Source organism: Burkholderia sp. AU30280 (genome assembly GCF_020420125.1).
Lineage (GTDB): Bacteria > Pseudomonadota > Gammaproteobacteria > Burkholderiales > Burkholderiaceae > Burkholderia.
This window is the reverse complement of the sequence record NZ_JAIZRY010000018.1, coordinates 1-110,392: the sequence shown is the minus strand read 5'-3', so window position 1 is coordinate 110,392 and position 110,392 is coordinate 1. Positions and strand designations below refer to the sequence as shown.

The window sequence follows — 110,392 nt, the reverse complement described above, 5'->3', positions numbered from 1 at the left end:
CGCTACCGCAACACGCCGCCGCAGTGGACCAACTTCGTGTGGCCGAACCCGCAGGGCTCGCCGGGCGCGACGCTGTCCGCGACGACCTTCGACGGCCGCACGGTGCAGCTCGTCAACGAGCCGGGCCGCTACGGTCTCGAGAAGCTGATCAACTCGGCGCAGCGCAAGCGCCGTCCGGACGGCACCTTCGACCTGACGTGGGCGCAGGGCAGCGTGAACGTGTCGGTGACGATGCGCATCATCAGCACGTCGCAGCCGACCAGCGGCGGCGGTGACCAGCCGCAGCAGCAGAGCCTGCGCGGCCTGCAGCTGCCGTCGTCGGTCGCCGACGCGAGCGCGGGCGCCGCGCTGAACGCGACCCAGTCCGCCGGCACGGGCACGCCGGCCGCAGCGCCGGCCGTCGCGGCCGCCAACGCAACGAATGCACAGGGGGCGCAATGACGCAAACCGTACAGGCGCAGATCGCCTACTTCGGCAAGATTCCGTCGCGCGGCGACTTCGTGAAGAGCCCGCACAACCCGCAGTTGCTGCAGACGCTCGACCGCTGGATCGCGCAGGCGCTCGAACTGCTCGCGGAAGATCCGCGCTGGAAGCTCGTCTACGAGGATGCGAAGCCGATGCATTTCGCATTCCTCGGCTCGCGCAGCAAGCTCGCGATCGCGGGCCACATGGTCGCGAGCCACGACGTATCGATGCGCCGCTTCCCGTTCCTTGGCGCAACCGCGCTCGAGGTCGACCGGCCGCTCGCGTTCCTCGCGCGCAGCCCGCTCGCGTTCGCGCGGCTGTGGTCGCGCGTCGCGACGCAGATCCCGCCGCTGCTCGGCAAGGAAGAGCCGCCCGGCGCGCTGCAGGCGCTCGGCGACACGCAGGTGCCGATCGACGTCGGCGGCCCCGGCACGTCGCATGACGGCACCTTCAACGATTTCGTCGAACACCAGTCGCTGCACGGCCTCCAGGAAATGCTGCTCGAAAGCGGTCACCCCGTGCGGCTGCGCGGCGCGATGCTCGCGCTCGGCTCGCTGCTGCGGCCCGTGATGCAGAGCGGCTCGTCGCACATCGAGCGCGGCCTCACGCTGCCGCTGCCGGTCGATCCGTTCTACCGCAGCCTCGTCGCCGCGTTCTGGCTCGAACTGATCGCGCCGTTCGTCGCGCAGGCCGACTTCGAGCTCGCGATCTTCATCGGCACGATCGCCGAGCGCGAACGGCTCATCATCGGCTTCAACGGCGCGTCGGCAAAAACCTTGCTGAGCGTCGTCGACCCGCAGACCTACGCCGCCCACAACATCGACATCGACGATCCCGAGTGGATCGACGCCCATGCGCAAAACGATCACCAGATCAGCAAGCTCGTCAGCTACCTCGACCAACCGCAACTCTCGCTGCGCGTCGCCATCGACGCGTTCCGCGAAGCGTTCATCGGAGGCTGACGGGATGCATCGCACGATTCACGTCCGGCGCGCGCGCCTTTCGGCCGCCTTCTCACCCGCCGTCGCCACCCTCCTCGCCGCCGGGCTGTTCGCCAGCGGCGCGGCCTTCGCGCAGAACACGGGCGCGACCGTCACGCCGGTCGGCAACGGCACGGTCACGACGACCGCGCTGCCCGCGAACATCGGCGTCGCGCCGGGGACCGCCTCCGGCGCCGTCGTGCACGGCACGGCCGGCACCACGAGCACCGTCACACCACCGCCTGCGAATGCGACGCCGGGCCAGGTGGTCGTCGGCGGCAAGGTGCCCGACGAGGCGACCAAGGCCGCCGTGCTGCAGAAGCTGCGCGATACCTACGGCGCGACGAACGTCGTCGACCAGATCGAGGTGGGTGACGTGGCAACGCCGCCGAACTGGAGTGCGAACGTGCAGAAACTGCTCGGCGCGCAGCTCAAGCAGATCAGCAAGGGGCAGCTGAAGATCAACGGCACGCAGATCGAGATGAAGGGCGAGGTGCACAACGAGGCGCAACGCCAGCAGCTCGCGAGCGACATGGCGAACACGCTGAACCCGACGTACACGATCAGGAACGGGCTGCGCGTGTCGGCGTCCGAACAGGGCGTGCTCGACCAGACGCTCGCGAACCGCACGATCGAGTTCGAGACCGGCAGCGCGACGCTCACGCCGCAGGGCAAGCTGATTCTCGACCAGATGGCGGCCGCGCTCGCGAAGATGCAGAACCGCACCGTCGACATCATCGGCCACACCGACAACTCGGGGAACCGCACGTCGAACATCGCGCTGAGCCAGGCGCGCGCGGATGCGGTGAAGGGCTACCTGATCACGAAGAACATTCCGCCGCAGCAGATGACGACGACGGGTGTCGGGCCGGATCAGCCGATCGCGCCGAACGATACGGCGGACGGGCGGGCGCGGAATCGGCGAATCGAGTTCCGGGTGGGGCAGTAACGGGGAATCGACCGGCCGCTTCCATGCGAAGCGGCACGGCACACGACGGGCGGCCGCAGCGATGCGCCGCCCGTGTTGCGTTTACGACTGCTCGTCCGGCCTCACACCCAGCAGCTCGCGAATATGCGACAGCGAGCCGTCGTCCTTCACGACGCTCTCGAGCCACTTGTGCAGCGGCATGTCGGCCCATTCGGCGGCCTTGTCGGCAAGATACGCGACCGGGCTGTGCGGCTCGGTCTGGCGGAAATAGCGGGCGACCGCGCGCAACTGGTCGACGGCCTGCGCACGGTTCTGGATGCCGGCGATCATCTGCGGCACCGGGGCGCGCGGAACGGGCTGCGGCTGCACATGAGTCTCCTCGGTCTGAATCGGATTGCCGAACACCGGCTCGATGCGTTCGGGCTGCGCCTGCGGCGCCGACTGCGTATGCGGCGCGCTGCCCGTATAGCCCTGCTCGCGCGCAAAGCGCTCGGCGAGCCGGTACACGGTCTCGAACGCGTCGCGCGCCTGCCGGAAGCTCGGCGCGGAATCGCCGGCGCGTTCGACGAGCCGATCCTCGAACGCATCGAGCGCGAATTCGAACGCCTTCAGGTTTGCGAGCAACGCCGTGTAGAACGCGATCGACGTCACGCGCCGCGACGAATCGATCTGCTCGATCGACGGCTTGCCGCGTGCGATCTCGTCCGCGTGTTCGGGGTCGCGCTTGATGGCCTGTGCGACGTGCTGCGCCACTTCCCAGTCGAGCGTGCTGAACGCGTTCGACGCGCCGTCCGTCATCGGCACCGCGCGCAGCAGCTCGGCCGTGCGGCCGGACAGCCATGCGACGTTGCCGAGCCGGTGCTCGGTGTCGTCGTCCTCGGGCAGCGGGTGCACGGTGTCCCAGAAGTCGCGGCACAGGCCCTCGAGCAGCGCATAGCCTTCGGTGAGGCCGGTGATGCCGTCCTCGAGCGCGAGCGCCTCGGTCAGCCACACGGCGAGCCGCAGGTCCTTCGTGCGCGTGCGCAGCAGTTCGCCCGCATGGTCGACCACGAAGCCCCAGTCGGCCTCCTTGATCTCGGTCACCCATTCGCCCTGGTCGAGCGTCGGATCGTCGTAGCGCCGCGCATCCTGGATCGCGTCGAATTCGTTCGAAAACAGCAGGTCGTCGCCGCTGGGCGACGCATCGCTGATCGGCGTCAGCAGCTCGGGGAGATTGATCGGCATGGTTCGGTCAGTTCATCAAATGCTTGCGTTGCACGGCCGCGCTCATTCGACGGTGTACGTGAATTCGCCGGCCTCGTCCGCGCGCACCGCGATGCGCGCGATGGCCTCGCCGTCGGCGATCCGGCCAAGCACGTGGCCCGCGATCTCCGGCAGCAGCGTACCGTTGAGAATGTGGTCGACGTTGCGGGCGCCCGAGTCGACCTCGGTGCAGCGCGCGAGCACCGCATCGACGAGCGATTCGTCCCATTCGAACGCCGCCTTGTGGTTCGCCTCGATCCGGCGGCGGATCCGCTCGAGCTTCAGCTCGATGATCTCGGCCAGCACGTCGTCGGAAATCGGGTAGTACGGCACGACCTTCATCCGCCCGAGGAACGCGGGCTTGAAGGTCTTGTACAGCTGCGGGCGCAGCGTCTCGGCGAGCGCGTCCGGATCCGGCAGCTCCTCGGCCGGCTTGTTCAGGCACGCCTGCATCACCGCGGCGGAGCCGACGTTCGACGTCAGGATGATCAGCGTGTTGCGGAAGTCGATCTCGCGCCCTTCCGCGTCGTCCATCGCGCCCTTGTCGAACACCTGGAAGAACATCTCGAGCACGTCGGGGTGCGCCTTCTCGACCTCGTCGAGCAGCACGACGGAATACGGGTTGCGGCGCACGGCCTCGGTCAGCACGCCGCCTTCGCCGTAGCCGACGTAGCCCGGCGGCGAGCCCTTCAGGCCCGACACGCTGTGCGCCTCCTGGTACTCGCTCATGTTGATCGTGACCATCTTGCGCTCGCCGCCGTACAGGATGTCGGCCAGCGCGAGCGCCGTCTCGGTCTTGCCGACGCCCGACGGCCCGACGAACATGAACACGCCGCGCGGCTTGTTCGGATCCTCGAGGTTCGCGGTCGCGGTGCGCACGCGCTGCGCGATCGCGTCGAGCGCATGGTCCTGGCCGATCACGCGCGCGGCAAGCAGCGGCTGCAGGTTCAGCACCGTGTCGATCTCGTCCTTCACCATCCGGCCGAGCGGAATACCCGTCCACGCAGCGACGATCTCGGCCACCACGTGGCCGTCGACCTGCAGCGGCACCATCGGCTCGCCGCCCTGCAGCGCATGCAGCGCGGCGACGCGCTCGGCGAGCTTGTCGCGGGTCGCCTGCACGTCGACCGGCTGGCCGTCTTCCGACGGGCCGCGTGCCTTGTCGAGCGCTTCGCGCAACGCGGTGATCTCGGCGACGATCGCGCGCTCGGCTTCATAGCGCGCTTCGTCCTTCGCGAGCTGTTCGAGCGCGGTGTCGCGCGTGCCGCGCAGCTCGCCGAGCCGCTCGTCGTGCGACGCGCCGCCGGCCGCCTCGCGCTCCAGCGACGCGATTTCCGCGTCGATCCGCTCGATGCGCTTCTTCGTGTCGTCGATCGCCGCCGGCGTCGCGCTGTGCGCCAGCGCAACCTTCGCGCACGCGGTGTCGAGCACGCTGATCGCCTTGTCCGGCAGCTGGCGGCCGCTGATGTAGCGGTGCGACAGGCGCACGGCCTCGGTGATCGCGTCGTCGAGGATCCGCACGTTGAAGTGCTTCTCCATCAGGGCGGACATCCCGCGCAGCATCGCGGCCGCGAGCGGTTCGCTCGGCTCCTCGACCTTCACGACCTGGAAGCGGCGTGCGAGCGCCGCATCCTTCTCGAAATACTTCTTGTATTCGCTCCACGTCGTCGCGGCAATCGTGCGCAGCTCGCCGCGCGCGAGCGCCGGCTTCAGCAGGTTCGCCGCGTCGTTCTGGCCGGCCTGGCCGCCCGCGCCGATGATCGTGTGCGCCTCGTCGATGAACAGGATGATCGGGTGCGCGCTCTTCTTCACCTCGTCGATCACGCTCTTCAGGCGGTTCTCGAACTCGCCCTTCACGCTCGCGCCGGCCTGCAGCAGCCCCATGTCGAGCACGTGCAGCGCGACGCCGCGCAGCGGCGGCGGCACGTCTTCGGCCGCGATGCGCAGCGCGAGGCCCTCGACGACCGCCGTTTTGCCGACGCCGGCCTCGCCGGTCATGATCGGGTTGTTCTGGCGGCGGCGCATCAGGATGTCGATCGCCTGGCGGATCTCGGCTTCGCGGCCGATCACCGGGTCGATCTTGCCGTCGCGTGCGCGCTGCGTGAGGTTGGTCGTGTACGTGTCGAGCGCGGGCGTCTTCGACGGGCCGGCCGCGGGTGCCGCGCCGTCAGCCGCCGGCGTCATGCCGTTGTCGTCCGCCTCGCCCTGGCGCGGCTCGGCCTCGCTCGACCCGGCCACGATCTCGTCGAACTTGTGCTTCAGGTCCGTCACGTTCACTTCCGCGAACTGCGACGACATCCGCTGCGCGAACTGCGCGAGATCCGGCGCGGTCAGCAGTGCGAGCAGCAGGTGGCCGGAGCGAATGCGGCCGAGTTGCGAATCGAGCGACGCGATCAGCCACGCCTGCTCGAACAGCGCGATCAGGTGCACGGAAAACACCGGCGTGCGCGTGTTGCCCGTCTTCAGGCGCGTCAGCTCGCGCTCCAGGTCGGCACGCAGCGCATGCGGATCGACGCGGCTTGCGCGCAGCGCGAGCGGCAGGTCGCCCGCCGGCTCCTCGAGCAACGCGAGGAACAGGTGCTCCAGATCGACCTCGTAATGGCCGCGCGCCAGGCACGCGCTTGCCGCACGCTCGGCCGCGTGACGGCACAGCGGGTTCAGTTTCGTGATCAGGGTCTTCAGAGGCGTGCTCATGGCGTCGATCTCAGGTTCGTTGCGTGTTTGTTGTCGTTCGGTATCAGTGAATCACGTGCAGTTCGTAGCGGGCGTCGGTGCGATCCTCATGCGCTTCGCGCGTGCACAGGAACGCGTCCCAGCCGAGCCGCGAGCCCGCGCCGAGCACGCTCGCGCCGACCTCGGTGCGCTTGAGCACGAGCTTCACCTCGTATTCGAGGGTGACGCCGGCGAGCAGCGTCAGCATCCGCTCCAGCGCGATGGCGTGCGCGCCGCCGGGCAGGAACGCCTCGTAGTCGCGCTTCGACAGCGGGCCGACGACGATCCGCGCGCGCATGTCGCGCTGCCAGACGCGTTCGCCGACGAGCGCCGTCGCGCCGAGCACCGCGTTGACTTCGCCGAGCACGCTCAGTTGGTCGGGCGGCACGTCGTACCACTTGCCGACGAACTGGTCGATCTTCACCGGCACGCGGAAATAGTCGGACAGCGTGCGCTGCAGGTACGCGGCCGACATCGGCCGGTGGCGCGCGGCCAGCGCATAGCCGGCAACGGCCTCGTCGAGCACGCCGCCCACGCCGGCCGCAAGGCTGTCGCGCACCTCGTCGCTTGGCACGCCCGCGATCGCGAGCAGCAGCGGCAGATAGCGCTCGTCGCGGTCGAGCTCGTAATGGAACGGCAGCCGGTATTTCTTCCACGCCGCATAGAACAGCGCGGTCGCGCGGTTCGAGAACACGTCGAAGAATGCGCGCGCCGCATGGTCGCGCTTCAGGTGCTCGCGCGCAATGATCTGCTCGGTGTAATGCAGCGGCAGCGCGCCCTGCCCGCCGAGCAGCCCGAAGAACGCGGGCGTCAGCTCGACGTGGCCGAGCTCGCCGGCCGCGAGCGCCGCGCCGCGTGCCTCGCCCGTCTTGAGCTGCGTGCCGTCGTCGTCGAACGAGCGCGCGCCTTCGATCTCGCTCGGCGGAAAGCCGAGCGACAGCGTGTTGCGGAATTCGATGCGCTGCGCGACGACGTCGCCCTGCCGCCACGCGCCGGGCGCATCCGACGCCTGCCGCGCGAACAACCCTTCGAGCACGCGCACTGCCTGGAAGAACTCGAAGCGGTGCGGCTCGTCGAGCAGCGCGTCGACTACGCCAGGATCGATTCGCCGGTTCGGGGCTTGCATCGGATGATCTCCTCGCCGGTGCGCTTCGACACCACGACTAATTGAACGAAACTGTTGAGGTGCACGTACAGGCCGAAGAAGCTGTCGAGCACGCGCACGAACGAGGCCAGGCTCGCGCCGACGAAGTGCTCCTCGTCGATCGTCAGGCGGATCTCGATGCCGCGCACGAAGGTGGCGAACGGCTTGCCGGGCAGCCACTGCACGGCGCCGCGCTGCTCGACGCCGACGAGGCCGTCGATCTGGCGCATCGACACGGCGGTGCGCCGCAGGTCGTACAGCGTCAGCATTTCCTTCAGCGGCGCGAGCCCGTGCGCGACCAGCGACACGTGATTGAGCGCGAGGTGCGACACGAGCCGCCAGTGCGCGGCGCGGCCGCGCTCGAAGCGCACGCTCTGCGTCGGGCGGCGCAACAGCGAAATGCCGCTCGTCTGCGCGCCGCCTTCCTGGAACAGGTCGCCGCCCTCGAGCCCGAACGCGAGCATCGACGGCAGGTCGCGGTTCGTGCAGGTGAGGTCGAGGCTCAGCGTGTCGGTCTGCGGGGACGTTGGCTCGAAATCGATGTCGACGATCGAGATCTCGGTTTCGTAGCCGGGGCTCTTCTGCGCGACCCAGTCGTTGCGGCGCGCGAACCAGTAATGGCCGATCCGCGCCGATTCGCCGTGATGCAGCGAATAGAACGGCCGGAACTCGATCACCGATTCCTCGTGCGCCTGCTGCCTGACGAGCTTCACCGAATCGATCGAATACACCTCGTACGCGAACGCGCGCCGCGCCTCGGCGATCACCGGGTAGGACACCGCGCGGTGCGTGATGCGGATCGGCTCGCCGTGCTGGCGGAACAGGTTGACGATCGGCGTGCAGAACAGCCGGAAGTGGCTCGCCGACAGCAGTTCGAGCAGCCGCGCGACGTGCGAATCGCTGCGCACGTCCTGCAGCACGAGATGCAGCGTCGCGCGCTGGCAGCGGCCGCTCGCGCGCGCGATCGCCGCGATGTCGAAGTCGACGAAATCGAACTTGTCGGGGAACGCGAAGTATTCGGTGAGCAGGCGATACGCGGGATGCGATTTCGCCGGGTAGTCGATCAGCGCGTCGTCCTCGTCGAAGCCGGCGTGCGCGATCGGCAGCTTGCGCAGCGCCGTCCAGCGGCCGTTGCGCTCGGGCTCGACATACGCGCCGAGCACGTTGACGAACAGGCAGTCGGTCAGCGCGGCGACGAACGACTGCTCGCCGTGCAGGTGCGCGCGCAGCGTCGGCAGCTTCAGCGCACCGAGATCGAGCTGCGCGGCGAGCGATTCGAACGTGATCGAGATCACGCCGGTCGCATTGGACGGCAGCACGGTCGCGCTCGGCGCGAGCGCAACCGGCGTGTAGCGCGCTTCCGAGATGCGGATCGGCGCGAGCGTCACGTCATAGGCGGTGCGGAACCGGCACTGCACGCCGCGGATCGGGCGGCTCTTCAGCTCGGTGCCGCGATCGATCACGACCGGTTCGGTCTGCTGGCCGGGCGACGCCGGCGTGAACTGCGCGATCGAGCACGACGGAAACGGCCGCAGGTAGTGCGGATACAGCACTTCCAGCAGCGCTTCGGTGAATTCGGGGTAATCGTCGTCGAGCTTCTTGTTGATGCGTGCGCCAAGCAGCGCGAACGACTCGATCATCCGCTCGACGTGCGGATCCTCGCAATGCTCGCCGGACAGCGCGAGCCGCGCCGCGATCTTCGGATAGCGTTCGGCGAAATCTCGCGAATAGCGCCGCAAAAACGATAATTCGCGCTCGTAATACGGCAGCAATTCTTCCATCGACGACCCCGAACCTCAATATTTCCTGCCGGACCTGGTCCACCACCGGGCGGTCCGGCCCGCTCGGCGGCTTGATTTACTGCATTCTGGCCGCGCGTGCGCGCGTGACCGAATACTGGAGCGTCGACGGCTGCAGCATCGCGTCGAAACTCACCGGCTCTTCGGCCGGGTGCACGACGAGCAGCGCCTGGATCGCGAAATAGAGCGCGTTGGTTGCCTGCTCGTTCAGCTCGAACGTCACCTGAACCTGCTGCAGGCGCGGCTCATGACGCGCGATCGCCTGCTGGATCGACTTGCAGATGAACGCGCGGTCGTAATGACTCGCGAGGCTCAGCCCCGCGAAATCGTTCAGCCCGTAGGTCAGCACCGATTTCTGGCATTCCGGCAGCGCGGCCAGCTCGTTCTCGGTGTGCGCGATACGGGTGTTGAGGATCGCCTCGACGTCGCGGGCGACCGTGTTCTTGAGCTCGTCCAGCGACAATTGCCGCATCGCTGCCGAGGCCGGCAGGTGCGGTTCGTCGTCGAACAGCTTGTCGAGAAAACTGGGTTCGAATCGTTTCATCGGCCGGCGTAAACTGCGAAAACGGCAACGGGACGCCGTGCGCCCCGTTGCCGCAACCGACCTTAGACCGCGTAGGTCTTGTCGTTCTTCGTCAGACTCCAGGCGCCTTGCGTGTTGCCGCCCTGGTTGCCGCCGATCTTCTGCTGGGTTTGCTTCCACTGCACAGCTGCGTACTTCAGCGAGAACGTCTCGAGCGGCAGACCTTCTTCGCGAACGCTCGGGGCGATGCTCGAGATGATCACGTACTTGAGCTTGACTTCCAGATACTGCACGCGCTTGCCTTCACCGTCAGCGCGCGAGAAATGAACCGTCACCTCGTCGAACGTGGTACCGCCCGAAGCGTGTTGGTACAGCAGCGGGCTCGACGAATCGATTTCCTTCGTGAAAATCATGTCGCCGTGCTCGCAACGCGTCATCGTGTGACCGCCAGCGGTCGATGCGGTTGCCGAACGCGGCTGAACGATCGAGTGATCCCACGATTTCAGTTCGATCCAGCCCTGGTGGTCCTTGTCCGCGGATTCGCCCTTCACCGCGGGACTACCAAACTGCAAGTGCATATGTAACATGGCCCTTCGACTCCCCAAAGAGGTGGTTTTAACGTCCTACCCAGGCGGCCCGCCCGGGCGATTTACTCGCTTATGAATTTGCCGGTTTGGGCAGATCAGCGACAAGTCGCAGAGAAATCGAGAGTTCGTCGAGCTGAAAGTGCGGGCGCAGGAACGCGACCGAACGATACGAGCCCGGCTTGCCCGGAATCTCCGACACTTGTATGGATGCCTCGCGCAGCGGAAATTGCGCTTTCTGTTCCTGCGAGGCGTTGTCGTCGAGCAGGACGTACTGCGAAATCCACCGGTTGAGGAAAGTCTCCACGTTCTGCGCCGATGCGAAGCTGCCGATCTTGTCCCGCATCATCGCCTTCAGGTAGTGCGCAACGCGCGATACCGAGAAGATGTACTGAAGCTGGGCGGACAGGACGGCGTTCGCATTCGCGCTGTCGGTGCTGTATTTCTTGGGTTTCTGCACCGACTGCGCAGCAAAGAACGCGGCGTAATCTGAATTCTTGCAATGGACGAGCGGGATGAAGCCGAGGTCGCTCAGCTCCTTCTCGCGGCGATCGGTGATCGCGATTTCGGTCGGGCACTTCAGCGCGACTTCACCGTCGTCGGTCTTGAACGTGTGGGTCGGCAGATCCTCGACGAGGCCGCCGCCTTCGACGCCGCGGATCGCCGCGCACCAGCCGAAGTCGTCGAATGCGGCCGTCAGGCGCGCGGCGAACGCCCACGCGGCGTTGCACCACAGGTACTTGTCGTGGTCGGTGCCGTCGACGTCCTCGACGAAGTTGAAGTTCTCCGCGGTCTGGCCGTCCTTCGGATTGAACGGCAGGCGGCCGAGGAAGCGCGGCAGCGTCAGGCCGACGTAGCGCGAATCTTCGGCGTCGCGGAACGACTTCCACTTCGCATATTCGACCGTATCGAACACCTTGCCGAGGTCGCGCGGCTTGCCGAGGTCGGAGAACGACTCGAGGCCGAGCAGCTCGGGCGACGCCGACGCGATGAACGGCGCATGCGCGGCCGCCGCGACGTGCGACATCTGCTCGATGAAGTACATGTCTTCCGGCTGGCGCGAGATCTCGTAATCGCCGATCAGCGCACCGAACGGCGAGCCGCCGAACGTGCCGAACTCTTCTTCGTAGACCTTCTTGAACAGCGCGCTCTGGTCGAACTCGCTCGCGCCCTTGAAGTCGCGCACGAGGTCGCGCTTCGGTGCGTGCAGCGCCTTGATCTTGATCGTCTGGCCGGTGTTGCTTTCCTTGACCAGGTAATCCATCCCGCGCCACGTGCTTTCGAGGCGCTGGAATTCCGGCGCGTGCATCACCGCGGAAAGCTGCGTGGAAATCAGGCGGTCGAGTTCCGCGACGCGCGCGTCGATCGTGGCCGACAGGTTGTCCGACACGATCACCGTGCCGTCGAGCACCTGGTGCACGAGTTCGCCGATCAGGTCCTTCGCACGCGCGTGCTCGGAATCGGATTTCGCGACCTTGCTCTTCTCGACGATGTCGTCGAGCAGCGAAGTCCCGGCGGCGTAATCCGCGCCGCTCGCTTGGGCCGCAGCCGTTTGCTGGTTCATCTCAACACTCCGTCGTCATTCGCCGTCTTTGTCGCCGCCCGTGCCCTTCGCGAGCTCCTGCAGCTGCTGCGTGTTCTTCAACACCTCGGACAGCAGATCCTCGAGCTTGTCGTTGCCGGCGAGCTTGTTGCGCAGGTCGGCAAGCTTCGAGCGCGCCTCGAGCAGGCGGCGCAGCGGCTCGACCTGTTCGACGACTTCGTCCGGGCTGAAATCCGACAGCGAACGGAACTTCAGGTCGACCGCGAACTTGCCGCCTTCCGGGCTCAGGCGGTTTTCCACCTGAAACGCGGCACGCGGCTCGATCGCCTTCATCACGTCGTCGAAATTGTCGCGATCGATGTTGACGAATTTACGGTCGCGCAGCTTCGGCTGCTCGATTTCGGACTGGCCCGCCAGATCGCCGACGACCCCGACGACGAACGGCAGTTCCTTCACCTCGATCGCATCGCCCTTCTCGACCTCGTAGGTCAGTTGGACGCGCGGCGGCCGTATTTTCTGCAAGCTTTTCTGAATGCTTTCTTTCTTGGCCATCTCGACGGCTCCCAGGTTAGTTGTGGTTATCGCGTCAGTTTGCGGTCAGTTGCGCAGTGCGCCGAACGGATCCGCGCTGCCCTTCTGCGGCGTGGTGGGCGGCGTCGGCGTAGTGGCGGCCGCCTCGGCCGTCGGTGCGGCCGCGACCTTCGGACGATGAACCGGACGGCGGCCGGAATACTTCTTCGGTTGCGTCTTCTGCTCCGGCGGGAACAGCGCCGATTCGCCCAGCGTATCGCGCAGCTGCTTCGCGAGCGCCTGTGCGTCGGACTTCGCGTCACCCGCGAGCGAGGAATCCTGACGCAGCTCGCCGAGCGACTGCGTTGCGATCCGCAGGCCGGCCACGGCCAGCACGCTCTTCGCCTGACGGTCGGTCGCGTCGCGCTGCAGGGCTTCCTGCGCGGCAACGATTGCCTGACCGTAGTGGTTCTGCGCGAACTGGATTTGCGCGATGCGCGACCACGGCTCCTCGCGCGTCGGATCCGACTTCGCGAGCTGCTGATACAGGCCGAGGGCCTTGTCCTGGTCCCCCGCCTTCGCAACTGCGTCCGCGTCCGCCAGCGACTTGTTGAACACCTCGGCAGTCGGCGGTGCGGGAGGCTGGCTCGCACAGCCGGCGATCACGCCGCAAGCCACTACTACCCCAGACAGTTTTGCGAAGAGACGGTCTTTCATCGTTATATCCACCGGCGCGTGAGTTTTAAATCGTTGAGAATCTGGTTCTTTTGCTTTGCAAGAAGCGCGCGGGTATAGTACCGATCAATTTTTCATAATTCAATCGTCGTGTGAAGAGTAATTCCTTTTAAAACCGGGCGCTACCCCCTCCAATGGCCTATCGCGGCGGGCTCGCAGCGATTTTTCCTTCGGCCGGAAATGGGCAAGTTTTACTGGTTCCGCGACGCGCCGCCGGGGTGGCGGCAAAATTTTCCGGGCGCCTGCCACGATGCGGGCGTGCTTAATAATTGAACAGTGCAATGCCGGGGATACGCAGCGAACGCGGAAATACCCGGCAGATTTGACAGGGATAAAGGCGGCACGCCGGATATACGATGAGATCGTTGATGATTCGCTACGCGCTGCCGCTGGTTGCCTGCGCGCTCCTGGCCGGATGCGCGGCCGCCCCGCTGCTCGGCTCGGCCGCGAGCGCCGTGATGTCCGCGGCCGGTATCGGCAAGCCCGAGGTGCCCGACGCGCAGAAGCCGCCGCGCAACCTCGGCATCACGCTCGCCGCCGCGCCGAACCTGAACGCCGCGACCGACAACAAACCGCTCGCGCTCGTCGTGCGGCTCTACACGCTGAAAGACCCGACGTCGTTCCAGCAGGCGCCGTTCGACGCATTTACGGATCCGACCAAGGAAAAGGCCGCGCTGGGCGCGGATTTGCTGAACGTGCGCGAAATCACGCTGATTCCGGGCCAGCGCTATACGGCGACCGAGAAGGTTTCGCGCGAAGCGCAGGCATTCGGCATCGTCGCGCTGTTCCGCGATCCCGCACTGCAACGATGGAAACTGACGTTCGACCCGGTGAAGTCGGAGAAATCCGGCATAATCATCGGCCTGCATAATTGCGCGATGACGGTCACCGACGGCACTGTCATCGCACCGCAACAGGGTGCGCCTTCGCAACCGCTGAATTTGCTTTCTTCGGTCTCTTGCGGTTAAACAATGACGCACGAATGTCAATTAACAAGAGTTAACAATTGGCGATTTAATTCGGGCACGAACAAATCGATTACATCGCAACGCGACATTAACCGGATTTGACATGAGTTATTCGGCCAAGGTGCTGTGGGGGGAAGGGCTGTTCCTCCGGCCTCAACACTTTCAGCAACAGGACGCGTACCACGAAGCGCGCCTGTTCGAATCGATCCAGGCGATCCAGCCGTACAACTGGGGCGTGCGCTCGGTGCGCATCGACCGGGATGCGCTCGGCAGCAACGTGCTGCGGGTGGCCGAGCTCGCGCTCGTGTTCCCGGACGGCGCGCTGTATGCCGCGCCGCAGGCCGACGACCTGCCGCCGCCGATCGCGCTGGACACGCTGCCTGACGGCATCAACGAATTCGTGTTCTATCTCGCGCTGCACCCGCTGCGCGAGAACGGCACCAACTACAGCGACGATCCGTCCGCCGGCTTCATGACGCGTTTCGTCAGCGAGCAGACGAGCGTCGGCGACAACTTCACCGACGCGGCCGAAGCCGACATCACGTTCCTGAAGACGCAGGTCAAGCTGATCGCGCACAGCGAGCCGCGCGACCAGCTGCTGTCGGTGCCGCTCGTGCGCGTGCGCCGCACCGCGACGTCCGGTTTCGAGCTCGACGACAGCTTCGTGCCGCCGTGCCTCGCGATCGACGCATCGCCGATCCTGCACCAGCGGCTGCGCCAACTCGTCGACGCGCTGCAGGCGAAGGTGAACGCGCTGTACGGCTTCCACCGCGAGCCGTCGAAGAACATCATCGAGTTCCGCTCGGGCGACATCGCGTCGTTCTGGCTGCTGCACACCGCGAACGCCGCGTTCGCGACGCTCGCGCACCTGCACCAGCACTCGGCGCTGCATCCGGAGCGGCTGTTCCAGGAACTGCTGCGCCTCGCGGGCCAGCTGATGACGTTCTCGAAGGGCTACACGCTCGCCGACCTGCCGGTGTACCGCCACGACGATCCGGGCCCGAGCTTTGCGCGTCTCGACCTGATGCTGCGCGAGCTGCTCGACACCGTGATCTCCACGCGCTACTTCGCGATCACGCTGGACGAGGTGCGCCCGTCGTTCCACCTCGGCCGCCTCGATTCCGGCAAGATCGACGACAAGACCGAGTTCTACCTGGCGGTGTCCGCGGACATGCCGAGCGTCGAGCTCGTCGACGCGGTGCCGGCCCGCTTCAAGGTCGGCGCGCCCGACGACGTCGACAAGCTCGTGCTGTCGGCGATGCCCGGCGTGCGGCTCTCGTACACGCCGCAGGTGCCGCCCGCGATTCCGGTCCGCCCCGGCGCGTGCTACTTCGCGCTCGATTCGCGTAGCCCGCTGTACGAGCGCATGCTGCAGGCCCAGTCCGCGATGATCTATGCGCCGACTGGCATCAATGACCTGAAATTCGAACTGATCGCGGTCACATCATGAGCTACGCGCCTTCCCTGTTCGGCGACAACGCGCCGGCCCCCCTGCATACCCCGGCGTCGACGGACGCCTCGTTCCAGGCCCGTTCGCTGCTCGACCTGCTGTACGACGGGTTCTTCATGCTGTTCCTGCTCAAGAACGGGCGGGAGCCGGAGAGCGCGGGCGAATTCAGCACGCGGATCCAGGAGTTCCTGTCGGATTTCGAGCGCGGCGCGAAGAAGCTGAATATCGCGGCTGAAGACGTGTACGGCGCGAAGTTCGCGTTCTGCGCGGCGATCGACGAGACGGTGCTGTCGTCGCAGTTCAAGATCCGCACGGACTGGGAACGCCGGCCGCTGCAGCTCGTGCTGTTCGGCGAGCAACTCGCGGGCGAGAAGTTCTTCCAGTATCTCGAGGACTGCCGCGCGCAGGGCGCGGCGCGGCTGCAGTCGCTCGAGGTGTTTCACATGTGCCTGCTGCTCGGATTCCAGGGCAAGTATCTGCTCGAAGGGCCGGAGAAGCTGGCTTACCTTACCGCGCGGCTTGGGGACGAGATCGCGCATATGAAGGGCAAGCGGGCGCCGTTCGCGCCGCATTGGCCGTTGCCGGATCAGATCGCGCACCGACTCAAGCGCGAAGTGCCGGTTTGGGCGATCGGGGCCGTGTTCGCGCTGGTCGCGCTGCTCGGGTATCTCGGGCTCAACACGTATCTGAAGGACAAGACGCTGCAGGCGCTGGCGCCTTATTCGCAGGTGATCAAGGTCGGGCCGGAGTCGGCTAATTTGACGATTTCGTTGCCTTGAGGGGTGTTGGTTGTTTGGGCAACGCTCGATGAGAGAAGGACCGCTTGGCGGTCCTTTTTTGTTTGTGGCGTGCTCGCTGCGTGACGTCAGAACAGGATGAACGCATCGTTTTCGACGTAGAACACGAACGCGTCGAACAACTGCGCCACGCTCGGTTCATCGACCTGGTCGTGCGCGTTGATCACGATGTCCTCGATCGTCGCGCTGTCCAGCGTCACTTGCCAGCCGGGCTGCCGGGCAATGGCGGGCACGGCTTCATCTTCAGCGTCTTTGGTGTCTTCGGAGAATGCACCCTCCGTGTCGAGCGTCCATGGCATCGCAGGTAGGTAGAGCCAACCGGAGAAATCGCCCGGGCGTTCAAGAATGTGTTTCAGCGACACGGCGGTCGCGAGGGTGGTCGACATGGGTATTGCGGTTGTATCGAAGTGAATGCAGCACGACTGCCGCAAGATCGCGGCGGCCGCGCGTGATTATGCCAATTCCACGGCAGCGCGATTGGACAGTTGCCGTCGCAGGTCAATCTGCAGGTTACCGGATGGCGGGTCGTGGTCTGCGAGGGCGACGATATGCGCGCCGTCTTCGAGCGTCCGAGTCACGACCTTCGCAACGAATCCGGCATCCATTTTTTCGGTGCCTGACCGACGTTGCGCGCACTCCATGCAACAGGCCGAATTCCGGCGCATTCAACCTGCTAAGTCGGTTTCCCGAAATACACGATATCGAATGCTTCGATCCAGCCCGAGCATTCATCGGGCAGCGCGTCACGCCACATTCGGTTCGTGTCGATGCGACTGTCGGACGCGAACAGCACAACGTCTCGCATCGATGCAATGTCGATGGTCAATACGATCAGATTGCCAGCCCGCCCGGTAAATGCAGCGCGCCGGCAGAATCCGGGATCCTCGACATCATCGAAGAACACCACGCCGGACGCAGCGAGGTCAGCCTCTCGGCAATGCATGTATCCCCACGGGTGCGCCTAAAACGCAGCGGCAAGTGAATGGTAGTGAACCGTCGTCATGATCGGGATTGCCTCGATCCGCTCATGTCGAATCCCTGACCAGATCGAGGAAACCTCGCGACGCGTACCGCCAGGGCCGAGCCGGTCACGCGGTCCTGTTCATATATTCGTCGAAGCACTTTTCGCAAACAGGGACAAGGCCGCCAAAGACAGAAGCATGCGCTTCTTCGAAATAAGCAACGACGGGCAACAGCATCGTGTGAGCCCCGTGGGATCGGCCCACTGAACGGGATTGGGCGCGTATTGATAGACGTTATGCGCTACCTAAATAGCCGTAGGCAATTCCCTCCATGCGAACCCAATCGCACTTAAATGCAATCGACGCGCCCTCCTTGCAATTGATCGTTACCGAAGCAATATCGTCGGCGACATTCGGTATAAACGTCGCAACTATGTTGTCATGCCCCCACCCACTGATCGAGAGGTCGCAAACACCGATAAACGACAAATTCAGATAGACAACGTCATAGTCTTTCGGCCATCGGTTCGGATGAGACAGTGGCTTCTGAGTGGTCGTGAATTTCAATGACAGCCGAGGTTCGTCCCGCTTGAGTTGAATTTCGACGATTTCGGCACCATCGAGCGGTGCGTTGCTCCCGTAAAATGCGGTGAGCGCTTGTGGATTCATGATCCGCTGTATCAGACTCATTTCTTGTTCCGGCAGTCGAAGTAAGAGCGATCGTCCATTCCCTGAATTTTTCCTGTTCGGGTGTTTTCTTCAGGACGCACGTTGTGATGTGACGGTTGATCGCCGACTCCCCCTTCTCCAGATACGTGGTCGGCAGAATGGTCTTGGATAACCACATTTTTACCACCAATCTGGTAAGTCAATTCCAGTGTCATGATGGGCTTGTTGTTATCGCCAAGAAACCAATCTCCACTGGAATTCGTCAACGGAACCATTTTCTGGCTAATCGGCTGCTGCGACAACGGGATGTCGAGCTGCCGACGAATATCTCTTAGGCTTGACCGGCGAGACTTTTTTGAGCCCGCCGTCGGCGCCGAGCCGGCGCGCTGTATGCACGTACCCGTTGATCGGCCGGTAACGGAGATCGCCCTGCTGGATCCACAACGTGACGGGCTGTGCGATCAGCTTTTTAAGTTCCACATCACTGTCGGTCGACAGCATGTCCAGCGTGAACTCGTACGCGCGCCCGATACGTGAGCGACCGACTGCCCGCTGAACGGTCAGGACGTTGGCCCCCAATGGCGTATCGAGCTTCAGCAACCGATCCTGCTGAAGCAACCCGCCGCGCAATGCGGCGATTGTGTTCTGCATGTTCATGGCTACGGCCTTTTCTTCTTTTAACGCGCCCTCGGATGGCGCAGTGTTCGATTTTTCACGCGCGATTTTACAGAGAAATTACGGCGCGATTTTGAAAAATGACCTGATTTAAAAGAACATTTTCTCGACAATCGAAACCAGTCCGCGCGGGCTGGGCAGGCCGGTTGCGCGCCACCAACCGGCACATGGCGATCCCATCTGCGGTTTGTCGTCTCCAGCGCCTCCCATGAAATCGCTTTCAATCAGGGCCAATTCGACTTCCGGTGCGTCCCGGTTGCGAGTAGTGTCTACCTGCCCGTATTGCGGCCCGCCGCGCCCGACCGGCGCCCGGCGCTCACCACACCACGCTGACCACTGGAGATCTGCAATGAAACGTTCGAAGTTCCTGCTGTCGGGCCTGCTGCTCGCGTCGGCCCTCGGCTTCACGGCCGTCGCCGCGCACGCGGACGACCTGCTCGAATCGGTCAAGAAAGCCGGCGTGCTGCGCGTCGGCCTCGAAGGCACGTATCCGCCGTTCAACTCGCGCGGCACGTCGGGCCAGCTCGAGGGTTTCGACGTCGATGTCGCGAACGCCGTTGCCGGCAAGCTCGGCGTGAAGACGCAGTTCATCCCGACCGAATGGAGCGGCATCATCGCGGGCCTGCAGGCCGGCAAGTTCGACGTGATCGTCAACCAGGTCACGATCACGCCGCAGCGCAAGGAAGTGCTCGACTTCAGCGAGCCGTACACGTACTCGGCCGCGCAGCTGATCCAGCGCAAGGACGACACGCGCAACTTCAAGTCGCTCGACGACTTCAAGGGCAAGAAGCTCGGCGTGACGCTCGGCACCAACTACGACCAGATGGCGCGCACCGTGCCGGGCATCGAGGTGCAGACGTATCCGGGCGCGCCGGAGAAACTGCGGGACCTCGCCGCCGGCCGGATCGAGGCGACGCTCGACGACCGCCTGATGCTGCCGTACATGATCAAGACGTCGAACCTGCCGCTGCGCGCGGGCGCGGTGCTGAACGGCGGCAAGCAGGAAATGGCGATCCCGTTCCGCAAGGGCAACCCGAAGTTCGAGAAGGCGATCAACGACGCGCTCGATTCGCTGCGCAAGGACGGCACGCTGAAGAAGATTTCGATGCACTGGTTCGGCAGCGACGTGACCGTGCCGGTTGCGCAGTAAGCGGCTCGGCGCTTCAACGCGTCACGCTCTTCGTCTCGACGAAGGCGTGACGCGCTCCTTCAGGCCGCTTGATCGAAGCGCGCCAGCAGCATCCGGCCGATCGGTGTCAGCGCCGGGCGCGCGGCCACGGCGTTCAGGCGCACCTGCGTATCGTCCACCAGCCGCTTCTCGACCAGCACGGCGAACGCGGGATTCGACGGATCGACGCTGTCCGGCGCACGCGCGATGCGCAACAGCATCGAGAATTCATGCGGACTCAGCATGGTCTCTGTCTCCTGATCGTCCGCGATCCGGTTCGAACCGTCGTCGATCGTATTTTCGAATGAAATGGCGCGATGCGTGACCGCCGCGCCGCCGGGAGCGAGATCCCGGTCGGCCCGCCTGCGACGCGGGCACATCGTCGCGAGCGGGTTGCGCACGTTCCCGGTCCGGCGGTGCCGCCGCGACGGGAACGTGCAACGTTATGAGCGCACCGTGACGTGACCGTGACAGGAAAACGGGGTGCGGAAGAGCGCTCGTTACACATGGTTTCGGTTCAATACCCTTGCGATCGACGAAGACGGACCGCATCGCATGCCTGGCCGTCAGTTGCCCCATTGGCCGGCTGTTGCGCCCCCTTCATCGCGGATCGACCGAATACGGGAAGCCCCCGCGCCCCGATCCGCTCGCATGGCGCATGCAGCGCACGACCACGTTCACCGCGCGCCCGAGTGTCATCCCGACGAGCACGCCCCATACCGCGAACGACAGCATCACGAAGCCGTTCGCCGCCGCCCACGGCGCGTGCACGGCGACCGCGTAATGGATGCCGGTTTCGGCGACGAACGTCAGCATCAACGTGACGAGCAGGCTCGCGTCGCCGGGCAGGCGCACACGCAGGCCCGACGAGGCCGGACGGTATTCGAGCCGCCACCGGCCCGCGTGCAGCCAGCCCAGCGCCGCGCCGCCCAGGACGGCCGCCAGCGCGATCGCATTCGCGTCGACACCCGCATGCGGAAAGAGTCCGTTCAGGCTGGCGATGCCGAGCATCCCGAACGCGACCGGCGAGATCAGCGGTCGTGCCGCCGGCACCTCGCGCGGAAAACAGCGCTTGATGCCGATATAGAGCAGCACGCAGAACATGACGTAGACGTAAGGCTTCAGGTGAAGGATCGCGGACATGGTCGGGCTCGCCTGATCGGAGTGGGCACGGCAACACCTTACTGCTGGGTCCCGGCAGGCGGCGCGACTTGCGACGGGACGCCGAAATTCGCGGATGAGTTGCGCGTCGAGGCGACGATCGCTCGGCGGGTCGGGAAGACCGATGCCCCCAGAAATCCGGCCGCAGGCGACTGCCGAACCGAAAGAGCCGCCTTCACCCGGCCGCTCGGCGCGTCGTGCTCGACGCGCAACCTGCAACGCCCCGTGTCCATCCGCGGCCCCTTCCACTACACTCGTGACGGAAACCGGCCAACCGTCGGCAACCGAAGCGCTTCGTCGAAGCCGCGCGCGGTTCGTCGCAACGCGCACGCAGCCGTCCCGACCGGCAGTAAGGTCAGGCCATCGGTGCATCGCGCGCCCATACCCTCACCCGACACCATGCGAGCCACGTCCGACCCTTCGCCGATTCCGCCGCCATCCGCCGGCACCTCGCCGCGGCTGTTGCGCGATCCGGCCGCACTGCTTGCGTTCGCGTGCTTCAACTCGGTCGTCGGCCTGGGTTTCTGGGCGCTCCATTTCCAGGAACCGCTGCTGTCCTACCTCGTCGTCTCCAACGCGATCGGTTTCTGCGCGCTGCTGTTCAGCTATGCCGCCGACCGGCTGTTGCCGCGCAAGCCGGGGCTCGTGCTGAAAGCCATCGTGATCACACCGGCCAGCGTGCTCATCGGCTTCGAGATCTCGGCGACGATCGTCGGCGGAAACGTGCCGCACGTGTTCGGGCGCGCCCGCATCGGCACGTGGGATAACTACGGGCCGTCGTTTCTCATCTCGGCGATCCTGTTCGTGTGCGTGTCGCTGTTTCTGCAGTCCATGCGCATGCGTGCGACGCTCGAGACCGAGCGCCGCGAAGCCGCCGAAGCGCGCCAGGCCGAGACGGCCGCCCGCCTGGCGCTGCTGCAGGCGCAGATCGAGCCGCACTTCCTGTTCAATACGCTCGCGAACGTGCAGAGCCTGATCGAGCGCGATCCGGCTCGCGCGTCGACGATGCTCGACAGCCTGAACCGTTACCTGCGTGCGAGCCTGCGACGCACGCGCGATGCGACGTCGACGCTCGGCGAAGAACTCGAGCTCGTCGACGCGCTGCTGAAGATCGCGTCGATCCGGCTCGGCGAGCGGCTTTCGTATGCGATCGACGTGCCGACGGATCTGCACGCGCTGCCGTTCTCGCCGCTGCTGCTGCAACCGCTCGTCGAGAATGCGCTGCTGCACGGCATCGAGCCGTCGATCGACGGCGGTGTGGTCGTGATTCGCGGCAGGATGCGGGGCGACAGCCTCGAACTGAACGTGATCGATACGGGCGTCGGCCTCGGCAAAGGCGACACGCGCCTGCATGGCGGCGTCGGGCTCGCCAACGTCGCCGCGCGCATCCGGACGCTGCATGGCGAGCGCGGCCGCGTCTGCGTCGAAACGAATGCCTCCGCCGCGCATGGCGTCACCGCTACCCTGCTGATTCCGATCGACTGACATGCCGACTGCTCTCATTGCCGACGATGAACCGAACCTGTCCGCGTCGCTCGCGCAGCGGCTGGGCCAGCTTTGGCCCGAACTGGAGATCGTCGCGATGCCACGCAACGGCGTCGAAACGCTGGCCGTGCTGAACGCGTCGCCGCGCCCGGACATCGCGTTCCTCGACATCCGGATGCCCGGCATCGACGGGTTGAAGCTCGCTGCGCTGGTGCCCGACGTGCATGTCGTGTTCGTCACGGCCTACGACGAATATGCGGTCGACGCGTTCGATCGGGCCGCGGTCGACTACCTGCTGAAGCCGGTAACGGACGAGCGCCTGCTGCGCTGTATCGCGAAGCTGCAGCGCGGCGGGCCGGCGCCCGCGCAAGCCGATGCGCTCGCGCAGGCGGTGCAAGCGAGAGAGGCGGCACCGATCCGCTGGCTGACGGTTGGCGTGAAAGATGCGACGCGGCTCGTGTCGGTCGACGACGTGCTGTATTTCCAGGCGTCGGAGAAGTACACGGAAATCGTCACGGCCGGTGAACGACTCGTGATTCGCACGCCGCTGAAAGAGCTGATGCAGCGGCTCGATCCGGAGCGGTTCGCGCAGGTGCATCGCGGCGTGATCGTTGCGTACGCAGCGATCGATCGCGTCGAGCGCGATCTGCTGGGAAGGTTGCGGATTCGCGTGCGCGGGCAGCGGGAGACGCTGCCGGTGAGTCGGGCGTATGCGGGGTTGTTCAGGCAGATGTGATGGTGTTTGCCGCCATGCCGCTTACCCGACAGATGCGGCACGGCACGATTCCGTGCGGCGGCGCGCAGTTCAATTGCAGGCGTCGAGTCCGAGCACGCCCGTTCGCAGCATCACACGTCCCTTGTCCTTGATGAACGACAGACTGTATGCCCGGATTCGTTGCCCGGAGACGCACTCGGTACGACTCAGATCGATCGAATAATTGAACTCGGAAACACACTGCCCGACAGGGAGCGTCGGAGACGTACGCACCGCATCCGGACTGCGATCATGCCCGGGATAGTAGAGGTATGCCGAGTCGTGCGCGGTCTTGAACGATCCGAACACGTCCGGATGCTGGGCGAGGAACGCGGCGACGGCACGCGCCCGCGCGGGACCGCTCGCTGTCGTTGCAAGCGACTGCGACAGCTCAGTGATATTGGTACCCAGCGAGAACTTCGGCGAGGCGTAGGCCGCGAAACCGTCCGGCGATGGAAATGTCGCCCAGAAGTCGCGGTCCATCTGTCTGACCTCGGCTGGCGTCAGGCAGTCATGTGCGAGCGGCCGGGAAAATGCGGCGGCACTGCCGCCGGCCAGCACCGAAATTAGGACGGCGACGCACCACGTCTTAACGATCTGCATTTTTCTTTTTCTGGGCAAAGGTAATGTGAAACGCGTTGTTGAGGTCTTTCGGCGTGCTCTTTTCGGGCTCGATGCCCTTGGCCAGGGGGTCCTGTGCAAAGTGCGCGCTGGTCGGCGTGGGAAGCAAGTATGTTAGACAGCGGTTATGAGCGACGCTCGTACCTGAAGGGAAATCGCAGACGGCCAGGGCTTGAGCGTTGCCGCTATGGAAATTTGTCGGCCGTATTAACCGCCATCGAGGCGGGGGACAGTATGTCGCGACAGGGCCAAACGGCCGTTCACTCGAACGGTAACTCGACCGCAGAAACGACAAAGGGCCGGGAGGAAAACCTCCCGGCCCTTCGTTCAATATGGTGCCGGCTGCAGGACTCGAACCCGCCACCTGATGATTACAAATCAACTGCTCTACCAGATGAGCTAAGCCGGCGTAGCGCGAGATTCTACCTCATTTCACGATCTTGAGGCGAGGTCTGCTGCCACCTTTTGAACCGTCGCCATCGCCGTCGGTTTTCGGCGGTTCGTCGGCGCCTTCGGAAGGCTCCTCGTTCGCACCGCTGTCGGCCACTGGCGTCAACGCAGCAGGCGACTCGTCGCGCTGCGCCTCATCCGTCTGCGCCGCATCTTCGTCGAACGCGCCCGAATCCGCGCCTTCACCCGCGACCGCATCGACCTGGAACGCCATGCCCTGCCCGTTCTCGCGCGCATAGATCGCGAGCACGTTGGCAACCGGAATCTCGATCTTGTGCGCTTTCCCGGAGAACCGGGCCGTGAACTCGATCCACTCGTTGCCCATCTGCAACTGGCTCGTCGCCTCGAAGCTGATGTTGAGCACGATCTCGCCGTCACGCACGAACTGACGCGGCACGCGCGTCGAGTTGTCGACCCTCACCGCGATATGCGGCGTGTAACCGTTATCGGTGCACCACTCGTACAACGCGCGCAGCAGATAAGGCTTCGTTGAAATCTCTTGCATCACAATCCTCGAACCCGGAGCGGGGGCGCGGCACGCCGCGCCGCCCTCTCCGTCATGCACTCATTGCACCATCAACGACGCATGACCTTTTCGGACGGCGTCAGTGCTTCGATGTAGGCCGGACGGCTGAAGATCCGCTCGGCGTACTTCATCAGCGGCGCGGCGTTCTTCGACAGCTCGATGCCGTAGTGATCCAGACGCCACAGCAGCGGCGCGATCGCGACGTCGAGCATCGAGAATTCCTCGCCGAGCATGTACTTGTTCTTCACGAAGATCGGCGCGAGCTGCGTCAGGCGATCGCGGATCGCGAGGCGTGCCTTCTCGTGGTTCTTCTCCGCTGCCTTGCCCTTCTCGTTCTCGAGCGTGCTGACGTGGACGAACAGTTCCTTCTCGAAGTTGAGCAGGAACAGGCGTGCACGTGCGCGCTGCACGGGGTCGGCCGGCATCAGTTGCGGATGCGGGAAGCGCTCGTCGATGTACTCGTTGATGATGTTCGATTCGTACAGGATCAGGTCGCGCTCGACCAGGATCGGCACCTGACCGTACGGGTTCATCACCGAAATGTCTTCCGGCTTGTTGAACAGGTCGACGTCACGGATTTCGAAGTCCATGCCCTTCTCGAACAGCACCAGCCGGCAACGCTGGGAGAACGGGCAAGTTGTGCCGGAATACAGAACCATCATGTTTGCGTTTCCTCAAAAAAGCCGAGGGCCGGCACGCGGCGAACTCCTTCCGGGGTTCCACCTTGCGCCGGCCCCACGCCGGTCAGGCGTGATTACTTGATATCTTTCCAGTACGCGGCATTGAGCCGCCAGGCCAGGAAAGTCAGGACACCGAGAAAGATCAGCACCCATACGCCGAGGCGTTTGCGAGTCTGCTGAGCCGGCTCGGACATCCAGGTCATGTACGCCACCAGGTCGGCAACCGCAGCATCATAATCCACCGCGGACAATGTCCCCGGCGTGACCTGCTGGAAGCCGACGAGCGTATGGACCTTCTCGCCCGTCTCCTCGTCCGTCTTGTCTTCGAATTTGGCGGTGCGCTGCCCCTGCAGCTGCCACAGTACATGGGGCATGCCGACGTTCTCGAACACCGCGTTGTTCCATCCGGTCGGCCGCGTATCGTCGCGGTAGAAGCTCCGCAAATACGTGTACAGCCAGTCTCGGCCGCGTGCACGCTCCTCGACCGACAGGTCGGGCGGCGAGGTGCCGAGCCAGTTCTTCGCGTCTTCGGGCCGCATCGCGACGGACATCGTGTTGCCGACCTTGTCGGTCGTGAACAGGAGATTCTTTTCGATCTCCTTCTGGGATATGCCCAGATCCGTCAGGCGGTTGTAGCGCATCAGGTTCGCGCTGTGGCAGTTCAGGCAATAGTTTACAAACAATTGCGCGCCGTGCTGAAGCGAAACGAGATTTTCCGTGTTATCGGGCGCCCGGTCGAGCGGAAAATTACCTTCCGCCCGAACCGCCGGCGCCGCCAGCAGCGCACACGCGGTCGCCCCGATCAGCGCGAGTGTCGAAAGCAGTTTCTTCATGTCGTTCTCTCCTCGCTCGCGTTAATGGGGCTTGAAGCGCACCCGCTCCGGCGGCTGCTTGAACGTGCCAAGCGGCGTCCAGACGGGCATGCCGAGGAAGAACGCGAAGTAGATCAGCGCGCAGGCCTGCGCGATCAGTGTCGAGGCCGGGGAGGGTGGCCGTGTGCCGAGGAACCCGAGGGTCAGGAACGCCACGACGAAGATCCCGAGGAACACCTTGTGGAACAACGGCCGGTAGCGGATCGACTTCACCGGGCTGCGGTCGAGCCACGGCAGGAAGAACAGCGTGATCACCGCCGACCCCATCACGACGACGCCCCAGAACTTCGACTCCGTCAGGTACATGAACACGACGATCGCCGCGGCCAGCACCGGCAGGCCTGCTTTCCACTTGCCGCGCGCGCGGATCAGCGCGAGCACGCCGAGCAGCGCGATCACGATCATCAGCACGATCTTGAACGGATCGGTGGTCGCACGCAGCATCGCGTAGAACGCGGTGAAGTACCAGACCGGCGCGATCTCGGGCGGCGTCTGCAGCGGGTTCGCCGGCACGAAGTTGTTCGCCTCGAGGAAGTAGCCGCCCATCTCCGGCGAGAAGAACACGATCAGCGCGAACACCATCAGGAAGCCGCACACGCCGAGGAAATCGTGCACCGAGTAGTACGGGTGGAACGGAATGCCGTCGAGCGGAATGCCGTTCTCGTCCTTCTTCGCCTTGATCTCGATGCCGTCCGGGTTGTTCGAGCCCACTTCGTGCAGCGCGACGAGGTGCGCGATCACGAGGCCGACCAGCACGAGCGGAATCGCGATCACGTGGAACGCGAAGAAGCGGTTCAGCGTGACGTCCGACACGACGTAGTCGCCGCGAATCCACAGCGACAGGTCGGGGCCGACGAACGGGATTGCCGAGAACAGGTTCACGATCACCTGCGCGCCCCAGAACGACATCTGGCCCCACGGCAGCAGGTAGCCGAAGAACGCCTCGGCCATCAGGCACAGGAAGATCGCGCAGCCGAAGATCCACACGAGTTCGCGCGGCTTTCGGTACGAGCCGTAGAGCAGCCCGCGGAACATGTGCAGGTAGACGACCACGAAGAACATCGACGCGCCCGTGGAGTGCATGTAGCGGATCAGCCAGCCCCACGGCACCTCGCGCATGATGTACTCGACCGACGCGAACGCGAGCGTCGAGTCGGGCTTGTAGTTCATCGTCAGGAAGATGCCCGTGACGATCTGGTTGACGAGCACCAGCAGCGCGAGGGAGCCGAAGAAGTACCAGAAGTTGAAGTTCTTCGGCGCGTAGTACTCGGAAACGTGCTTCTTCCAGGTGGACGTGAGCGGGAAGCGCTGATCGATCCAGCCGGTGAGACCTGTCGTGGAGACATCCTTGTTGTCGGCCATCACGCTTCTCCTTTCTCGTCCTTGCCGATCACGAGGGTCGTTGCCGACGTGAACATGTAGGGCGGGATGTCGAGATTCTGAGGCGCCGGCTTGTTCTTGAACACACGGCCGGCGAGGTCGTAGGTCGAACCATGGCACGGGCACAGGAAACCGCCCGGCCAGTCGTCCGGCAGGTTCGGCTGCGGACCCGGCGTGAAGCGTTGGCTTGGCGTGCAGCCGAGGTGCGTACACACGGCCATCACGACGAGAATGTTCTTGCGATCGGCTCGCGACCGATATTCGTTCGCGCAATACGCGGGCAACGGCATCGTGTAGGGCTTTTCGGTGGTCGGATCGGCCACTTCCTTGTCGGCCTTGACCACGTCGGCGAGCATCGCGTCGGTGCGGTTCAGGATCCACACCGGCTTGCCGCGCCACGGCACGGTCACCATTTCCCCAGGCTTCAGCCCGCTGATGTCGACTTCGACCGGTGCTCCGGCCGCTTTCGCTTTCGCGGACGGCGCAAGCGACGCCGCGAAAGGTATGACGGTGGCTACGCCTCCCACGCCACCTGCTACGGATGTCGCAATCAGCCAGGTACGGCGGCCGCTGTCGACGCGTTTCTCTTCCTTGTCTCGCATCACACGCCCCACTTCTGAGTTGGATTTTCCGTCACGACTTTCCATTCCGCCGCTAGTTTGCTCGAATGGAGTCGTCATTTACAAGGCCCGGAGATGAAAATCCCTTCGAAGTGCTTGATAGTTAAGGGTTTTCCCCCACTATCGGAGCGATTAAATCATTTCACTTTTAAGCATTCGCTACATTGTGAAATTTCGATGCGCTGCCGCAAATCCGGCATTCAGACAGGATTATGGATATCGATAAAAAGGTGTTCGATATCGAATTCTTCGGACAAGTGGGCGCCAAGTGCCTGGATTCCATAGCGCTCGGTTGCATGGTGCCCTGCCGCAACGAACGCGACGCCGCTCTCGGCGGCCGTGTGCGTCACGTATTCGGACACCTCTCCGGTCAGGAACACGTCCGCCCCGGCCTCGATCGCCGCATCGAAATAGCTCTGCGCGGCGCCGGTGCACCACGCGATGCGGCGCAGCTGCATGTCCGGATCGCCGAGCACGAGCGGCGTGCGGCCGAGCGTGCGCTCGACCTTCGCAACGAAGTGCTCGAGCGTGACGGGCATCGGCAGCGTCGCCATCCAGCCGAGGTCGCCTTCGCCGAAACGCTGCTCGCCGATCAGGCCGAGCCGCTCGCCGAGCTGCGCGTTGTTGCCGAATTCGGGATGTGCGTCGAGCGGCAGGTGGAACGCGAACAGGTTCAGGTCGTTCGCGAGCAGCAGCTTCAGGCGCTGGTACTTGCGGCCCGTGATCTGCGGCGCCTCGTTGCGCCAGAAATAGCCGTGATGGACGAGCACGGCATCGGCCCCCCATTCGAGCGCAGCTTCGAGGAACGCGACCGACGCCGTTACGCCGGTGGCGATCTTCTCGATCTTGCGACGCCCCTCGACCTGGAGGCCATTCGGGCAATAGTCCTTGAAGCGCGCGGTTTCAAGGGTATTGTTCAAGTACAATTCAAGTTCGATCCGATCCATATAAACCTCTAATCCATTCAGATGCTTAGACGCTTCTGGCTGTTCTTCGCGCAGGCGGTTACCGTGCTGCTCGCGCTGATGTTCATCGTCGTGACGCTCAAGCCGCAATGGCTGCAACGGCAAGGACAGCTCGGCAAGCAGCTCGCCACGCCGATCGTTGCGCTGCGGGAAGTCGCGCCGGGCATCGGCGGCGCGCCGGCGACCACGTCGTACGCCGAAGCCGCGCAGAAGGCGATGCCGGCCGTCGTCAACGTCTTCTCCAGCAAGGACGGCACGCTGCCCCCCGACCCACGCGCGAAAGATCCGCTGTTCCGCTACTTCTTCGGCGACCGCAACGCCCGCAAGCAGCAGGACGAACCGGCCGCCAACCTTGGCTCGGGCGTTATCGTGAGCCCTGAAGGTTACATTCTAACGAACCAGCACGTCGTGGACGGCGCCGACCAGATCGAAGTCGCGCTCGCCGACGGCCGCACGGCCACCGCGAAGGTGATCGGCAGCGATCCCGAAACCGATCTCGCCGTGCTGAAGATCAACATGACGAACCTGCCGACGATTACGCTCGGCCGCTCCGACCAATCGCGGGTCGGCGACGTCGTGCTCGCGATCGGCAACCCGTTCGGCGTCGGCCAGACGGTCACGATGGGGATCATCAGCGCGCTGGGCCGCAACCACCTCGGCATCAACACGTTCGAGAACTTCATCCAGACCGACGCGCCGATCAACCCCGGCAACTCGGGCGGCGCGCTGGTCGACGTCAACGGCAACCTGCTCGGCATCAACACGGCGATCTACTCGCGTTCGGGCGGCTCGCTCGGCATCGGCTTCGCGATCCCCGTGTCGACCGCGCGCACGGTGCTGGAAAGCATCATCACGACGGGCTCGGTCACGCGCGGCTGGATCGGCGTCGAGCCGCAGGACGTCACGCCGGAGATCGCCGAATCGTTCGGGCTCTCGCAGAAATCGGGGGCAATCGTCGCCGGCGTGCTGCAGGGCGGCCCGGCGGACAAGGCCGGCATCAAGCCGGGCGACATCCTGGTCTCGGTCAACGGCGACGAGATCACCGACACCACGAAGCTGCTGAACACCGTCGCGCAGATCAAGCCGGGCACACCGACCAAGGTGCACGTCGTGCGCAAGGGCAAGGAGTTCGACGTGAACGTCGTGATCGGCAAGCGGCCGCCGCCGCCGAAGCAGACGCTCGACGAGCAGGACAGCGATACCGAATGACGTCAGGCGAGCGGCGCACAGCCGCCATGCCGGACACCGTCGGAAATGAAAAAGGGCAGCCGGCTGGCTGCCCTTTTGCTTTGTATCGAAAGACCCTCGTTGCCGGGAAGATGGCCTCGCCATCCGCTTTCCGACCGATTACGCCACCGCTCAGGTCCGGCCGGAAGCCCGACCGCTCACCGCCCGGCGCACTGCGCCCTCAACTGGCGGCTTCGCCGTTCTCCGCTTCGCCTTCCTCGGCCGGCTTCTTCGGCACGAAGAACCGCGCAGCCAGCAGCCCGATCTCGAACAGCACGACCAGCGGCAATGCGAGCATCAGTTGCGAGAACACGTCCGGCGGCGTGACGACCGCTGCGACGACAAACGCGCCGACGATCACGTACGGCCGCATCTCCTTCAGCTTCTTCAGCGACAACACGCCCATCCGGACGAGCAGCACGACGACGATCGGCACTTCGAACGTGACCCCGAACGCGATGAACATCCCGAGCACAAAGCTCAGGTAATTATCGATGTCGGTTGTCATTTCCGCCCCGAGCGGCGCGTTGTAGTGCGCCATCACGCGGAAGATCGTCGGGAACACGAGGAAATACGCGAACGCCATCCCGCACAGGAACAGCACGTAGCTGCTGCCGACGAGCGGCGCGACGAGCTTCTTCTCGTGCTGGTACAGCCCCGGCGCGACGAACGCCCAGATCTGGTACAGCACGATCGGCAGCGCGATCACGAGCGCGACGAGCATCGTGACCTTCATCGGCACGAAGAACGAGCCGGTGACGTCGGTGACGATCATCTTGCCGTCCTTCGGCAGGTTCTGCATCAGCGGCCGCGCGAGCAGCCGGAAGATGTCGGGCGCCCAGTAGACGAGCCCGAGGAACACGACGATCACGGCCGCCCCCGCGCGAATGATGCGATCGCGAAGCTCGACGAGATGGGAAATGAAGGTTTCTTCCGGGGCGTCGCCCGGGTTCTGCTGGGGGTCGCTCACACCGGCCCTCGGTAGGATTGACGAGCGAGCATGCGCTCGGCTCAGAAGAAGCGCGTCGGCCGGCGCAGGCTGGCCGGCTGGTGGCGCGCGACACGCGCGGCGCCCGACTGCACGTGCGTACGGCGGGTGGTCGCGCGCTTGTACCAGACAGGCGCAGCCGCCTGCTTGACGCGCCAGTTGCGGCGCTTCGGCGCGAGCGCGGCCGTACTGCCGCGCCACGACGGCGCGCCGGGCGTGTCGGAACCGTACGAACCGGCGCCGCCCGCCGTTTCGTCAAGACCGCCGACCGCGGAATGCCACGTGTCGTTCAGTTCCTTCTCGTGCTCACGCAGGTTGTCGTGAATCGTCGTCTCGACATTGCGCGCGGCCGCCTCGAAATCGGTCTTCATCGTCCGCAGCGCGTCGAGTTCGATTTCGCGCGAGACCTCGGCCTTCACGTCGTTGATGTACCGCTGCGCACGGCCGAACAGCGCGCCTGCCGTGCGCGCAACGCGCGGCAAGCGCTCGGGGCCGAGCACCACGAGCGCGACGACGCCGATCAGCGCCATCTTCGAAAGACCGAGATCCAGCATCGCGAATGCCTGTCAGCGTGCCGGCGTTACGCCTTGTTCGAGTCGGAACGCGTCGTTTCCTTCGCGTTGACGTCGACCGAGCCCGAGCGCGGCAGTTGCTGCGCGTCCGCCGGTGCTTCGCCTTCCTTCATGCCGTCCTTGAAACCCTTCACGGCGCTGCCGAGATCGTTGCCGATGTTGCGCAGCTTCTTCGTACCGAAAACCAGCGCGACGATCAGCAGCACGATCAGCCAGTGCCAAATGCTCAATCCACCCATGATGAAACCTCTCCTCAACCACGCCGCTACGCGGCGCAAATCGCCGGCAACGCGCCGGCTTCGACTATCGATGCGGGGAAACGCCCCGCGCCGTCAACCCATCCGCTGCCAGGGGCGCGGGCCGGCCAGGATATGTGCGTGCAGGTGGTAGACCTCCTGCCCGCCGCCCGGGCCCGTGTTGATCACCGTACGGAAACCGGTTTCGCCCCCCGTATACGCGACGCCGAGCTGGTTGGCGAGACGCGAGACGAGCAGCATCAGCCGGCCGAGCATCGGTGCATCGGCGTCGCTCGCCGCCGACAGCGTCGGCAGATGCTGGCGCGGAATCACGAGCACGTGCGTCTCGGCCGCCGGGCGGATGTCGCGGAACGCGACGAATTCGTCGTCCTCGTGCACCTTCGTGCTCGGGATCTCGCCTGCCGCGATCTTGCAGAACAGGCAATTCGGATCGTGACTCATGTTGCTCCTGCACACGCCCGCCCGCGGCCGGTCAGAACCAGGCCTGCGGATCAAGCGGCTTGTTGTCGTTCAGGTACAGCCAACCCTTGATGATACGGTACAGCGTCCAGATCCATGTGACAAACATCACTGCGAATCCGATCACCACGAACATCAGCGCGAACCCGATCACGTACGCGATCAGCGCGCGCCAGAACGTGCGGATCTGCCACTCAAAGTGGGCCGCATACGGCGTGCCGGCCACATCGTCGCGCTTCACGTAGTTGATGATGATCGCGATGATGCCCGTGACGCCGCCCGTGAGCCAATGAAACGCATAGAGGCCGTAGAGCACGTGAGTCAGCGTGCGCAGCCCGTTCAGGCGCTCGGCGTCCGCGGCCCCCGGCACCGACGGCGGCGGAAACTGGCTTGGCGTATCGGTCATGATGCTACCCCCGTTAGATGACAATTCTTACAGCTTACCGCACTGTGGCCATCCCGCGACAAGGGTCTGTCACCCGCCGTTTTCCTCGCGCTCGCGACGCTTGCGCAGAGCCTTCTCTTCGATGCCCGACAGCCCTTCGCGGCGCTCGAGCTCGGCGATCACGTCGGCCGGGCTCAAGTCGAAATGCGACAGCATCACGAGGCAGTGGAACCACAGATCGGCCACCTCGCCGACGAGCGCGGTCGGCGCGCCGCCCTGGCGCACGTCCTTCGCGGCCAGCACGACTTCCGTCGCCTCTTCGCCGATCTTCTTCAGCACCGCGTCGTCGCCCTTGTGGAACAGGCGCGATACGTACGATTGATCGGGATCGCCGCCCTTGCGGCTGTCGATCACGGCCGCGAGGCGCAGCAGCGTGTCTTCGGTCGATTGCGTCATTTGTAGATGTGTTCGGGATCTTTCAGCACCGGTTCGACCGTGACCCAGTCGCCGCTCTCCACGGTGCCTTCGAATTTCTGGAAGAAGCATGAATGCCGGCCGGTGTGGCACGCGATGCCCGACACCTGCTCGACCTTCAGCAGCACGACGTCCTCGTCGCAGTCGAGCCGCACCTCGTGCACGTGCTGCACGTGGCCCGACTCCTCGCCCTTGAACCACAGGCGCTTGCGCGAGCGCGAATAGTAGACCGCGCGCTGCGTCTCGATCGTCTTCGCCAGCGCCTCGCGGTTCATCCACGCGAACATCAGCACGTCGTTCGTCGACGCTTCCTGCGCGATCACCGGCACGAGGCCGTTGTCGTCCCAGCGGACCTTGTCGAGCCACGCGGGCAATGCATTCTTTTCCGTATTCATCACAGCCTCACCGGGATGCCCTGGTCGGCCATGAAGCACTTCGCCTCGCCAACCGTGTGCTCGCCGTAGTGGAAGATACTCGCGGCCAGCACCGCATCGGCGCGGCCGTCCTTGATGCCGTCGGCCAGGTGCTGCAGCGAGCCGACACCGCCCGATGCGATCACCGGCACCGGCACCGCGTCCGACACGCCGCGCGTCAGCGCGAGGTCGAAGCCCGACTTGGTGCCGTCGCGGTCCATGCTCGTGAGCAGGATCTCGCCCGCGCCGAGCTCGGCCATCTTGCGCGCCCATTCGATCGCGTCGAGGCCCGTGTTCTTGCGGCCGCCGTGCGTGAAGACTTCCCAGCGCGGCGTCTCGCCGTCGGCCGACACGCGCTTCGCGTCGATCGCGACGACGATGCACTGCGAGCCGTACTTGTCGGCCGCGTCGCGCACGAGCTGCGGGTTCGCGACCGCCGACGAATTCATGCTGACCTTGTCCGCGCCCGCGTTCAGCAGGCGCCGCACGTCCTCGACGGCGCGCACGCCGCCGCCGACGGTCAGCGGAATGAAGACCTGCGACGCGACGGCTTCGATGATCGGCAGGATCAGGTCGCGCTGGTCGGACGTCGCGGTGATGTCGAGGAACGTCAGTTCGTCGGCGCCCTGGTCGTCGTAACGGCGGGCGATCTCGACGGGGTCGCCCGCGTCGCGCAGCTCGACGAAATTGACGCCCTTGACGACACGCCCGGCGGTCACGTCCAGGCAGGGGATGATGCGTTTAGCTAGAGCCATGATGTTGCGCCAAATGCCGCGCTGGGACGGCCGGTTGCGGAAACCTCGCGCGAGGCTTCCGGTCGGGGCCGCCCGCAGGCAGCCCCGGCGAACGGGACAACCGCGCTTACGCGTTGTCGAGTTCGCCGTTCAGTTCGTCCGCGAGTTTTTGCGCGGCCGCGAAATCGAGATCGCCGGAATAGATCGCACGGCCGCAGATCACGCCCTCGACGCCGTGCTCTTCCACTTCGCACAGATTCTCGATGTCCGTGAGGTTCGACAGGCCGCCGCTCGCGATCACCGGGATCCCGACCGCCTGCGCGAGCTTCACGGTCGCCTCGATGTTGATGCCCTGCAGCATCCCGTCGCGGCCGATGTCCGTGTAGACGATCGACTCGACGCCGTAGTCCTCGAACTTGCGCGCGAGATCGATCACTTCGTGGCCGGTCAGCTTGCTCCAGCCGTCGGTCGCGACCTTGCCGTCCTTCGCGTCCAGCCCGACGATGATGTTGCCGGCGAACGCGGTGCACGCGTCCTGCAGAAAGCCCGGGTTCTTCACGGCCGCCGTGCCGATGATCACGTAGGACAGGCCCGCGTCGAGATACTTCTCGATCGTCTCGAGGCTGCGGATGCCGCCGCCGAGCTGTACGGGGATTTCATCGCCGACTTCGTCGAGGATCGCTTCGATCGCCTCGAGATTCTTCGGCTTGCCGGCGAACGCGCCGTTCAGGTCGACCAGATGGAGCCGCCGGGCGCCGAGATCGACCCACTTGCGAGCCATCGCCGCGGGGTCCTCGGAGAAAATCGTGGCCTGGTCCATGTCGCCCTGTTTGAGGCGCACACACTGACCGTCTTTGAGATCGATGGCCGGAATCAGCAACATAGCAATCGGGTATCGTCGTGGAAGAAGAAAAGAATCCGGCGCGTACCGGCCAACCCGGTACCGCGCCGTCTCGCTAGTTTAGTACAACTCTTTCGGCGCCTAGGCGCGCCAGCCGCGCAAGACGGGCCTCTCCGGCCCGCCGACTGTGGCACGCACGCGACGTTCACGGCTTCCAGTGTACGAAGTTGCGATACAGACGCAACCCGACCTCCGCGCTTTTCTCGGGGTGGAACTGGGTCGCGAAGAGGTTGTCCCGCGCGACCGCGGACGTAAACGGCGCACCGTAGGCCGTTTCGCCAACCGTATGCGCCGGGTTGTCCGGCGTCACGTAATAGCTGTGAACGAAGTAGAAATACGCGTCGTCGGGCACGCCGTCCCACAGCGGGTGCGGCTGCGACTGGCGCACGCGGTTCCAGCCCATCTGCGGCACCTTGAAGCGCGAGCCGTCGTCCTGCAGGCGGCCGTCGAGCTCGAAACGCACGACCTTGCCGGGCAACAGGCCGAGGCCTTTCGTGTCGCCTTCCGCGCTCCAGTCGAACAGCATCTGCTCGCCGACGCACACGCCGAGCAGCGGCTTCGTGCGCGAGGCCTCGATCACGGCCTCCTGCAGGCCCGATTCGCCGAGGCAGCGCATGCAGTCGGGCATCGCGCCCTGGCCGGGCAGCACGACCCGGTCGGCCGCGCGGATCGCGGCCGGCGTATCGACGATCGCCACGTCGGCGGCCGGCTCGGCCTTCTTGAGCGCCTGCGCGACCGAGCGCAGGTTGCCCATCCCATAATCCACAATCGCAATCGAAGTTTTCATCTCAGTGCAGGCAGTAGCGCCCTCAGTCCATTGACGATGAATTCCACCGCCAGCGCCGACAGCATCAGACCCATCAGCCGCGTGGCGATGTTGATGCCCGTGCGGCCAATCCAGGCCGCGATCGGCTCGGCGAGCCGCATCGCGACGAAACACAGAAAAGCCAGGGCCGCGCCGATCGCGACCAGCCCGGCCCGCTCATACCAGTGATGCGAGTTCGCCGCATAGATGATCACCGTGCTGATCGAGCCGGGGCCCGTGAGCAGCGGAATCGCCAGCGGCACGACCGCGATGTTGTCCTTCAGCTCGGCCTCGTGGCGCTCCTCCGGCGTCGATCGCGTGTTGCCGATCTGCGCGTTCAGCATGTTGATCGCCATCAGCAGCATGATGATCCCGCCGCCCACTTCGAGCGACCCGACCGAAATGCCGAAGAAGCTGATGATCTGCTGCCCGAGCAGCGTCGTCACCGTGATCACGCAGAACACCGACACCGACGCGATCCGGATCGTGCGCCGCCGCTCGACATCCGTCTGCTGCGCCGTCAGGCTCAGGAAGAACGGCACGGCACCGACCGGGTTGATCAGCGCGAGCAGCGAAATGAACGATTTGAGCAGATCCATCGCAAGCCGGCGCCGCGCGCCGAAGCCGTGAGGTTGTCCTTGACGCTCCGTCCGGTCAGTTCAGGTTCAGAGACTGCCCTTTGTCGACGGGATCTGCCCCGCCGCACGCTCGTCCAGTTCCACCGCCGCGCGCAGCGCACGGCCGAAGGCCTTGAACACCGTTTCAAGCTGATGGTGCGCGTTGATCCCGCGCAGGTTGTCGATGTGCAGCGTGACGCCCGCGTGGTTCACGAAACCGCGGAAGAACTCGATCGACAGGTCGACGTCGAACGTGCCGATCCGCGCCCGCGTGAACGGCACGTGGAATTCGAGGCCCGGCCGGCCCGAGAAGTCGATCACGACGCGCGACAGCGCCTCGTCGAGCGGCACGTACGAATGGCCGTAGCGGCGGATGCCCTTGCGGTCGCCGATCGCCTTCGCGACGGCCTGCCCGAGCGTGATGCCGACATCCTCGACCGTGTGGTGGTCGTCGATATGCGTATCGCCATGCGCTTCAACCTCGAGATCGACCAGACCGTGTCGAGCGATCTGGTCGAGCATATGGTCGAGGAACGGCACGCCGGTGGCCAGCTTCTGCTGGCCCGTGCCGTCGAGATTGAGCTTCACACGGATCTGCGTTTCGCTGGTATTGCGAACGACTTCCGCCACACGCATGGCAATTCCTTGACTGAGTCGATGTAAATGGGGATTGATCGTTCGCGCTGCGGCACCCAGAGGCTCAACCGGGCAGCGCGAGTTTCAAAGCGGCCAGCAGGCGCGCGTTTTCGTCGGGAGAACCGACGGTCAGCCGCACGCATTCAGCCAGCAACGGATGCATTTTACTCACGTTTTTGATCAAAACCCGCTCGGTGAGCAGCGCGTCGAACACGGCAGCCGCGTCCGGCACGCGCACCAGCAGGAAATTTCCCGCGCTCGGGAACACCGTCGCGCCCGGCAGCGCGGCCACTTCCTGTGCGAGACGCGTGCGCTCCGCACGCAGATCGGCCGCCTGCGCGTCGAGCACGTCGAGGTGGTCGAGCAGGAAATCGGCGGTCGCCTGGGTCAGCACGTTGATGTTGTACGGCGGGCGCACCTTGTCGAATTCGGTCAGCCACGCGGGCGAACCGACCAGATAGCCGAGGCGGATGCCCGCGAGGCCGAGCTTCGATACCGTGCGCATCACGACGACATTGTCGAATTCGGCGGCGCGCGGCAGCCACGAGCGAACGGCGAACGGCTGGTACGCCTCGTCGATCACGATCAGGCTGTGCCGCGCGGCCGCGACGATCCGTTCGATGTCGGCATCGTCGTACAGCGTGCCGGTCGGATTGTTCGGGTACGCGAGATAGACGATCGCCGGACGATGCTCGGCGATCGCCGCGAGCATCGCGTCGGCGTCGAGCGTCAGGTCGGCCTTCAGCGGCACGCCGACGAATTCGAGCTGCGCGAGCTTCGCGGACAGCTCGTACATCACGAAGCCAGGCACCGGCGCGAGCACCTTTGCGCCCGGCTTCGCGCAGGCCACCGACATCATGCTGATGATTTCGTCCGAGCCGTTGCCGAGCAGCACGTCGCAGCCGGCCGGCACGCCCATCGCGTGGCGCAGCTTGTCGAGCAGCGCGGCCGGGCGCGGCGCCGGGTAGCGGTTCAGCGCGACCTGCGCGAGACGCTCGCCGAGCGCCGCGGCGAGCGGTTCGGGCAGCGGGTACGGGTTCTCCATCGCGTCGAGTTTCACGAACCCGCTCGCGTCCGGCACCGGGTAGCTCGTCATCGCGAGTACGTCGCGGCGGATGATGTCTTGTGGCGTCGTCATGGTCTCAAGCCGGCGTGCGTCGCGCCGGCGTCAATGGGTCGGCAGAGCGGCGGCTGCCGCCCTGCACAGGTGTCTCCAGCCCCGGCCTTCCGGGGCAGGCCGGGCGGCGCATCGGCGCCAGCCGCGGCCCCGCACAACGTGTGGTCAGTTCTTCATCCGGAACTCGGCGCTCTTCGCGTGCGCCTGCAGCCCTTCGCCGTACGCGAGCTCGGATGCGATCTCGCCGAGCGTCTGCGCGCCTTCCGCGCTGACCTCGATCAGGCTCGAGCGCTTGATGAAGTCGTACACGCCGAGCGGCGACGAGAAACGGGCGGTGCGCGACGTCGGCAGCACGTGGTTCGGCCCCGCGCAGTAGTCACCCAGGCTCTCGCTCGTGTAGCGGCCGAGGAAGATCGCGCCCGCATGGCGGATCTGCTGGCCCCATTGCTGCGGCTCCAGCGCGGAAATTTCCAGGTGCTCGGGCGCGATGTCGTTCGCGATCCGGCAGGCTTCGGCCATGTCGCGTACCTTGATCAGCGCGCCGCGGCCTTCGAGCGACGCGCGGATCACGTCCTGGCGCGGCATCGACGGCAGCAACTCGTCGATCGCCTTTTCGACCCGCTCGAGGAACGCACCGTCCGGGCACAGCAGGATCGATTGCGCGAGTTCGTCGTGCTCGGCCTGCGAGAACAGGTCCATCGCGACCCAGTTCGGATCGGTCGTACCGTCGCACAGCACGAGGATTTCCGACGGCCCGGCGATCATGTCGATGCCGACCGTGCCGAACACGCGGCGCTTCGCCGATGCAACGTAAGCGTTGCCGGGGCCGCAGATCTTGTCGACGGCCGGCACCGTCGCCGTGCCGTATGCGAGCGCGCCGACCGCCTGCGCACCGCCGATCGTGAACACGCGATCGACGCCGCCGAGCAGCGCCGCGGCGAGCACGAGGTCGTTCCTCACACCATCCGGCGTCGGCACGACCATCACGATCTCGCCGACGCCCGCGACGCGCGCGGGAATCGCGTTCATCAGCACCGACGACGGGTACGCGGCCTTGCCGCCCGGCACGTACAGGCCGACGCGGTCGAGCGGCGTGATCTTCTGGCCGAGCACCGTGCCATCGCTTTCCGTGTACTGCCAGCTGTGCGTGCCGCACTCGATCTTCTGCTTCTCGTGGTACGCGCGCACTCGCGCGGCAGCCGCTTCCAGCGCCGCGCGCGCCTTCGGCGCGAGGCCGTCGAGCGCCGTCTGCAGCGCGTCCTGCGGCAGCTCCAGCGCGGCGACGCTGGTCGCGTTCAGCCGGTCGAAGCGGTTCGTGTACTCGAGCACCGCGGCGTCGCCGCGCGATTTCACGTCGGCGAGGATCTGCGCGACCGATTGCTCGATCGCCGCGTCTTCGCTCGCCTCGAATGCGAGCAGCGCGCGCAGCTCGGCGCCGAAGCCTTCGCTCGTCGAATCAAGCTTGCGGATGGTGATGGACATGGGAGTTCCGTTACGGTGATGCGCTCAACCGCCATTCTGCGACGCGCGTTCGAACGCGTCGAGGATCGGCTTGAGTGCCGTGCGCTTCAATTTCAGCGCAGCCTGGTTCACGACAAGGCGCGACGAGATCGCCATGATCTCCTCGACCTCGACCAGATTGTTCGCCTTCAGCGTGCCGCCCGAGCTGACGAGGTCGACGATCGCGTCGGCCAGCCCGACCAGCGGCGCAAGTTCCATCGAGCCGTACAGCTTGATCAGGTCGACGTGCACGCCCTTCGCGGCAAAGTGTTCGCGCGCCGTTTCGACGTACTTCGTTGCGACGCGCAGCCGCGCGCCCTGGCGCACGGCGCTCGCATAGTCGAAACCGGCCGACACGGCCACCGACATCCGGCAGCGCGCAATGTTCAGATCGATCGGCTGGTACAGGCCCGAACCGCCGTGCTCGACCAGCACGTCCTTGCCGGCCACGCCGAAGTCGGCCGCGCCGTATTCCACATAGGTCGGCACGTCGCTTGCGCGCACGATGATCACGCGCAGGTCGGGGTTCGTCGTCGGCAGGATCAGCTTGCGCGACGTTTCCGGATCCTCGGTGACCTGCACGCCCGCCGCGGCCAGCAGCGGCAGGGTTTCCTCGAAAATCCGGCCCTTCGACAGGGCAAGGGTCAGCGGCGCGCTCATGTTTGGCTCCCGGAGAGGCGGCGCACGTTCGCGCCGACGGCGGTCAGTTTGGCTTCCATGCGGTCGTAGCCGCGGTCCAGATGATAGATGCGGTCGACCAGCGTTTCGCCGTCGGCACGCAGCCCGGCGATCACGAGGCTCGCCGACGCGCGCAGGTCGGTCGCCATCACGTTCGCGCCCGACAGCTTCTCGACGCCCGTCACGAGCGCGGTGTTGCCGTCGATCGTGATGTTCGCGCCGAGCCGGTTCAGCTCCTGCACGTGCATGAAACGGTTCTCGAAAATGGTTTCGACGACCTGCGCGGTGCCCGTCGCGACCGTATTGAGGGCCATGAACTGCGCCTGCATGTCGGTCGGGAACGCCGGGTATTCCGACGTGCGGATCGTCACCGCCGACGGCCGGCGGTCCATCTTCACGCGCAGCCAGCTGTCACCTTCCTCGATCGACACACCGGCTTCGCGCAGCTTGTCGATCACCGCGTCGAGGATGTGCGGGCGCACGCCCGTCAGCATCACGTCGCCGCCGGCCGCCGCGACCGCGCACAGGAACGTGCCGGCCTCGATGCGGTCGGGGATCACCGAATGACGCGCACCGTGCAGCCGCTCGACGCCCTGGATCACGAGGCGGTCGGTGCCGATGCCGTCGATTTTCGCGCCCATCGCGACCAGCAAGTGTGCGAGATCGCTCACTTCCGGCTCGCGCGCGGCGTTTTCGATCACCGTCTCGCCGTCGGCGAGCGTCGCGGCCATCAACAGGTTTTCCGTGCCCGTCACCGTGATCATGTCGGTCACGATGCGCGCGCCCTTCAGGCGCTTCGCGCGGGCTTCGATGAAGCCGTGCTCGATGCTGATCTCGGCGCCCATCGCCTGCAGGCCCTTGATGTGCTGGTCAACCGGACGCGCACCGATCGCGCAGCCGCCCGGCAGCGACACCTTCGCCTCGCCGAAACGCGCGAGCAGCGGCCCGAGCACGAGGATCGACGCGCGCATCGTCTTCACGAGCTCGTACGGCGCGACGAGGTTGTCGACGCGCGACGCGTCGAGCTGCACGCGGCAGCCGTCGGTCTCGCTCTTCACGCCCATCTGGTTCAGCACCTTCAGCGTCGTGCGCACATCCTTGAGATTCGGCACGTTGTGGAGATCGACCGGATCGCCGGTGAGCAGCCCCGCGCACAGGATCGGCAGCGCGGCATTCTTCGCGCCCGACACGACGATCTCGCCCGACAGGCGGTGGCCGCCTTCGATCACGAGCTTGTCCATCCCATGGCCATGCGATTCCCCGTTGGCGGCCGGGTGTGCCGTGGCGACGCTCTGGACGGCGTCGCGCTCGTTGACGGTGACTTGCACTCAGTGATTTCCGTTTATGCGTTCTGCCATTCGGCGGGCGTCAGCGTCTTCATGCTGAGCGCGTGAATTTCCTGCTTCATGCGATCGCCGAGCGCCGCGTAGACGAGCTGGTGCCGCTGGATCGGCCGCTTGCCTTCGAAGGCCGCCGACACGATCGTCGCGAAGAAATGCTGGCCGTCGCCTTCGACTTCCAGATGCGTGCAGGCGAGACCGCCGGCGATGTATTGCTTGACCTGTTCGGGAGTCGGCAACATGGTGTAAGGCTCCTGTCGGCGCGCGCCGCCCGGATGGCGGCCGCTGCCTGTCGATATCAATGACGCAGTTTGTAGCCGGTCGCGAGCAGCCGCATCGCGATCAGCGCGAGCAGCACGAAGAAACCGGTGACGATCGCGAGGCTCGCGAACGGGTTGATGTCGGACGCGCCGAAGAACCCGAAACGGAAGCCGTCGATCATGTAGAAAAACGGGTTGAGACGCGAGATCTCGCGCCACACGGGCGGCAGCGAGTGCGTCGAATAGAACACGCCGGACAGGAACGTCAGCGGCATGATCAGGAAGTTCTGGAACGCGGCGAGCTGGTCGAACTTCTCGGCCCAGATCCCGGCGATCAGGCCGAGCGTGCCGAGGATCGCCGAGCCGAGCAGCGCGAACGCCATGATGAACAGCGGCGCCGCGAAATGCATCGGGACAAACCAGATCGTCACGACGAACACGCCCGCACCGACCGCGAGGCCGCGCACCACGGACGCGAGCACGTACGCGCCGAACATGTCGCGGTACGACAGCGGCGGCAGCAGCACGAACACGAGGTTGCCGGTGATCTTCGACTGGATCAGCGACGACGAACTGTTCGCGAACGCGTTCTGCAGCACGCTCATCATCACGAGGCCCGGTACGAGAAAGCTCACGTACTCGACACCCGGATAGACCTCGACGCGGCCCGACAGCGCGTGGCCGAAGATCGTCAGGTACAGCAGCGCCGTCACGATGGGCGCGAGCACCGTCTGGAACGACACCTTCCAGAAGCGCAGCAATTCCTTGTAGAACAGCGTTTGAAACCCGCTCATGCCAGACCCTCGATCACCTCGGCCCCGTTCATCACCTGGACGAACACATCCTCGAGGTCGGCCTTGCGGACCTCGATCTCGTCGAACGTACAGCCCGCCGCGCGGCATTGCGCGAGGATCCGCTCGACATCGTCATAGCTCGTGAGGCGCAGCAGGTGCTCGCCCGGCGCGCGGGCGGCCGGGTCGGACTCCAGCCCGCGCAACTCGGACGGCAGGGCGCCGGCCGCGAGGCGCAGGTAGAGCTGCAGCCCGGCGAAGCGGCGCAGCAGCGCGTCGGTACGGTCGAGCGCGACCACTTCGCCGCGACGCAGCATCGCGATGCGGTCGCACAGCGACTCGGCTTCCTCGAGGTAGTGCGTGGTCAGCACGATCGTGTGGCCTTCGCGGTTCAGGCGCGAGATGAATTTCCACAGCGTCTGGCGCAATTCGACGTCGACGCCGGCGGTCGGTTCGTCGAGCACGATCACGGGCGGCCGGTGCACGAGCGCCTGCGCGACCAGCACGCGGCGCTTCATCCCGCCCGACAGCGCGCGCATGTTCGCGTCGGCTTTCTCGGTGAGGTCGAGATTGGCCATCACTTCGTCGATCCAGTCGTCGTTGCGGCGCAGCCCGAAATAACCGGACTGGATCCGCAGCGTCTCGCGGACGGTGAAGAACGGATCGAAAACGAGCTCCTGCGGTACGACGCCGAGTGCGCGGCGCGCACCGCGGAAGTCCTTGACGACGTCGTGGCCGCGCACCGAGATGCTGCCTTCGTCGGCCCGGGCCAGCCCGGCGAGGATACTGATGAGCGTGGTCTTGCCTGCGCCGTTGGGGCCGAGCAGACCGAAAAACTCGCCTTCCTCGACCGACAGGCTGACGCCCTTGAGCGCCTGAAGCGACTTGTAGCGCTTCTTGACGTGACGGATTTCTATGGCTGACATGACTGTGCGCGACGCCAGGGCCGCGACGCCTATTCTGTGCTTGCTGCGAAAGAAAATGGGGGCCGGACGCCGATTGGCTGCCCCGCAAAACGCTTGATTATAGGGCAAACCGGCTGGTGGAGCCGGTGCCGGAGGCACGCGGCCTGGAGCGTGCGCGCGCCGGGCGGCGCGGCAGGCTCCGGTCGGACAGGGTCAATGTCGCCCGGTGCCCTCGATGAGCGCGTCGACGCCGTAGGCGCGCGCGAGGCTGGCGAGCTTCGGGGGGAGATTGAGGATGTCGAGGGTCGCGCCGCGCGCTTTGGCGGCACGTTGCCATGCGAGCAGCACGGCGAGCGCGGACGAGTCGAACTGCGTCAGCGCCGCGCAATCAACGGCGGTCGCTCCCGCGCCGATGCGCGCAAGACCGTCCGCGAGCGCGGACTTCGCGCTCGCGACGGTCAGCGAGGAGCCGGCTTCGAAGCCGCTCACGACGCTTGCTTGCCGGCGGCAAGTTGCTGGTTGCGCTGCGTGAGGAACTGGATCAGGCCGTCCACGCCGCTCTGCTGGATCTTCTCGTTGAACTGCTGCTGGTACGTCTGGATCAGCCACGCGCCGAGCACGTTCAGGTCATACACCTTCCAGCCGTTCGCCGTCTTGTACAGGCGGTAATCGATCTGGACCGGCTGGCCGTTGTTCATCGCGACCGTCTTGACCACGACATCGGTATCGGCCGGATCGGCACGGAACGGCGGGTACTGGATCTGCTGGTCCGGCTTCAGCTGCGCCAGCGCACCCGAATACGTGCGGATCAGCAGCAGCTTGAACTGCTCCTGGACCTGCTGCTGCTGCTCGACCGTGGCCGTGCGCCAGTTGCGCCCCATCGCGAGCTGCGTGGTACGGCGGAAATCGGTGTACGGCAGGATGTCCTTGTTGACGATCGTAATGATGCGGTTGGTGTCGCCCTGCTTGATCGTCTGCTGCTTGACTTCGTCGAGCACCTGCTGCGTCGCCGTCTTGATCAGCGCTTGCGGGTTCGACTGGTCGACTTGCGCGTGGGCTGCGCTGCCGAACGAGAACAGCGCCGCGAAAACGGGGATCAGGAACAGTTTTTTCATCATAGTGACCTGCATGAATGAGTCGATGCGGAGGTTGGAGCAGGTAGCTTACGCGCAAGTTCGCGCACGCTACCGACTGAATCGTTTCCGGCTGTAACGAATGTAAATGCGTCAGTGCAGCCGGATGCTCGGGAAGCGGAAGCCGCCCGGCGACGGCGGCGCCACCTGCATCGCCGGCACGTTCGTTTCGCTGGCCGGGTTCGGCGATTCGGCCGTGCCCGAAGCCGGTGCGGCCACCGCCGCGCCCGATGCGCCCGCCGGCGCCGTTGCACCGCCCGCCGTACCGGCTGCCGCCGGCGCCGCGCCGTCTTCCGGCAGGTCGTACTTCGGCAGCGCGTCGTTGCCCGACGTCGCGGCCGCCTCGCCGCGGGCGTTGCTGATCAGCATCTGGCGACGCTGCAGGTACGCGTTACGCACGAACGAATACTTGTCGAGGGCCGCGGCATCCAGCACGTCGCCTGCGCCGAGCAGGTTCGAACGCGTGTTGACGAGGTTGACGCCGAACAGGCCCCAGCTCACGCCATCCGGCTTCACGTAGGTAAGCGGGTTGCCGACGTAGTCGACGCCCAGGCCGGCCGTGTCGCGCAGCGTGCTCGGGCCGAGCAGCGGCAGCACGAGATACGGGCCCGACGGCACGCCGTAGCGGCCCATCGTGATCCCGAAGTCGGCCGTGTGCTTCGGCAGCTTCGCGATCGTCGCGACGTCGAACAGGCCGCCGACGCCGAACACCGTGTTGATCACGACCCGCATGATGTCGCCGACGCCGTCCGCGATCCGCAACTGCACGATGTTGTTCGCCGCGATGTAGACGTCGCCGATGTTCGAGAAGAAATTCGTCACGCTGTCACGCACCGGCTGCGGCACCACGTACTGGTAGCCCTTCGCGACCGGCTTCAGCGCATACGTGTCGACCGTGTCGTTGAACTTGTACATCGTCCGGTTGAAGCCTTCGAGCGGATCGCCCTTGGTCGGCGTCTGCACGGTCGCGCAGCCGCTCAACGCGGCGACTGCCGCCACCGCCAGCGCGGCCTGCCTGATGCGGATCGTCTGCATGGTCATTACCCTCTTGTTTTCTCTCGTGTGGTTATTGGGCCGCCGAACCGGACACCGCGGACGCCGGCACCGCGACCGGTGCGGGCGCGGCGGGTACTGCCGATGCCCCGGCTGCCGGCTTCGCACCACCCGCATCGGCAGCCTTGCTGTACAGGAACTGGCCGATCAGGTTCTCGAGCACGATCGCCGATTGCGTCATCGTGATCGTATCGCCCGCCTTCAGCATTTCGGTGTCGCCGCCCGGATCGAGGCCGATATATTGCTCGCCGAGCAGGCCCGACGTCAGGATCTTCGCCGACGAATCCTTCGGGAACGGGTACTGGCCATCGATATCGATCGTGACAAGTGCCTGGTACGTGTTCGTGTCGAAGCCGATCGTCTTCACGCGGCCGACCACGACGCCCGCGCTCTTCACGGCCGCGCGCGGCTTCAGCCCGCCGATATTGTCGAATTTCATCTTCACCGAATAGGTCGGCTGAAACGACAGCGAGCTCATGTTGCCGACCTTCAGCGCCAGGAACAGCACCGCAAGGAAGCCCACCACCACGAACAGGCCGACCCAGAAGTCGAGAGCAGTCTTTTTCATCGTCATCCCAAAATTTGGCTTGGCTGAGGCTTAGCTGAACATCAGCGCGGTCAGCAGGAAATCGAGGCCGAGTACGGCGAGCGACGCGAACACGACCGTCTTGGTGGTCGCGCGCGACACGCCTTCGGGCGTGGGCTTCGCTTCATACCCTTGATACAGCGCAATGAAGGTCACGGCGAACCCGAACACGATGCTCTTCAGCACGCCGTTGCCGACGTCGGCCCAGACCTGCACGCCGCCCTGCATCTGCGACCAGAACGCGCCCGGATCGACGCCGATCAGCACGACGCCGACGAAGTAGCCGCCGAGCACGCCGACCGCGTTGAAGATCGCGGCGAGGAGCGGCATCGCGATGATGCCCGCCCACATGCGCGGCGCGATCACGTTCTTGATCGGGTCCACCGCCATCATCTCGAGCGCGGTGAGCTGTTCGCCGGCTTTCATCAGACCGATCTCGGCCGTGAGCGACGTGCCCGCGCGGCCCGCGAACAGCAGCGCGGTGACGACCGGCCCGAGCTCACGCACGAGCGACAGCGCGACCAGCAGGCCGAGCGCCTGCTCGGAACCGTAGCGGTTCAGCGTGTAATACCCCTGCAGGCCGAGCACGAAGCCGACGAACAGCCCCGACACGGCAATGATCACGAACGAATAGTTGCCGAGGAAGTGGATCTGCTTCGTGACCAGCCGCGGCCGGCGCAGCAGCGGGAAGAATTCCAGCACGAGGCGCACGAACAGGCGCGTGCCGTAGCCCGTGCGCTCGAGGCCGCCGATGACGTAACGTCCGATCGCGCTGATCATGCGCGCCCTCCGCCGAGCCCGAAATCCGCGGCAAGCGGCGGGCTCGTGTAATGAAATTTGAACGGGCCGTCCGGCGCGCCGTCGATGAACTGCCGCACGCTCGGATCGGTCGATGCGCGCAGCTCGTCGGGCGTACCCTGCGCAAGCACGCCGCCGTTGGCCAGGAAATACACGTAGTCGGCGATCGCGAACGATTCCGGCACGTCGTGCGTGACGAGGATCGACGTGGCGCCCAGCGCCTGGTTCAGCGTGCGGATCAGGTTCGCGGTGATGCCGAGCGAGATCGGATCGAGGCCCGCGAACGGCTCGTCGTACATGATGAGCTGCGGATCGAGCGCGATCGCGCGTGCCAGCGCGATGCGGCGCGCCATCCCGCCCGACACCTCGGACGGCATCAGGTCGCGCGCACCGCGCAGCCCGACCGCGTTGAGCTTCATCAGCACGAGGTCGCGGATCAGGTCGTCGGGCAAGTCGGTGTGCTCGCGCAGCGCGAACGCGACGTTCTCGAACACCGACATGTCGGTGAACAACGCGCCGAACTGGAACAGCATGCCCATCTTGCGGCGCAACGCGTACAGGCCGTCGCGCGATTGCGCGCCGACATCGGCGCCGTCGAACAGCACCTGGCCGCGGCGCGCGCGCACGAGGCCGCCGATCAGGCGCAGCACGGTCGTCTTGCCGCAACCCGACCCGCCCATGACCGCAACGACCTGCCCACGCCCGAAGCGCAGGTTCAGGTTGGACAGGACGAGGCGGTCGCCGTAGCCAAAGTCGACGTCGCGAAGTTCCAGCAATGTCTCGGGAGGAGTGGGGCTCACGGAGCGGACAGTCCTTTTACGCAGAACGCCGAATTATAGGGCCTGCATTGGAATGATGTCGTGACGCCGTTCCGGGCCCTGCGGTCAATGATTGTCAAATTGTCCGGGAAAACATTGCTGCAACGCAACAATGGCAGCCCGATAGTCGGCCGCGCCCGTCACCGCACTGACCACCGCGACACTGCCGACGCCGGTTGCCAGCACGGCCGGCAGCGTGTCGAGGCCCACCCCGCCGATCGCGACGAGCGGCGCCTGCGTGCCCGCGAAGCGCGCATAGCGGGTGATCCGCGCGAGGCCCTGCGGCGGCGCCGCAACAGCCTTGGTCGCGGTCGCGTACACGGGGCCGAGCGCGAGGTAGCTCGGGCGCTCGTGCAGCGCCCGCAACATTTCGTAATAACCGTGGCTCGACAGTCCGAGCCGCAGGCCCGCGCGCGCGATTGCCGCCAGATCGGCCGTTGCGAGGTCTTCCTGGCCGAGATGAACCCCGTACGCGCCTTCATCTGCCGCGATCTGCCAGTGATCGTTGATGAACACGCGTGCATCGGGATAGCGGCGCCCCGCCGCGACCGCACGCGCGATTTCCCGGCGCAACGCGTCCGGCGTCGCGCCTTTCACGCGCAACTGCACGGTCCGCACGCCGCAATCGAGCACGCGCTCGACCCATTCGGCATCCGGCACGACCGGGTAGAGGCCGAGCTGCGCGGGGCATGGCGCGAACGCGGGCTCGGGCGCGGCCGGCAGCCCGGCGACGCGCGGGAACCGTGCGGCGTCGACCGGCCACGCGTCTGCCGCGCGCGTCTCGTCGCCGTCGCGCCAGGCCAGCGCCAGCACCAGCGCGTCGACCGGCGCAAAGCCGCAATCGAGGAACGCGGCGAGCGCGGCGATCCAGTCGTCCCCGAGCGGATGCGCAGCGTCGAGCGCGTGGCGTGCACCCGCCGCGTGGAGCACCGCGCCCTGCTCGTCGAATTCGATCGCGACCGCACCCGGCGCCGCGGGCCGCGACGCAGCCGACGCGCGCGCCTGCGCGGCGCGGTCGCCAGCCGAGACGATCAGCACGTCGCCGTCGGCCGGCACATCGGGCACCGCAACGCAGAGCCGCCACGGCGCCGCACCGCCCGGCCAGTCGCCGAGCCGCGCGCGAATCCGTTCGGCCGCTTCGGCCAGTTCGTCGGCCGGCGGCCAGAACGCATCGGCGAAACGCGCGCTCATGCGCCGCCTCCGTCCTGGTGCCAGAACGGCATCCCGACGACCGGGGTGCTCGCATGCGCGGTCTCGCGCGCATCCATCGGCCCGGCGAGATACGCGGCGCGGCCGGCCTCGACGCCCTGCGCAAACGCGCGCGCCATGATCTCCGGGTGCGTGGCCTGCGATACGGCGGTGTTCAGCAACACGCCGTCGAAACCCCACTCCATCACCTGGCACGCGTGCGACGGCACGCCGAGCCCCGCGTCGACGATCAGCGGCACGTCGGGCAGCCGCTCGCGCAGCACGCGCAAGCCGTACGGGTTCACGACGCCCTTGCCCGTGCCGATCGGCGCGCCCCACGGCATCAGTGCTTCACAGCCGACATCGAGCAGGCGCCGGCCGATCACCAGATCCTCGGTGCAGTACGGCAGCACCTTGAAACCGTCCTTCACCAGTTGCGCGGCGGCCTCGATCAGCCCGACCGGATCGGGCTGCAGCGTGTAGTCGTCGCCGATCAGTTCGAGCTTGATCCAGTCGGTGCCGAAGACCTCGCGCGCCATATGAGCGGTCGTCACGGCTTCGGCGACGGTCTGGCAGCCGGCCGTGTTCGGCAGCAGCGGCACCGCGTGGCGCTTGAGCAGCTCGAAGAAGCCGGCTTCGGCCGTGCCGCCCGTCATCTGGCGGCGCAGCGCGACCGTCACCATCCCGGGGCGCGACGCGGCGATCGAATCGGACAGCGACTGCAGCGACGGGTAGCGCGACGTGCCGAGCAGCACGCGGCTTGCAAAGGTTTCGCCGTACAGCGTCAGCGCGTCGGCGGAGGTGGGGGACGTCATGTCGTTTTCCTGGAAGAGCGGGGACGAACCGGCGGCGCTCAGCCGCCCGCGACCGGGTGCACGACGTCGAGCTTGTCGCCCGCCGCGAGTGCGCGCGCCGCGTGCTGCGTGCGCGCGACGAAGTTGCCGTTCAGCGCGACCGCATACGGCGGACGCGCGCCGTACGCGGCGAGCGCGTCGGCCACCGTTGCGCCGTCGGGCAACGTCAGGTTCTGTTGGTTGATCTGGATATCCATGAGGCTTCGTCGAATTCGGTCGGCAGCGCGCGTCAGGCCGGCTGGCGCGCGTCGTTGCGATGATGAAGGAGCGTCGGCCAGCGCTCGGCGTCGCGCCACGCGGCAAACGCATCGGCATCGCCGAACGCGCCGCCGAGCGCGGCTTCGGCGACCGCAACCGCCGCGTGCGCAACTTCCGGCGCGATCATGAAGCCGTGCCGGTACAGGCCGTTGACGGCAAGCGTCGATGCGCCGTCCCAGATCACCGCCGGGCGATGATCGGGCAGCGTCGGCCGGCACTGCGCGTTGAGTTCGAGGATGCGCGCCTCGCCGAACGCCGGGTGCACGGAGAACGCCGCGCTCAGCAATTCGAGCGCGGAGCGCACGCTGACGGGCGACATGTCCTCGCCCTCCACCTCGGTCGCGCCGATCACATAGAGATCGTCCTGCTTCGGCGCGATATACAGCGGGTAGCGCGGATGCAGCAGCCGCACGGGCCGGGTAAGCCCGATGCCGGGCGCGCGCACGCGCGCGACTTCGCCGCGGATGCCGCGCAACGTCGGCAGCGCGGGTTTCGCGCCAAGCCCGCGGCAATCGATCGTGACATGCGCGGCGGGCAGGTTCGCATCGTCGATCGTGACGTGCCAGTGCAGGTCGACGCCGCGCTCGACGAGGCCCGCCGCGAGCGCGTGCAGCGCCTGGCGGTTGTCGAGCTGGCCTTCGTTCGGCAGCAGCAGGCCGCGCGCGAAGCGGCCCGCGAGCACCGGCTCGGCCGCATCGACCTGCGCGCCGGCGAGTGTCACGAAACCGTTGTCGAACAGGTCGGCAGGCGCGTTCGCGCGGAGGCGCCGCTCGAACAGCGGCGCCTCCGCGCGGTCCGCGTGATGCCAGACGACGAGCGTGCCGTGATGCTGGAAGAAGACGGGTTCGGGCAACTCGGCGAGCCACTGCGGCCAGCGCGCGAGGGAAGCTGCGCCGAGCTCGGTGATCAGCAGTTCCGCGCTCGCCGCTTCCGCGAGCGGCGCGAGCATCGCGGCCGCGACCCACGCGGCCGACTGCTCGCCGTCCGGGCCGCCGCGCTCGTAGAGCGCGACACGATGCCCGTCGCCCGCGAGCCGCCATGCGATCAGGCGGCCGACTAGGCCGCCGCCGAGCACCGCGAAATCGGGCCGGGAATCCTGGACGTTCATCGCACACGCTCCTCGCGAGCCGCGCGAGCACGCGCGACGAGCGTCGACGTGCACGCGCCGCCCCGTGCGAACGCACGCGACATCGGGCCGGAAACCATGCAAAAGACTGAAGATTGTGCGGTCATCATTCCTTCCGTAACGCGCAAGGCGCGTACCCAAAAGGACGAAACCGGCAGCAAAGGCCGGCCGGGCGGGACAAGGGCGCTGACCATGTGGGATGGCAGCCAGCGCGACCCGGCGGGATCAGAAACTTCCCTCGCCGGTATTACCCGGATCGGGTGCGAAGGGTCTTTCTCAGCCTCATCGCGCTGCCCGGAACATCTGCCGGCCACGCCACGAAGCACCCCTGTTTCGTCGTCGGCCATTAGACCATAAAAGCGGAAAGCGCCGCAAACTGTCCCCTTGCGGCAAATTCGCCGTCGTGCCGCGCCGCTCTGGCACAATGCCCGCAGGCCGGCCGCGCGAGCGGCCGGTTGCCGCGTCACCGCCGGCCTTAAGCGCCGTTTAAGACACGCGGGCGACCATCCGGACGCCCGCCGTCAGTCGGCGCCGCGTCCCGGCATGCCGTATCGCGGCGCGCGCCCGGCTTCGCCCGGCCCGCGCGCCGGCTACTCATCAGGAAGCACATGACCCAATCGATCGATCCCGTCCGCTCCGCCGCCTCCGACGCGCCGCAGGACGAGCGCCCGGTATCCGCATGGAGCCTCATCAAGCCCTACTGGGTATCGTCCGAATGGAAAATCGCGTGGGGCCTGCTGGTCGCGATCATCGCGATCAACCTCTGCGTGGTCTGGATCAACGTCCGGCTGAACAAGTGGAACGCGGAGTTCTACAACGCGCTGCAGTCGAAGGACGTCCACGACTTCCCGAACCTGCTGATGCAGTTCTCCGCGCTCGCGTTCGCCTTCATCATCCTCGCCGTGTACGGCCGCTACCTGCGGCAGATGCTCGGCTTCCGCTGGCGCCAGTGGCTCACCGACCGCTTTCTCGGCCAGTGGCTCGGCGATCGCGCGTTCTACCGGATCGAGCGTGACCGCCTCGCCGACAACCCCGACCAGCGGATTACCGACGATCTCCAGTCGTTCGCGACGACCACGCTCGCGCTGTCGCTCGACCTGCTGTCGACGGTCGTCACGCTCGTGTCGTTCATCACGATCCTGTGGTCGCTCGCCGGCGCGCTGACGATTTCGCTCGGCGCGACGCCGATCGCGATCCCCGGCTACATGGTGTGGGCGGCCGCGCTGTACGCGGTGGTCGGCTCGCTGATCATCCAGAAGGTCGGCCACCCGCTCGTGTCGATCAACTACCAGCAGCAGCGTGTCGAGGCCGACTTCCGCTTCGGGCTGATCCGCGTGCGCGAGAACGCCGAGCAGATCGCGTTCTACGACGGCGAGAAGACCGAGACCGGCAACGCGCAGACCCTCTTCATGCGCATCCGCGACAACTGGTGGCGCGTGATGAAGTACACGAAGCGGCTCACGTTCGTGCTGAGCTTCTACGGGCAGATCGCGATCATCTTCCCGCTGGTCGTCGCCGCGCCGCGCTATTTCGCGGGCGCGTTCTCGTTCGGCGTGCTGATGCAGATCTCGTCCGCGTTCGGCACCGTCAGCGATTCGTTCTCGTGGTTCATCAACAGTTACTCGACCCTCGTCGAATGGCGCGCCACCGTCAACCGTCTGCGCGAATTCAAGCGCGTGATGGGGACGTCCCACCTGAAGGAAAGCCTGTCGCCCGCGACCGAGCACGGCGGCATCAACCTGCACTATGTCGATGCGGCGAGGCTGTCGACGTCGTCGCTCAAGCTCGCGCTGCCGAACGGCGAGGCGCTCGCGAACATCGGCAGCGTCACGATCGAGCCCGGCTCGCGCTGGCTCGTGATCGGCAAGTCGGGTTCCGGCAAGAGCACGTTCATGCGCGCGCTCGCGGGCCTGTGGCCGTTCGGCGACGGCGCGATCGATGCGCCGGTCGGCGCGCGGATGATGTTCGTGCCGCAGACGAGCTACTTGCCGATCGGCACGCTGAAGGCAGCACTCACCTATCCGGCGACACCCGACGCGTTCAGCGACGAAGCCTGCCGCGACGCACTGCGCGCATGCCGCCTCGAGGATTACGTCGACCGCCTCGACGAGAACGCGCACTGGACCCGCGTGCTGTCGCCGGGCGAACAGCAGCGCCTGGCCGGCGCGCGCGTGCTGCTGCACAAGCCCGACTTCCTGTTCCTCGACGAAGCGACCAGCGCGCTCGACGCCGACAACGAAGCACGCCTGTACCACCTGTTCGCCGAACGGCTGCCGAAGGCCGCGATCGTCAGCATCGCGCACCGCGAGTCGCTGGCCGCGTTCCACGTCGGCACGATCAACGTCGAGCGCGTGAACGACAGCGACAAGGTCGCGGCGTGACCGAACGGGCCGCGCACATCGTCCGGATCACGCTGATCACCGGCGCCGGTTCGGGGATCGGCGCGGCACTCGCGCGACGGCTCGCGGCACCCGGCATCGCACTGGCGCTGCATGCGCGCGGCGCGGACGGCGCAGCGCGCGCCCGCCTCGCCGAAGTCGCGCATGCGTGCAAGGGGGCCGGCGCGGCGTGCATCACGCTCACCGGCGATCTCGGCGAGCCGGGCGTCGCCGCTTCGCTCGTCGATGCAGCCGCCACGCGCTTCGGCGGGCTCGATCAGCTCGTCGCCAACGCGGGCTTCGCCGCACGGCAATCCTTGTCCGACCTTTCCGCGGACGCGCTCGCGTCCGCCTTCGCGGCGATGCCCGGCGCGTTCTCCTCGCTCGTGGGCCGCGCGCGGCCGCTGCTCGAAGCGTCGGCCGCGCCACGGATCGTCGCGGTCAGCTCGTTCGTCGCGCACCGCTACCGCGCCGACGCACCGTTCGCGGCCACCGCCGCCGCGAAGGCCGCGCTCGAATCGCTCGTGCGCACCGCCGCCGCCGAATTCGCCGCGCGCGGCATCACCGTCAATGCTGTCGCGCCGGGCTTCACGCGCAAGGACCACGGGCCGAGCGCCGGCAATGCGGCTGCGTGGGCGCACGCCGAACAGGCGACACCCCTCGGCCGGATCGCCGAACCCGACGATGTGGCCGCACTGATCGCGTTCCTGTTGTCGGACGCCGCGCGGCAAATTACCGGTCAGGTCATTCACGTCGACGGTGGGCTGACACTCTGAAGCAAGTGCCGGCATGGCGCCCGAGCGCGATCGGCCGTCACGCCTTCCCCGAACAAGCGCCGCCCTCACCGTTCGCCGCACCGCCACGCACCTGCACTCACCTTTTTGGCACCCCGCATCCCGCCCGTAAAATAGCCGCCATACGGCAGCGCGAGACGAGACAAACGAGGGGGCGGCAAGCATGCAGGCATTCCAGTGGTTCAACGAACTGTCGACGCGCGAGCGCAGGACGCTGTACGCCGGCTTCGGCGGCTACGCGGTCGACGCGTTCGACTTCATGATCTATTCGTTCCTGATTCCGACGCTGATCGCCACCTGGGGCATGACGAAGAGCGAGGCCGGGATGATCGCGACGAGTTCGCTGATCTCGTCGGCGCTCGGCGGCTGGGTCGCCGGCATCCTTGCCGATCGCTACGGCCGCGTGCGCGTGCTGCAGTGGACGATCGCGACGTTCGCGCTGTTCACGTGCCTGTCCGGTTTCACCCACTCGTTCTGGCAACTGCTCGCGACGCGCACGCTGCAGGGCTTCGGCTTCGGCGGCGAATGGTCGGTCGTGACGATCATGATGGCCGAGACGATCCGCTCGCCAGAGCATCGCGGGAAAGCGGTCGGCACCGTGCAGAGCAGCTGGTCGTTCGGCTGGGGCGCGGCCGCGATCCTCTACTGGGCGTTCTTCGCGCTGCTGCCCGAGCAGGTCGCGTGGCGCGCGTGCTTCTGGATCGGCATCGCGCCCGCGCTGTGGATCCTGTACATCCGCCGCAACGTCAGCGATCCCGACATCTACACGGCCACTCGCCGTGCGCGCGACGAAGGCCGCGTGTCGGGCCACTTCCTCGAGATCTTCTCGCCAGCGCACCTGCGCGCGACGCTGTTCGGCAGCGCGCTGTGCACCGGGATGCTCGGCGGCTACTACGCGATCACGACGTGGCTGCCCACCTACCTGAAAACCGTCCGCCACCTGTCGGTGTTCAACACGAGCAGCTATCTCGTCGTGCTGATCGTCGGCTCGTTCGTCGGCTACGTGGTCGGCGCGATCCTGTCCGACCGGCTCGGCCGCCGCGCGTCGTTCATCCTGTTCGCGATCGGCTCGTTCTCGCTCGGCATGGCGTACACGATGCTGCCGATCACCGACACCGCGATGCTGCTGCTCGGCTTCCCGCTCGGCATCGTCGTGCAGGGGATCTTCGCGGGCATCGGCGCGTACCTGTCGGAGCTGTATCCGGGTGCGATCCGCGGTTCCGGCCAGGGCTTCTGCTACAACCTCGGGCGCGGACTCGGCTCGTTCTTCCCGATCCTCGTCGGCTCGCTGTCGCAGTCGATGTCGCTCGTGAAGGCGATCGGCCTCGTCGCGGGCGGCGGCTACCTGCTCGTGATCGTCGCCGCGCTCGTGCTCCCGGAAACGCGCGGCAGGTCGCTCGCCGACGATCCGGCCGTCGCGTCGTGAGCGCCCCCTTCGTTCCGGAAACCGCATGCACGTGATCGTTCTCGGCGCCGGCGTGATCGGCGTCACCACCGCCTGGCACCTGCGCGAAGCAGGCTGCGACGTCACCGTGATCGAGCGCGAGGACGACGTCGCCCAGGCGACGAGCCTCGGCAACGCGGGCGTGATCGCCCCCGGCTACGTGACACCCTGGGCCGCGCCCGGCATGCCCGGCAAGATCCTCAAGTACCTGTTCAAGCCCGCTTCGCCGCTGATCTTCAGGCCCACGCTCGACACCACGCAGTGGCGCTGGATCGCGCGCTGGCTGCGCGAATGCGAGTTCGAGCGGTTCCGCGTGAACAAGCGGCGGATGCAGCGCATCGCGTACTACAGCCGCGCATGCCTGCACGCGTTCCGCGACCGCCATCCGTTCGACTACGGCGCGAGCCGCGGCTACCTGCAACTGCTGCGCGGCGCATTCGACGTCGAGATGGTGCAGCCCGCGCTGAAGGTACTGCGCGACGCGGGCATCGCGTTTCGCGAGCTCGACGCGGCCGGCTGCACGGCGATCGAACCGGGCCTGCGCTGGGCGCGGCAGGCGCCCGTCGGCGGCATCTACCTGCCCGACGACGAAGCCGGCGACTGCGCACGCTTCACGCGCGAATTGCGGGCGCTGTGCGAAGCAAACGGCGTGGCGTTCAGCTTTCGCACGCAGGTGCAGGCGCTCGACGTTGAAGCCGGCCGGGTGCGCGGCGTGCGGATCGTTGGTCACGGCGACGAGGATGACGGGCCGAATCCGCGCGCATCGAACCCCGGCGGCAAGCACCGCAGCGCGCGGCTCGCCGCCGATGCGATCGTCGTCGCGCTCGGCGTCGACAGCGCCGGCCTGCTGCGGCCGCACGGCATCGATGTGCCGCTGTATCCGGTGAAGGGCTACTCGGCGACGCTCACGGTCATCGACGACGAGAAAGCACCGCGTGCCGCGCTGATGGACGAATCGCTGAAGACGGCGATCACGCGTTTCGGCCCGACGTTGCGCGTCGCGGGTACCGCGGAACTCGGCAACCGGCGCGCAGCGCTGCGACAGCAGGCGCTCGATACGCTGATGAAGGTGCTCGACGACTGGTTCCCGCACGCGGCCGATCGCACGTCGGCGCGCTTCTGGGTCGGCCGCCGGCCGATGACGCCTGACGGGCCGCCGCTGCTCGGCTCGAGCGGGATCGACGGGCTCTGGCTCAACGTCGGCCACGGCTCGACCGGCTGGGCGATGTCGATGGGATCGGGGAAGGTGGTGGCGGATCTCGTGACAGGGCGAGAACCGGAAATCGATCTGTCGGGATTGACGCTCGCGCGCTACGGATAGCAGGCTGGAGGTTGCGCGACGTCGCCGCAGCGATGCAGCGGCAGCCCGCACGCGGCATGGCAACGACGGCGGCCGGCCTTTGCCAGGCCTCCCCGGAACGGCTCAATCCGCCGCTTCGCCGCCCGCCCGCGCAATCGGCGCCGACACGATCGGCCGATGCGACACGCCTTCGTGCGACAACCGGCTTTCAAACAGCGTAAGCGCATCGAACCGCAGCGCGACCGGCCGCTTCACCGCACCGCCGTGCGCCGGCTGTCCGACCGCATCGTGCGGCAGCCGCGCGAGTGTCACGTGCGGGCGGAACGGCCGCCGGTCAGCCGGCACGCCGAGCGCGCGCAGCTTCGCCGACAGCGCGACATTCAACGCCGCACACGCGGGCTCGGCGGCCAGTTCCGCAACGATCAGCCGCGCGCGCGGCAGGCTCGGCCACCACGCGATCCGTTCGACCGGCATTAACGGCAGTGCATGCGCGGCCGCGAGCGCCGGCAGGCATGCGGCCAGCTCGTCGCAGCGCACCCGCTCGATCGCGCCAACGAACGCGAGCGTCACATGCAGTTGCGCGGGCAGCGAACGCCGCGCGCCACGTGCAACCGGCAACGCGTGCAGCGCGTCGCGCGATGCCGCATCGGGCATCAGCGCGACGAACACGCGCAGCCGGTCGCCGTTCATGACTCGCGCACCACCGCGCGAGGCACGCTCGCGGCATCGGCCGCGGCCGGACGCTGCGGCAGCGGGCCATGCTCGCCCCACACGTCGGCCGGCAGCACGTTCGCGAGTGCCGGAATCGTGTTGCGCGTGAACACCGGATCGGCAACGCCTGCCGCGCGCTGACGGCGATAGTCGCGCCATGCCGCGTGCGCGTACTTGCCCAGCGCGAGGATCGCGATCAGGTTGATGATCGCCATCAGCCCCATGCTCGTATCGGCCATCGCCCACACGAGCGGCAGTTGCCCGACGCTGCCGAACATCACCATCGCGAGCACCGCGACGCGGAACAGCGGCAGCACGCCGCGCCGCCTCGTGATGAACTCGACGTTGCCCTCCGCATACGCGTAGTTGCCGATCACCGACGAATACGCGAAGAAGAAGATCGCGAAGGCCATGTAGATGCCGCCCCAATCGCCGACGTGGCTCGCGATCGAGCGCTGGGTGAGCGCCGCGCCTTCCATGCCGGTGCCCAGTTCGTACTGGCCCGACAGCAGGATCACGAAGGCGGTGGCGCTGCAGATCACGATCGTGTCGACGAACACGCCGAGCATCTGGATCAGCCCCTGCACGACCGGATGCCGCGTGCTGGCGGTGGCCGCCGCATTCGGCGCGCTGCCCATGCCGGCCTCGTTCGAGAACAGCCCGCGCTTCACGCCCATCGCGACTGCCTGGCTGACCGCATAGCCCGTCAGGCCGCCCGCCGCCTGCTCGAGACCAAACGCGCTCTTCACGATCAGCGCGATCACGCCCGGCACCAGCGCGATATGCGTCGCGACCGCGTAGACCGCGAGCGCGAGATAGCCGATCGCCATCAGCGGCACGATCACCTGCGCAACTGCCGCGATCCGCCGAATCCCGCCGAAGATGATCGGCGCGGTCAGCAGCACGAGCCCGAGACCTACCGTCGCGCGGCTCCAGCCGAACGACGTGTCGAACGCATCGGCGATCGCGTTGGCCTGCACCGCATTGAACACGAAGCCGAACGCGAGGATCAGCGACAGCGAGAACAGCACGCCGAAGCCGCGCGAGCGCAGGCCCGTCTGGATGTAGTACGCGGGGCCGCCGCGATAGCTGCCGTCCGGATGCGACACCTTGAAGATCTGCGCGAGCGTCGCCTCGACGAACGCGGACGACATCCCGACGAGCGCCGTCATCCACATCCAGAAGATCGCGCCTGGCCCGCCGACGGTCAGCGCGACCGCGACGCCGGCGATGTTGCCGGTACCGACGCGGCTTGCGAGCCCGGTCGCGAACGCCTGGAACGACGAGATGCTGCCCGGCTCGCCCTTGCTGCCGACCAGCTTGATGCTGAGCAACAGCGCCTTCAGCTGGATCATCCGGAACCGCAGCGTGAACCACGCGCCCACGCCGAGCAGCAGCGCGATCAGCACGTAGTTCCACAGCACGCCATTGACGGCGTCGATCAGCCCTTGCACGAATGCTTCCATCCAGAGTCCTTGTAAATGGGGTCGGTCATATGAGGCAGCCGCGCGCACGCGGTCGAAGGGGCCATATGATATGACAGTTTGCAAGGATCATTACAAAACGAAAGGAAAGCAGGATCGCGGAAAATCGATATCCGATGCGATCAGGTTAGGCGACGGTTCGGGAAAATGGCGAGGGCGCTGCGGTGACAGCGAACATGCTGTCCGCATGTGAGCATTGTCGGCAATGAAAAAAACCGGGCGCCCTTTCAGACGCCCGGTTCTCATCGAAACCCGCTCGCGCTATTCAGCTCAGCGCGGCAGTTCCGAATGCCCCATCAGGTACGCATCGACCGAGCGTGCGCACTGGCGGCCTTCGCGGATCGCCCACACCACGAGCGACTGGCCGCGGCGCATGTCGCCCGCCGCGAACACCTTGTCGACCGACGTGTAGTACGAACGATCGCCTTCGGTCGCCGCACGCGCGTTGCCGCGCGCATCCTTCGCGACACCGAATGCCTCGAGCACGGGTGCGGCCGGCTGCGTGAAGCCCATCGCGAGCAGGACGAGGTCGGCCTTCATTTCGAATTCGGAGCCCGGCACTTCCTGCATCTTGCCGTCCTTCCACTCGACGCGCACCGCGATCAGCTTCTCGACCTTGCCGTTCTTGCCTTCGAGACGCTTCGTCGCGACTGCCCAGTCGCGCTCGCAACCTTCCTCGTGCGACGACGACGTGCGCAGCTTGATCGGCCAGTACGGCCACACAAGCGGCTTGTTTTCCTCTTCCGGCGGCTGCGGCAGCAGCTCGAACTGCGTGACCTGCTTCGCGCCGTGGCGGTTCGACGTGCCGACGCAGTCCGAACCCGTGTCGCCACCGCCGATCACGATCACGTGCTTGCCCTTCGCGAGCAACTGGTCGACGAGCTTGTCGCCCGCGTTCACGCGGTTCTGCTGCGGCAGGAAATCCATCGCGAAATGGACGCCCGCGAGCTCGCGGCCCGGCACCGGCAGGTCGCGCGGCGTTTCCGAACCGCCGGCGATCACGACCGCGTCGAATTCTTCCTTCAGCGTGTCCGGCGAGATGGTTTCCTTCGCAAGGCTGCCGATCGACTCGGGCAGCGGATCCTTGCCGATGAACACGCTGGTGCGGAACGTCACGCCTTCCGCTTCCATCTGGCGCATGCGGCGGTCGATCAGCCACTTCTCGAGCTTGAAGTCGGGAATGCCGTAGCGCAGCAGGCCGCCGACGCGGTCGTTCTTCTCGAACACCGTCACGTCGTGGCCCGCACGCGCGAGCTGCTGCGCGGCGGCGAGGCCCGCGGGGCCCGAGCCGACGACGGCAACCTTCTTGCCCGTCTTGTGTGCGGCCGGCTCAGGCTTCACCCAGCCTTCCGCCCAGGCCTTGTCGATGATCGCGTGCTCGATCGACTTGATGCCGACCGGGTCGTCGTTGATCCCGAGCGTGCACGCCGCTTCGCACGGCGCCGGGCAGATGCGGCCCGTGAATTCCGGGAAGTTGTTGGTCGAATGCAGGACTTCGATCGCCTGCTGCCAGTCCTGGCGGTAAACGAGATCGTTGAAGTCCGGAATGATGTTGTTGACCGGGCAGCCGTTGTTGCAGAACGGGATGCCGCAATCCATGCAGCGCGCGCCCTGGACCTTCGCGTCCGCGTCGGTCAGTGCCGCGACGAATTCCTTGTAGTGCTTCACGCGCGTGAGCGGTGCTTCGTACGCCTCGTGGCGGCGTTCGAACTCCAGAAAACCGGTTGCCTTGCCCATAAGGTGCTCTTCTGTTCGGTATGTCGAGTGGGGGAGCCGCGCGCGGCAGTCATGCGCGCGCGGCAGTCGCTATGTCGTTCGTCGCTCAGGCGGCCAGTTCTTCCTTCGCCGCCTTCTTCGCGCCGATCTCGCCGAGCGCGCGCTTGTATTCGTGCGGGAACACCTTCACGAACTGGCGGCGCGCCGCGTCCCAGTTTTCCAGCAGCGACTTCGCGCGCGGCGAACCCGTGAACTGGAAATGACGCTCGACGAGCCCCTTGAGCAGCGCTTCGTCCGTCGTGCCCGCATGCCAGAGTGCGCGGTCGACCGTGCGCTCCTGCTCGGCCTGCTGCAGCACCGGCTCGAGCGCGACCATCGACTTGTTGCACTTCGCCGCGAACGTGCCTTCCGGATCGTAGATGTACGCGAGACCGCCCGACATGCCGGCCGCGAAGTTGCGCCCGGTCTCGCCGAGCACGACGACCGTGCCGCCCGTCATGTATTCGCAGCCGTGGTCGCCCGTACCTTCGACGACCGCCGTCGCGCCCGAGTTGCGCACGCAGAAGCGCTCGCCCGCGACGCCGCGGAAGAAGGCTTCGCCTTCGATCGCGCCGTACATCACCGTGTTGCCGCAGATGATGTTTTCCTCGGACTTGCCGCGGAAGTCGTTGGTCGGTCGGATGATGATCCGGCCGCCCGACAGGCCCTTGCCGACGTAGTCGTTGCCGTCGCCGACGAGGTCGAGCGTCACGCCCTTCGCGAGGAACGCGCCGAAGCTCTGGCCGGCCGTGCCCTTCAGCTGGATGTGCACCGCGTCGTCCGCCAGGCCGTCGTGGCCATGCTTCTTCGCGATCACGCCCGACAGCATCGCGCCGACCGTCCGGTTCACGTTGCGCACCGGCTGGATGAACGACACATGTTCGCCGTTCTCGATCGCGGCCTTCGCCTTCTCGATCAGCACGTGGTCGAGCGCGCGCTCGAGGCCGTGATCCTGCACGTCGACGTGACGCGGCGCGACGTCCTCACACTCTTCCGGCTGGTAGAACACGCGCGAGAAGTCGAGGCCCTTCGCCTTCCAGTGCTCGACGCCCTTGCGCGTATCGAGCAGGTCGGCGCGGCCGATCAAGTCGTCGAACTTCGCGATGCCGAGCTGCGCCATGATCTCGCGCACTTCCTCGGCGACGAAGAAGAAGTAGTTCACGACGTGCTCGGGCTGGCCCTTGAACTTCGCACGCAGCACCGGATCCTGCGTCGCGACGCCGACCGGGCACGTGTTCAGGTGGCATTTGCGCATCATGATGCAGCCTTCGACGACGAGCGGCGCCGTCGCGAAGCCGAATTCGTCCGCGCCGAGCAGCGCGCCGATCACGACGTCGCGGCCCGTCTTCATCTGGCCGTCGGCCTGCACGCGGATGCGGCCGCGCAGGCGGTTCAGCACCAGCGTCTGCTGCGTTTCGGCAAGGCCGAGTTCCCACGGCGTGCCCGCGTGCTTGACCGACGACAGCGGCGACGCACCCGTGCCGCCGTCATGGCCGGCGATCACGACGTGATCGGCCTTCGCCTTCGCGACACCGGCCGCGACCGTGCCGACGCCCACTTCCGACACGAGCTTCACGGAGATGCTCGCGCTCGGGTTCACGTTCTTCAGGTCGTGGATCAGCTGCGCCAGATCCTCGATCGAGTAGATGTCGTGGTGCGGCGGCGGCGAGATCAGGCCGACGCCCGGCACCGAGTAACGCAGCTTGCCGATGTATTCGGACACCTTGTGACCCGGCAGCTGGCCGCCTTCACCCGGCTTCGCGCCCTGCGCCATCTTGATCTGGATCTGGTCGGCCGACGCGAGGTACTCGGCGGTGACGCCGAAGCGGCCCGATGCGACCTGCTTGATCTTCGAGCGCAGCGAATCGCCGTCCTTCAGCGCAATGTCGCTGACGATCTCGTCGCCGATCACCGACTTCAGCGTCTCGCCTGACTTGATCGGAATGCCGCGCAGTTCGTTGCGGTAGCGCTTCTCGTCCTCGCCGCCTTCGCCGGTGTTCGACTTGCCGCCGATCCGGTTCATCGCGATCGCGAGCGTTGCGTGCGCTTCGGTGCTGATCGAACCGAGCGACATCGCGCCCGTCGCGAAACGCTTGACGATGTCCTTCGCCGGCTCGACGTCGTCGATCGGGATCGCCTTGGTCGGCTCGACCTTGAACTCGAACAGGCCACGGAACGTCATGTGACGCTTGGTCTGGTCGTTGATCAGGTGCGCGTATTCCTTGTACGTCTGGTACGAATTGCTGCGCGTCGCGTGCTGCAGCTTCGCGATCGAATCCGGTGTCCACATGTGGTCTTCGCCGCGCACGCGGTACGCGTACTCGCCGCCCGCGTCGAGCATGTCGCGCAGGACCGGGCTGTCGCCGAACGCGTCGCGGTGCAGGCGGATCGCCTCTTCCGCCACTTCGAACAGGCCGATGCCGCCGACCTTCGACGCGGTGCCCTTGAAGTACTTCTCGACGAGGTCGCTCGACAGGCCGAGCGCCTCGAAGATCTGCGCGCCCGTGTACGACATGTACGTCGAGATGCCCATCTTCGACATCACCTTCTGCAGGCCCTTGCCGACCGCCTTCGTGAAGTTGTAGACGGCCTTCTCCGGCGACAGGTCGCCCGGCAGCCCTTCGGCCATCTTCGCGAGCGTTTCCATCGCGAGATACGGGTGCACGGCTTCCGCGCCGTAGCCCGCGAGCAGCGCGAAGTGGTGCGTTTCACGCGCGGAGCCCGTCTCGACGACGAGGCCCGTGCTCGTGCGCAGCCCTTGCTGGACGAGGTGCGTGTGGATCGCCGACGTGGCGAGCAGCGCCGGAATCGCGACATGCTCGGCGTCCGTCTTGCGGTCCGACACGATCAGCATGTTGTAGCCCGACTTCACCGCGTCGACGGCTTCCGCGCACAGCGACGCGAGACGCGCCTCAATACCTTCCTTGCCCCAGGCCACCGGATAACAGATGTTCAGCTCGTAGGCGCTGAACTTGCCGCCCGTGTACTGGTCGATCGCGCGGATCTTCGCGATGTCCTTGAAGTCGAGCACCGGCTGCGACACTTCGAGACGCATCGGCGGGTTGATGTTGTTCGTGTCGAGCAGGTTCGGCTTCGGGCCGATGAACGACACGAGCGACATGACCATGTTCTCGCGGATCGGGTCGATCGGCGGGTTCGTGACCTGCGCGAACAGCTGCTTGAAGTAGTGATAGAGCGTCTTGTTCTTGTTCGACATCACCGCGAGCGGCGAGTCGTTGCCCATCGAGCCGACGGCCTCTTCACCCTGCTGCGCCATCGGCGCCATCAGGAACTTCAGGTCTTCCTGCGTATAGCCGAACGCCTGCTGGCGGTCGAGCAGCGCGGCGCCCTGCGTGCGGCCGGCCGCGACGTCCTCGGCCTTCGGCTCGATCTCGTCGAGCTTGATGCGCACGGCGTCGATCCAGCTCTTGTACGGCTTCGCGTTCGCGAGGTTGTCCTTCAGTTCCTTGTCGTCGATGATGCGGCCGTGTTCCATGTCGATCAGGAACATCTTGCCCGGCTGCAGGCGCCACTTCTTGACGATCTTCGATTCGGGGATCGGCAGCGTGCCGGCTTCCGACGCCATGATGACGAGGTCGTCGTCGGTGACGATGTAGCGGGCCGGGCGCAGGCCGTTGCGGTCGAGCGTCGCGCCGATCTGGCGGCCGTCGGTGAACGCGATCGCGGCCGGACCGTCCCACGGCTCCATCATCGCGGCGTGGTATTCGTAGAACGCGCGGCGGTTCTCGTCCATCAGCGTGTGCTGTTCCCACGCTTCCGGAATCATCATCATCACCGCGTGCACGAGCGGGTAGCCGGCCATCACCAGCAGCTCGAGACAGTTGTCGAACGATGCGGTGTCCGACTGGCCCGGGTAGATCAGCGGCCACAGCTTCGGCAGATCGTCGGCGAGCACGTGCGACGCGATCGCGCCGGTACGCGCGTTCAGCCAGTTCACGTTGCCCTTCACGGTGTTGATCTCGCCGTTGTGCGCGATCATCCGGTACGGGTGAGCCAGTTCCCACGCCGGGAACGTATTGGTCGAGAAGCGCTGGTGCACGAGCGCGAGCGCCGATACGACACGCGTGTCCTGCAGGTCGCGGTAATACACGCCGACCTGGCCCGCGAGCAGCAGCCCCTTGTAGACGATCGTGCGCGCCGACATCGACGGCACGAAGTATTCCTTGCCGTGCTTGAGCTTCAGCGCCTGGATGCGGTGGCTCGCCGTCTTGCGGATCACGTACAGCTTCCGCTCGAGCGCGTCCGTCACCATGATGTCCTTGCCGCGGCCGATGAAGATCTGGCGGATCAACGGCTCGCTCGCCTTCACGGTCGGCGAAATCGGCATCGCATGGTCGACCGGCACGTCGCGCCAGCCGAGCACGACCTGGCCTTCGGCCTTCACCGTGCGCTCGAGCTCCTGCTCGCACGCGAGACGCGACGCGTTTTCCTTCGGCAGGAAGATCATGCCGACCCCATATTCGCCGGCCGGCGGCAGCATCACGCCCTGCTTCGCCATTTCCTCGCGATAGAACGCGTCCGGAATCTGGATCAGGATGCCCGCGCCGTCGCCCATCAGCGGATCGGCGCCGACCGCGCCACGGTGATCGAGGTTCTCGAGGATCTTCAGACCCTGCTGAATGATCTCGTGGCTCTTCTTGCCCTTGATGTGAGCGACGAAGCCGACGCCACAGGCGTCGTGTTCGTTTTGCGGGTCATACAGACCTTGTGCGGCGGGCACCGCGGCGAGCGGCTGCTGGTGGTCGTTCATGGGGACACCGTCGTAAAGGGGGCCTGGAGGCCGTTGAACCATTTTCTTGTTGCCGTCGATCCCGCTCCCGACGGGAGACGGCGCGGCCGACGGTGGATGGGCATGCTTCGCCCGGGCCACCGGAATTCGGAATATACGCGACGAATCAAGGGAATAGCAACAAAAACCGCTTGATCGAACCCCAATTAAATGGATGCTTCTATCTGGTGCCGTTTTATTAGGGTCGTATCGTTTTGGTGCAAAAAGAAGCGGCGCTCGCAGCGCCGCCTCCCGAGCCGTCGTTCCTGCGTTACTGCTGGATCGGCGGCGTGTTTTCTCGCACCTTTCTGGGGCGTCCGCGCGGCAGCGGCGATACGCGCCGGTTCGCGGTGCGCGCCGCCCACTCGCGGTAGTTCTCGCCGCCGAGTACCCAGCCCTTGAGCGTCGCCTGCTGCAACTGGTCGGCCTGCCGCTCGTCGAGCGGCTGCTCGCACAGCTCCTTGTACGCACGCTGGCGGTCGAACGGCGTGTTGCCGAGCGCCCAGTAGAGCGGATGGTCGGTGATCAGGCTGTCGACGGTGAGCCCGACGTGATGCCGGTAGCTCGACCAGCGATAGGCCTCGGGTGTCGCGACGAGCTGCGAGCGCACCGGGCTCATCTCGACCACGCGACTCGCGAGCAGGAAATAGCGCTCGCCTTCGATCACGGTCGCGCGATAGCGGCCTTCCCACAGGGTGCCGCGCCGCGAATAGCGCCGGTTGAAATGCGCAACGTAGCGGCGACCGACGGCCTGCATCGCCTTCGGCAGGCTCGCCTCGTCGCTCGGCGTCACGAGGAGTTGCACCTGGCGCGGCAGCAGCACGTAGGCATGCACCGACAGGTGGTGATCGCGCGCGGCGGCCTTCAGGCAGTCGATGAAGAGTTCGTAGTCCTGGTCGTCGACGAACGCGGGTTGCTGATCCAGGCCGCGCAGTATCACGTGCTGCGGCTGGTCGGGAACGTAGAGTCGTGCTAACCGTGCCATGCTGAATGTCCGTTTGAACGCGTTAGGAAATACCCGGAGGTCCGAAAGTGCGCACCTACGTAGAATGCCCGTCCTATCGGTGCGCGAATGCGTACGGTCGTACTAATCCTAGGGTGAAAACTCTAACTTACGAGCTTGTTTGGTTTTAAACGCAGTCGTCATAATGAGCACGCCTTAGATCGGAGGAGACACAATGAAACGAAAACTGGCCATTACGGGGGCCGCAGCGCTCGCATTCACGTTTGCGGGCGGTACGGCACATGCACAATCCGCAGGTGATTTCTACGTCAGCACCGGCTGGCTGCACCTGTCACCGCAGGACAGCAGCGATCCGCTGTTCCTGTATGGCGTCGGCGGCACGCCCATCAACCAATCGATTCCCAACACGGGCGCCGGCATCAACGACGCCGATACGCTCGGGCTCGCCGCTGGCTACTTCGTCACCGACCACATCTCCACCGAGCTCGTGATGGGGATACCGCCGAAGTTCGACATTACCGGCAAGGGTCAGTTCGAACAGTTTGGCGTACTCGGCCGTGCGTATCAGTGGAGCCCCGCCGTACTGCTTCGCTACCACTTCAACGACGCCAACGCGAAGTTCCGTCCGTATGTCGGCGTCGGCGCGACGTATATCTGGTTCACCGGCGCGAAGATCACGAACAGCGCGTTCGAGAACGGCGTACTCGGCGGCCCGACCAGCGCGCAGACCAGCAACCAGTGGGCGCCCGTGTTCAACGCCGGCTTCACGTACAACTTCACGAAACACTGGTTCGCGGGCCTGTCGCTCTCGTACATCCCGGTCAGCGTGACCGCGACCTTCACGACGGCCCGCCGGACGCCGGTCGGCACCCTGACCGAAACGTCGAAAGCGAAGATCTCCCTCAATCCGATCGTCACGTACCTGAACGTCGGTTACCGCTTCTAAGCGTAGTCGAATATTTGGGGAATGGTTAATCCTGCTGCAATTTGTAGCGGAATTTTCGTGACGTAACGTCTCCACGATGCAAAACGCCCCGGCGGATTCCCGTCGGGGCGTCGTTTTTTTGTCTCAGGGTCTTCCCGCATCCACCATCGCACGGGACCGGCCGCTACGCGATATCGTCCAGCGCATCGGGGGCGATGAGGTCGATCCGGTCCGTGCAAACCGCGTCGACACCCCAGCGCGCGAGTTCTCGCGCCCGTTCGAGGTCGTTCACCGTGTACACCAGGATGCGCAGCCCGGCCGCCTTGATCGCGCGCACGAGCGCTTCGTCGAGCTGCTTGTGGTCTGCATGCAACGAAACGCAGCCGAGCGCGCCGACGACTTGCGCATGCCAGTCGTCCGGCACCGCCTCGTAGAGCATCCCGCGCGGCAGCGCAGGCGCCGTCGCGCGCGCCTGTTGCAGCGCCTCGGACGAGAACGACGACAGGAGCGGCGGGACCGCGGCATCACGCCAGTACGCGGCCGCGTCGGCCGCCACGCGCTGCCCCGTCTCGCGCTCGCGCCCCGGGCACGGCTTGATCTCGACATTCGCGGCCAGCCCGTGGGCGATGCAGCGCGCCGCCGCCGCCTCGAGCGTCGGCATCCGCTCGCCGGCGAAGCGCGCGTCGAGCCACGCACCCGCGTCGAGCGCGGCCAGCGCCGCATAACGCATGCCCGCCGCCGCGCCGTGACCGTTCGACGTGCGGTCGACCGTGTCGTCGTGCAGCAGGAACGTCACGTCGTCGGCCGACAGCTTCGCGTCGAACTCGACCATCCGGTGGCCGCGGCGCGCGCCCTCGTCGAGCGCGGCGAGCGTGTTCTCCGGTGCGAGCGTGCCGCCGCCACGATGGGCGACGACGCGCGGATAGGGCCACCAGTCGGTACGGGTCGTCATCGTCGGTCTCTCGCCAAGGTCAGCAGGTTCAACCGGCACGCTTGCCGGTCTCGGGATCGAAGAAATGCAGCCGGTGCGCGGGCAGCGCCGCCGCCAGCGCCGAGCCGCGCGCGGGACGGTCCGCGTGCGGCAGGCGCACCGCGACGTCGTGATTGCCCCAGCGGCCGTGCGCGAGATTGTCCGCGCCGAGCAGCTCGCACGAGTCGACCGGCAGCGTCGCCTGCGCGACGCCCGGCTGCGGCGTCATGTGTTCGGGACGCACGCCGAGCACCCAGTCGCGCCCGGTGGCGATCGTCGTGCCGATGCCGGGGGCGCCGGCGACCGGCAGCGCGGGGCCGCCCCCCGCGACCGTAAACGTCGCGCCGTCGTCCGACAGCCGGCCGTGCATCAGGTTCATCGCGGGCGAGCCGATGAAGCCGGCGACGAACACCGTCGCCGGCTTCTCGTACACGTCGACCGGCGCACCGATCTGCTCCGCGTAGCCGCGATTCATCACGATCACGCGCTGCGCGAGCGTCATCGCCTCGATCTGGTCGTGCGTCACGTAGACGCTCGTCGTCGCGAGCCGCGCATGCAACCGCTGGATCTCGAGCCGCATTTGTACGCGCAACTTCGCGTCGAGGTTCGACAACGGCTCGTCGAACAGGAACACCGACGGCTCGCGCACGATCGCGCGCCCCATCGCGACGCGCTGCCGCTGGCCGCCCGACAACTCGCGCGGCCGCCGCGCGAGCAGCGGCTCGAGTTCGAGGATCTTCGCGGCCGCCGCCACCCGCGAATCGATCGTCGCTCGCTCGATCCCGCGGATCTTCAGCCCGTAGCCCATGTTCTGCGCGACCGTCATGTGCGGGTACAGCGCATAGTTCTGGAACACCATCGCGATGTCGCGATCCTTCGGCTCCAGCGCGTTGACGACGCGCTCGCCGATCGCGATCTCGCCGTCCGTCACGCTCTCGAGCCCCGCGATCATCCGCAGCAACGTCGACTTGCCGCAGCCCGACGGGCCGACCAGCACGATGAATTCGCCGTCGGCGATCTCCACGTCGATGCCATGCAGCACGTGCTGCTTGCCGTCGTAGGATTTCCTGACGCCCTTCAAGCTCAGCGCAGCCATTCTTGGTCTTTCTCCCGGTTGCCGTCCGTCATTTATTTCTCGGAATCGACGAGGCCGCGCACGAACCAGCGCTGCATCGCCAGCACGACGACGAGCGGCGGGATCATCCCGAGCAGCGTCGCCGCCATCACGTATTGCCATTCGGTCGCGGCGTCGCCGCTCGCGATCATCGTCTTGATGCCCACCACCGCCGTCGACAGCGATGCCTCCGTCGTGATCAGGATCGGCCACAGATACTGGTTCCAGCCGTAGATGAACGTGATCACGAACAGTGCCGCGATGCTCGTCTTCGACAGCGGCAGCACGACGTCCCAGAAGAACCGCAGCGGCCCCGCGCCGTCGATGCGCGCGGCGTCCATCAGCTCGTCGGGCAGCGTCATGAAGAACTGGCGGAACAGGAACGTCGCGGTCGCCGATGCGATCAGCGGCAGCGTGAGCCCTGCGTAGGTGTTCGTCAGGTGCAGCGTCGACACGACCTGCACGGTCGGGAAGATCCGCACTTCCACCGGCAGCATCAGCGTGACGAAGATCAGCCAGAACGCCGTGTTGCGGAACGGGAAGCGGAAATAGACGATCGCATACGCGGACAGGATCGACACCGCGATCTTGCCCACCGCGATGCCGAGTGCCATCGCGAAGCTGTTCACGAGCAGGCGGCCGAACGGCGCCGTCGTGCCGCCGCTGCCGTGCCCCCAGATGTACGCGACGTTCTCGAACAGGTGCGTGCTCGGCACGAGCGATAGCGGCACCGTGAACACTTCCTGCGCGTTCATCGTCGCCGCGCAGAATGCGACGTACACGGGAAACACGACCAGCACGACGCCCGCGATCAGCACCGCGTGGCAAAACAGGTCGAAGCCCTTGCGATTTTCGATCATGCGTATTGCACCCTGCGTTCGACGAAGCGGAACTGGATCACCGTGAGCCCGACGACGATGATCATCAGCACGACCGACTGCGCGCCCGAGCTGCCGATATCGAGCCCCTGGAAGCCCTCCGCGAAGATCTTGTAGATCAGCGTCTTCGTGCTCTGCGCCGGGCCGCCGCCGGTGGCGGCATCGATCACCGGGAACGTGTCGAAGAACGCGTAGACGAGGTTCACGACCAGCAGGAAGAAGCTGGTGGGCGACAGCAGCGGCAGCACGATGTTGAAGAAGCGCCGCACCGGCCCGGCGCCGTCGATCGCCGCCGCCTCGATCAGCGAGCGCGGGATCGCCTGCAGGCCCGCGTAGAAGAACAGGAAGTTGTAGCTCACCTGTTTCCACACCGACGCGAGCACGACCAGGAACATCGCCTGGCCGCCGTTCAGCGCGTGGTTCCACACGATGCCGCTCTTCGCGAGCGCATAGGTGATCAGGCCGATGCTTGGGTTGAACAGGAACGCCCACAGCACGGCGGCGATCGTCGGGGCGACCGCGTACGGCCAGATCAGCAGCGTGCGATACACGCGCGCGCCGCGGATCACGCGATCGGCGCACGCGGCGAGGATCAGCGACACGACAAGCCCGCTCACCGTGACGAGCGAACTGAACACGAGCGTCGTGCGGAACGAATCGAGATACAGCGGATCGGCGAACAGGTGCGTGAAGTTCGCGAGGCCGACGAATTCGCTCGACGTGCCGAACGCATCCTGCGTCTGCGTCGACTGCCACAGCGCAACGCCAGCCGGCCACAGGAAGAACACGGCGGTGATCGCGAGCTGCGGCGCGATCAGCAGGTACGGCAACAGGCTCGTACCGAAACGGGAACGGGATTGCATCGCGGATATCCGGTCAGGCGCAACGAAAAGGTGACCGCGCCGCCGGCCGGCGCGTGCATCCGTACGGGAGGCGACGCGACCGGCGGCACGAAGCGATGCAGGCTCAGCCGCCCGACTTCTCGAAGCGGCGCAGCAGTTCGTCGCCGCGCGACGCGGCCGAATCGAGCGCGTCCTTCGGCGACTTCTTCTGCGCCCAGACCTGTTCGAACTCCTCGTCGACCACCGTGCGGATCTGCGGCATGTTGCCCAGACGCAGCCCCTTCGTGTACGGCAGCGGCGGCTTGTTCAGCATCTGCTTGATCGCGGTTTCGGCGCTCGGGTTCTTCGCGTAGAAGCCCTGCTGGCGCGTGAGGTCGTACGCCGCGGTCGTCACCGGCAGGTAGCCCGTGTCCTGGTGCCACTTCGCGGCGACCGCCGGCGAGGCCAGGTACGCGAGGAATTTCGCGACGCCCTTGTAGGTCGCCGGATCCTTGCCGGCCAGCACCCACAGGCTCGCGCCGCCGATGATGGCATTCTGCGGCGCGCCCTTCACGTTCGCGTCGTACGGCATCATGCCCGTGCCGTAGCTGAACTTCGCGAACTTCTGCACGTTCGCGAGCGCGCCCGACGACGTCGTCATGATCCCGCAGTCGCCGCTGTAGAACTTCGCCGACGCTTCATCCTTGCGGCCCGCGTAAGTGAACGTGCCGTCCTTCGCCATCTGCTGCAGGAACGAGATGTGCGCGATCTGCTGCGGCTTGTTGAATTCGAGCACCGCGTCGGTGCCGTCGAAGCCGTTGTTGCGGCTCGCGAACGGCAGCCCGTGCCACGCACTGTAGTTCTCGAGCTGGATCCAGCCCTGCCAGCCGGTCGTGAAGCCGCATGCCATCCCCGACTTGCGCAGCTTCTCGGCGTCGGCCTTCACGTCGGCCCACGTCTTCGGCGGCTGGTTCGGGTCGAGCCCGGCCTTTTTGAACGCGTCCTTGTTGTAGTACAGCACCGGCGTCGAGCTGTTGAACGGCATCGATACGAGGTGGCCCGTCTTCGCGTCGCTGTAGTAGCTCGCGATGGTCGGCACGAACCCCTTTTCGTCGAGCGGCACGCCGGCCTGCTTGAACACGTCGTAGACAGGAACGACGGCCTTCTTCGCCTGCATCATCGTGGCCGTGCCGACTTCATAGACCTGGAGGATCGCCGGCGCGTTGCCGCTGCGATAGGCCGCGATGCCGGCCGCGAGTGCCTGGTCGTAGGTGCCCTTGAAGACCGGCACGATCTTGTAGTCGCTCTGCGACGCATTGAACTGGTCGGCAATCGCGTTGACCCGCTCGCCGAGCGCGGCTTCCATCGCGTGCCAGAACTGGATTTCCGTCGCGGCGAGCGCCACGTGCTGCACCCCGAATATCAGCGCGCCGCCGAGCGCGATAGAACGAACCAGTGTCCCCGCAGGCTTCTTCTTCATCGACCTCTCTCCTATGAAAACGTTACCAACAGCGTGTGCAACATTCCCGTCGCCATTGAACCGGCGAAGTCTAGTGATCGTTTGTGACAGTCAGTTGTCGTTGATGACGAACAGGCGCTGATACTCCTTCAGCGCGAAGCGGTCGGTCATGCCGGCGATGTAGTGCGCGACGAGGCGCGGCTGCTGCGCGGTGTCGTCGGACTGGTACGGCGGCGGCAGCAGGCGCGGATCGTCGATGAACGCATCGAACAGCCCGGTGACGACGCGCTGCGCCTTGCTCGCCATGCGCATGACCTTGTAGTGGCGATAGAGGTTCTTGAAGAGGAAACGCTTGAGGGCGGCCGCCTGCGCAGCAACCGTCTCGCTGTGCGACACGAGCGGCGGCGCGGCGCGCACGTCATCGAGCGACGCGGGCGCGACGCGCACGAGATTGCGCGTGGTCTCGTCGATCAGGTCGACGATCAGCGTGTTGATGATGCGGCGCACCGTCTCGTGCACGAGACGGCGGCCTTCGAGGTGCGGGAATTCGGCGAGCGCCGCCTCGTAGTGGCGCTGCCACAGTTCGACTTCCGCGAGTTGCTCGATCGTGATCAGGCCGGAACGCAGGCCGTCGTCGACATCGTGGTTGTTGTACGCGATCTCGTCCGCGATGTTGGCGAGCTGCGCTTCGAGCGACGGCTGGCGGCCCTGCAGGAAGCGCTCGCCGAGCGCGCCGAGCTTGCGCGCATTCTCGCGCGAGCAGTGCTTCAGGATGCCTTCGCGCGTTTCGAAGCACAGGTTCAGCCCGTTGAACGCGCCGTAGTGCTCCTCGAGCTCGTCGACGACTGCCAGGCTCTGCAGGTTATGCTCGAAACCGCCATGCTCGCGCATGCAGGCATTCAGTGCGTCCTGCCCGGCATGGCCGAACGGCGTATGGCCGAGATCATGCGCGAGCGAGATCGCCTCGACGAGATCCTCGTTCAGGCGCAGGTTGCGCGCGACCGAGCGCGCGATCTGCGCGACTTCGAGACTGTGTGTGAGGCGGGTGCGGAACAGGTCGCCTTCGTGATTGACGAAGACCTGCGTCTTGTATTCGAGACGGCGAAACGCGGTCGAATGAACGATGCGATCGCGGTCACGCTGGAATTCGGTGCGCGCCGCCGGCGGTGTTTCCGGATGGCGGCGGCCGCGCGACTGCGATGCGTGTGCGGCATACGGAGCGAGATGGGCTTCCAGCGCCGCCAAAGTCGGCGGCTCGGCCACCGGCGCAGCGGATGCGCGGCCGGCTTCGGGCAGTGTGCTGCTGGATGTCTCGCTCACGTCTCCTCCAGGTCAGGGGCGCCAGGGCATCCGGGCGGCCGTTAGCGGGTCGTTTGTGCCAGTGTAGCGGACACGGCCTCGTCCGGCGCCTGCGTGATCAACGTATCGCCGAATCGCTTCAGCAGGATGAACTTGATCGCACCGGCCTCGGCCTTCTTGTCGACGCGCATCAGGTCCATGTAGCGCGCGTTGCCGAGCGCGGGCCCGCGGGTCGGCAGGTGCGCGGCCGCGATCACCGCATCGAGGCGCTGCCGCGACGCTTCGTCGAGCAGGCCGAGCCGCACCGACAGGTCACCCGCCATCACCATCCCGCAGCCGACCGCCTCGCCGTGCAGCCACTCGCCGTAGCCGAGCCCGGCCTCGATCGCATGGCCGAACGTGTGGCCGAAGTTCAGGATCGCGCGCAGGCCGCCTTCGCGTTCGTCGGCCGCCACCACGCTCGCCTTGATCTCGCACGAGCGCTTCACCGCATGTGCGAGCGTAGCCGGGTCGCGACGGTTGAGCGCGTCGACGTTCGCCTCGATCCAGTCGAAGAATTCAGCATCGGCGATCGCGCCGGTCTTGATGATCTCGGCGACGCCGGCCGCCAGTTCGCGATCGGGCAGGGTCGTCAGCGCGCCAATGTCGGCGATCACTGCCTGCGGCTGGTAGAACGCACCGATCATGTTCTTGCCGAGCGGGTGGTTGATGCCCGTCTTGCCGCCGACCGACGAGTCGACCTGCGACAGCAGCGTCGTCGGCACCTGGATGAACGGCACGCCGCGCATGTAGCACGCGGCCGCAAAGCCCGTCATGTCGCCGATCACGCCGCCGCCAAGCGCGACGAGGGTCGTCTTGCGGTCCGCGCGGTCGGTCAGCAGGCCGTCGAAGATCAGGTTCAGCGTTTCCCAGTTCTTGTACGCCTCGCCGTCCGGCAGCACGACCGTCGATACGCGCTTGCCGAGCGGCGCAAGCGCCGCGCGCAGCGCGTCGCCGTAGAGCGGATCGACCGTCGTGTTCGTGACGATCGTGACGGACGAGCCCTTGATATGAGGCGCGAACAGTTCGGCGCGGCCGATCAGGCCGGCGCCAATGTGAATCGGATAGGCGCGGTCGCCCAGATCGACGTTGACAGTAATCATGCTTGTAGCGGCTTGGCGATGACGCCCGCCAGTTCGAGTTGCATCAACACCATGTTGACGAGACCGTTGACCGACGGACGGCCGGTCTCGATGACGAAATCCGCGCATTCGCGGTACAGCGGATCGCGTACCTCGTAGAGCGCTTCGAGACGCCCTTTCGGATCTTCGGTCTGCAGCAACGGGCGGTTCTTGTCCTTGCGCGTGCGCAGCCACAGATCGTGCGGATTGGCGCGCAGGTAGACGACGATGCCGTGGCTTTTCAGGCAGTCGCGGTTTTCCGGGCGCAGCACCGCGCCGCCGCCCGTCGCGAGCACGATGTTCTCGCGCTGCGTGAGATCGGCGATCACCTGCGTTTCGCGATCGCGAAACCCGGCCTCGCCCTCCAGCTCGAAGATCACCGGAATGCGTGCGCCCGTGCGGGCCTCGATTTCGTGGTCGGAGTCGAAGAACGTCCTGTCGAGACGACGCGCGACCGCACGGCCCACGGTGGTCTTACCCGCTCCCATAAGGCCGACGAAAAATACGTTTGCATGTGGGTCCCGCGCTTGCAACGGCTTCCTCTGCTTCAATCTTGCTGGTGTGTGGCGCAGCTTACTGGCAAAGCGGCTGCCTTGTCGAGCCTGCGCCGGCGGCTTCCGGCCCCGTTTTTTCGCCATCCGCGCCGCCCGCACCGCGCGCATCGCAGCGCGCATCGACGACGGTCGGCGTGATGAAGACGACCAGTTCGCTGCGCTGGTCGCGCTGCGCGCGATGCCGGAAAAGCGCGCCCAAAAACGGTATTTTGCCCAAGAGCGGCACGCGCGTCACATCGTTCCGGTTCAACTGCTCATAGATCCCGCCGATCGCGACCGTCCCGCCATTCTCGACCTCGACTCGCGTCTGGACGTGCTTTGTATGAATCGCCGGACCGGCCGCCGTCGGCTCGCCGATGCTGTCCTTCGTCACGTCCAGGTCGAGCACCACGCGCCCGTCCGGCGTGATCTGCGGCTCGACCTCGAGCTTGAGCGTCGCCCGGCGGAACTGCACGCCGCTCACGCCGTTGCCGACCTTCGCCTGGTATGGCAGCTCCGAACCCTGTTCCACGATGGCCTTGACGCGATCGGCGGTCACCACGCGCGGGCTCGAAACGATCTGGCCCCGCCCCTGCGCCTCGAGCGCGCTCAGTTCGACATCGAGCACGCGGCTGAGCGGCGCGGCGAACAGCGTGAAGCCGGCGGTTGCCGCTTCGAAGCCGCCGAGCGGCCGCGCGGCAAGGTCGAGCGCGTTGCGCGCGCCGGTCGTGAACGTGCCGCTCTCGCCCGACGGCGGCCGCTCCTGCGCCCGCAGCGCGACGCGTGCGCCTAAATTGCGCGAAAAACCCTGCTCGCCCTCGACGATGCGGGCCTCGATCCGGACCTGCCGCGACGGCCGGTCGATCGCATCGATCAGGCTCGCGATCTGGCCGAGACGCGGCGCGAGATCGGTGACGAACAGCAGGTTCGTGCGCGGATCGGCCGCCGCGGCGCCGCGCTTCGACAGCAGGCGCTGGCCGGTCGCGCCGGCCAGCAGCCGTTGCACGTCCTGCGCACGCGGGTAGTGCAGCGCGAACGTACGGCTCGCAAGCGGCTCCAGATCGGCGGCCCGCGCGTGCATTTCGAAGCGCTCGCGTTCGCGCGCGGCCAGCTCGGCCGCCGGCGTGACCCATATCACGTTGCCCCGCCGGGACATCGCGAGCCCGTGCGTATCGAGCAGCGTGTCAAAGGCATCGCGCCAAGGCACATTGTTCAGACGCAACGTGACGGTGCCACGCACCTGCTCGCCGACGACGATATTGAGTCCGGTGAACCTGGCGAACGCGTCGAATGCGGCCGCGAGCCCCGCACCCTGCAGGTTCAGCGAGATCCGCCGTGCGTCGTCCGCATCGCCCGGGTGTCGGGCAGCAGCGTCGGCCATCCGGGCCGGCGGCGCCAGCGGGATCGGCGGCCCCTCCAGCCCGGGTGCCGGGGTAGCGGCCTCCGCCTGAAGCGCCGCGCGAGCCGCCTGGTCGAACGGCGACTGGCCGCCCGCCGCCGATACGGTGTTGTCCGCACCGTCCACCGCACCTTGCGGCAGCGGCAGGCCCGGCACCGGCGTATCCGTCGATGCTGCGGGCCAGACGGCCGGCAGCGGCGGCAACGCGGCGCTTGCACCGGCCGCACTCAATCCGGCCCAGACGGCAAGTGCCCGACATCCGGGTTTCATCATGGCCGCCTCCGTTCGTTCAGGGTAACTCGGTATGCGCCGTCCGCCGTCGCGAGCGTCACGGCAACGGGATCGACTCGCACCACTCGCGCTGCCCCGAGGGTTTCGCCGGGCACCACGGCCGTGAACGCGCCGTCACCGTCGTCGAACAACGCGAGACCGGTGCGCCCATCGCGGATCGTGCCGGCCAGGCGAGCAGCCGCTGCCGCCACATCAGACGAATCAGCCTCGCCGAACGGATCGGCACCGGACGCATCGGCCAGAACCGGCGCCTCTCCGCCCGTGGACATTACCGCCGCCAACCCCGGAAACACGTCGACAGACATTTCCACGCGCGCGGCCTCCTTTGCCCGTTCGACACGCAGCGCGGTCGGCACCGCCAGCACCGGGAAACGCGCCAGGCCGCCGACCATCTGCAGCAATGCGCGAAAGCCGCCATCCGCGACGATGCGCACCGTGCGCCGGCCGTCCGGACCCGCACCATCGGTACGCAACGGCTCGATCGATACGCCGAGCAGCCCGCTCGACGCGGCGCGATCCGCCAGTTCCAGCATCAACGCGGCCCACTCCGGCGCCTGCGACGAGCGATCGCCGCGTGCCGCCGCCGGATGCCCGTCGCGTTGCCGGGCAGCCGCCGTCAGAACACGCTGCGCGTCGGCCTCACGCATCTGCGCCGCCGCCAGCAACGCGCGGCTGTGCGCAAGCCCGCTCCAGTCGGCAGCATTCGCCAGATGAATGCCGCCCGCCAGCACGGCCGCGAACGCGAGCATGCAGCCCGCGATGTGTACAGCAGCCGGCGACACGCGCCGCATGCCCCCCAGCCATTCATCGCCACGCCGTGCGGGCCGATGCGCGAGCGCCGCCGTCATGCGCCACCTCCCGGGGCTTTTCCAGGCGGCATCGCGTCGTGCCAGCGCAGTTGAACCGAGAACCGGAAAGGCATCCCGCCCGTCGCGACAGGCGCATCCGAGGCAGGCTTCAACGCATCGATGTCGATCCGCCAGCCACGCTGCTCGCGCGCCATCCCGGCGAGCCATCGCGCGGCCGCCCGGTAGCTCGCGGCGCGTGCATCGAGCACGGCACCGGCCGACGTCGTGCGCAGCGCGTCGAGCCGCACGGTGCCGTCGCGCACCTCCGCCAACATGGCCAGCAGCCCCGCGACGTGCCGGTAGGGAGCGGCAAGCGCGTCCGCCTGCGCGTCACGCTGCGAGGCAACGGCCGCTGCATTGGCAGCGCGCGTCGCGGCGCCCACCTGCGGCTGCAACTGCCGCAGCCGTGCCTCCACGCTTGCGCGCTCGGTATCCACACGCCACCGCGCCCCGGCGGCGGCGCCCGTCCACAGGCCGGCGCCGAGCACGCCGAGCAGAATCGCCGCACCGCACTGCAGGGCGCGACGACGTCGCAACGCCTGCGCCAGCCGCTCGCGGTAGGGCAGCAGGTTGAAGCCCCCCGGCCCCGCATGACGGACCGTCATTCCCACGCCCCGCGCAATGCCAGCCCGAACGCGACAGCCCAAGCCGGGCCGCCCGGCCTGCAGGCGGGCGGGCACGCTTGCCCGTTCCAGCCCGTGCAGTCGAACGGCACCGCAACCGCGCCGAGTACGTCGCCGATCTCGGCGACGGACGTATCGAAACGGGTGATGCACCGCTCGTCTCCGGCCACGAGTACGCAACACAAGGCCCCGAGCGAGCGCCTGCGCAATGCATCGGAAATCGCCCCCGGCACGGCGCCGGACAGCGTCAGCACCGGTACGGCCAACGGGCCGTCGATGCGCCAGCCGTGCACGCCCGAGTCATGAAACCAGAGTGCCGCGCAGGGCCCCGCCTGCGCGTCGGGTTCGATTTGCGCGGCGTAGCGCAACGCACGCAGCGCCGCGGCCGACTCGCCGTCGACTACCGTCAGGTCGACACCGGCCTGCGCGGCTACGTCGATCCGCCGTTCGAGCAGCGCCAGCGGGGCCACGGCAATCTCGATCTCGCCCGACCCCGCTCCGCCATCCTGCCGCCAGTCGAACGCGAAACCGTCCGGCGCCAGCCCCGAGATGCGTTCGGCCGCCTGCCGCGCGGCGTCCTCGATGTCGTCCCGCCCGGCCAGATCAAGCGTCGCGGTGCGCATCTCGTCATCGTGCAACGCCATCACGCCACGCGCGTCGCACCGCACGCCGGCCGCCGACAGTCTCGACACGGCCGCGGCCAGCGCACGCGCGACCGCCGCCCAGCGCGCATCCTCAGGCCCGCCCGCCAACCCGACCGGCTCCCGTTCGAGCCCCTCGACGTACACCTGAGCGCCCCGGCCGCGCCGGCTCAGCACGACCACCCTCACCTCGTCCGCACCGACGTCGATTCCCGTCGACCGGTGCCCGCCCCGCGCAAGCCGCGCTCCCCATCGTCCCGCCATCCCAGCCTCCCGAAATCGTCGCGACCCGTGCCGCGTTTCCGAGACCTGATTCTGCAAAGCGGCGCGGGCGGCCGACAGTCGGCCTAACGGCCAGCATCCGCTCGCGACGGCCTCGCGCGGGCTATGCTGGAAGTGCGCCAAGCCGCGTCTTCCCGGCGGGCGGCCCCCGCGTCAGGACCGGTCTTACCGGGCGGCTATAATCGCGGGACTGTTTTCCGGTATGCCTATGCAATCCACGACTCCTACGTCCCCGCCTCCTGCCCCGGAGCCGAAGAAGCGTCCCTGGTGGCAAAAAGTCCTGCTCGGATTCGCCACGATGTGCGTGGCGCTCGTCGTGGCCGGCGGCCTCGTGCTCGGCTACGCGCTCGTCGTTGCGTGGCCGAACATGCCGTCGCTCGACGCGCTGACCGACTATCGGCCGAAGGTGCCGCTGCGCATCTATACGTCCGATCACGTCCTGATCGGCGAATTCGGTGAGGAACGCCGCGACGTCGTCCATTTCAAGGACGTGCCCGACTCGCTGAAGAAAGCGATCCTGGCGATCGAAGACGCGCGCTTCTACGATCACGGCGGCGTGGACCTCACCGGCATCGTCCGCGCCGGCTTCGTCGCGCTGACGAACGGCCATGCATCGCAGGGGGCGAGCACGATCACGATGCAGGTCGCGCGCAACTTCTTCCTGTCGAGCGAGAAGACCTACACGCGCAAGATCTACGAGATGCTGCTCGCGTACCGGATCGAGCGTGCGCTGACGAAGGATCAGATTCTCGAGGTCTACATGAATCAGATCTATCTCGGCCAGCGCGCGTATGGCTTCGCGAGCGCCGCGCGGGTCTACTTCGGCAAGGACCTGAAGGACATCACGCTCGCCGAAGCGGCGATGCTCGCGGGGCTGCCGAAGGCGCCGTCCGCGTACAACCCGGTCGTGAACCCGAAGCGCGCGAAGGTGCGCCAGGAATACATCCTGCAACGGATGCTCGAACTGAACTTCATCTCGCGCGAGCAGTACGACGAGGCCGTCGCGCAGCCGCTCGTCGTCAAGGGTCCGGGCCGCGATTTCAGCGTGCATGCAGAGTACGTCGCGGAAATGGTCCGGCAAATGATGTACGCGCAGTACCGTGAGGAAACCTACACACGCGGCTTCAACGTCGTCACGACGATCGACTCCGCGGACCAGCAGGTCGCGTACACCGCGCTGCGCAAGGGCATCATGGATTACGAACGCCGGCACGGCTATCGGGGGCCGGAAGGCTTCATCGAGCTGCCGGCCGGTGCCGACGACCGCGAACAGGCGATCGACGATGCGCTGCTGGAACACCCCGACAACGGTGAGCTGATTGCCGCGGTCGTCACGGCCGCCAGTCCGCGCCAGATCACGGTTGCGTTCATCGACGGCAGCAATGCGACGATCGAAGGCGACAACCTGCGCTTCGCGTCGGGCGCGCTGTCGGCCAACGCGCAGCCGAATCGTCGCATCCGCCCGGGTGCGATCGTCCGCGTCGTCAAGAACGACACCGGCACATGGTCGATCACGCAGTTGCCGCAGGTCGAGGGGGCGTTCCTGTCGATCGTCCCGCAGGACGGCGCGATCCGCTCGCTCGTCGGCGGCTTCGACTACAACAAGAACAAGTTCAACCACGTCACGCAGGCATGGCGGCAGCCGGGTTCGTCGTTCAAGCCGTTCATCTATTCGGCGTCGCTCGACAAGGGCCTCGGGCCGGCAACCGTGATCAACGACGGCCCGCTGTATTTCAGCGCGGCCGAAACGGGCGGCCAGCCGTGGGAACCGAAGAACTACGGTGGCGGCTTCGAAGGCCCGATGTCGATGCGCACCGCGCTGCAGCGCTCGCGCAACCTCGTGTCGATCCGGATCCTGAACCACATCGGCACGAAGTACGCGCAGCAGTACATCACGCGCTTCGGCTTCGACGCCGAACGTCATCCGGCCTACCTGCCGATGGCACTCGGCGCGGGCCAGGTCACGCCGTTGCAGATGGCGGGGGCGTACTCGGTCTTCGCGAACGGCGGCTACCGCGTCAATCCGTACCTGATCGCCGAAGTCACCGATCCGAACGGCGCGATCGTCGTGCGCGCGCAGCCGCTCGTCGCCGAGCAGAATGCGCCGCGCGCGATCGACGCGCGCAACGCATATGTGATGAACAGCCTGCTGCAGAGCGTCGCGCAGCGCGGCACGGGCGCCCGGACCAACGTGCTGAAGCGCACCGACCTCGCGGGCAAGACCGGCACGACGAACGACTCGCACGATGCGTGGTTCGCCGGCTACCAGCACACGCTCGCCGCGATCGCGTGGATCGGCTACGACAATCCGCGCAGCCTCGGCGATCGCGAAACGGGTGGCGGCCTGTCGCTGCCGGTCTGGATCGACTACATGGGCGCCGCGCTGAAGGGCGTGCCCGAGTTCAAGCCGACGGTGCCTGACGGCGTCGAGTCGCTTGGCGGCGAGTTGTACTTCACCGAGTTCACGCCCGGTCACGGCTTCGTGTCGACGGTTGGCGTGCCGCAGGCCCCGGCCGCGCAGAACGTCGACGCCACCGTGCCGCACGTCGACGAGCAGGAAAAGCAGGACATCATGAACCTGTTCGCGCACTGACCACCGGCCCGGACATGAAAAAAGCGCCCTGCGGGGCGCTTTTTCTTTGGTACGACGCGTCGGGGCACGGCCCCGGCTTCGAGCTGGGCTGTTACGGCGCGCTGAACGTGATCGGCAGGCCGGCCTGCTGCGTCGCATATTCGGTGAGCGCCGAGAAAAACTCGGTGCCCGTGCGTGTATCGCGCCATTCGCCGTCGATGAAACGGTAGTGGAAACCGCCCGCCTTCGCGGCAATCCACACCTCCTTCATCGGCGGCTGCAGGTTGACGATGATCTTCGAGCCGTTCTCGAACGTCAGCGTCAGGACGCTGCCGTTGCGCTCCAGATCGATGTCGTGATCGCCGTCGTTGGCGTCGTCGACGGTACGCTCGACGGCCGCCAGCACGGCCTCGGCACGGGTCAGGTATTCGGTATCGGACATGCTAAACTCTATCGGTTCAATTGTTCAGGGACGATCATGCGAGTCGTTTTCCGGATGAGCGCGATTGTAGCGGCTTTGGCGATTCTTGCCGGCTGCGGTCAAAGCGGCGCGCTCTATCTGCCCACCGTGCCTCCGATGCCCAAGCCACTCCAGCAGCAGGACACGCCGCCGTCGGACGTGAAGCCGACCGATGAAAACGCGTCGTCCGACAGTGTGCCCGATTCGTCCGGCACGCCGCTCACGCTGTCACCCGAATTGTCGAGCGGGGCATCGACCCTGCCCGCACCGGCGTCGAGCCCGGCCGTCGCGAAGTAACCACGCGCCGCCTGCACGGCCCACGAAACGAGGCGATGACTTCCCGGTCATCGCCTTTTGTTCTTTCAGGCTGCACCGTCACGCACGCACGCGCCGCCATCCCCATGCAATGAGCCGCCAGCCGAGCAGCGCGGCCACGATTGCCGCATAAAGCCTCGGCTGCGCGAGATTGTGCTTGCCGGCCCTCATCCACCAGAAGTGCAGCAGGCCGAACAGCACGATCGCATAGATCGCGCTGTGCAACGTCGCCCAGTGGCGGCCGAGCCGGCGCGCCATGGCACGCGGCGAGGTTGCCGCGAGCGGAATCAGCAGCACGAATGCGGCGAACCCGACCGTGATGAACGGGCGCTTGCCGACATCCTTCAGGATCGCGACGACGTCAAACCACTTGTCGAACCACAGATAGGTCGTGAAATGCAGCGTCGCGTAAAAGAACGCGAACAGCCCGATCATCCGGCGAAAGCGCAGCAGCGCGGTGAACCCCGTCATGCGCCGAAGCGGCGTGACGGCGAGCGTGACGCAAAGCATCACGAGCGTCCAGAGACCCGTCGAGCGCGTGATGAACTCGATCGGATTCGCGCCGAGCCGGTCGGTCAGCCCGAACAGCACGAGACGCGCGAGCGGATAAAGGCCGGCCGCGAAAACCAGCACCTTGGCCGGTGCGAGCCAGCGCGGCGCGGCGGCGGGACGGACCGCGCCGCGCCGTGCGGCACGTGCTGCCGGGCCCGCGCCGGCGGTGGGCACCTGGGCCAGCGTCGAAGGGGGCATGTCGTTTCTCATCGCCGCCCTCAAAAATTCTTCTTCAGGTCCATGCCCTGATACATCGACGCGACCAGGTCGCCGTAGCCATTGAACATCAGCGTCTTGCGCTTCGGCGTGAAAAAGCCGTCCTCGCCGATGCGCCGCTCGGTTGCCTGGCTCCAGCGCGGATGATCGACGTTCGGGTTCACGTTCGAATAAAAGCCGTATTCGTTCGACGCATACGTGTTCCAGCTCGTCTTCGGCTGCTTGTCGACGAAGCGGATCTTCACGAGTGACTTCGCGCTCTTGAAGCCGTACTTCCACGGCACGACGATCCGCACCGGCGCGCCGTTCTGGTTCGGCAACACCTGCCCGTAGACGCCCATCGTCAGCAGCGTCAGCGGATTCATCGCCTCGTCCATCCGCAGCCCTTCGGAGTACGGCCAGTCGAGCACCGGCGTCGAGAGGCCGGGCATCTGCGACGGATCGGCCAGCGTGATGAACTGCACGTACTTCGCGTTACCGGTCGGCTGCACGCGCTTGATCAGCTCGGACAGCGGCACGCCGATCCACGGGATCACCATCGACCATCCTTCGACGCAGCGCAGCCGGTACACGCGCTCCTCGAGCGGCGCGAGCTTCAGCAGTTCGTCGAGATCGAACACCTTCGGATGCAGTACCTCGCCCTCGACGCTCACGCGCCACGGGCGAGGCCTCAGCGTGCCGGCGTTCTGCGCGGGGTCACGCTTGTCGGTGCCGAATTCGTAGAAGTTGTTGTAGGAGGTAATGTCCTTGAACGGGGTCACCGTGTCGGTCGCGACGAACTTCGGATTCGTCTTCGCCGCGAGCTTCGCGGCCCGCGCGTCGGGCGACGCATAGGCGGCAAGCGCCGCGCCGCTGCCGCCGAGCAGCCCGCCCGCCGCCGCAAGGCCGGCCGCCTGCAATACCCGCCGCCGGTTCTCGAACACCGCACGCGGCGTGATTTCTCCGGGCGCGATATCGCCGCCGGTCAGTACGTTCCGCAAAGGGCGTTTGATCCACATCGTGCTGCTCCTCCTGCATGCGCCGCGCGCAGCTTCATGAGCGTTCGACCGGCCCCGTCTTGCGCCGTTCGACGCCCGGATCGCCCGCCCGTTACAAAAGAAAACCGCCGGGCACGCAGTGCGCCGGCGGTCTCATAGTCGGACGAACAGCGGAAATCTTACAGCTTGCCGTAGCTGTGCAGCCCGGACAGGAACATGTTGACGCCGAGGAACGCGAAGGTCGTCACGAGCAGGCCCGTGAGCGCCCACCATGCAGCCACCGTGCCGCGCAGGCCCTTCATCAGGCGCATGTGCAGCCACGCCGCGTAATTGAGCCACACGATCAGCGCCCAGGTTTCCTTCGGGTCCCAGCTCCAGTAGCCGCCCCATGCTTCGGCGGCCCACAGCGCGCCGAGGATCGTCGCGATCGTGAAGAACGCGAAACCGACCGCGATCGACTTGTACATCACGTCGTCGAGCACTTCGAGCGTCGGCAGGCGATCGGCGAGCACGCCGCGTTCCTTCATCAGGTACGCGACCGACACCATCGCCGACAGCGCGAAGCTGCCGTAGCCGATGAAGTTCGCCGGCACGTGGATCTTCATCCACCAGCTCTGCAGCGCCGGCACGAGCGGCTGGATCTGCTGCGCATCGCGCGCGACCGAGTACCACATCAGGAAGCCGACGGCCGCACTGATCACCAGCAGCACGAACGCGCCGAGCGCGCGCGTGCCGTAGTGGCCTTCGTAATAGAGATAGAGCAGCGCGGTGATCAGGCTGAACAGCACGAACACTTCATACAGGTTCGACACCGGAATGTGCCCGACGTCGGCCCCGATCAGGTAGGACTCGTACCAGCGCACCATCAGGCCGGTGAATCCCATCAGCACGGCGACCCACGTGAGCTTCTGGCCGATCGCGGCGCCCGACTCCGAGCGCGCGAGCAAGCCGATCCAGTAGAAGATCGTCGCGAGCACGAACAGCGCGCTCATCCACAGGATCGCGGACTGGCTCGACAGGAAGTACTTGAGGAAGAACGCCGAATCGGCGCGCGCGAGATCGCCCTGGTAGATCTGGATCGACAGCAGCGCCAGCACGGCGATCGACGCCATCATCAGCCGCGCGGGCTTCCAGCGCCAGCCGAGCGTGATGAGCGCCGGCACGGTGCCGATCATCACCGCCTTGTCGTAGTAATCCATGTGCGCGTTGTAGTGCGCGAGCGCATAGCCCGCGCCCACCACGAGCGCCAATGCGAACAGCCAGTCGAGCAACGACAGGCGCGCGAGGAACGGACGGTCGTCGAACAGCGGCGCCGTCACCGGAGCCTGGGCCGACGCCCGATGGGAAGAGGAAACTTGCGTGAGATCCATGATGTTACCGGGTGGAATTCTCGGAATCGGAACCGCCGCCGGCCGGCGGGCGGGCCGTCGATGCCGCACCGGCCGGCGCGGCGTCGCGAGGTGCAGCGTGCAAGGCGGCACCGGCCGCGTCGCGCGTCTGCACGAATTCTTTCTCGAAATCGAAGGTCTTGCGGGCCGTGGACATTGCCATCACCACATCGACGCCCGAACCGGCGTCCTTCAGCCAGAACCAGAGGCGCCGCTCGCGCACGTAGAACATCGAGAAGATGCCGGCGACCAGCAGCAGGCTGCCAAGATACACCAGATTCTTGCCGGGTGCGCGCGTCAACTGAAATACCGAAGCTTGCACCTGCTTGAATGAGTCAAGCTGCAAATAGACCGGCGATCCATACAAAAAGCTGTCGGATAGCGCATTGATCGCGTTCTGCACGAAGCGGATCGTGTCGGCGCCCTGCTGCGCGGCCGGCTCGCCCGTACGCTCGCGCGCGATCTGCCAGACCTCCCACATCGAGCCTTCGAGCATGCGCAGCAGCAGGCTCGCTGCCTTCTCCTGCTCTGCCTTGGGCACCGAGCGGTCGATGAACGTCGCCACGGCCTGGAAGCCGCCGATCGGTTGGCCGTCGGCGCCACGGCCGACGCTGTCGTCGCTCGCCGCAAAAAGGGTCAGCACCTTCAGTGCGCTGTCCTGCAGGCGGCTGCGCAGCGATGCGTCCGTGCCCGGCAGCGAACGCTGCGCGAAGCGCGCGGCGGCTTCGGCGCGCACGGACGGATCCTCGAGCGCGGCGCGCAGGCGCATCCATTCGCCGATCGAATCCTGGCTGTCGGCCGGAATCCGCATGTAGCGGAACGGGTCGTTCGGGCTCGCACGCACGCCGGCGAGGAACACGCGCTCGCCGTTCATGTCGACGGGCAGCATGTAGTTGTTGAATTCGCGCGCCTGGCCGTCCTTGCCGCGGATCTTGTATTGCACGGACGGGCCGATGTTGTGGAGCTGCGTCGGCTTCGACGTCTTCGCGCCGGAGCCGAGGCGTTCGTCGAACACTTCCTTCAGCGAGCTCGTCGTCGCGACACCGCGCACGTCCGGCTTGCCGTTCGCGTCAGCCATGTTCTCGACGTTGATCGCCCGGAAATCGGAGAACTCGATCGTGTCGCCGTCGTTGCCCGGCATCTGCAGCGGCGCCGAACTGCCAATCGTCCCCTTCACGGGGAAGGTCTTCGCGTTGCCGCCCGTCATCGGGTAGGCCGTCATCTGCATCTGCGAACCGCCGTCCTGGAAGCTCGACTGGTAGATCGACACGCCCTTGTACGTGAACGGCTTGTTGACCTCGACGCGCGCCGGGATCTTCCGGCCGGTCTCGCGATCGATCACGACGATGTCGCTCGCGAACAGCTTCGGCATGCCCGTCGTGTAGTAGTCGACGATGAACTTGTTGAGCTGGATCGAGAACGGCAGATCCTGGATCAGCGAGCCGCTCGGCTGGTTCAGGATCGCGGTCGACACGAACTGGCCCTCGGGCACCCACGCGTAGCCGCGGAACGTCGGGTTCGACGCGGACAGGCGATGGTCGGGCGAGATCTCGCTGATCGTCGCGCTCGTGTTGACCGGGCTCTTGCCGAACATCCACATCTGGAATTTGATCGGCAGGTTGCTGTCGAGCAGGCCGCCGATACAGATCACGACGATCGCCAGGTGCGCGGAGATGTAGCCCCACTTGGTCATCGCACCGCGCTTCGCGGAGATCAGCGTCGCGCCGTCGTTCTCGCGCACGATGTGCTTGTAGCCGGCCTTGGTGACGAACGCGGCGAGCGTCGCCGCGACGCTCGCGCGGGTGCCGGAAGCGGTGTATTCGGCCTTGTGGTGGAACGCGCGCAGGCTGCCTTCCCGAACCTTGTCCTTCCAGCTCTTCGCATCGGCGAGCATCTTCGGCGCGTTGCGGATCACGCACAGCGAGATCGACACGACGAGGAAGATCAGAATCAGCATGAACCACCACGCGCTGTACACGCTGTACAGGCCGAGCGAGCGGAAGATGTCCGCCCAGAACGGCCCGAACTGGTTCACGTAGTTCGGATACGGGTCATCCTGGGTCAGGACCGTGCCGATGATGCTCGCAATCGACAGCACCACCAGCAGTGCAATCGCGAAGCGCATCGAGCTCAGCAGCTCGACCGCACGCTTCGACACACCCTGACCCGACTTCGACTGCAACCCCGACGTGGTAACGCTCATTCAAACTCCGACTAAGGGGAAACAGCCCCCAACGCTCTCTATGTTCGCTTTGGGGGGCGCAGCCCCCCATTTCCAGCATGCCTCGTCGTCCTGGCTCGGCTTGGCTCGGCCCGGCGAGTGCTGACAACAAAAAAGGGTAAGGCGACCGCAACAGTGCGGCGCCCCACCCTTTTCTTGTTCTGACTCCGGCCGCCCTTCGGGCGCCCGGTCATTCCATTCGCGGCTGACCGCTCAACGCAGGCCCGCGATGTAGTCCGCGACGGCCTTGATCTCGTTGTCCGACAGCCGCGATGCGATCTGATGCATCGCCTCGTTGTTGTTGCGCGCGCCGGCACCCTGCTGGAACGCGGTCAACTGCGCGACCGTGTAATCGGCCCATTGCCCCGACAGACGCGGGTACTGGACCGGAATTCCCTGCCCTGTCGGCCCGTGGCAGCTCGCGCAGGCGGGTACGCCCTTCTCCGCGATGCCGCCGCGATAGATCTTCTGGCCGATCGGCACGGTTGCCGCATCGCGTGCGGTGCCGAGCTTCGTCGTCTGCGACCCGTAGTACGCGGCGACATTACGCATGTCGTCCGCGCTCAGCGCGCTCGCGAATCCGACCATGACCGCGTTGGACCGCATCGGCCCCTTCGCGCCCGGCTGCGTCTTGAAGTCGTTCAACTGCTTGACCAGATATTCGGGATGCTGGCCGGCAAGCTTCGGGAAACTGCCCGACGCGCTATTGCCGTCGGCGCCGTGACACGACGCACAAACCTGCCCGGCAATTGCCTTGCCACGGTCGAGATCCGGCTTTGCCGCATCCGCCGCGTTTGCCTCCGCTACGAAACCTACGAACCCTGCTGCAACCTGAAGCACCATCAGAGACTTGCACAGTCGATTCATTCGCACACCCTGTTTCGTCTTGTGGGAATTTGAGGTTCTGCAAAAAACGACGGCGTTCAGTCTACCGCAGAAGCTACATAAAAGCGCGAGGCAGGCGCCCGGTAGCCTTCGGTAAAACCGCCGTATTGTACAATATCGTGTTGAAAGCTCCCGCGCCTATCGGGGCTACCCCGCCTCCACCACGCGGCTCGCGCCGCCCGTCCTTCCGGTTCCCATGGCCTTTCTGCTCCATCAAGCCCGCTTCTACACGACCGTCAACCATCTGCGCGACCTGCCGCCGACGGTTCAGCCGGAAATCGCGTTCGCGGGCCGCTCGAATGCCGGCAAGTCGACGGCGATCAACGTGCTGTGCAACCAGAAGCGGCTCGCCTTCGCGTCGAAGACGCCCGGCCGCACGCAGCATATCAACTACTTCTCCGTCGGCCCGGCCGCCGAGCCCGTCGCGAATCTCGTCGACCTGCCCGGCTACGGCTATGCGGAGGTGCCCGGTGCCGCCAAGGCGCACTGGGAAATGCTGCTGTCGTCCTACCTCGCGACCCGCTCGCAGCTTTGCGGCCTGATCCTGATGATGGATTCGCGCCGTCCGTTGACCGACCTCGATCGCCGCATGATCGAGTGGTTCGTGCCGACCGGCAAGCCGATCCACACGCTGCTGACGAAGTGCGACAAATTGACGCGACAGGAAAGCATCAACGCGCTGCGGACCACGCAAAAGGGGCTCGATGCGTATCGCGACCAGGGTGTCCAGGGCAAGCTGACGGTTCAGCTGTTCTCGGCAATGAAGCGCACGGGGCTCGACGAGGCGCACGAGCTGATCGAGAGCTGGGTGCGGCCGTCCGCCGCCGACGAAAAAAGCGAGCCTGTAGCACAATGATCGGGCAACGCGCGGCCGGGATCGGCGGCGCGTACCTGACGGCGCCTGCGGTTTCGGCCGGCTCATAAAAAAACCCGCCGTTGAACGGCGGGTCAAACAGCCTAATCGAAAAACGACAGGCACCCGCTCAGGGAGGAGAAGCGGGGAGCTGCACGCGACGCGTGCCGCTCGATCGCTATCATATACCAACGCTCCCGAAAATGACCTAAGGGTTCCGTAAGGTCTTACTGCCCTGATTTCTACCCAATCGCCATGAGCTTCCATCCGCTTCATCGTCCGCGCCGGATGCGCCGCGACGACTTCTCCCGCCGCCTGATGCGCGAAAACCGCCTGACCACCGACGACCTGATCTATCCGGTGTTCGTCGTCGAAGGCACCAACGAACGGCAGCCGGTGCCGTCGATGCCCGGCGTCGAACGCGTGTCCGTCGATCTGCTGATGCGGGTCGCCGAGCAGTGCGTCGAACTCGGCGTGCCCGTGCTGTCGCTGTTCCCGGCCATCGAGCCGTCGGTGAAAACGCCTGACGGCCGCGAGGCGGCCAATCCGGAAGGCCTGATCCCGCGCGCGGTGCGCGAGCTGAAGAAGCGCTTTCCCGAACTCGGCGTGCTGACCGACGTCGCACTCGATCCGTACACGAGCCACGGTCAGGACGGCGTGCTCGACGAGAACGGCTACGTGATCAACGACGACACGATCGAGATCCTGATCGACCAGGCGCGCGCGCAGGCGGAAGCCGGTGTCGACATCGTCGCGCCGTCGGACATGATGGACGGCCGCATCGGCGCGATCCGCGAAATGCTGGAAAGCGACGGCCATATCCACACGCGAATCATGGCCTATTCGGCCAAGTTCGCGTCGGCGTTCTACGGCCCCTTCCGCGACGCGGTCGGCTCGGCATCCAACCTGGGCAAGGGCAACAAGATGACCTACCAGATGGATCCGGCGAACAGCGACGAAGCGCTGCGAGAAGTGCGCCTGGACATCGACGAAGGCGCCGACATGGTGATGGTCAAGCCCGGCATGCCCTACCTCGACATCGTGCGCCGCGTGAAGGACGAGTTCCGCTTCCCGACCTACGTGTACCAGGTCAGCGGCGAATACGCGATGCTGAAGGCCGCCGCGATGAATGGCTGGCTCGACCACGACAAGGTCGTGCTGGAATCGCTGCTCGCGTTCAAGCGGGCGGGCGCCGACGGCGTGCTCACGTACTTCGCACTCGATGCTGCGCGTCTGCTGAAAGCGCAACGCTGATTGCCCGCCGGCAGGCGGAAAGAAAAACGGCGGGACACTTCGGTGTCCCGCCGTTTTTCTTTCCTTCGATCGGGGCCGCCTGCCCTTGTCGATCGTCAGCTCATGCCACGCAAGCACACCGGTTCGCCACCGGCACGCACCCTACGCAGGGTCATACCGTCGGGACCGAAGCCCGGTCGAGGCTGCGCAGGAACGTCTCGGCGGCCTGATAGCCAACCACGCGGCCGATCTCGTTGCCGTTGCGATCGAAGAAGATGATGCCCGGCGGCCCGAACAGGTTGAAACGCTTCAGCAGCGCCTGGTCGTCCGGGTTGTTCGCGGTGACGTCCGCGCGCACGAGGTGAAGCTGCGCGAGCCGCGCCTGCACGCGCGCGTCGGTAAACGTCAGATGCTCCATCTCCTTGCAGCTCACGCACCAATCGGCATAGAAGTCGAGCATCACGGGCTGGCCCGACGTCTTCAGCAGCGCGTCGAGTTCGCCACTCGAGCGCACCGATGCGAATGCAGGCCCGTCCTGCGCGGCAGCCGCACCTGCCGTCGCAGCGCCGCCCGACGCAACCGTGCGTGCCGCCAGCACCGCCAGCGGCTTCACCGGATCGGTCGACCCCGCAGCCAGGCCGACGAGCAGCGTGGCCGCCCAGATCGCGAGCGCGGCGCCCAAGCCACGGCCGAGGCGACGCCAGATGGACGTGGCGCCGGCATTCGGCGTAAACAGCCCGAGCGCAGCCGCCGCGATCAGCAGCCACAACGCGGCGAGCACCATCTTCAGGCCACCGGCAAGCACCGGCCACACGATCCACAGCGCGGCCGCGAGCAGCACGATGCCGAAGAACACCTTCACGCCATCCATCCATGCACCGGCGCGCGGCAGCACCGTCCCGGCGCCGACGCCGACGACCAGCAGTGGCACGCCCAGCCCCAATCCCATCGCGAACAGCGCGGCACCGCCGAGCAGCGCATTGCCCGTGTGCGCGATGAAGGCGAGCACCGCGAACAGCGGCGCCGTCATGCATGCGCCGACGACCAGCGCGGACAGCGCGCCCATCGCCGCGACCGCAACGAAATGGCCGCCCTGGCGCGCGCTCGATGCCTCGGCCGCGCCGTTCTGCCAGCGCGCGGGCAGCGCGATGTCCTTGCCTGAAATCAGCGAGACGGCGAACGCTGTCAGCAGCACGCCGAACGCGCCGAGCACCCATGGGTTCTGTAGCCACGCACCAAGGCTCTGGCCGACCAGCGCCGCGGCGATGCCGAGCACCGTGTAGACCAGTGCCATGCCGACCACATAGGTCAGCGACAGTGCGAAGCCGCGCGCATGCGTCGCGCGCGTGCCCTGGCCGATGATGATCGCCGACACGATCGGGATCATCGGGTACGAACACGGCAGGAGGCTCAGCACGACGCCCGCGACGAAGTACAGTGCGACGATCGTGAAGAAACCATGCCCTTCAAGCAGCGACTGTGCGAAATCGGCGCTCGTGACCTTGTCGAACCAGCTGCCCGCGGCAGCCGTATCGCCGGACAACGAGGCGGCGCCCAGCGCGGCGCCATCGACCTTCACGACGTGCTCGGCCGGCGGATAGCAGATGCCTTCGTCCGCGCACCCCTGCGACGTCACCGCGAGCTCGAACGGGCCCGACGCCTGCTTGACGGGCACGTGCACGACGACTTCGTCACGGTAGGTCTCGACGTTTTTCTGGAACGTCTGGTCGAACTTCACGTGGCCGGCCGGGAATTGCGGATCGCCGAGCGTCGCCTGGCCGTTCTTCACCGCGAACGCAAACCGCTCGCGGTACAGGTAATAGCCGTTGGCAACCTTGAAGCGGACGTCCACCTGCCCCGGCGATTCGCTCGCACTGAACTTGAACGCAACCGACGGATCGAGGAAATCGTCGGCCGCGCGCGCGAACGACATACCGCCCAGCACGAGCATGAACGACAACAGGACTGCGAGGAACCGCAGCGCGCGCACGCGCACGGGAAGCGCCATACCGTTAAACATGAAATAGACGTTGAGTTTCGCTCGTCACCCACTGACCGTACGCGGCCGATGCCGTCGTCTGCCACGAGACGATTTCGGGCGTCTCGTAAGGATGATGCGCGAGAATAAATCGCTCCAGTTCGAGTGCCCGCATGGGGCTCGTCTTGAACAGCAACTGGATCTCGTCGGCCGTTTCGACCTTGCCCTGCCAGTGATAGCGCGACTTGATCGCACCGAGCTCCGACACGCACGCGGCAAGCCGTGCATCGAGCGCACCGTCTGAAAGCACGTTGGCGGTCTCGGCATCGGGCACCGTCGTCAGCATCAGCACCACTATCATCCGCGCCCTCCTGGCTGGTCTATCGGCTCCTGCCGACGCGGATTGCCCACCTGGGGAGCGCGCCGGCTGCCCCGTATCGTAGCGCAGCCCGCGCAACGCTGCCGGCACCGCCCTGCGACAATCGATCGCAGCCGGCGCCGAAAAAACAAAAAGGGCCAAGCAATTGCTCGGCCCCTTTCAGATACTGCTGCGTACCGGAAGCTTACTCAGCTTCTTGCACGTTTTCCGTTTCGTCGACTTCCGGACGATCGAGCAGCTCGACCAGTGCCATCGGTGCGTTGTCGCCCACGCGGAAGCCGAACTTCAGCACGCGCAGGTAGCCGCCCGGACGGTTCGCGAAACGCGGACCGAGTACGTCGAACAGCTTCGCCACCGAGTCACGATCGCGCAGGCGGTTAAACGCCAGGCGACGGTTTGCCAGCGACGGCTTCTTGCCGAGCGTGATCAGCGGCTCGACGACTTTACGGAGTTCCTTCGCCTTCGGCAGCGTCGTCTTGATGACTTCGTGCTCGATCAGCGAGTTGGACATGTTACGGAGCATAGCCAGACGGTGGCTGCTCGTGCGGTTCAGTTTCCGCAGACCATGACGATGGCGCATTTCAGTTTCCTTGATTCAAAGTTTTGGTCCAGCTCTTCTATCGCACCTCGACGGGTGCACGGGCCGGTAACGAAAAAAAGCAAGATGCGGATTTTAAAGGAAAATCCGCATCTTTGCCAACTACAGCAACAACCGGGCTTACTTGTCGAGACCAGCCGGCGGCCAGTTCTCGAGCTTCATGCCCAGCGTGAGACCGCGCGAAGCGAGCACTTCCTTGATCTCGTTGAGCGACTTGCGACCAAGGTTCGGCGTCTTCAGCAGCTCGTTTTCCGTGCGCTGGATCAGGTCGCCGATGTAGTAGATGTTCTCGGCCTTCAGGCAGTTCGCCGAACGAACCGTCAGCTCGAGATCGTCCACCGGACGCAGCAGGATCGGATCGATCTGCGGTGCACGCGACGGCGCTTCGGCTGCCGTTTCCGTGCCTTCCAGCGCCGCGAACACGGACAGCTGGTCGACCAGGATGCGGGCCGATTGACGGATCGCTTCTTCCGGCGTGATCACACCGCTCGTCTCGATGTTCATCACAAGCTTGTCGAGGTCGGTACGCTGCTCGACCCGTGCGCTTTCGACGGCGTAGCTCACGCGGCGAACCGGCGAGAACGATGCGTCGAGGACGATGCGGCCGATGATCTTGGCCGTGTCTTCGCCGTAGCGACGGACGTTGCCGGGCACGTAGCCGCGACCCTTTTCGATCTTGATCTGAACGTCGAGCTTGCCGCCCTTCGACAGGTGCGCAATCACGTGATTCGGGTTGATGACTTCGCAGTCGTGAGCCAGCTCGATATCGCCGGCCGTGACAACGCCTTCACCTTCCTTGCGCAGCGTAACCGTCACTTCGTCGCGGTTATGCAGCTTGAACACCACGCCCTTCAGGTTCAGCAGCAGGTTGACGACGTCTTCCTGCACGCCATCCAGCGTCGAGTACTCGTGCACCACGCCCGCGATCGTCACTTCGGTCGGCGCGTAGCCAACCATCGACGACAGCAGCACGCGGCGAAGCGCATTGCCCAAGGTGTGGCCGTAACCGCGTTCGAACGGTTCCATGACCACCCTCGCGTGGTTCTCGCCAAGCGATTCCACGGCGATGATCTTGGGTTTCAGCAAACTGGTTTGCATGGGCTTTCCTCTTCAATACCCTCGGCTCGTTACACCGATAAGGCTGACCGGTAACAACCAGAAAATAAACAGCCGAGGCCCCTCCTTGCGCAACGCAATCGGGGTACCTCGGCCGTCAATCGGATTAACGCGAATACAATTCGACGATCAGGCTTTCGTTGATGTCGCCTGCGATTTCAGCGCGTTCCGGCATTTGCTTGAACGTGCCTTCAAACTTCTTCGCATCGACTGCAACCCAGCTCGGCATGCCGCCTTGCTCGGCCAGCGACAGCGCTTCGACGATACGCGCCTGCTTCTTCGCCTTTTCGCGGATCGCGACGACGTCGCCTGCCTTCACTTGCTGCGACGGGACGTTCGCGACGACGCCGTTCACGGTGATCGACTTGTGGCTCACCAGCTGACGCGCTTCAGCGCGGGTCGAGCCGAAGCCCATGCGATACACGACGTTGTCGAGGCGCGACTCGAGCAGTTGCAGCAGGTTTTCACCCGTGTTGCCCTTGCGGCGGTCGGCTTCAGCGAAGTAGCGGCGGAACTGACGCTCCAGCACGCCGTAGATACGCTTGACCTTCTGCTTTTCGCGCAGCTGCGTACCGTAGTCGGACGTACGTGCGCCCGAGGTACGGCCGTGCTGGCCCGGCTTGCTGTCGAGCTTGCACTTGTCGGCGAGCGAGCGGCGTGCGCTCTTCAGGAACAGGTCGGTGCCTTCACGGCGGGACAGCTTGGCTTTGGGGCCGATATAACGTGCCACTTTGCATTCCTTTATCAATCAGTCACGCGGATCGAAATCCGCGCTAGTCCGCTCCCTTTGGGGCGAACGGTGGGCTTAGTCAATCAAAAAAGCAACGCCCGTCGACGCTGAGCGGCGACAGGCAATGTGCTAGCACGAACGTGCCAGCACATCTTTAGATACGACGACGCTTCGGCGGACGGCAGCCGTTGTGCGGAATCGGGGTGACGTCCGAAATCGCGGTGATCTTGATGCCGAGACCGTGCAGTGCGCGCACTGCCGACTCACGACCCGGGCCCGGGCCCTTGATCCGCACTTCCAGATTCTTCACGCCGTATTCCATCGCGACGCGACCAGCCGACTCGGCTGCGACCTGGGCAGCGAACGGCGTCGATTTGCGCGAGCCCTTGAAGCCCTGACCGCCCGACGTCGCCCATGCCAGAGCGTTGCCTTGGCGATCGGTGATCGTGATGATCGTATTGTTGAACGACGCGTGAACGTGAACCACGCCTTCAGCGACGTTCTTCTTAACCTTCTTGCGAACGCGTTGCGCCGCGGTGTTCGAAGCCTTAGCCATTACGTTTTCCTGTAACTGTCAGTTCCGCTTACTTCTTCAGCGCTTGCGCTGCACGACGCGGACCCTTGCGAGTACGTGCGTTCGTACGCGTACGCTGACCGCGCATCGGCAGGCCCTTGCGATGACGAACACCACGGTAGCAACCGAGGTCCATCAGGCGCTTGATGTTCATCGTCACTTCACGGCGCAGATCGCCTTCGACGACAAACTTGCCCACTTCTTCACGCAGCTTTTCCAAGTCTGCGTCGGTCAAGTCCTTGACCTTCTTCGAAAAATCGACGCCAGCTGCCACGCAGATGCTGCGCGAACGGGTGCGGCCGATACCGAAGATAGCCGTCAGGCCGATCTCGGTATGCTGGTGATTCGGGATGTTAACCCCTGCGATACGAGCCATTGTTTTTCCTCAAACAAAAAGCGCAAACAAACGCGCGGTCAGCCTTGGCGCTGCTTGTGGCGCGGATCCGAGCTGCAGATCACGCGAACGACGCCTTTGCGCTTGATGATCTTGCAATTGCGGCAAATGCGCTTAACCGATGCCATCACTTTCATGATAATACCCTTTTTTCAAATCACTTCGCCCGGAACACGATCCGCGCACGAGACAGATCGTAAGGCGTCAATTCAACCGTCACCTTGTCGCCCGGGAGAATGCGGATGTAGTGCATCCGCATCTTTCCGGAGATATGCCCCAACACGACATGGCCGTTTTCCAGCTTCACACGGAAGGTCGCATTCGGGAGGTTTTCGATCACCTCACCTTGCATCTGGATTACATCGTCTTTGGCCATAGTCCTTATTAACGCGTTGGGATGTTGCCGCCCTTGAAGTTGGCCTTCTTGAGCAGCGACTCATACTGTTGCGACATAACGTACGACTGCACCTGCGCCATAAAGTCCATCGTGACGACGACAATGATCAGCAGCGACGTTCCACCAAAATAAAACGGCACGTTCCAGCGCAGCACCAGAAACTCCGGCAGCAGACACACGAAGACGATGTAGATCGCACCAGCCAGCGTCAGACGCGTGAGGATGCGGTCGATATATCGTGCGGTCTGATCGCCCGGACGGATACCCGGAACGAACGCGCCGCTCTTCTTCAGGTTATCTGCGGTCTCCCTGCTGTTGAACACCAGTGCGGTGTAGAAGAAGCAGAAAAACACGATCGCCAGCGTGTACAGCAGCACATAGACCGGCTGGCCCGGCTTCAGCGCTTCCGCAACGTTATGCAACGTATTGGAAATCCAGCTTCCCGTCGGCTGACCGGTACTGAACCAGCCGAGAATCGTTGCCGGGAACAGAATGATCGACGATGCGAAGATCGGCGGAATCACACCCGACATGTTCAGCTTCAGCGGCAGATGCGACGACTGCCCACCGTAGATCTTGTTGCCGACCTGGCGCTTCGCGTAGTTCACGAGGATCTTGCGCTGACCGCGTTCGATGAACACGACCAGGTAAGTCACCGCGGCAATCAGGACGACGATGATGATCGCCGAAATGATGCTCATCGAACCCGTACGCACCAGCTCGAACAACCCACCGACGGCATTCGGGAACCCTGCTGCGATCCCGCCGAAGATGATGATCGAGATACCGTTGCCCAGACCACGCTCGGTAATCTGCTCGCCGAGCCACATCAGGAACATCGTGCCGGTAACCAGCGTCACGACCGTCGTCAGACGGAACAGCATGCCGGGATCGGTGACGAGGCCCGGCTGGTTTTCCAGCGCAGCCGCGATACCGAACGCCTGGAAGGTCGCGAGCACCACGGTGAAATACCGCGTGTACTGCGTGATCTTCCGTTGCCCTGCCTGCCCTTCCTTCTTCAGCGCCTCGAGCTGCGGCGATACGATCGCCAGCAACTGCATGATGATCGACGCCGAGATGTACGGCATGATCCCCAGCGCAAAGATCGTGAAGCGGGAAAGCGCGCCACCCGAGAACATGTTGAACATGCCCAGGATGCCGCCCGCCTGGCTCTGGAACAGCTTAGCCAGTTGATCCGGATCGATGCCCGGCACGGGGATGTGCGCGCCGATGCGATAGACGATCAGCGCCAGGAGCAAGAACATTGCTCGCCGGCGCAGATCGCCGAATTTCGCCGTGCTTCGACCGGGTTTTGCAAGACTCGGGCTGTTAGCCAAGTACCTTCTCCGATGAATGCAAGTGACGACGCGCTACGCGTGTCACTCGGCGAACGAACCGCCAGCCGCTTCGATCGCAGCGCGCGCACCCTTGGTGGCACCGAGACCCTTCACGACGATCTTGCGCTTCAGTTCGCCCGTCGCGATGATCTTTGCGCTCTTCGTCAGCTCGCCGACCAGGCCGGCTTGCTTCAGTGCGAGCAGATCGATCTCGTCGACCGGCAGCTTCTCGAGGTCGCCCAGGCGCACTTCACCAACGAATTCCTTCGTCAGCGACGTGAAGCCGCGCTTCGGCAGACGACGTTGCAGCGGCATCTGACCGCCTTCGAAACCGACTTTGTGGAAGCCGCCCGAACGCGATTTCTGACCCTTGTGACCACGGCCAGCCGTCTTGCCGAGGCCCGAACCGATGCCACGGCCGACGCGACGCTTGGCGTGCTTGGCGCCAGCTGCCGGCTTCAGGTTATTCAATTCCATATCAACTCCTTGATCCGTAGGGCCGCTTACGCGATGACCTTAACGAGGTACGAGACCTTGTTGATCATGCCGCGGACCGCCGGCGTGTCCTGAAGCTCGCTGACCGAGTTGAGTCGGCGCAGGCCCAGGCCACGCACGGTCGCGCGGTGCGATTCGCGGGTCCCGATCAGGCTCTTAACGAGCTGAACCTTGACAGTTTTTTCAGACATGGTGACCACCCGGGCTTAGCCCAAAATTTCTTCGACGGACTTGCCGCGCTTCGCCGCGATGTCTGCCGGGGTGGACTGCTTGCGCAGACCGTCCAGCGTGGCGCGAACGAGGTTGTACGGGTTCGTCGAACCGTGGCTCTTCGCCACAACGTTCTGAACGCCCATCACGTCGAACACTGCGCGCATCGGGCCGCCGGCGATCACGCCCGTACCTGCCTTCGCCGGAGCGAGGAGGACGGCGGACGCGCCGTGCTTGCCGTGCACTTCGTGCTGCAGCGTGCCGTTCTTGAGCGGCACCTTGAACATGTTGCGGCGAGCTTGTTCCATTGCCTTCTGGACAGCGACCGGCACTTCCTTCGCCTTGCCCTTGCCCATACCGATGCGGCCATCGCCGTCGCCAACCACGGTCAGTGCGGCGAAGCCGAGAATACGGCCACCCTTCACGACCTTGGTCACGCGGTTGACCGAAATCATCTTTTCACGAAGGCCGTCGTCGCGCTCGTCAGCCTGAACTTTCGCTTGCATCTTTGCCATGACGAATTCCTTCCTTAGAACTTGAGCCCAGCTTCGCGAGCTGCCTCAGCCAGCGCTTTCACGCGGCCGTGGTAGCGGAAGCCCGAGCGGTCGAAGGCGACGGATTCGATGCCGGCGGCCTTGGCCTTCTCGGCAATACGCTTGCCGATCAGCGTCGCGGCGTTAACGTTGCCACCCTTGCCCGACTTGTCGGCGAGCTCGGCACGCACTTCTGCCTCGAGCGTCGACGCGCTGGCGAGCACCTTGGTGCCGCACGGCGAGAACACTTGAGCGTAGATGTGCGTGTTCGTGCGATGCACGGCGAGACGCGCGACCTGCAGCTCAGCGATCTTGATACGCGTCTGGCGAGCGCGGCGCAGGCGAGATTGAGTCTTATCCATGATTGCGCACCCTTACTTCTTCTTCGTTTCTTTGAGGATCACAACCTCGTCGGAATAACGCACGCCCTTGCCCTTGTAGGGCTCCGGCGGACGGTAACCGCGCACTTCCGCAGCTACTTGACCGACTTGTTGCTTGTTGATCCCCTTGATCACGATTTCGGTTTGCGTCGGGGTTTCGGCCTTGACGCCTTCCGGCATCTGGTGCACCACCGGGTGCGAGAAACCCAGCGACAGGTTCAGCTTGTCGCCTTGCGCTTGCGCACGGTAACCGACGCCAACCAGCGTCAGCTTGCGCTCGAAACCCTTGGTCACGCCGTGCACGGCATTCGCGATGATCGCGCGCATCGTGCCCGACAGTGCATTTGCTTCGCGGCTTTCGTCGACCGGCGACAGATTCAGCGTGCCGTCGTTGTTCGCCACGTTCACGAGCGGATTGATCGCTTGCGTGATGGTGCCCAGCGGGCCCTTGACGGTGATTGCACCGTCGGCCAGCTTGACTTCCGCGCCTTGCAGCGCGATCGGGCTCTTACCTACTCGAGACATGTTTCTCTCTCCTCGGCTTTAAGCGACGTAGCAGATGACTTCGCCGCCGACGCCGGTAGCGCGCGCCTTGCGGTCGGTCATCACGCCCTTCGGCGTCGACACGATTGCCACACCGAGGCCGTTCATGACCTGCGGAATGTCGTTACGGCCGCGGTACACGCGCAGACCAGGCTTCGACACGCGCTCGAGGCGTTCGATGACCGGGCGGCCCGCGTAGTACTTCAGCGCGATATTCAGTTCGGACTTCGCACCTTCCGCCTTGACAGCGAAATCGTCGATGTAGCCTTCGTCCTTCAGGACTTGCGCGATTGCAACCTTGACCTTCGACGAGGGCATCGCAACCGATACCTTCTCGACCATCTGCGCGTTGCGGATGCGAGTCAGCATATCGGCGATAGGATCACTCATGCTCATTTACGTTTCTCCTATTACCAGCTCGCCTTGGTCAGGCCAGGAATCTCGCCACGGAATGCGATTTCACGAATCTTGTTACGCGCGAGGCCGAATTTACGGAACGTGCCACGCGGACGGCCCGTGATCGCGCAGCGGTTACGCTGGCGGGTCGGGTTTGCGTTGCGGGGCAGTTGCTGCAGCTCAAGGCGTGCTTCGTAGCGCTCTTCTTCCGACTTGCTTTGGTCTTCGACGATCGCCTTCAGCGCATCGCGCTTTGCTGCGAACTTCGCGACCAGGCGGGCGCGCTTCTTTTCACGTTCGATCAGTGCCAGTTTAGCCACGGTAACCTCAGTTTCTGAACGGGAACTTGAAGCTGGCGAGCAGAGCCTTTGCTTCGTCGTCGGTCTTCGCAGTCGTCGTGATGCTGATGTTCAGCCCACGCAGTGCGTCGATCTTGTCGTAGTCGATTTCGGGGAAAATGATCTGCTCTTTCACACCGATGTTGTAGTTGCCACGGCCATCGAAAGCACGACCCGACACGCCGCGGAAGTCACGCACGCGGGGCAGGGCAACCGTCACGAAACGGTCGAGGAATTCGTACATGGCACGGCCACGCAGCGTCACCATCGCGCCGATCGGGTAACCCTGGCGGATCTTGAAGCCTGCGATTGCCTTGCGTGCCTTCGTCACGACCGGCTTCTGACCAGCGATCTTCGTGAGGTCGCCAACGGCGTTCTCGATGATCTTCTTGTCAGCGATCGCTTCGCCAAGACCCATGTTCAGCGTGATCTTGGTGATGCGCGGCACTTCCATGACCGACTTGTAACCGAACTTCTCGATCAGGCCGGGCACAACCTTTTCTTTGTAAAACTCTTGAAAACGAGCCATTTTTTACTCCGCTGCGTCAGGCGCTCAGTACGGCACCGGTCGTCTTCAGGAAGCGAACCTTCTTGCCTTCCTCGACCTTGATGCCAACACGCGACGCCTTGCCATTCGCGTCGACCAGTGCGACGTTCGAAATATGCAGGGGCATCGTCTTCGCTTCCACGCCACCCGTCGTACCCTTCATCGGGTTCGGCTTCACATGCTTCTTGACGAGGTTGATACCTTCAACCGTCACATGCTCTGCACCGACAGCCAGCACGACGCCGCGCTTGCCCTTGTCCTTACCGGTGACGACGATGACTTCGTCACCTTTGCGAATCTTGTTCATCGCGACTCCTTACAGCACTTCCGGCGCCAGCGAAACGATCTTCATGAATCGTTCGCTACGCAGCTCACGCGTGACCGGCCCGAAGATACGGGTGCCGATCGGCTCGAGCTTGTTATTCAAAAGCACAGCGGCGTTGCCGTCGAACTTGATCAGCGAGCCGTCTTGACGGCGCACGCCCTTGGCGGTGCGGACCACCACGGCGTTGTAAATTTCGCCTTTCTTCACGCGCCCGCGCGGCGTTGCCTCTTTGACGCTCACCTTGATGATGTCGCCAATGCCGGCATAACGACGCTTCGAGCCGCCGAGCACCTTGATGCACAGGACTTCACGTGCACCCGTGTTGTCGGCTACTTCGAGCCGAGATTCGGTCTGGATCATGGTTTGTCTTTCCCAACTTAATCCGGATGCACCACCATGATGCATTCGGTCAGTCTTGGTCCCGTCAGCCAATCGGCTGCTTGGGTTGGAACAGCAGCGACGGCAAACGAAACCCGCCATCGCAATTCGGTGAATCTTTCGGACAGGCAGGCGCCAGTCCGCTTCCCCCACCAACTTCGCCCGCGACGGGGCTCCCATAAAGAGGGAAGACCAGGATTATAACAAATAATCCTGGTCACGCAAGCAAATACTTTGCGATTTCAAGCACTTCGCGGAGAAGTGCTTGTTACTGCCTACTGCTCTGCCCGCTTAGATGACGCGAGCTGCTTCGACGAGGCGCGAAACCGTCCAGGCCTTCGTCTTCGAAACAGGACGCGTTTCCTGGATTTCGACGAGATCGCCTTCGTTGTAGGTGTTCGCTTCATCGTGCGCGTGGTACTTCTTCGAACGCACGACATACTTGCCGTAGATCGGGTGCTTGACGCGGTGCTCGATCAGCACGGTGACGGTCTTGTCCATCTTGTTGCTGACGACCCGACCGACCAGCGTCCGCTTCAGCGAGGTTTTCACGCTATCGTTCATTTCTGGTTCGCCTTCTGAGTCATGACGGTCCGCACACGTGCGATGTCGCGACGAACCTTCTTCAGCTGGCTCGTGTTCGTGAGCTGCTGGGTCGCGAGTTGCATGCGCAGGCCGAATTGCGCCTTCAGCAGGTCCGCCAGCTCCTTGTTGAGCGCGGCCTGGTCTTTCTGGAGAAGTTCGGAAGCCTTCATATTTTCTCCTTAGGCGCCGAGCTGGCGCACGATGAACGCCGTCTTCAGCGGCAGCTTGGCTGCAGCCAGACGGAACGCTTCGCGTGCCAGTTCTTCGGTTACGCCGTCCATTTCATAGAGCATCTTGCCCGGCTGGATCTCGGCGACGTAGTACTCCGGGTTACCCTTACCGTTACCCATACGCACTTCGGCCGGCTTCTGCGAAATCGGCTTGTCCGGGAAGATCCGGATCCAGATGCGGCCGCCACGCTTGATGTGACGCGTCATTGCACGACGCGCCGCTTCAATCTGGCGTGCGGTCAAACGACCGCGACCGATCGCCTTCAGGCCGAATTCACCGAACGACACTGCGTTGCCGCGCGTCGCCTTGCCAGTGTTACGACCCTTCTGCTCTTTACGATACTTTCTGCGTTTCGGTTGCAGCATCGTTATTCTCCAGTCTTGCCGTCTTCGGGCTTGCCGGCGCCACGGCGCGGTGCGCCACGACGAGCACCCGGAGCGCCGCCTTCGCCGTCACGGCGCGGACGACGGTCGCCCGGACGCGCATTGCGACGCGGACGCTTGTCTTCGGCTACTTCTTCCACCACCGGTGCATCGTTGCGGCCGAGCGTATCGCCCTTGTAGACCCACACCTTGACGCCGATGATCCCGTAAGTCGTCTTCGCTTCCGAAGTCGCGTAGTCGATATCGGCACGCAGCGTGTGAAGCGGCACGCGACCTTCGCGATACCACTCCGTACGAGCGATTTCGATACCGTTCAGACGGCCCGCGCTCATGATCTTGATGCCCTGGGCACCCAGACGCATCGCGTTCTGCATCGCACGCTTCATCGCGCGACGGAACATGATCCGGCGCTCGAGCTGTTGCGTGATCGAGTCGGCGATCAGCTGAGCATCGGTTTCCGGCTTGCGGATTTCTTCGATGTTGACGTGAACCGGAACGCCCATGCGGCGTTGCAGTTCCGTCTTCAGCTGTTCGATATCCTCGCCCTTCTTGCCGATGACCACACCCGGACGCGAGCTGTAAATCGTAATGCGCGCGTTCTTCGCCGGACGCTCGATGACGACCCGACCGACCGAAGCGTTCTTCAGCTTCTTCTTCAGGTATTCACGAACACCGATGTCTTCCTGCAGCATCGCCGCGAAATTGTTGTTGTTCGCGTACCAACGCGAAGCCCAATTGCGGCTGACAGCCAGGCGGAAGCCAGTCGGATGAATTTTCTGTCCCATCGTATGGCTCCTTAATTCCCGACCGTCACAGTGATGTGACAGGATTGCTTCTCGATGCGGTTACCGCGGCCCTTGGCGCGCGCGGTGAAACGCTTGAGCGATGCAGCCTTGTCGACGTAGATGCTCTTGATCTTGAGCTCGTCGATATCGGCGCCTTCGTTGTGCTCCGCATTCGCGATTGCCGACAGCACAACCTTCTTCACGATGCCAGCCGCCTTCTTCGGCGAGAACGTCAGAACGTTCAGCGCCTTGTCGACCGGCAAACCGCGGATCTGGTCAGCCACAAGGCGCGTTTTTTGCGCCGAGATGCGGGCACCGCGATGAATTGCTTTCACTTCCATCTTGATTGCCCCTTATTTCTTGGCCTTCTTGTCGGCTGCGTGACCCTTGAACGTACGGGTCAGTGCGAACTCGCCAAGCTTGTGGCCGACCATGTTTTCCGAGATGTACACCGGAACGTGTTGACGGCCGTTGTGAACAGCGATCGTCAGGCCGATGAAATCCGGCAGAATCGTCGAGCGACGCGACCAGGTCTTGATCGGCTTTTTGTCGCGCGAAGCTGCAGCCGCCTCAACTTTCTTCAGCAAATGGGCGTCGCAGAACGGACCTTTTTTAACAGAACGTGCCATTGCCTACTCCTTAACGCTTGTGACGGCGCTGGACGATCATCGTCGTCGTGCGCTTGTTGCTACGGGTGCGATAACCCTTAGCCGGAGTACCCCACGGGCTAACCGGATCGCGACCTGCAGCCGTCTTGCCCTCACCACCACCGTGCGGGTGATCAACCGGGTTCATCGCAACGCCACGCACCGTCGGGCGGATACCGCGCCAGCGGTTCGCGCCAGCCTTGCCGATCTGGCGCAGGCTATGCTCTTCGTTGCCGACTTCACCGATCGTTGCACGGCACTCGATGTGCACGCGGCGGATTTCGCCCGAACGCAGACGAACCTGCGCGTAGACGCCTTCACGTGCGAGCAGCATGGCCGACGTACCAGCCGAACGCGCCATTTGCGCGCCCTTGCCCGGCAGCATCTCGATGCAGTGGATCGTCGTACCGACCGGAATGTTGCGGATCGGCAGCGTGTTGCCTGCACGGATCGGCGCTTCCGAACCCGACATCAGCTGTTGGCCGACGGTCAGGCCCTTCGGGGCGATGATGTAGCGACGTTCGCCGTCTGCGTAGAGCACCAGCGCGATGTTCGCGCTACGGTTCGGGTCGTACTCGAGACGCTCGACCTTTGCCGGAATGCCATCCTTCGTGCGACGGAAATCGACGATACGGTAGTGCTGCTTGTGACCACCACCCTTATGACGCGTGGTGATACGGCCGTTGTTGTTACGGCCGGCGGTCGAGCTCTGCGAGTCGAGCAGCGCCGCGAACGGCTTGCCCTGGTGCAGGTTCTTGTTGACCACCTTGACCATCGCGCGGCGACCCGGCGATGTCGGCTTAACTTTCACGATTGCCATGATTACTTGGCCTCCGCTTCAAAGTTGATTTCCTGGCCGGGCTTCAGGCAAACGTACGCCTTCTTCACGTCCTTGCGGCGGCCCATCGAACGGCCAAAGCGCTTTTGCTTGCCCTTCTGAACCAGCACGTTGACGGAATCAACTTCGACCTTGAACAGCAGCTCGACAGCCGCCTTCACTTCCTGCTTCGTGGCATCCGGTGCGACTTCGAACACGACTTGCTCGTTCTTGTCGGCAACCAGCGTCGCCTTTTCCGAGATCACCGGTGCGAGCAGGACCTGCATCAAACGATGATCGTTCTTGCGAATCTCGCTCATGACAGCAACTCCTCGATCTGGGCGACCGCAGCCTTCGTGACCAGCACTTTCTTGAAGTAGATCAGCGAGAGCGGGTCAGCGTAGCGCGGCTCGACAATTGCCACGTGCGGCAGGTTGCGCGATGCCAGGTACAGGTTCTCGTCAACCGTGTCGGTGATGATCAGCACGGAGTCGAGACCCATGGTCTTGAATTTGTCGGCCAGCAGCTTGGTCTTCGGCGCTTCGAGGATGATGTCCTCGACGACCGACAGACGGCCTTCACGGGCCAGCTGCGAGAAGATCGAGCAGAGACCTGCGCGATGCATCTTCTTGTTGACCTTGTGCGAGAAGTTTTCTTCCGGCGAATTCGGGAAGATACGACCACCGCCACGCCACAGCGGGCTCGACGACATACCGGCACGAGCGCGGCCCGTACCCTTCTGGCGCCACGGCTTCTTGGTCGTGTGCTTGACTTGCTCACGGTCCTTCTGTGCGCGGTTACCCTGGCGAGCATTCGCCTGGTAAGCGACGACGACCTGGTGGATCAGCGCTTCGTTGTAGTCACGACCGAACACGACGTCCGATGCGTTGACCACTGCACCTTCCTGACCATTTTCGTTCAGGAGCTTGAGTTCCATTATTTCGCCCCCTTGGTCTTGACGGCCGGCGTCACGAAGACCTTGCCACCCTTCGCGCCCGGAATCGCACCCTTCACGAGCAGCAGCTTGCGCTCTGCGTCGATACGAGCGATTTCGAGGTTCTGCACCGTCACCGTCACGTCACCCATGTGACCCGTCATGCGTTTACCCGGGAAAACGCGACCCGGATCCTGCGCCATACCGATCGAGCCCGGCACGTTGTGCGAGCGCGAGTTACCGTGCGTGGCACGGCCGGAGGAGAAGTTGTAACGCTTGATCGTACCGGCGTAGCCCTTACCGATCGACACGCCTTGCACGTCGACCTTCTGGCCCACTTCGAAAAGATCAGCACCGACCACGGCGCCATTCGACAGCTCAGCTGCCTTGGCCGCGTCAATGCGGAATTCCTTGAGGATTTCACCGGCTTCGACACCGGCTTTGGCGAGATGACCTGCCAGCGGCTTCGTCACGCGCGAGGCACGACGGGAGCCGAATGCAACCTGCACGGCCGTGTAGCCGTCGGTTTCAACAGTCTTGATCTGCGTCACGCGGTTGTCCGACACGTCCAGCACGGTGACGGGAATCGAATCCCCTTCCGCCGTGAAGATACGGGTCATGCCAACCTTGCGACCTACGAGTCCAAGGCTCATCATTTTCTCCATTCCCGACTGCGATTGGTCGGGGCTGATTTACAAAATGCCGGGCACGCAAGGCCCAACTTTTTTACGCGAATACGCGAAAAGCCAAGCATTATAGCTCGACCCCGCGTTTTCTGCAAGCAATCAAAGACTTAGCGCCGCCAGGCAAGCCGATCGGCGCTGGAAGCCTTACTGCAGCTTGATTTCCACGTCGACGCCAGCCGGCAGATCGAGCTTCATCAGCGCGTCAACCGTCTTGTCGGTCGGATCGACGATGTCCATCAGGCGCTGGTGGGTGCGGATTTCGAGCTGATCGCGCGACGTCTTGTTGACGTGCGGCGAACGCAGGATGTCAAAACGCTGAATGCGCGTCGGCAGCGGCACCGGGCCACGGACGATTGCGCCAGTCCGCTTCGCGGTATCGACGATCTCGGCAGCCGATTGGTCGATCAGACGATAGTCGAATGCCTTCAGGCGAATGCGGATTTTCTGTTGCTGCATGACGATTCCTTGGAAAGAGCGAGGCGATGTTGCATCGCCGGACACTAAAAGAACGTGAAACATGACGCCTGCGGGGAGCGAGACATCAGGTTCCGGAAAGTACTTCCACTGCTAAGCCCGCGATTCTACACGAAATTCTGGAGCAATGGTGCGAGTTTCTCACCCCTCGCTTTCTCGCCACGGAAAAACAAAACCGGGTGCCAGCGCAAGCTGGACACCCGGTTTCGACGGTACGGACTGCATACCGCGGAATCGCGGATCCCGCCGGGATCCGCGGATCGTCGAAATTACTCGATGATCTTGGCGACGACGCCAGCGCCGACCGTACGGCCACCTTCGCGGATTGCGAAGCGCAGACCTTCTTCCATCGCGATCGGAGCAATCAGCTTCACCGTGATCGACACGTTGTCGCCCGGCATCACCATTTCCTTGTCCTTCGGCAGCT

Annotated in this window: 124 protein-coding genes, 1 tRNA gene, 2 pseudogenes and 1 riboswitch (1 of these 128 cut by a window edge); of the genes and pseudogenes, 19 read left to right on the top strand and 108 right to left on the bottom strand. The window is 65.3% G+C overall.

The window, feature by feature from the left end:
* The 3 genes in view from tssM to LGN17_RS32045 are tightly spaced (at most 4 nt apart) and all read left to right on the top strand, a layout consistent with a single transcriptional unit that may run on beyond the window.
* Nucleotides 1-441: the final stretch of a type VI secretion system membrane subunit TssM gene (gene tssM, locus LGN17_RS32055; protein WP_226200927.1), read on the top strand. 3,507 nt of this gene lie to the left of the window's left edge; only the last 441 of its 3,948 coding nucleotides appear in the window; the start codon falls outside the window, past its left edge; its stop codon occupies nt 439-441.
* Nucleotides 438-1,427 carry a type VI secretion system-associated protein TagF gene (tagF, locus tag LGN17_RS32050; RefSeq protein WP_175957678.1) on the top strand — a complete coding sequence of 330 codons (990 nt, stop codon included), beginning with the start codon at nt 438-440 and terminating at the stop codon, nt 1,425-1,427. Before tssM ends, tagF begins: the two co-directional genes overlap by 4 nt.
* 4 nt (nt 1,428-1,431) lie before the next feature.
* Entirely contained in the window at nt 1,432-2,394 is a 963-nt protein-coding gene (locus tag LGN17_RS32045; protein ID WP_226200926.1) for an OmpA family protein, read from the top strand.
* Between the two features lie 81 nt (nt 2,395-2,475).
* Here the strand turns inward: LGN17_RS32045 and tssA are convergent, their stop codons facing one another.
* The 9 genes from tssA to LGN17_RS32000 form a co-directional block, all read right to left on the bottom strand.
* Nucleotides 2,476-3,597: a type VI secretion system protein TssA gene (gene tssA, locus LGN17_RS32040; protein WP_226200925.1), complete on the bottom strand. Its 1,122-nt coding sequence runs from the start codon at nt 3,595-3,597 to the stop codon at nt 2,476-2,478.
* 42 nt (nt 3,598-3,639) lie between these two features.
* Nucleotides 3,640-6,309 carry a type VI secretion system ATPase TssH gene (tssH, locus tag LGN17_RS32035; RefSeq protein ID WP_226200924.1) on the bottom strand — a complete coding sequence of 890 codons (2,670 nt, stop codon included), beginning with the start codon at nt 6,307-6,309 and terminating at the stop codon, nt 3,640-3,642.
* A gap of 43 nt (nt 6,310-6,352) precedes the next feature.
* A complete protein-coding gene (tssG, locus tag LGN17_RS32030) occupies nt 6,353-7,453 on the bottom strand; it encodes a type VI secretion system baseplate subunit TssG (protein WP_175971656.1) in 1,101 nt (366 codons plus the stop codon).
* Nucleotides 7,417-9,252 (bottom strand): type VI secretion system baseplate subunit TssF, encoded by a 1,836-nt coding sequence (gene tssF / locus LGN17_RS32025; RefSeq protein WP_226200923.1) that lies wholly within the window; start codon nt 9,250-9,252, stop codon nt 7,417-7,419. The genes tssG and tssF overlap by 37 nt, the downstream gene beginning before the upstream one ends.
* A 76-nt stretch (nt 9,253-9,328) precedes the next feature.
* Entirely contained in the window at nt 9,329-9,814 is a 486-nt protein-coding gene (gene tssE, locus LGN17_RS32020) for a type VI secretion system baseplate subunit TssE (protein ID WP_006477092.1), read from the bottom strand.
* Between the two features lie 62 nt (nt 9,815-9,876).
* Nucleotides 9,877-10,380, bottom strand: coding sequence for an Hcp family type VI secretion system effector (locus tag LGN17_RS32015; RefSeq protein ID WP_006477093.1), 504 nt, complete (start codon nt 10,378-10,380; stop codon nt 9,877-9,879).
* A 70-nt stretch (nt 10,381-10,450) separates the two neighbouring features.
* Nucleotides 10,451-11,941 carry a type VI secretion system contractile sheath large subunit gene (gene tssC / locus LGN17_RS32010; RefSeq protein ID WP_011350759.1) on the bottom strand — a complete coding sequence of 497 codons (1,491 nt, stop codon included), beginning with the start codon at nt 11,939-11,941 and terminating at the stop codon, nt 10,451-10,453.
* Nucleotides 11,942-11,956: 15 nt separating this feature from the next.
* Nucleotides 11,957-12,472, bottom strand: a complete 516-nt coding sequence (gene tssB, locus LGN17_RS32005; protein ID WP_006484395.1) for a type VI secretion system contractile sheath small subunit — start codon at nt 12,470-12,472, stop codon at nt 11,957-11,959.
* Nucleotides 12,473-12,517: 45 nt separating this feature from the next.
* The gene (locus LGN17_RS32000; RefSeq protein WP_226200922.1) at nt 12,518-13,147 is read right to left on the bottom strand and encodes a tetratricopeptide repeat protein; all 630 of its coding nucleotides are present in this window, start codon (nt 13,145-13,147) and stop codon (nt 12,518-12,520) included.
* Between the two features lie 374 nt (nt 13,148-13,521).
* Here LGN17_RS32000 and tssJ point away from each other — a divergent pair, with 374 nt between their 5' ends.
* From tssJ to icmH, 3 genes are all read left to right on the top strand, one after another.
* A complete protein-coding gene (gene tssJ, locus LGN17_RS31995; RefSeq protein ID WP_011350757.1) occupies nt 13,522-14,133 on the top strand; it encodes a type VI secretion system lipoprotein TssJ in 612 nt (203 codons plus the stop codon).
* A gap of 103 nt (nt 14,134-14,236) precedes the next feature.
* Nucleotides 14,237-15,583, top strand: coding sequence for a type VI secretion system baseplate subunit TssK (gene tssK, locus LGN17_RS31990; protein WP_226200921.1), 1,347 nt, complete (start codon nt 14,237-14,239; stop codon nt 15,581-15,583).
* The gene (icmH, locus tag LGN17_RS31985; protein WP_175957666.1) at nt 15,580-16,362 is read left to right on the top strand and encodes a type IVB secretion system protein IcmH/DotU; all 783 of its coding nucleotides are present in this window, start codon (nt 15,580-15,582) and stop codon (nt 16,360-16,362) included. Before tssK ends, icmH begins: the two co-directional genes overlap by 4 nt.
* A gap of 86 nt (nt 16,363-16,448) precedes the next feature.
* On the opposite strand, the gene LGN17_RS31980 is transcribed toward icmH, so the two are convergent.
* From LGN17_RS31980 to LGN17_RS31960, 5 genes and pseudogenes are all read right to left on the bottom strand, one after another.
* Complete coding sequence (locus tag LGN17_RS31980) at nt 16,449-16,766, bottom strand: hypothetical protein (RefSeq protein WP_175957665.1); 318 nt, start codon at nt 16,764-16,766, stop codon at nt 16,449-16,451.
* 287 nt (nt 16,767-17,053) lie between these two features.
* Entirely contained in the window at nt 17,054-17,287 is a 234-nt protein-coding gene (locus tag LGN17_RS31975; RefSeq protein WP_226200920.1) for a hypothetical protein, read from the bottom strand.
* 349 nt (nt 17,288-17,636) lie between these two features.
* Nucleotides 17,637-18,032, bottom strand: coding sequence for an immunity 50 family protein (locus tag LGN17_RS31970; protein WP_226200919.1), 396 nt, complete (start codon nt 18,030-18,032; stop codon nt 17,637-17,639).
* Nucleotides 18,029-18,286, bottom strand: a complete 258-nt coding sequence (locus LGN17_RS31965) for an HNH/endonuclease VII fold putative polymorphic toxin (RefSeq protein ID WP_226200985.1) — start codon at nt 18,284-18,286, stop codon at nt 18,029-18,031. The genes LGN17_RS31970 and LGN17_RS31965 overlap by 4 nt, the downstream gene beginning before the upstream one ends.
* Nucleotides 18,287-18,368: 82 nt before the next feature.
* A pseudogene (locus tag LGN17_RS31960) lies at nt 18,369-18,668 on the bottom strand (contractile injection system protein, VgrG/Pvc8 family); the annotation flags it as partial.
* Between the two features lie 367 nt (nt 18,669-19,035).
* Here LGN17_RS31960 and LGN17_RS31955 point away from each other — a divergent pair.
* Complete coding sequence (locus LGN17_RS31955) at nt 19,036-19,836, top strand: transporter substrate-binding domain-containing protein (RefSeq protein WP_226200918.1); 801 nt, start codon at nt 19,036-19,038, stop codon at nt 19,834-19,836.
* A 59-nt stretch (nt 19,837-19,895) separates the two neighbouring features.
* Here the strand turns inward: LGN17_RS31955 and LGN17_RS31950 are convergent, their stop codons facing one another.
* Both LGN17_RS31950 and LGN17_RS31945 read right to left on the bottom strand, forming a co-directional pair.
* Nucleotides 19,896-20,099: a hypothetical protein gene (locus LGN17_RS31950; RefSeq protein ID WP_174922170.1), complete on the bottom strand. Its 204-nt coding sequence runs from the start codon at nt 20,097-20,099 to the stop codon at nt 19,896-19,898.
* 355 nt (nt 20,100-20,454) lie between these two features.
* Nucleotides 20,455-20,997, bottom strand: coding sequence for a hypothetical protein (locus LGN17_RS31945; RefSeq protein WP_226200917.1), 543 nt, complete (start codon nt 20,995-20,997; stop codon nt 20,455-20,457).
* A 417-nt stretch (nt 20,998-21,414) separates the two neighbouring features.
* Here LGN17_RS31945 and LGN17_RS31940 point away from each other — a divergent pair, with 417 nt between their 5' ends.
* Both LGN17_RS31940 and LGN17_RS31935 read left to right on the top strand, forming a co-directional pair.
* On the top strand, nt 21,415-22,500 hold the full coding sequence (locus LGN17_RS31940) for a sensor histidine kinase (protein WP_226200916.1): 1,086 nt from the start codon (nt 21,415-21,417) through the stop codon (nt 22,498-22,500).
* Between the two features lies 1 nt (nt 22,501).
* The gene (locus LGN17_RS31935; protein WP_226200915.1) at nt 22,502-23,236 is read left to right on the top strand and encodes a LytR/AlgR family response regulator transcription factor; all 735 of its coding nucleotides are present in this window, start codon (nt 22,502-22,504) and stop codon (nt 23,234-23,236) included.
* A 69-nt stretch (nt 23,237-23,305) separates the two neighbouring features.
* Here the strand turns inward: LGN17_RS31935 and LGN17_RS31930 are convergent, their stop codons facing one another.
* The 8 genes from LGN17_RS31930 to LGN17_RS31895 all read right to left on the bottom strand — a co-directional run bounded on the left by LGN17_RS31930 (nt 23,306) and on the right by LGN17_RS31895 (nt 29,350).
* Complete coding sequence (locus tag LGN17_RS31930; RefSeq protein WP_226200914.1) at nt 23,306-23,857, bottom strand: hypothetical protein; 552 nt, start codon at nt 23,855-23,857, stop codon at nt 23,306-23,308.
* Between the two features lie 351 nt (nt 23,858-24,208).
* Nucleotides 24,209-24,284, bottom strand: a tRNA-Thr gene (locus LGN17_RS31925).
* Nucleotides 24,285-24,302: 18 nt separating this feature from the next.
* The gene (locus tag LGN17_RS31920) at nt 24,303-24,830 is read right to left on the bottom strand and encodes a ClpXP protease specificity-enhancing factor (RefSeq protein ID WP_175957858.1); all 528 of its coding nucleotides are present in this window, start codon (nt 24,828-24,830) and stop codon (nt 24,303-24,305) included.
* A gap of 71 nt (nt 24,831-24,901) precedes the next feature.
* Nucleotides 24,902-25,513 (bottom strand): glutathione S-transferase N-terminal domain-containing protein, encoded by a 612-nt coding sequence (locus LGN17_RS31915; protein WP_006400565.1) that lies wholly within the window; start codon nt 25,511-25,513, stop codon nt 24,902-24,904.
* 92 nt (nt 25,514-25,605) lie between these two features.
* Nucleotides 25,606-26,364 carry a cytochrome c1 gene (locus LGN17_RS31910; protein WP_226200913.1) on the bottom strand — a complete coding sequence of 253 codons (759 nt, stop codon included), beginning with the start codon at nt 26,362-26,364 and terminating at the stop codon, nt 25,606-25,608.
* A gap of 21 nt (nt 26,365-26,385) precedes the next feature.
* Nucleotides 26,386-27,768 carry a cytochrome b gene (locus LGN17_RS31905; RefSeq protein ID WP_175957860.1) on the bottom strand — a complete coding sequence of 461 codons (1,383 nt, stop codon included), beginning with the start codon at nt 27,766-27,768 and terminating at the stop codon, nt 26,386-26,388.
* The gene (gene petA / locus LGN17_RS31900) at nt 27,765-28,385 is read right to left on the bottom strand and encodes a ubiquinol-cytochrome c reductase iron-sulfur subunit (RefSeq protein ID WP_011350741.1); all 621 of its coding nucleotides are present in this window, start codon (nt 28,383-28,385) and stop codon (nt 27,765-27,767) included. Before petA ends, LGN17_RS31905 begins: the two co-directional genes overlap by 4 nt.
* 218 nt (nt 28,386-28,603) lie before the next feature.
* Entirely contained in the window at nt 28,604-29,350 is a 747-nt protein-coding gene (locus tag LGN17_RS31895) for a Nif3-like dinuclear metal center hexameric protein (RefSeq protein WP_226200912.1), read from the bottom strand.
* A 21-nt stretch (nt 29,351-29,371) separates the two neighbouring features.
* Here LGN17_RS31895 and LGN17_RS31890 point away from each other — a divergent pair, with 21 nt between their 5' ends.
* Nucleotides 29,372-30,577, top strand: a complete 1,206-nt coding sequence (locus tag LGN17_RS31890) for a Do family serine endopeptidase (RefSeq protein ID WP_226200911.1) — start codon at nt 29,372-29,374, stop codon at nt 30,575-30,577.
* Between the two features lie 199 nt (nt 30,578-30,776).
* Here LGN17_RS31890 and tatC read toward each other — a convergent pair whose 3' ends face one another.
* The 29 genes from tatC to LGN17_RS31745 all read right to left on the bottom strand — a co-directional run bounded on the left by tatC (nt 30,777) and on the right by LGN17_RS31745 (nt 52,223).
* Nucleotides 30,777-31,565 carry a twin-arginine translocase subunit TatC gene (gene tatC, locus LGN17_RS31885; RefSeq protein WP_175957863.1) on the bottom strand — a complete coding sequence of 263 codons (789 nt, stop codon included), beginning with the start codon at nt 31,563-31,565 and terminating at the stop codon, nt 30,777-30,779.
* A gap of 41 nt (nt 31,566-31,606) precedes the next feature.
* Nucleotides 31,607-32,137, bottom strand: a complete 531-nt coding sequence (tatB, locus tag LGN17_RS31880; protein ID WP_175957864.1) for a Sec-independent protein translocase protein TatB — start codon at nt 32,135-32,137, stop codon at nt 31,607-31,609.
* 26 nt (nt 32,138-32,163) lie between these two features.
* On the bottom strand, nt 32,164-32,394 hold the full coding sequence (tatA, locus tag LGN17_RS31875; RefSeq protein ID WP_011350736.1) for a Sec-independent protein translocase subunit TatA: 231 nt from the start codon (nt 32,392-32,394) through the stop codon (nt 32,164-32,166).
* Nucleotides 32,395-32,487: 93 nt separating this feature from the next.
* Nucleotides 32,488-32,853 (bottom strand): histidine triad nucleotide-binding protein, encoded by a 366-nt coding sequence (locus LGN17_RS31870; RefSeq protein WP_175971968.1) that lies wholly within the window; start codon nt 32,851-32,853, stop codon nt 32,488-32,490.
* Between the two features lie 31 nt (nt 32,854-32,884).
* Nucleotides 32,885-33,277, bottom strand: coding sequence for a DUF4870 family protein (locus LGN17_RS31865; protein WP_011350734.1), 393 nt, complete (start codon nt 33,275-33,277; stop codon nt 32,885-32,887).
* A gap of 69 nt (nt 33,278-33,346) precedes the next feature.
* The gene (locus LGN17_RS31860; protein ID WP_006485344.1) at nt 33,347-33,712 is read right to left on the bottom strand and encodes a phosphoribosyl-ATP diphosphatase; all 366 of its coding nucleotides are present in this window, start codon (nt 33,710-33,712) and stop codon (nt 33,347-33,349) included.
* Entirely contained in the window at nt 33,709-34,125 is a 417-nt protein-coding gene (gene hisI, locus LGN17_RS31855) for a phosphoribosyl-AMP cyclohydrolase (RefSeq protein ID WP_226200910.1), read from the bottom strand. The genes LGN17_RS31860 and hisI overlap by 4 nt, the downstream gene beginning before the upstream one ends.
* On the bottom strand, nt 34,125-34,898 hold the full coding sequence (hisF, locus tag LGN17_RS31850; RefSeq protein ID WP_226200909.1) for an imidazole glycerol phosphate synthase subunit HisF: 774 nt from the start codon (nt 34,896-34,898) through the stop codon (nt 34,125-34,127). The genes hisI and hisF overlap by 1 nt, the downstream gene beginning before the upstream one ends.
* A 106-nt stretch (nt 34,899-35,004) precedes the next feature.
* Nucleotides 35,005-35,760, bottom strand: coding sequence for a 1-(5-phosphoribosyl)-5-[(5-phosphoribosylamino)methylideneamino]imidazole-4-carboxamide isomerase (gene hisA / locus LGN17_RS31845; RefSeq protein ID WP_175957869.1), 756 nt, complete (start codon nt 35,758-35,760; stop codon nt 35,005-35,007).
* A gap of 163 nt (nt 35,761-35,923) precedes the next feature.
* The gene (gene hisH, locus LGN17_RS31840; protein WP_014898304.1) at nt 35,924-36,565 is read right to left on the bottom strand and encodes an imidazole glycerol phosphate synthase subunit HisH; all 642 of its coding nucleotides are present in this window, start codon (nt 36,563-36,565) and stop codon (nt 35,924-35,926) included.
* Nucleotides 36,562-37,182 carry a MarC family protein gene (locus LGN17_RS31835; RefSeq protein WP_226200908.1) on the bottom strand — a complete coding sequence of 207 codons (621 nt, stop codon included), beginning with the start codon at nt 37,180-37,182 and terminating at the stop codon, nt 36,562-36,564. The genes hisH and LGN17_RS31835 overlap by 4 nt, the downstream gene beginning before the upstream one ends.
* 66 nt (nt 37,183-37,248) lie before the next feature.
* Nucleotides 37,249-37,836 carry an imidazoleglycerol-phosphate dehydratase HisB gene (gene hisB, locus LGN17_RS31830; RefSeq protein ID WP_011350728.1) on the bottom strand — a complete coding sequence of 196 codons (588 nt, stop codon included), beginning with the start codon at nt 37,834-37,836 and terminating at the stop codon, nt 37,249-37,251.
* Between the two features lie 64 nt (nt 37,837-37,900).
* On the bottom strand, nt 37,901-38,974 hold the full coding sequence (gene hisC / locus LGN17_RS31825) for a histidinol-phosphate transaminase (RefSeq protein ID WP_226200907.1): 1,074 nt from the start codon (nt 38,972-38,974) through the stop codon (nt 37,901-37,903).
* Between the two features lie 144 nt (nt 38,975-39,118).
* Nucleotides 39,119-40,435 carry a histidinol dehydrogenase gene (gene hisD / locus LGN17_RS31820; protein WP_226200906.1) on the bottom strand — a complete coding sequence of 439 codons (1,317 nt, stop codon included), beginning with the start codon at nt 40,433-40,435 and terminating at the stop codon, nt 39,119-39,121.
* A gap of 24 nt (nt 40,436-40,459) precedes the next feature.
* Complete coding sequence (gene hisG / locus LGN17_RS31815) at nt 40,460-41,113, bottom strand: ATP phosphoribosyltransferase (protein ID WP_175957873.1); 654 nt, start codon at nt 41,111-41,113, stop codon at nt 40,460-40,462.
* Entirely contained in the window at nt 41,110-42,459 is a 1,350-nt protein-coding gene (gene murA, locus LGN17_RS31810) for a UDP-N-acetylglucosamine 1-carboxyvinyltransferase (RefSeq protein ID WP_226200905.1), read from the bottom strand. Before murA ends, hisG begins: the two co-directional genes overlap by 4 nt.
* Nucleotides 42,460-42,473: 14 nt before the next feature.
* Nucleotides 42,474-42,713 (bottom strand): BolA family protein, encoded by a 240-nt coding sequence (locus tag LGN17_RS31805; protein ID WP_006477131.1) that lies wholly within the window; start codon nt 42,711-42,713, stop codon nt 42,474-42,476.
* Between the two features lie 56 nt (nt 42,714-42,769).
* Nucleotides 42,770-43,525 carry an ABC transporter permease gene (locus LGN17_RS31800; protein ID WP_175971974.1) on the bottom strand — a complete coding sequence of 252 codons (756 nt, stop codon included), beginning with the start codon at nt 43,523-43,525 and terminating at the stop codon, nt 42,770-42,772.
* The gene (locus tag LGN17_RS31795) at nt 43,522-44,448 is read right to left on the bottom strand and encodes an ABC transporter ATP-binding protein (RefSeq protein ID WP_175241006.1); all 927 of its coding nucleotides are present in this window, start codon (nt 44,446-44,448) and stop codon (nt 43,522-43,524) included. The genes LGN17_RS31800 and LGN17_RS31795 overlap by 4 nt, the downstream gene beginning before the upstream one ends.
* Before the next feature lie 192 nt (nt 44,449-44,640).
* Complete coding sequence (locus LGN17_RS31790; RefSeq protein WP_027788544.1) at nt 44,641-44,916, bottom strand: lipid asymmetry maintenance protein MlaB; 276 nt, start codon at nt 44,914-44,916, stop codon at nt 44,641-44,643.
* On the bottom strand, nt 44,913-45,542 hold the full coding sequence (locus LGN17_RS31785) for a phospholipid-binding protein MlaC (protein ID WP_226200904.1): 630 nt from the start codon (nt 45,540-45,542) through the stop codon (nt 44,913-44,915). Before LGN17_RS31785 ends, LGN17_RS31790 begins: the two co-directional genes overlap by 4 nt.
* 111 nt (nt 45,543-45,653) lie before the next feature.
* On the bottom strand, nt 45,654-46,595 hold the full coding sequence (locus LGN17_RS31780) for a VacJ family lipoprotein (protein ID WP_226200984.1): 942 nt from the start codon (nt 46,593-46,595) through the stop codon (nt 45,654-45,656).
* A 31-nt stretch (nt 46,596-46,626) separates the two neighbouring features.
* Nucleotides 46,627-47,187: an outer membrane lipid asymmetry maintenance protein MlaD gene (gene mlaD / locus LGN17_RS31775; RefSeq protein ID WP_226200903.1), complete on the bottom strand. Its 561-nt coding sequence runs from the start codon at nt 47,185-47,187 to the stop codon at nt 46,627-46,629.
* Nucleotides 47,188-47,211: 24 nt separating this feature from the next.
* Entirely contained in the window at nt 47,212-47,979 is a 768-nt protein-coding gene (gene mlaE, locus LGN17_RS31770; RefSeq protein WP_011350717.1) for a lipid asymmetry maintenance ABC transporter permease subunit MlaE, read from the bottom strand.
* Entirely contained in the window at nt 47,976-48,797 is an 822-nt protein-coding gene (locus tag LGN17_RS31765) for an ABC transporter ATP-binding protein (RefSeq protein WP_226200902.1), read from the bottom strand. The genes mlaE and LGN17_RS31765 overlap by 4 nt, the downstream gene beginning before the upstream one ends.
* Before the next feature lie 84 nt (nt 48,798-48,881).
* Complete coding sequence (gene thiE / locus LGN17_RS31760) at nt 48,882-50,006, bottom strand: thiamine phosphate synthase (RefSeq protein ID WP_226200901.1); 1,125 nt, start codon at nt 50,004-50,006, stop codon at nt 48,882-48,884.
* Nucleotides 50,003-50,818, bottom strand: coding sequence for a thiazole synthase (locus LGN17_RS31755; protein ID WP_175957881.1), 816 nt, complete (start codon nt 50,816-50,818; stop codon nt 50,003-50,005). The genes thiE and LGN17_RS31755 overlap by 4 nt, the downstream gene beginning before the upstream one ends.
* Nucleotides 50,819-50,856: 38 nt before the next feature.
* Entirely contained in the window at nt 50,857-51,054 is a 198-nt protein-coding gene (gene thiS / locus LGN17_RS31750) for a sulfur carrier protein ThiS (protein WP_011350713.1), read from the bottom strand.
* A gap of 32 nt (nt 51,055-51,086) precedes the next feature.
* The gene (locus LGN17_RS31745) at nt 51,087-52,223 is read right to left on the bottom strand and encodes an FAD-dependent oxidoreductase (RefSeq protein ID WP_226200900.1); all 1,137 of its coding nucleotides are present in this window, start codon (nt 52,221-52,223) and stop codon (nt 51,087-51,089) included.
* A 234-nt stretch (nt 52,224-52,457) separates the two neighbouring features.
* Nucleotides 52,458-52,581: riboswitch (TPP riboswitch) on the bottom strand.
* A gap of 268 nt (nt 52,582-52,849) precedes the next feature.
* Between LGN17_RS31745 and LGN17_RS31740 the strand changes: the two genes are divergently transcribed.
* The 4 genes from LGN17_RS31740 to LGN17_RS31725 all read left to right on the top strand — a co-directional run bounded on the left by LGN17_RS31740 (nt 52,850) and on the right by LGN17_RS31725 (nt 58,178).
* Nucleotides 52,850-54,622: an ABC transporter ATP-binding protein/permease gene (locus LGN17_RS31740; protein WP_226200899.1), complete on the top strand. Its 1,773-nt coding sequence runs from the start codon at nt 52,850-52,852 to the stop codon at nt 54,620-54,622.
* Entirely contained in the window at nt 54,619-55,395 is a 777-nt protein-coding gene (locus LGN17_RS31735) for an SDR family NAD(P)-dependent oxidoreductase (protein ID WP_226200898.1), read from the top strand. The genes LGN17_RS31740 and LGN17_RS31735 overlap by 4 nt, the downstream gene beginning before the upstream one ends.
* Before the next feature lie 181 nt (nt 55,396-55,576).
* Nucleotides 55,577-56,839: an MFS transporter gene (locus LGN17_RS31730; protein ID WP_226200897.1), complete on the top strand. Its 1,263-nt coding sequence runs from the start codon at nt 55,577-55,579 to the stop codon at nt 56,837-56,839.
* A gap of 25 nt (nt 56,840-56,864) precedes the next feature.
* A complete protein-coding gene (locus tag LGN17_RS31725; RefSeq protein WP_264166130.1) occupies nt 56,865-58,178 on the top strand; it encodes a D-amino acid dehydrogenase in 1,314 nt (437 codons plus the stop codon).
* Between the two features lie 102 nt (nt 58,179-58,280).
* On the opposite strand, the gene thpR is transcribed toward LGN17_RS31725, so the two are convergent.
* From thpR to LGN17_RS31700, 5 genes are all read right to left on the bottom strand, one after another.
* The gene (gene thpR, locus LGN17_RS31720; RefSeq protein WP_226200896.1) at nt 58,281-58,847 is read right to left on the bottom strand and encodes an RNA 2',3'-cyclic phosphodiesterase; all 567 of its coding nucleotides are present in this window, start codon (nt 58,845-58,847) and stop codon (nt 58,281-58,283) included.
* Nucleotides 58,844-60,334, bottom strand: a complete 1,491-nt coding sequence (locus tag LGN17_RS31715; protein WP_226200895.1) for an alanine/glycine:cation symporter family protein — start codon at nt 60,332-60,334, stop codon at nt 58,844-58,846. Before LGN17_RS31715 ends, thpR begins: the two co-directional genes overlap by 4 nt.
* A 288-nt stretch (nt 60,335-60,622) precedes the next feature.
* On the bottom strand, nt 60,623-62,089 hold the full coding sequence (locus LGN17_RS31710) for a glutamate synthase subunit beta (protein WP_175957891.1): 1,467 nt from the start codon (nt 62,087-62,089) through the stop codon (nt 60,623-60,625).
* An 85-nt stretch (nt 62,090-62,174) separates the two neighbouring features.
* Entirely contained in the window at nt 62,175-66,878 is a 4,704-nt protein-coding gene (locus tag LGN17_RS31705) for a glutamate synthase-related protein (protein ID WP_226200894.1), read from the bottom strand.
* Between the two features lie 289 nt (nt 66,879-67,167).
* A complete protein-coding gene (locus LGN17_RS31700; RefSeq protein WP_027783329.1) occupies nt 67,168-67,881 on the bottom strand; it encodes a transposase in 714 nt (237 codons plus the stop codon).
* 193 nt (nt 67,882-68,074) lie between these two features.
* Here LGN17_RS31700 and LGN17_RS31695 point away from each other — a divergent pair, with 193 nt between their 5' ends.
* Nucleotides 68,075-68,806: an OmpW/AlkL family protein gene (locus LGN17_RS31695; protein WP_226200893.1), complete on the top strand. Its 732-nt coding sequence runs from the start codon at nt 68,075-68,077 to the stop codon at nt 68,804-68,806.
* A 163-nt stretch (nt 68,807-68,969) separates the two neighbouring features.
* On the opposite strand, the gene ugpQ is transcribed toward LGN17_RS31695, so the two are convergent.
* The 12 genes from ugpQ to LGN17_RS31635 all read right to left on the bottom strand — a co-directional run bounded on the left by ugpQ (nt 68,970) and on the right by LGN17_RS31635 (nt 81,085).
* Entirely contained in the window at nt 68,970-69,737 is a 768-nt protein-coding gene (gene ugpQ / locus LGN17_RS31690) for a glycerophosphodiester phosphodiesterase (RefSeq protein ID WP_226200892.1), read from the bottom strand.
* Between the two features lie 28 nt (nt 69,738-69,765).
* Nucleotides 69,766-70,851 (bottom strand): sn-glycerol-3-phosphate import ATP-binding protein UgpC, encoded by a 1,086-nt coding sequence (locus tag LGN17_RS31685; RefSeq protein ID WP_226200891.1) that lies wholly within the window; start codon nt 70,849-70,851, stop codon nt 69,766-69,768.
* Nucleotides 70,852-70,883: 32 nt separating this feature from the next.
* Entirely contained in the window at nt 70,884-71,729 is an 846-nt protein-coding gene (gene ugpE / locus LGN17_RS31680; RefSeq protein WP_226200890.1) for a sn-glycerol-3-phosphate ABC transporter permease UgpE, read from the bottom strand.
* On the bottom strand, nt 71,726-72,610 hold the full coding sequence (ugpA, locus tag LGN17_RS31675; protein WP_226200889.1) for a sn-glycerol-3-phosphate ABC transporter permease UgpA: 885 nt from the start codon (nt 72,608-72,610) through the stop codon (nt 71,726-71,728). Before ugpA ends, ugpE begins: the two co-directional genes overlap by 4 nt.
* A 103-nt stretch (nt 72,611-72,713) precedes the next feature.
* On the bottom strand, nt 72,714-74,048 hold the full coding sequence (gene ugpB / locus LGN17_RS31670; RefSeq protein WP_226200888.1) for a sn-glycerol-3-phosphate ABC transporter substrate-binding protein UgpB: 1,335 nt from the start codon (nt 74,046-74,048) through the stop codon (nt 72,714-72,716).
* A gap of 90 nt (nt 74,049-74,138) precedes the next feature.
* On the bottom strand, nt 74,139-75,347 hold the full coding sequence (locus LGN17_RS31665) for a deoxyguanosinetriphosphate triphosphohydrolase (protein WP_413227062.1): 1,209 nt from the start codon (nt 75,345-75,347) through the stop codon (nt 74,139-74,141).
* 41 nt (nt 75,348-75,388) lie between these two features.
* On the bottom strand, nt 75,389-76,468 hold the full coding sequence (gene aroB / locus LGN17_RS31660; protein WP_226200887.1) for a 3-dehydroquinate synthase: 1,080 nt from the start codon (nt 76,466-76,468) through the stop codon (nt 75,389-75,391).
* Nucleotides 76,465-77,019 (bottom strand): shikimate kinase AroK, encoded by a 555-nt coding sequence (aroK, locus tag LGN17_RS31655; RefSeq protein WP_175957917.1) that lies wholly within the window; start codon nt 77,017-77,019, stop codon nt 76,465-76,467. The genes aroB and aroK overlap by 4 nt, the downstream gene beginning before the upstream one ends.
* Before the next feature lie 40 nt (nt 77,020-77,059).
* Entirely contained in the window at nt 77,060-78,691 is a 1,632-nt protein-coding gene (locus tag LGN17_RS31650) for a type IV pilus secretin PilQ (protein WP_226200886.1), read from the bottom strand.
* Nucleotides 78,688-79,557, bottom strand: a complete 870-nt coding sequence (locus LGN17_RS31645) for a pilus assembly protein (protein WP_226200885.1) — start codon at nt 79,555-79,557, stop codon at nt 78,688-78,690. The genes LGN17_RS31650 and LGN17_RS31645 overlap by 4 nt, the downstream gene beginning before the upstream one ends.
* Entirely contained in the window at nt 79,554-80,162 is a 609-nt protein-coding gene (locus tag LGN17_RS31640; RefSeq protein WP_226200884.1) for a fimbrial protein, read from the bottom strand. The genes LGN17_RS31645 and LGN17_RS31640 overlap by 4 nt, the downstream gene beginning before the upstream one ends.
* Nucleotides 80,159-81,085 (bottom strand): competence protein ComA, encoded by a 927-nt coding sequence (locus LGN17_RS31635; protein WP_226200981.1) that lies wholly within the window; start codon nt 81,083-81,085, stop codon nt 80,159-80,161. The genes LGN17_RS31640 and LGN17_RS31635 overlap by 4 nt, the downstream gene beginning before the upstream one ends.
* A 220-nt stretch (nt 81,086-81,305) precedes the next feature.
* Between LGN17_RS31635 and LGN17_RS31630 the strand changes: the two genes are divergently transcribed.
* Nucleotides 81,306-83,696 carry a penicillin-binding protein 1A gene (locus tag LGN17_RS31630; RefSeq protein WP_226200883.1) on the top strand — a complete coding sequence of 797 codons (2,391 nt, stop codon included), beginning with the start codon at nt 81,306-81,308 and terminating at the stop codon, nt 83,694-83,696.
* A gap of 91 nt (nt 83,697-83,787) precedes the next feature.
* Here the strand turns inward: LGN17_RS31630 and cyaY are convergent, their stop codons facing one another.
* Complete coding sequence (cyaY, locus tag LGN17_RS31625; protein WP_039366759.1) at nt 83,788-84,117, bottom strand: iron donor protein CyaY; 330 nt, start codon at nt 84,115-84,117, stop codon at nt 83,788-83,790.
* Nucleotides 84,118-84,153: 36 nt separating this feature from the next.
* Here cyaY and lptM point away from each other — a divergent pair, with 36 nt between their 5' ends.
* Complete coding sequence (lptM, locus tag LGN17_RS31620; RefSeq protein ID WP_175957905.1) at nt 84,154-84,432, top strand: LPS translocon maturation chaperone LptM; 279 nt, start codon at nt 84,154-84,156, stop codon at nt 84,430-84,432.
* Nucleotides 84,433-84,510: 78 nt separating this feature from the next.
* Here the strand turns inward: lptM and msrQ are convergent, their stop codons facing one another.
* The 5 genes from msrQ to LGN17_RS31595 form a co-directional block, all read right to left on the bottom strand.
* Entirely contained in the window at nt 84,511-85,200 is a 690-nt protein-coding gene (gene msrQ / locus LGN17_RS31615; RefSeq protein WP_226200882.1) for a protein-methionine-sulfoxide reductase heme-binding subunit MsrQ, read from the bottom strand.
* 20 nt (nt 85,201-85,220) lie between these two features.
* On the bottom strand, nt 85,221-86,216 hold the full coding sequence (msrP, locus tag LGN17_RS31610; RefSeq protein WP_175957907.1) for a protein-methionine-sulfoxide reductase catalytic subunit MsrP: 996 nt from the start codon (nt 86,214-86,216) through the stop codon (nt 85,221-85,223).
* A gap of 158 nt (nt 86,217-86,374) precedes the next feature.
* The gene (gene ccsB, locus LGN17_RS31605) at nt 86,375-87,565 is read right to left on the bottom strand and encodes a c-type cytochrome biogenesis protein CcsB (RefSeq protein WP_226200881.1); all 1,191 of its coding nucleotides are present in this window, start codon (nt 87,563-87,565) and stop codon (nt 86,375-86,377) included.
* Between the two features lie 4 nt (nt 87,566-87,569).
* Nucleotides 87,570-89,786: a cytochrome c biogenesis protein ResB gene (locus LGN17_RS31600; RefSeq protein ID WP_226200880.1), complete on the bottom strand. Its 2,217-nt coding sequence runs from the start codon at nt 89,784-89,786 to the stop codon at nt 87,570-87,572.
* A gap of 231 nt (nt 89,787-90,017) precedes the next feature.
* Nucleotides 90,018-90,671 (bottom strand): c-type cytochrome, encoded by a 654-nt coding sequence (locus LGN17_RS31595; RefSeq protein WP_175957910.1) that lies wholly within the window; start codon nt 90,669-90,671, stop codon nt 90,018-90,020.
* Nucleotides 90,672-90,885: 214 nt separating this feature from the next.
* On the opposite strand from LGN17_RS31595, the gene yihA reads away from it, so the two are divergent.
* The gene (yihA, locus tag LGN17_RS31590) at nt 90,886-91,545 is read left to right on the top strand and encodes a ribosome biogenesis GTP-binding protein YihA/YsxC (RefSeq protein WP_021161737.1); all 660 of its coding nucleotides are present in this window, start codon (nt 90,886-90,888) and stop codon (nt 91,543-91,545) included.
* A gap of 252 nt (nt 91,546-91,797) precedes the next feature.
* Nucleotides 91,798-92,796, top strand: coding sequence for a porphobilinogen synthase (gene hemB / locus LGN17_RS31585; RefSeq protein ID WP_059859839.1), 999 nt, complete (start codon nt 91,798-91,800; stop codon nt 92,794-92,796).
* 151 nt (nt 92,797-92,947) lie between these two features.
* On the opposite strand, the gene dsbD is transcribed toward hemB, so the two are convergent.
* The 32 genes and pseudogenes from dsbD to LGN17_RS31425 form a co-directional block, all read right to left on the bottom strand.
* Entirely contained in the window at nt 92,948-94,795 is a 1,848-nt protein-coding gene (gene dsbD, locus LGN17_RS31580) for a protein-disulfide reductase DsbD (RefSeq protein ID WP_226200879.1), read from the bottom strand.
* Nucleotides 94,788-95,114, bottom strand: a complete 327-nt coding sequence (gene cutA, locus LGN17_RS31575) for a divalent-cation tolerance protein CutA (RefSeq protein ID WP_226200878.1) — start codon at nt 95,112-95,114, stop codon at nt 94,788-94,790. The genes dsbD and cutA overlap by 8 nt, the downstream gene beginning before the upstream one ends.
* A 202-nt stretch (nt 95,115-95,316) precedes the next feature.
* Entirely contained in the window at nt 95,317-95,712 is a 396-nt protein-coding gene (gene rplQ / locus LGN17_RS31570; RefSeq protein WP_006477175.1) for a 50S ribosomal protein L17, read from the bottom strand.
* Nucleotides 95,713-95,850: 138 nt separating this feature from the next.
* A complete protein-coding gene (locus tag LGN17_RS31565) occupies nt 95,851-96,828 on the bottom strand; it encodes a DNA-directed RNA polymerase subunit alpha (RefSeq protein WP_006477176.1) in 978 nt (325 codons plus the stop codon).
* Between the two features lie 124 nt (nt 96,829-96,952).
* Nucleotides 96,953-97,576 (bottom strand): 30S ribosomal protein S4, encoded by a 624-nt coding sequence (gene rpsD, locus LGN17_RS31560; protein ID WP_006477177.1) that lies wholly within the window; start codon nt 97,574-97,576, stop codon nt 96,953-96,955.
* A 154-nt stretch (nt 97,577-97,730) separates the two neighbouring features.
* The gene (gene rpsK, locus LGN17_RS31555; RefSeq protein WP_004197937.1) at nt 97,731-98,132 is read right to left on the bottom strand and encodes a 30S ribosomal protein S11; all 402 of its coding nucleotides are present in this window, start codon (nt 98,130-98,132) and stop codon (nt 97,731-97,733) included.
* Nucleotides 98,133-98,160: 28 nt separating this feature from the next.
* Nucleotides 98,161-98,526 (bottom strand): 30S ribosomal protein S13, encoded by a 366-nt coding sequence (gene rpsM, locus LGN17_RS31550; RefSeq protein ID WP_006400641.1) that lies wholly within the window; start codon nt 98,524-98,526, stop codon nt 98,161-98,163.
* A 38-nt stretch (nt 98,527-98,564) separates the two neighbouring features.
* A complete protein-coding gene (gene rpmJ, locus LGN17_RS31545) occupies nt 98,565-98,681 on the bottom strand; it encodes a 50S ribosomal protein L36 (protein WP_004199844.1) in 117 nt (38 codons plus the stop codon).
* A gap of 20 nt (nt 98,682-98,701) precedes the next feature.
* Complete coding sequence (gene infA / locus LGN17_RS31540) at nt 98,702-98,920, bottom strand: translation initiation factor IF-1 (RefSeq protein WP_004521905.1); 219 nt, start codon at nt 98,918-98,920, stop codon at nt 98,702-98,704.
* Between the two features lie 8 nt (nt 98,921-98,928).
* Nucleotides 98,929-100,278 carry a preprotein translocase subunit SecY gene (gene secY, locus LGN17_RS31535; RefSeq protein WP_072443819.1) on the bottom strand — a complete coding sequence of 450 codons (1,350 nt, stop codon included), beginning with the start codon at nt 100,276-100,278 and terminating at the stop codon, nt 98,929-98,931.
* 42 nt (nt 100,279-100,320) lie between these two features.
* Nucleotides 100,321-100,755 (bottom strand): 50S ribosomal protein L15, encoded by a 435-nt coding sequence (gene rplO / locus LGN17_RS31530; protein ID WP_006482880.1) that lies wholly within the window; start codon nt 100,753-100,755, stop codon nt 100,321-100,323.
* 26 nt (nt 100,756-100,781) lie between these two features.
* On the bottom strand, nt 100,782-100,964 hold the full coding sequence (gene rpmD, locus LGN17_RS31525; protein WP_006400644.1) for a 50S ribosomal protein L30: 183 nt from the start codon (nt 100,962-100,964) through the stop codon (nt 100,782-100,784).
* Nucleotides 100,965-100,979: 15 nt separating this feature from the next.
* Complete coding sequence (rpsE, locus tag LGN17_RS31520; RefSeq protein WP_006482895.1) at nt 100,980-101,498, bottom strand: 30S ribosomal protein S5; 519 nt, start codon at nt 101,496-101,498, stop codon at nt 100,980-100,982.
* Between the two features lie 14 nt (nt 101,499-101,512).
* Nucleotides 101,513-101,878, bottom strand: a complete 366-nt coding sequence (gene rplR / locus LGN17_RS31515) for a 50S ribosomal protein L18 (protein ID WP_006477183.1) — start codon at nt 101,876-101,878, stop codon at nt 101,513-101,515.
* Between the two features lie 12 nt (nt 101,879-101,890).
* A complete protein-coding gene (gene rplF / locus LGN17_RS31510) occupies nt 101,891-102,421 on the bottom strand; it encodes a 50S ribosomal protein L6 (protein ID WP_006758786.1) in 531 nt (176 codons plus the stop codon).
* Between the two features lie 18 nt (nt 102,422-102,439).
* A complete protein-coding gene (gene rpsH, locus LGN17_RS31505) occupies nt 102,440-102,835 on the bottom strand; it encodes a 30S ribosomal protein S8 (RefSeq protein ID WP_006477185.1) in 396 nt (131 codons plus the stop codon).
* Nucleotides 102,836-102,849: 14 nt separating this feature from the next.
* The gene (gene rpsN, locus LGN17_RS31500) at nt 102,850-103,155 is read right to left on the bottom strand and encodes a 30S ribosomal protein S14 (protein WP_011350676.1); all 306 of its coding nucleotides are present in this window, start codon (nt 103,153-103,155) and stop codon (nt 102,850-102,852) included.
* Between the two features lie 7 nt (nt 103,156-103,162).
* The gene (gene rplE / locus LGN17_RS31495; RefSeq protein ID WP_006482882.1) at nt 103,163-103,702 is read right to left on the bottom strand and encodes a 50S ribosomal protein L5; all 540 of its coding nucleotides are present in this window, start codon (nt 103,700-103,702) and stop codon (nt 103,163-103,165) included.
* Between the two features lie 16 nt (nt 103,703-103,718).
* Entirely contained in the window at nt 103,719-104,027 is a 309-nt protein-coding gene (gene rplX / locus LGN17_RS31490) for a 50S ribosomal protein L24 (RefSeq protein ID WP_006477187.1), read from the bottom strand.
* 9 nt (nt 104,028-104,036) lie between these two features.
* On the bottom strand, nt 104,037-104,405 hold the full coding sequence (rplN, locus tag LGN17_RS31485; protein WP_006482918.1) for a 50S ribosomal protein L14: 369 nt from the start codon (nt 104,403-104,405) through the stop codon (nt 104,037-104,039).
* A 309-nt stretch (nt 104,406-104,714) separates the two neighbouring features.
* A complete protein-coding gene (gene rpsQ / locus LGN17_RS31480; RefSeq protein ID WP_006477189.1) occupies nt 104,715-104,987 on the bottom strand; it encodes a 30S ribosomal protein S17 in 273 nt (90 codons plus the stop codon).
* The gene (gene rpmC, locus LGN17_RS31475; RefSeq protein WP_006400652.1) at nt 104,984-105,178 is read right to left on the bottom strand and encodes a 50S ribosomal protein L29; all 195 of its coding nucleotides are present in this window, start codon (nt 105,176-105,178) and stop codon (nt 104,984-104,986) included. Before rpmC ends, rpsQ begins: the two co-directional genes overlap by 4 nt.
* A 9-nt stretch (nt 105,179-105,187) precedes the next feature.
* On the bottom strand, nt 105,188-105,604 hold the full coding sequence (gene rplP, locus LGN17_RS31470) for a 50S ribosomal protein L16 (RefSeq protein ID WP_006482873.1): 417 nt from the start codon (nt 105,602-105,604) through the stop codon (nt 105,188-105,190).
* Nucleotides 105,605-105,606: 2 nt separating this feature from the next.
* Nucleotides 105,607-106,407: a 30S ribosomal protein S3 gene (gene rpsC, locus LGN17_RS31465; RefSeq protein ID WP_006482899.1), complete on the bottom strand. Its 801-nt coding sequence runs from the start codon at nt 106,405-106,407 to the stop codon at nt 105,607-105,609.
* An 11-nt stretch (nt 106,408-106,418) separates the two neighbouring features.
* The gene (gene rplV, locus LGN17_RS31460) at nt 106,419-106,748 is read right to left on the bottom strand and encodes a 50S ribosomal protein L22 (RefSeq protein WP_004199272.1); all 330 of its coding nucleotides are present in this window, start codon (nt 106,746-106,748) and stop codon (nt 106,419-106,421) included.
* Between the two features lie 12 nt (nt 106,749-106,760).
* Nucleotides 106,761-107,036: a 30S ribosomal protein S19 gene (rpsS, locus tag LGN17_RS31455; protein ID WP_004199273.1), complete on the bottom strand. Its 276-nt coding sequence runs from the start codon at nt 107,034-107,036 to the stop codon at nt 106,761-106,763.
* Between the two features lie 10 nt (nt 107,037-107,046).
* The gene (rplB, locus tag LGN17_RS31450; protein ID WP_006482900.1) at nt 107,047-107,874 is read right to left on the bottom strand and encodes a 50S ribosomal protein L2; all 828 of its coding nucleotides are present in this window, start codon (nt 107,872-107,874) and stop codon (nt 107,047-107,049) included.
* Nucleotides 107,875-107,876: 2 nt separating this feature from the next.
* Entirely contained in the window at nt 107,877-108,191 is a 315-nt protein-coding gene (rplW, locus tag LGN17_RS31445; RefSeq protein ID WP_004199275.1) for a 50S ribosomal protein L23, read from the bottom strand.
* Complete coding sequence (rplD, locus tag LGN17_RS31440) at nt 108,188-108,808, bottom strand: 50S ribosomal protein L4 (RefSeq protein WP_006477192.1); 621 nt, start codon at nt 108,806-108,808, stop codon at nt 108,188-108,190. Before rplD ends, rplW begins: the two co-directional genes overlap by 4 nt.
* On the bottom strand, nt 108,808-109,458 hold the full coding sequence (gene rplC, locus LGN17_RS31435; protein WP_006482922.1) for a 50S ribosomal protein L3: 651 nt from the start codon (nt 109,456-109,458) through the stop codon (nt 108,808-108,810). Before rplC ends, rplD begins: the two co-directional genes overlap by 1 nt.
* A 177-nt stretch (nt 109,459-109,635) precedes the next feature.
* Entirely contained in the window at nt 109,636-109,947 is a 312-nt protein-coding gene (rpsJ, locus tag LGN17_RS31430; protein WP_004199280.1) for a 30S ribosomal protein S10, read from the bottom strand.
* 287 nt (nt 109,948-110,234) lie between these two features.
* Nucleotides 110,235-110,392 (bottom strand): annotated as a pseudogene (locus LGN17_RS31425) (elongation factor Tu); the annotation flags it as partial.

Coding starts and splice junctions, on each gene's coding strand:
- tagF (WP_175957678.1), top strand. CDS start 438: ATGACGCAAACCGTACAGGCGCAGATCGCCTACTTCGGCAAGATTCCG.
- LGN17_RS32045 (WP_226200926.1), top strand. CDS start 1,432: ATGCATCGCACGATTCACGTCCGGCGCGCGCGCCTTTCGGCCGCCTTC.
- tssA (WP_226200925.1), bottom strand. CDS start 3,597: ATGCCGATCAATCTCCCCGAGCTGCTGACGCCGATCAGCGATGCGTCG.
- tssH (WP_226200924.1), bottom strand. CDS start 6,309: ATGAGCACGCCTCTGAAGACCCTGATCACGAAACTGAACCCGCTGTGC.
- tssG (WP_175971656.1), bottom strand. CDS start 7,453: ATGCAAGCCCCGAACCGGCGAATCGATCCTGGCGTAGTCGACGCGCTG.
- tssF (WP_226200923.1), bottom strand. CDS start 9,252: ATGGAAGAATTGCTGCCGTATTACGAGCGCGAATTATCGTTTTTGCGG.
- tssE (WP_006477092.1), bottom strand. CDS start 9,814: ATGAAACGATTCGAACCCAGTTTTCTCGACAAGCTGTTCGACGACGAA.
- LGN17_RS32015 (WP_006477093.1), bottom strand. CDS start 10,380: ATGTTACATATGCACTTGCAGTTTGGTAGTCCCGCGGTGAAGGGCGAA.
- tssC (WP_011350759.1), bottom strand. CDS start 11,941: ATGAACCAGCAAACGGCTGCGGCCCAAGCGAGCGGCGCGGATTACGCC.
- tssB (WP_006484395.1), bottom strand. CDS start 12,472: ATGGCCAAGAAAGAAAGCATTCAGAAAAGCTTGCAGAAAATACGGCCG.
- LGN17_RS32000 (WP_226200922.1), bottom strand. CDS start 13,147: ATGAAAGACCGTCTCTTCGCAAAACTGTCTGGGGTAGTAGTGGCTTGC.
- tssJ (WP_011350757.1), top strand. CDS start 13,522: ATGAGATCGTTGATGATTCGCTACGCGCTGCCGCTGGTTGCCTGCGCG.
- tssK (WP_226200921.1), top strand. CDS start 14,237: ATGAGTTATTCGGCCAAGGTGCTGTGGGGGGAAGGGCTGTTCCTCCGG.
- icmH (WP_175957666.1), top strand. CDS start 15,580: ATGAGCTACGCGCCTTCCCTGTTCGGCGACAACGCGCCGGCCCCCCTG.
- LGN17_RS31980 (WP_175957665.1), bottom strand. CDS start 16,766: ATGTCGACCACCCTCGCGACCGCCGTGTCGCTGAAACACATTCTTGAA.
- LGN17_RS31970 (WP_226200919.1), bottom strand. CDS start 18,032: ATGAGTCTGATACAGCGGATCATGAATCCACAAGCGCTCACCGCATTT.
- LGN17_RS31965 (WP_226200985.1), bottom strand. CDS start 18,286: ATGGTTCCGTTGACGAATTCCAGTGGAGATTGGTTTCTTGGCGATAAC.
- LGN17_RS31955 (WP_226200918.1), top strand. CDS start 19,036: ATGAAACGTTCGAAGTTCCTGCTGTCGGGCCTGCTGCTCGCGTCGGCC.
- LGN17_RS31950 (WP_174922170.1), bottom strand. CDS start 20,099: ATGCTGAGTCCGCATGAATTCTCGATGCTGTTGCGCATCGCGCGTGCG.
- LGN17_RS31945 (WP_226200917.1), bottom strand. CDS start 20,997: ATGTCCGCGATCCTTCACCTGAAGCCTTACGTCTACGTCATGTTCTGC.
- LGN17_RS31940 (WP_226200916.1), top strand. CDS start 21,415: ATGCGAGCCACGTCCGACCCTTCGCCGATTCCGCCGCCATCCGCCGGC.
- LGN17_RS31935 (WP_226200915.1), top strand. CDS start 22,502: ATGCCGACTGCTCTCATTGCCGACGATGAACCGAACCTGTCCGCGTCG.
- LGN17_RS31930 (WP_226200914.1), bottom strand. CDS start 23,857: ATGCAGATCGTTAAGACGTGGTGCGTCGCCGTCCTAATTTCGGTGCTG.
- LGN17_RS31920 (WP_175957858.1), bottom strand. CDS start 24,830: ATGCAAGAGATTTCAACGAAGCCTTATCTGCTGCGCGCGTTGTACGAG.
- LGN17_RS31915 (WP_006400565.1), bottom strand. CDS start 25,513: ATGATGGTTCTGTATTCCGGCACAACTTGCCCGTTCTCCCAGCGTTGC.
- LGN17_RS31910 (WP_226200913.1), bottom strand. CDS start 26,364: ATGAAGAAACTGCTTTCGACACTCGCGCTGATCGGGGCGACCGCGTGT.
- petA (WP_011350741.1), bottom strand. CDS start 28,385: ATGCGAGACAAGGAAGAGAAACGCGTCGACAGCGGCCGCCGTACCTGG.
- LGN17_RS31895 (WP_226200912.1), bottom strand. CDS start 29,350: ATGGATCGGATCGAACTTGAATTGTACTTGAACAATACCCTTGAAACC.
- LGN17_RS31890 (WP_226200911.1), top strand. CDS start 29,372: ATGCTTAGACGCTTCTGGCTGTTCTTCGCGCAGGCGGTTACCGTGCTG.
- tatB (WP_175957864.1), bottom strand. CDS start 32,137: ATGCTGGATCTCGGTCTTTCGAAGATGGCGCTGATCGGCGTCGTCGCG.
- tatA (WP_011350736.1), bottom strand. CDS start 32,394: ATGGGTGGATTGAGCATTTGGCACTGGCTGATCGTGCTGCTGATCGTC.
- LGN17_RS31870 (WP_175971968.1), bottom strand. CDS start 32,853: ATGAGTCACGATCCGAATTGCCTGTTCTGCAAGATCGCGGCAGGCGAG.
- LGN17_RS31865 (WP_011350734.1), bottom strand. CDS start 33,277: ATGACCGATACGCCAAGCCAGTTTCCGCCGCCGTCGGTGCCGGGGGCC.
- LGN17_RS31860 (WP_006485344.1), bottom strand. CDS start 33,712: ATGACGCAATCGACCGAAGACACGCTGCTGCGCCTCGCGGCCGTGATC.
- hisI (WP_226200910.1), bottom strand. CDS start 34,125: ATGAATACGGAAAAGAATGCATTGCCCGCGTGGCTCGACAAGGTCCGC.
- hisF (WP_226200909.1), bottom strand. CDS start 34,898: ATGGCTCTAGCTAAACGCATCATCCCCTGCCTGGACGTGACCGCCGGG.
- hisA (WP_175957869.1), bottom strand. CDS start 35,760: ATGTTGCTGATTCCGGCCATCGATCTCAAAGACGGTCAGTGTGTGCGC.
- hisH (WP_014898304.1), bottom strand. CDS start 36,565: ATGAAAACTTCGATTGCGATTGTGGATTATGGGATGGGCAACCTGCGC.
- LGN17_RS31835 (WP_226200908.1), bottom strand. CDS start 37,182: ATGGATCTGCTCAAATCGTTCATTTCGCTGCTCGCGCTGATCAACCCG.
- hisB (WP_011350728.1), bottom strand. CDS start 37,836: ATGCGTGTGGCGGAAGTCGTTCGCAATACCAGCGAAACGCAGATCCGT.
- hisC (WP_226200907.1), bottom strand. CDS start 38,974: ATGACGACGCCACAAGACATCATCCGCCGCGACGTACTCGCGATGACG.
- hisD (WP_226200906.1), bottom strand. CDS start 40,435: ATGTCCATCACCATCCGCAAGCTTGATTCGACGAGCGAAGGCTTCGGC.
- hisG (WP_175957873.1), bottom strand. CDS start 41,113: ATGAGCGCGCCGCTGACCCTTGCCCTGTCGAAGGGCCGGATTTTCGAG.
- LGN17_RS31805 (WP_006477131.1), bottom strand. CDS start 42,713: ATGTTGCCGACTCCCGAACAGGTCAAGCAATACATCGCCGGCGGTCTC.
- LGN17_RS31800 (WP_175971974.1), bottom strand. CDS start 43,525: ATGAGCGGGTTTCAAACGCTGTTCTACAAGGAATTGCTGCGCTTCTGG.
- LGN17_RS31795 (WP_175241006.1), bottom strand. CDS start 44,448: ATGTCAGCCATAGAAATCCGTCACGTCAAGAAGCGCTACAAGTCGCTT.
- LGN17_RS31785 (WP_226200904.1), bottom strand. CDS start 45,542: ATGAAAAAACTGTTCCTGATCCCCGTTTTCGCGGCGCTGTTCTCGTTC.
- LGN17_RS31780 (WP_226200984.1), bottom strand. CDS start 46,595: ATGCAGACGATCCGCATCAGGCAGGCCGCGCTGGCGGTGGCGGCAGTC.
- mlaD (WP_226200903.1), bottom strand. CDS start 47,187: ATGACGATGAAAAAGACTGCTCTCGACTTCTGGGTCGGCCTGTTCGTG.
- mlaE (WP_011350717.1), bottom strand. CDS start 47,979: ATGATCAGCGCGATCGGACGTTACGTCATCGGCGGCCTCGAGCGCACG.
- thiE (WP_226200901.1), bottom strand. CDS start 50,006: ATGAGCGCGCGTTTCGCCGATGCGTTCTGGCCGCCGGCCGACGAACTG.
- LGN17_RS31755 (WP_175957881.1), bottom strand. CDS start 50,818: ATGACGTCCCCCACCTCCGCCGACGCGCTGACGCTGTACGGCGAAACC.
- thiS (WP_011350713.1), bottom strand. CDS start 51,054: ATGGATATCCAGATCAACCAACAGAACCTGACGTTGCCCGACGGCGCA.
- LGN17_RS31745 (WP_226200900.1), bottom strand. CDS start 52,223: ATGAACGTCCAGGATTCCCGGCCCGATTTCGCGGTGCTCGGCGGCGGC.
- LGN17_RS31740 (WP_226200899.1), top strand. CDS start 52,850: ATGACCCAATCGATCGATCCCGTCCGCTCCGCCGCCTCCGACGCGCCG.
- LGN17_RS31730 (WP_226200897.1), top strand. CDS start 55,577: ATGCAGGCATTCCAGTGGTTCAACGAACTGTCGACGCGCGAGCGCAGG.
- LGN17_RS31725 (WP_264166130.1), top strand. CDS start 56,865: ATGCACGTGATCGTTCTCGGCGCCGGCGTGATCGGCGTCACCACCGCC.
- thpR (WP_226200896.1), bottom strand. CDS start 58,847: ATGAACGGCGACCGGCTGCGCGTGTTCGTCGCGCTGATGCCCGATGCG.
- LGN17_RS31715 (WP_226200895.1), bottom strand. CDS start 60,334: ATGGAAGCATTCGTGCAAGGGCTGATCGACGCCGTCAATGGCGTGCTG.
- LGN17_RS31710 (WP_175957891.1), bottom strand. CDS start 62,089: ATGGGCAAGGCAACCGGTTTTCTGGAGTTCGAACGCCGCCACGAGGCG.
- LGN17_RS31705 (WP_226200894.1), bottom strand. CDS start 66,878: ATGAACGACCACCAGCAGCCGCTCGCCGCGGTGCCCGCCGCACAAGGT.
- LGN17_RS31700 (WP_027783329.1), bottom strand. CDS start 67,881: ATGGCACGGTTAGCACGACTCTACGTTCCCGACCAGCCGCAGCACGTG.
- LGN17_RS31695 (WP_226200893.1), top strand. CDS start 68,075: ATGAAACGAAAACTGGCCATTACGGGGGCCGCAGCGCTCGCATTCACG.
- ugpQ (WP_226200892.1), bottom strand. CDS start 69,737: ATGACGACCCGTACCGACTGGTGGCCCTATCCGCGCGTCGTCGCCCAT.
- LGN17_RS31685 (WP_226200891.1), bottom strand. CDS start 70,851: ATGGCTGCGCTGAGCTTGAAGGGCGTCAGGAAATCCTACGACGGCAAG.
- ugpE (WP_226200890.1), bottom strand. CDS start 71,729: ATGATCGAAAATCGCAAGGGCTTCGACCTGTTTTGCCACGCGGTGCTG.
- ugpA (WP_226200889.1), bottom strand. CDS start 72,610: ATGCAATCCCGTTCCCGTTTCGGTACGAGCCTGTTGCCGTACCTGCTG.
- ugpB (WP_226200888.1), bottom strand. CDS start 74,048: ATGAAGAAGAAGCCTGCGGGGACACTGGTTCGTTCTATCGCGCTCGGC.
- aroB (WP_226200887.1), bottom strand. CDS start 76,468: ATGATTACTGTCAACGTCGATCTGGGCGACCGCGCCTATCCGATTCAC.
- LGN17_RS31650 (WP_226200886.1), bottom strand. CDS start 78,691: ATGATGAAACCCGGATGTCGGGCACTTGCCGTCTGGGCCGGATTGAGT.
- LGN17_RS31645 (WP_226200885.1), bottom strand. CDS start 79,557: ATGACGGCGGCGCTCGCGCATCGGCCCGCACGGCGTGGCGATGAATGG.
- LGN17_RS31640 (WP_226200884.1), bottom strand. CDS start 80,162: ATGACGGTCCGTCATGCGGGGCCGGGGGGCTTCAACCTGCTGCCCTAC.
- LGN17_RS31635 (WP_226200981.1), bottom strand. CDS start 81,085: ATGGCGGGACGATGGGGAGCGCGGCTTGCGCGGGGCGGGCACCGGTCG.
- LGN17_RS31630 (WP_226200883.1), top strand. CDS start 81,306: ATGCCTATGCAATCCACGACTCCTACGTCCCCGCCTCCTGCCCCGGAG.
- cyaY (WP_039366759.1), bottom strand. CDS start 84,117: ATGTCCGATACCGAATACCTGACCCGTGCCGAGGCCGTGCTGGCGGCC.
- lptM (WP_175957905.1), top strand. CDS start 84,154: ATGCGAGTCGTTTTCCGGATGAGCGCGATTGTAGCGGCTTTGGCGATT.
- msrQ (WP_226200882.1), bottom strand. CDS start 85,200: ATGCCCCCTTCGACGCTGGCCCAGGTGCCCACCGCCGGCGCGGGCCCG.
- msrP (WP_175957907.1), bottom strand. CDS start 86,216: ATGTGGATCAAACGCCCTTTGCGGAACGTACTGACCGGCGGCGATATC.
- ccsB (WP_226200881.1), bottom strand. CDS start 87,565: ATGGATCTCACGCAAGTTTCCTCTTCCCATCGGGCGTCGGCCCAGGCT.
- LGN17_RS31600 (WP_226200880.1), bottom strand. CDS start 89,786: ATGAGCGTTACCACGTCGGGGTTGCAGTCGAAGTCGGGTCAGGGTGTG.
- LGN17_RS31595 (WP_175957910.1), bottom strand. CDS start 90,671: ATGAATCGACTGTGCAAGTCTCTGATGGTGCTTCAGGTTGCAGCAGGG.
- yihA (WP_021161737.1), top strand. CDS start 90,886: ATGGCCTTTCTGCTCCATCAAGCCCGCTTCTACACGACCGTCAACCAT.
- hemB (WP_059859839.1), top strand. CDS start 91,798: ATGAGCTTCCATCCGCTTCATCGTCCGCGCCGGATGCGCCGCGACGAC.
- dsbD (WP_226200879.1), bottom strand. CDS start 94,795: ATGTTTAACGGTATGGCGCTTCCCGTGCGCGTGCGCGCGCTGCGGTTC.
- cutA (WP_226200878.1), bottom strand. CDS start 95,114: ATGATAGTGGTGCTGATGCTGACGACGGTGCCCGATGCCGAGACCGCC.
- rplQ (WP_006477175.1), bottom strand. CDS start 95,712: ATGCGCCATCGTCATGGTCTGCGGAAACTGAACCGCACGAGCAGCCAC.
- LGN17_RS31565 (WP_006477176.1), bottom strand. CDS start 96,828: ATGCAAACCAGTTTGCTGAAACCCAAGATCATCGCCGTGGAATCGCTT.
- rpsK (WP_004197937.1), bottom strand. CDS start 98,132: ATGGCTAAGGCTTCGAACACCGCGGCGCAACGCGTTCGCAAGAAGGTT.
- rpsM (WP_006400641.1), bottom strand. CDS start 98,526: ATGGCTCGTATCGCAGGGGTTAACATCCCGAATCACCAGCATACCGAG.
- rpmJ (WP_004199844.1), bottom strand. CDS start 98,681: ATGAAAGTGATGGCATCGGTTAAGCGCATTTGCCGCAATTGCAAGATC.
- infA (WP_004521905.1), bottom strand. CDS start 98,920: ATGGCCAAAGACGATGTAATCCAGATGCAAGGTGAGGTGATCGAAAAC.
- rplO (WP_006482880.1), bottom strand. CDS start 100,755: ATGGAATTGAATAACCTGAAGCCGGCAGCTGGCGCCAAGCACGCCAAG.
- rpmD (WP_006400644.1), bottom strand. CDS start 100,964: ATGTCTGAAAAAACTGTCAAGGTTCAGCTCGTTAAGAGCCTGATCGGG.
- rpsE (WP_006482895.1), bottom strand. CDS start 101,498: ATGGCAAAGATGCAAGCGAAAGTTCAGGCTGACGAGCGCGACGACGGC.
- rplR (WP_006477183.1), bottom strand. CDS start 101,878: ATGGATAAGACTCAATCTCGCCTGCGCCGCGCTCGCCAGACGCGTATC.
- rplF (WP_006758786.1), bottom strand. CDS start 102,421: ATGTCTCGAGTAGGTAAGAGCCCGATCGCGCTGCAAGGCGCGGAAGTC.
- rpsH (WP_006477185.1), bottom strand. CDS start 102,835: ATGAGCATGAGTGATCCTATCGCCGATATGCTGACTCGCATCCGCAAC.
- rplE (WP_006482882.1), bottom strand. CDS start 103,702: ATGGCTCGTTTTCAAGAGTTTTACAAAGAAAAGGTTGTGCCCGGCCTG.
- rplX (WP_006477187.1), bottom strand. CDS start 104,027: ATGAACAAGATTCGCAAAGGTGACGAAGTCATCGTCGTCACCGGTAAG.
- rplN (WP_006482918.1), bottom strand. CDS start 104,405: ATGATCCAGACCGAATCTCGGCTCGAAGTAGCCGACAACACGGGTGCA.
- rpsQ (WP_006477189.1), bottom strand. CDS start 104,987: ATGAACGATAGCGTGAAAACCTCGCTGAAGCGGACGCTGGTCGGTCGG.
- rpmC (WP_006400652.1), bottom strand. CDS start 105,178: ATGAAGGCTTCCGAACTTCTCCAGAAAGACCAGGCCGCGCTCAACAAG.
- rplP (WP_006482873.1), bottom strand. CDS start 105,604: ATGCTGCAACCGAAACGCAGAAAGTATCGTAAAGAGCAGAAGGGTCGT.
- rpsC (WP_006482899.1), bottom strand. CDS start 106,407: ATGGGACAGAAAATTCATCCGACTGGCTTCCGCCTGGCTGTCAGCCGC.
- rplV (WP_004199272.1), bottom strand. CDS start 106,748: ATGGAAGTGAAAGCAATTCATCGCGGTGCCCGCATCTCGGCGCAAAAA.
- rpsS (WP_004199273.1), bottom strand. CDS start 107,036: ATGGCACGTTCTGTTAAAAAAGGTCCGTTCTGCGACGCCCATTTGCTG.
- rplB (WP_006482900.1), bottom strand. CDS start 107,874: ATGGCAATCGTGAAAGTTAAGCCGACATCGCCGGGTCGCCGCGCGATG.
- rplW (WP_004199275.1), bottom strand. CDS start 108,191: ATGAGCGAGATTCGCAAGAACGATCATCGTTTGATGCAGGTCCTGCTC.
- rplD (WP_006477192.1), bottom strand. CDS start 108,808: ATGGAACTCAAGCTCCTGAACGAAAATGGTCAGGAAGGTGCAGTGGTC.
- rplC (WP_006482922.1), bottom strand. CDS start 109,458: ATGAGCCTTGGACTCGTAGGTCGCAAGGTTGGCATGACCCGTATCTTC.
- rpsJ (WP_004199280.1), bottom strand. CDS start 109,947: ATGCAGCAACAGAAAATCCGCATTCGCCTGAAGGCATTCGACTATCGT.